This window comes from Agromyces sp. PvR057 (assembly GCF_040547485.1).
Classification (GTDB): Bacteria; Actinomycetota; Actinomycetes; order Actinomycetales; family Microbacteriaceae; genus Agromyces.
Map to the genome: position 1 here is coordinate 110,941 of NZ_JBEPPT010000003.1, position 115,343 is coordinate 226,283.

The window sequence follows — 115,343 nt, forward strand, 5'->3', positions numbered from 1 at the left end:
CGGCGCCTCGGGCGTCTGGATGTTGCGGAACACGCTGGCCTGGCTCGCCTCGCGGATCACGTCGTCACGCGTGATGTCGCCGATCGGCCCCGTGGGCGCGACCCGCGAGAGGTCGACGCCGAGGTCCTTCGCGAGCTTGCGGATCGGCGGCTTCGCGATGACCGGCACACCCGAATCGGGTCGGGCCTGCGCGGGAGCCGCGGCTCCATCGGGCGCCGAGGCCGGGGGAGTCGCGACCGGCGGGGCGGGCGGCGTCGGCGCGAGGTGCTCGTGCGCGACCCCGGGTGACGGATGCCGCAGACGTCGCCTGGTGCCGGAGGGACCCGACGTGCCGTGGCCGACGAGCACCGCGCCGCCGCCCTCCGAGGCGGTGGGCGCGTGCGATGCGACGGTCGCCGGCTCCGATGCGGCGGACGCCGGGGGAGCGGCGGCGGATGCGGCCGGCGGCTGCGCGCCGGCTGCCGCGGCGACGGCGGGCTCGGCGGAGGTGGGTGCCGGCGCGACCGCCGCGCCCGCGGCATCCGCCGTCTGCACGACGAGGATGGGCGTGCCGACGTCGACCGTCGCGCCCTCGGCGACGAGCAGTTCGGTCACGACGCCCTCGAACGCGCTCGGCAGCTCGACGAGCGACTTGGCCGTCTCGATCTCGACGAACACCTGGTCGAGGGCGATCGAGTCACCGGGCGCGACACGCCACTGCACGATCTCGGCCTCGGTGAGTCCTTCACCGACGTCGGGCAACGGGAACCGGATCTCAGTCATGTGTCCACCCTCGCAGTCGCTCTATGCCGTCATCGTCATATCGAATTCGTGTCGTCGTCAGTACGCGAGCGCACGGTCGACGGCTTCGAGCACCCGGTCGGGGCTCGGCAGGTACTCGGTCTCGAGCGCGGCCGGCGGGAACGGCGTGTCGAAGCTCGAGACGCGCAGCACGGGCGCCTCGAGCGAGTAGAACGCACGCTCGGCGACGGTCGCCGCGATCTCGGACCCGACGCTGACCGAGCCGTAGGCCTCCTGCGCGACGACGAGGCGGCCGGTGCGGCCCACCGATTCGAGCAGGGGCCCGTAGTCGATGGGGGAGAGGGAGCGCAGGTCGACGACCTCGAGGCTCGTGCCCTCGCCGGCAGCGATGTCGGCGGCCTGGAGCAGGGTCGAGATCATCGCCCCGTGTCCGACGACGGTGACATCGGTGCCCGAGCGGATGACGCGGCTCGAGTGCAGCGGCACGCCCGAGTGGTCGAGGTCGACCGGCCCCTTCGGCCAGTAGCGGCTCTTGGGCTCGAAGAACAGCACGGGGTCGTTCGAGGCGATCGCCTCCTGGATCATCCAGTACGCGTCGTGCGGGCTCGACGGGCTGACCACGCGGAGGCCAGGCGTGTGCGCGAAGTAGGCCTCCGGGCTCTCCTGGTGGTGCTCGATCGAGCCGATGTGCCCGCCGTAGGGCACCCGGATCACGACGGGCATCGACAGCGACCCGTCGTGGCGGAGCGTCATGCGCGAGAGCTGCGTCGTGATCTGGTCGAACGCCGGGAAGATGAACCCGTCGAACTGGATCTCGATGACCGGCCGGTAGCCGCGCATCGCGAGGCCGATGGCCGTTCCGACGATGCCGGACTCGGCGAGCGGGGTGTCGAGCACGCGGTGGTCGCCGAACTCGGCCTGCAGGCCCTCGGTGACGCGGAACACGCCGCCGAGCGGCCCGATGTCCTCGCCCATGAGCAGCACCTTGTCGTCGGCGCGCAGCGCCTCGCGGAGGCCCGCGGTGATCGCCTTGGCCATCGAGAGCGTCTGCACGCCCTTCACGGCCTGCTGAGCGGATGCCGCGGCGTCGCCGCTCGCGGGACCCGGCACGTTGGACTCGGTCGCCGTGGCGGGCTCGATCGCGCCGGCCTGCAGCTGCTCCTCGATGTCGGTGCTCACGCTGCGCCTCCTTCGAATCCGGTCTCGTACGCCTGGAGCCAGGCCGACTGCTCGGCCAGCGCCGGATGGGCCTCGCTGTAGACGTGCTCGAAGATCTTCTCGCGCGTCGGCGCGACGACCTCGAGGGCCCGCTTGCGGACGTCGCTCGCGACATCCGCCGCCTCTTCGTCGACCGAGTCGAAGAACGCCGCAGACGCGCCGCGGGACTCGAGCCACGCCCGGTACCGGATGATCGGGTCGCGCTGCGCCCAGTAGGCGACCTCGTCGTCGGTGCGGTACTTCGTGGGGTCGTCGGCCGTGGTGTGCGCGCCCATGCGGTAGGTCAGGGCCTCGATGAAGCTCGGCCCGTCGCCCGCACGCGCCTCTTCGAGCGCGACGCGGGTGGCAGCGTAGCTGACGAGCACGTCGTTGCCGTCGATGCGGAGGCTCGGCATGCCGAAGCCGCCGCCGCGGAGCCCGAGCGGACTGCGCGACTGCCGCGAGACCGGCACGGAGATCGCCCATTGGTTGTTCTGCACGAAGAAGACCTGCGGTGACTGGTAACTCGAGGCGAAGACGAGCGCCTCGCTGGCGTCGCCCTGCGAGGTCGCGCCGTCGCCGTAGTACACGAGCACGGCGGCATCGGACTCGGGATCGCCGGTTCCGGACGCCCCGTCGAACTTGATGCCCATGGCGTAGCCCGTGGCGTGCAGCGTCTGCGAGGCGAGCACGAGCGTGTAGAGGTGGAAGTTGCCGTTCTCGGCCGGGTTCCACCCGCCGAGCGTCACGCCCCGGAGCAGTCCGAAGATGCGCACGGGGTCGAGCCCGCGGATCATGCCGACGATGTGCTCGCGATAGGACGGGAAGATGTGGTCCTGCGGGCGAGCAGCCCTGGCGGAGCCGACCTGCGCGGCCTCCTGGCCGTGGCTCGGCACCCAGAGCGCGAGCTGGCCCTGGCGTTGCAGGTTCGCGCCGGTGATGTCGAGGCGGCGCGACACGACCATGTCCCGATGGAACTGCTCGAGCGCGGCGTCGTCGAGCGCCTCGATCATCGGGAGGTAGGCCTCGGCCTCGGGGGAGGGCCGGAGCGCTCCCTCGGGGGTCAGCAGTTGCACCGTCGGCGCGGTGAATTCTCGTTCCTGGGCGACCACGGGTTTCACGCTACCCGCTACTTCGGGTGCCCTTCTTGTGAACGCGGTACAAGCTCTCCGAGAATCCCGAGGAGGATTTCGACAGAGGCCTCCTCGCCGATGGAGACCCGGATGCCCTCGGGCGGGAACGCGCGCACCACGACACCGGCGTCGAACAGGCGCTCGGCGACCGCGGTCGTCTCGGCTCCGGCGGGGAGCCAGACGAAGTTTCCCTGCGCCTCGGGGATCGGCCAGCCGAGGTCGATCAGGCCGTCGCGCAGGCGTGCGCGGCGTTCGACGAGCACGTCGACCCTGGCGAGCAGTTCGCGCTCGGCCTCGGGCTCGAGCGAGGCGATGCCGGCGGCGCCGCCGGCCGCGGTGACGCCGAGGGGGATCGCCGTCGCACGGGCGGCGTCGAGGATCGCGACCGGCCCGATCGCGTAGCCGACGCGGAGTCCCGCAAGTCCGTAGGCCTTCGAGAAGGTGCGCAGCACCACGAGGTTCGGGTACCGGCCGATAAGCGTGCGCCCGTCGACGGATGCCGGGTGGCGGACGAACTCGATGTAGGCCTCGTCGAGCAGCACGAGCAGGTCGCTCGGTACCCGGGCCATGAACGCCTCGAACTCCTCGGCGGTGACCGTGACACCCGTGGGGTTGTTGGGGGAGCAGACCATGACGACGCGCGTGCGATCGGTGATCGCGTCGGCCATGGCGTCGAGGTCGTGCCCGTGGTCTGGGCGGTTCGGGATCTGCACGCTCGTCGCTCCGGCGACGGTCACGAGCCCGGGGTAGGCCTCGAACGAACGCCAGGAGTAGACGACCTCGTCGCCGGGCGCCGCCGCGGCGAGGATGAACTGGGCGAGCAGGGCGACGGAGCCGTCGCCGATGAGCACCTCGTCGGCCGAGACGCCGAAGCGTTCGCCGAGCTTCTCACGCAGCGCCAGTGCCGTCGCGTCGGGGTACCGGTTGATCGCGGTCGCCGTCGCCGCGACGGCCTCGGCCACGCCGGGAAGCGGGTCGAACGGGTTCTCGTTGCTCGAGAGCTTGTAGCCCTCGGCGGGCGCGGGGCGGCCCTGGCGGTACGGAGGAAGCGCGGCGATCTCTGGGCGGAGGCGGATGCCCGGCGCCGTCGACTCGGGATTGGTCACGGATTCCACGGTACCTGCTCGCTCATCGTCGGTCGCGTCTGGAAGAGTTGCCGCATGCGGTTCATCATCAAGGTCCTGGTCGTCGCGTTCGCCCTCTGGCTGACGACCCTGCTCGTCGACGGCGTCAACGTCGTGCCGTACGAGGACTCGAGCATCGGCACACTGCTCACCTACCTGCTCGTCGCCCTGATCTTCGGCCTCGTGAACGCGATCATCGGCACGTTCATCCGCATCGTGGCGTTCCCGCTGTACCTGCTGACCCTCGGGCTGATCTCGTTCATCGTCAACGGCCTGCTGCTGCTGATCGTCGACTGGGTCAGCGACCTCATGGGCTTCGGCCTCGTGGTCGAGTCGTTCTGGTGGGGCGTGCTCGGTGCGCTCGTGCTCGGCCTGTTCAGCTGGCTCATCGGCCTCGTGGTGCGGCCCAGCCGGGACTGAGACCCGACGGTTCGGCCACCCGAGGGCGTTTGTTCACGGCTCCTCGTCTGGAACGCGCTCCGCGCGCCATCTGGTCTGCTCGCCGACCGTGCCGGCCGTGAACTCCTGCAGCTGCTCGCGGAAGGCGACCAACTGCGGCGCATCGGACTCGTCGAGCAGCGCAGTGGTCTGCCCGTACTCCACGAACTGGTGGGCGGGCAGCACGGCATCGCCGTCGGAGCCGTGCTCGTTCACCCGGCGCGACACCACGACCACGCACGACGGATGCCCCGACCCGCCCGTCGCGGGCACGAGGTCATCGGCGTGCTCGACCGAGATGAACGAGCACGTCTCGGGGATCTGCGCCGAGGCGACCGGACCGCCGAGGTTGAGCCCGCCGACGACGTTGAGACCGGGATCGGCGGCGAGGCTCGCGGCGATCACCCCGCCGCCGGAATGGCCGACGGCCACGATCGGGTCGCCCGGCAGCGCACCGGCCTCGGCGAGCGCGAGACGCACGCCGCGCTCGGCGCCCGCCGAAGTCGACCCGGCGAGACGCAGGGCGTCGAGCGGCGAGTCGTCGGCGATGCCGTGCACGTTCGAGGTCATGTCGTTGGTCTCCGAACCGGCGACGAGCCCGAAATCGGCCGTGCCGGCGATGTACACGAGCCAGCGGTTCTCCCCGTCGACGTGATGGCGCTCGACGGTGATCTGCGCATCGCCGCGCGGCACGCGGTCGGCAAGGTCCTCGAAGCCGCGGGGCGGAGGCACGGCGGCATTCGACGGCGACGGCGCCACGGCGGGGTCGCGGGCGGGGCCGCTCGTGACGCGCTCGACCCGCACGGGGCCGTCGACGAGGGTGCGCCCGGTTCCGATGCCGATGGCGGACAGGAGGCCCGTCACCCCGAGGATCAGTGACGCGGACTCCGGCGCCTCGGTCGCCGAGCCGACCAGCGGCGCCGCCGGCACGTTGAGCGCGCCGAGCACGAAGTCGTCTGCGTGGTCTGCGAACGTGCGCACGAACCGCACGAAGGCCGGATCGTTCAGCACGCCGCGGTGCTCGCCGAGCCATCGCCGCACCGCCGCGTCGACGGCCGGGCCCGGATCCGAGCCGGCCATGCGTGCCAGCCCGAGGGCGGCGGCGGCCGGGAGCGCGACGGGCAGCAACGAGACGGCCGCGCCCGCCATCGCCCGCGGTGCGAGGAATCCGAGCACCGAGGCGCCGACGGCGCCCCCGAGGTCCCACAGGGCGCCGACGGTGCGTTCCGTCGCGCCGTACAGCTCCGCCGCCATGACGAGTCGGAACCGGAGCAGGCGGAGGCGTCCGAGGGCGACTTCGAAGGCGAACCACCCGAAGCGCAGGTCGTCGCCGGGCCACGGGAGCGGCCCGCTCGCCGTCGCCCGGTGTTCGACCGCATCGAGCTTCGACCGCGCCACGCCGAACCGGTCGGACGCGTATCGCACGAGCCCCTCGGCCGTGTCGAGTCGACCCACGTCGGCGAAGAGCTCGTCGACGGCGACGCGGGTCGAGCCGCCGCCCGAGATGACGAGATCGTCGCTCACGACGACGGCCGCCACGCGAGCGCCGCCTCGAGGTCGTCGAGCCGTGCCCGGAGCGTCACCGCGCACGACCCGAGTGCGCATTCGGCCTCCGTCATGATCCTCGCGATCACGACCACGGAACCCCGCGCCTCCTCGAGCGCTTCGGCATAGGCGGTGGCGGCGTCGGACCTCCAGCGCGTCGGCGGCCCCGGCATGGCCGCGGCCGCCGGGCCTCGGAGCTCCTCGGCGAGCTCGCGCAGCGTCTGCTGAGCGCTCGACACGTCGTCGACGCACTCCGGCGTCACGGCGGTGCCGTTGCGCAAGGCGCTCACGGCGGCGAGATGGTCGTCGTACGAGGTCATCGCGCCAGTCTGGTGGGACCGAACGGATGGCGACGGCCAGCGGCATCCGTCGGTCGGGGCCCTCGGCCAGGGCGCGCCTGTGGAGGACGAGCGACCAGCCGGTCAGCCGGCCGACGAGACGTTCACCCGGCTTCGGCGACGAGGTCGTCGAGCACGCGCGCGCCCAGCCGGCCGAGGGGGCTTTCGGCGTCGGTCGCGTCGACGACCGCCGTCGCCAGGACGAGCGCCCACCCCCGGGCGCGCTCCCAGGTCGCTTCGTCGATGCCGCGGGTCCCGCCGGCCCCGTCGGTCCCGTCGGTCCCGTCGCCCGCGAGCTCGTCGGTCCGACGCCGGAAGGCCTCGCGCCCGCTCGGTCCGAAGGTCAGCCACGCCGTCGCCAGGTCGGTCGCGGGGTCGCCGGAGGTGAGGTCGCCGAAGTCCACGACGGCCGAGAGCCGCCCGTCGGCGTGCAGCAGCAGGTTGCCCGGGTGCAGGTCGCCGTGCAGCCACACGGGCGACCCGGTCCAGACGGATGCCGCGAGCGAGCGTTCCCACACCCGCGCGACGGCGTCGGGCTCGGCCACGCGACCCGAGGCGAGTCGGGCGCGCACCGACTCGTCGCGCGCGGCGAGCGGCACGCCGCGGAACGGATTGACCGGCGCGTCGGCGGGGGCGGGCACCCCGAATGCGCACACGAACTCCGCGAGGGCGTCGGCCGCAGCATCCCGGAGCGACGTCTCGAACCCGAGGGCCGCCGAGCCGGGCAGCCACGTCACGATGCTCCACGGCGCGTCGTAGCCGAGCTCCGGCGCCGGGCGGCCGACCCGCACGGGTGCGGGCAGCGCCACCGGCAGGCCGGTGGAGAGTTCGGGCAGCCACCGCTGCTCGTGCAGCATGAGCCGGATCGCGAGCTCGCGCCGCGGCATCCGCACGGCCAGGTCGTCGCCGAGGCGGAACATCACGTTGTCCCACCCGTTCGCCGCGCGACGCACCGGCCCCGCGAGGTCGGGATGCTGCGCCGAGACGAGTCGCCGCACGAGCACCTCGTCGACGTGCAGATCGGGCTCTGGCGCATCTGCCACGACCGCCTCCCCTCTCGACGTTCGACAGCGTACGCGGCAACATTCTGCTGCGCGCGACGCCCATCGCGGCCACAATGGAGGGCATGACGCGTGCGGACGCCGCAGGGGGTATCGCGCAGCCGTTCCGAGTGTCATTCGTCTGCACGGGCAACATCTGCCGGTCGCCGATGGCCGAGGCGGTGCTGCGCTCGCTTGCCGAACGCGAAGGGCTGTCCTCGCGCATCCTGATCGAGTCGGCGGCGACCGGCGACTGGCACGTCGGCGAGCAGGCAGACCGGCGCACCGTCGCGGCGCTCGAGCGCGCGGGCTACGACGGTTCGCGGCATCGCGCGCGCCAGTTCGACCCGACCGACTTCCCGAACCTCGACCTGGTCGTCGCGTTCGATCGCGGCCAGGCGCGCATCCTCCGCAACTGGGCGCCCGATTCGGCCGATCAGCAGAAGGTGCGGATGCTGCTCGAGTTCGACGCCGAACTGGCCCCGATGCAGGACGTCCCAGACCCGTACTACTCCGACGGGGCGGCCTTCGATCGAGTTCTTGGGATGATAGAGCAGGCGACGCTGGCGCTGTTCCGCCAACTCGCTCCCGCTCTCAGACAAGGAATCCGATGACCACGCTGCCTCCTCAGCCGCTCAGCCCGCTCGACGGGCGGTACCGTTCCGCCGTCGGAACCCTCGGCGAACACCTCTCCGAAGCCGGCCTCAACCGCGCTCGCGTGCACGTCGAGGTCGAATGGCTCATCGCGCAGACCGATCGCGGATTCTTCGGCACCTCGCCGCTCTCGGCCGACCAGAAGGCCGCGCTCCGCCGCGTCGTCACCGACTTCGGCCAGCCCGACATCGACGAGCTCGCCTCACTCGAGGCGACCACCCGGCACGACGTGAAGGCCGTGGAGTACTACGTGCGTCGTCGCCTCGACGACCTCGGACTCGACCACCTCGCCGAGCTCACGCACTTCGCGTGCACGAGTGAGGACATCAACAACCTCTCGTACGCGGTCACCGTGCGCGACGCCGTGCAGCAGGTGTGGCTGCCGAAGTACCGCGCCGTCATCGACACGATCGCCGAGCTCGCACGCGCGCACCGCGACGACGCGATGCTCTCGCGCACCCACGGCCAGCCCGCGACCCCGTCGACCATGGGCAAGGAGCTCGCGGTGTTCGCGCACCGCCTCACCCGCATCGCGACGCAGATCGAGGCGACCGAGTACCTCGGCAAGTTCTCCGGCGCGACCGGCACGTTCTCGGCGCACGTGGTCGCGGCTCCGGATGTCTCATGGCCCGACGTGTCGCGCGACTTCGTCGAGTCGCTCGGCCTCTCGTGGAACCCGCTCACCACCCAGATCGAGTCGCACGACTGGCAGGCCGAGCTCTACGGCCGCATCTCGCACGCGAACCGCGTGCTGCACAACCTCGCGACCGACATCTGGACCTACATCTCGCTCGGCATCTTCCGCCAGACGCCGGTCGCCGGCGCGACGGGCTCATCGACCATGCCGCACAAGGTCAACCCGATCCGCTTCGAGAACGCCGAGGCGAACCTCGAGCTCTCGAGCGCCGTGCTCGACTCGCTCGCCGCGACGCTCGTGACCTCGCGTCTCCAGCGCGACCTCACCGACTCGTCGGCGCAGCGCAACATCGGCGTCGGCTTCGGGCACTCGATGCTCGCGCTCGACAACATCCAGCGCGGCCTCGGCGAGATCGACCTCGACCTCGCGGTGCTCGCCGCCGACCTCGACGGCAACTGGGAGGTGCTCGGCGAGGCGATCCAGACGGTGATCCGCGCCGAGGTCGCCGCCGGCCGATCGAACATCGCCGACCCCTACGCGCTCCTCAAGGAGCTCACGCGCGGCAAGCGCATCGGCCAGGCCGACCTCGCCGAGTTCGTCGACGGCCTCGAGATCGGCGACGACGCGAAGCGGCGCCTGCTCGCGCTCACGCCCGGAACGTACACCGGCATCGCGTCGGACCTCGTCGACCGGCTCTGACGTCGGGCGCCGCGCGCGTTCCTGCGCGTGCGGCGCCGTATCGAGACCCGACGGTCAGTGGCCCTTCGGGCCCTCGGGCGACTCGCCCGCATGGCCGTCGGCCTCACGGCGCGCCCGGTCGGCGGCGTCCTCGTCGAGCTCGGCCGACTCCGCGGCATCCGGCTTGATGGTCATCGCGAGCAGCGCGAGCACCACGAGCACGATGATGAAGACGGCGCCCGCGCCGATGGCCGCGAGCACGATGTCGCGCGTGGCGACGAGCGCGATGACGCCGACGAAGATCGCGGCGATGGCCGCGCCGCCGACGTACTCGGCCGGGCGCAGCACCTCGCGACGGCTCGGCTGGTAGTCGCCAGAAGGCTTGCTCACGGGAGTTGCTCCGATCCGGATGCCCGGGCGTCGGCAGATTCGGCCCACTTCAGCGAGAATCCGCCGATGAGCTCGTAGACGCCCAGGATCACGAGGTAGACGCCGATGAGGCCGACGGCGGTGACCGTGTCGGGCGGCAGCAGCAGGAACACGATCGCGAGGATCGCGGTGAAGGCTCCGACGACGATCCAGTCGCGTGCGGCAGGGGTGCGCCCGCGCCCGCGGAGGCCGGCGTAGAGCTCGACGAATCCGGTGACGGCCGCCCAGACGCTCACGAGGAAGAGCAGGAACGGCAGTCCGCCGGGCACGGTGAGGGCCAGCAGGCCCGCGACCACGGTGACGACGGCGTTGATCGCGAAGAGCGAGCGGATGCCGCGATCCTCGATGAGGCGCAGCGAGAGCGCCCCGACGACGAGGCCGGACACGACCGCCCAGACTCCGAAGGTCGCCAGGCCGAGCGTGGCGGAGTGGTCTTGCGAGAACGTGATGACCGCGGCCGGCACGAGGGCCAGGAGTCCGCGGACGACCGGGGCGACCCAGTAACGGGCGCGCTCCGGGGCAGCATCGCGGGCGGTGGCCACGGCGACCTCTTTCACTTCGGAGGGGAGTACCGATCCATCCTACGTGTCGCGGCCGCGCGAACCTGAGAGCCGTCGGTCGTCGCAGCGGGTCAGAGCGCCCGCAGGATGTCCTCCACGCGGTCCTTCGCGTCGCCGAAGAGCATCTGCGTGTTGTCACGCGTGAAGAGCGGGTTCGCGACCCCGGCGTACCCGGCCGCCATCGAGCGCTTGAACACGATGACGTTCGAGGCCTCCCACACGCGCAGCACGGGCATGCCGGCGATGGGGCTTCCGGGATCCTCGGCGGCGGCGGGGTTCACCGTGTCGTTGGCGCCGATCACGAGCACGACCGAGGTGCCCGCGAAGTCGTCGTTGATCTCGTCCATCTCCTCGACGATGTCGTAGGGCACCTTCGCCTCGGCGAGCAGCACGTTCATGTGCCCCGGCAGTCGGCCGGCGACGGGGTGGATGCCGAACCGCACCTCGATGCCGCGTTCGCGGAGCTTCGCGCTGAGGTCGGCGACGGGATGCTGGGCCTGGGCGACCGCCATGCCGTAGCCGGGCGTGATGATCACGCTCGTGGCGTCGCGCAGCAGCGCCGCGGCATCCGTCGCCGTGATCTCGTGGATCTCGCCCTGCTCCTCGGCGGACGACGAGGAGGTCGGCGCGGCGATGCCGAACCCGCCGGCGATGACCGAGATGAAGGAGCGGTTCATGGCCTTGCACATGATGTACGACAGGTACGCACCAGAGGAGCCGACGAGCGCGCCGGTCACGATGAGCAGGTCGTTGTTCAGCAGGAAGCCGGCCGCGGCGGCGGCCCAGCCCGAGTAGCTGTTCAGCATCGAGATGACGACGGGCATGTCGCCGCCGCCGATGGATGCGACGAGGTGCCAGCCGAGCGCGAGGGCGAGGGTGGTCACGACGACGAGCAGCCAGAGCTCCGGCGTGATGACGTACCAGACGGTGAGCACCACGAACGCGACGAGCGCGCCGAGGTTCAGCACGTTCTTGCCCGGCAGCATGAGCGGCGCGGACTTCATGCGCGCCGAGAGCTTGAGGAACGCGACGATCGAGCCGGTGAAGGTCACGGCGCCGATGAAGACGCCGATGAACACCTCGGCGTGGTGGATGTCGAGGAGCGCGCCGCTCATGCCGGTCTCCTCGAGCGCGCCGTTCCAGCCGACGAGCACGGCCGCGAGGCCGACGAAGCTGTGCAGCAGCGCGATGAGCTCGGGCATGCCGGTCATCTCGACGACGCGGGCGCGCCAGAGCCCGATCGCGCCGCCGATGACGACGGCGGCCACGAGCAGGCCGAGGCCGAGCATCGCCTGCGGTTCACCCCAGGCGTCGGAGACGACGACGGCGACGGTGGCGATGAGCGCGATGGTCATGCCGGCGATGCCGTAGCCGACACCGGCCTTGGCGGTTTCATGCCTGCTGAGCCCGGCGAGGCTCAGGATGAACAGCAGCGCGGCGACGATGTAGGCGGCTCCGGCGATGGAGGCCGGGGTCAGGAGGGCGGTGGTCTCGGGCACGTTCGGGGCTCCTCGGGGTCAGCGCGTCGCGGTCAGTTGCCGGGTCGGGCGGGCGAGCCGCTCGGTCGGGATGCAGCCGGACCGGCGGCGGCCGGGCCTCGCGAGAACATCGCGAGCATGCGTCGGGTCACGGCGAATCCACCGAAGATGTTGATGCTGGCCAGCAGCACGGCCACGGCCGCGAGCACCTGCACCACGGGCACGTCGCTCGTGATCTGGAGCATCGCGCCGACGACGATGATGCCCGAGATGGCGTTCGTGACGCTCATGAGCGGCGTGTGCAGCGCATGCGCGACCTTGCCGATCACGTAGAAGCCGACGACGACCGAGAGCATGAGCACCGTGAAGTGCTGGGGGAGCGGCGCCGGTGCGATGGCGTTGACCGCGAACAGGGCGGCGATGCCGACCGCGACGAGCAACACCTTCTTGACCGGTGTCATGGGCGCCTTCGCCGGCTTCGGCTCGGCGGGCGCCGCAGGGGTCGCGGATGCCGCGGCCGGGGCCGCCGACACCTGCACCGGTGGCGGCGGCCAGGTGACCGCCCCGGGCTGCGCGACCGTGACCGAGCGCTGCACCACGTCGTCGAAGTCGAGCACGAGCTCGCCGTCCTTGCCGGGCGTCAGCAGCTTCAGCAGGTTCACGACGTTCGTGCCGTAGAGCTGGGAGGCCTGGGTCGGCAGGCGCGAGGCGAGATCCGTGTAGCCGAGGATCACGACCCCGTTCGGCGTGACGACGCGCTCGCCCGCGACGGAGCCCGCGACGTTGCCGCCCTGGCCCGCCGCCATGTCGACGATCACGCTGCCCGAGCGCATGCTCGCGACATCCGCCGCCGTGATGAGCTTCGGCGCCGGACGGCCCGGGATCAGTGCGGTCGTGATGATGATGTCGACGTCGGCCGCCTGCTCCGAGTAGATCTCGGCCGCGCGGCGGTCGTAGTCCTCGCTCGTGGCCTTCGCGTAGCCGTCGGTCGACTGCATCTGCTCGGCGACCTCGACCTTGAGGTACTCGCCGCCGATCGACTTCACCTGGTCGGCGACCTCGGGGCGGGGGTCGGTCGCGCGCACGATGGCGCCGAGGCTGGATGCCGCGCCGATCGCCGCGAGTCCGGCGACGCCCGCGCCGGCGACGAGCACCTTGGCCGGCGGCACCTTGCCGGCGGCCGTCACCTGGCCCGTGAAGAACCGGCCGAACTCGTGCGCCGCCTCGACGACCGCGCGGTAGCCCGCGATGTTCGCCATCGAGCTGAGCACGTCCATCGACTGGGCGCGCGAGATGCGCGGCACGGCGTCCATCGCGAGCGCGGTGACCCCGTGGTCGGCGAGCGCCCGCAGCAGCTCGGGCTTGAACGCGGGAGCCAGCAGGCCGATGAGCGTGGCGCCGGGGGACAGGGCCGCGATGTCGGCGTCCGTCGGCGCGTTCACCATGAGCACGACCTCGCTGCCGAGCGCTGCGGCACGCGTGGTGATCTCGGCTCCGGCCTCGAGGTACGCCTCATCGTGGAACGACGACCGCGCTCCGGCGCCCGCCTCGACGGAGACCCGGTAGCCGAGGGCGATGAGCTGCTTCACGGTCGCGGGCGTGGCCGCGACGCGCGACTCCGGGCTGTGCTCGGTCACGATCCCGATGCGGGACATGCGGTGCTCCTTCACGTCGAGGCGCCCGTGGTTTCGGCGCTGCGGCTTGGGCGACCGTCGCCTCGGGGCACGAACGTGCGGTGCGGCGACGGTGCTGCGAGCACCACCATAGGCGCAGATCGGCCCCGCAGGCAGCACCGTCTGGCGCATTCCGCGGATGCCGTCGGCACCGGTTCGGGTGGTCGTGCTCGGGGTTCAGCGTAGGGGCCGCGCTCGGCCGCGATGCGAACTTCTCCGGGCTCTCACCGTGAAGGATTCACGATTCTTTCGCCCAGCAGAAATGCCGGGTGGCATCCGGGGCGCCGATCACTCGAGGGCGTCCCCTGCCGACCGCGCATGCCCTCGATCCACGGTGCCGCGGCGCACCCCGCGTCCGATGATCGAGCACGGCGTTCTAGTATCGGACGCATGGCGGCAGACACCCCGGCGGGCACCCCGGCGACGCAGACCGGCTCGCAGACCTTGAGTCGCGGCATCCGACTGCTCGAGATCCTCGCCGCGGCCGACCGCAACCTGACGATCGACGAGCTCGCCGCCGAACTCGGCGTGCACCGGTCGGTCGCGTACCGGCTGCTGCGCACGCTCGAGGACCACGGCCTCGTCGCGCGCGACTCCGCCGGTCGCGTCACGCTCGGCACGGGTCTCGCGGCCCTCGCGTCGGGCGTCGCCCGCGACCTCCAGCAGGTCGCCCTGCCAGAGCTGACGGATGTCGCGAACGAGCTCGGCATGACGTGCCTGCTCGCCGTGCAGGTCGACGCCGACGAGGCCGCCACCCTGGTGAGCGCGGCCCCGCGGCAGAGCATGGCCGTCGTCTCGTACCGGCCGGGCCACCGGCATCCGCTCACGCGCGGCGGGCCGGGCAAGGCGATCCTCGCGAGCCTGCCCGACGTCGCATGGCCGGATGCCGCGACCACCGCCCTGCGGTCCGAGATCGCGGTAACCCGTGAACGGGGTTACGCGGTCAGTCACGACGAGGTGGTGCCCTCGCTGCGGTCGGTCGCGGTGCCGCTCACCCTGCCGGGACAGCCGGCTGCGTCGATCGCGGTGATCCACGTGTCGTTCGCGCAGGCCGAGGCCGAGATCGCGTCGCGGCTGGTGGCCGCCGCGGCCGCCGTGCGACGCGCCTACGGCGCCTAGCGTCGTCGATCGACCGACTGGCGTCGACCTGCTTCAAGCCCGGAATCACGTCGGCTAGCATTCGGGGATGACGAATCAGGCTCCGATCGAAGACGTCTCGATCGGCGGCGAGGTCATCCGCCTCGGGCAGTTCCTCAAGTTCGCAGGACTCCTCGACACCGGTGGCAACGTGAAAGAAGCCGTCATCGACGGCGACGTGACGGTGAACGGCGAGGTCGATCGCCGGCGCGGGCGACAGCTGCAGCCCGGCGACGTCGTCGGCTTCGAGGGGCGCAGGGTGCGCGTCTGCCCGTGAGGGTCTCGACACGCTCGCTTCGCTCCCTCCGCCCTCTCCTCGTCCGGCGCGTTGCCGTCCCACTCAGCGCGGCAGCAGCGCACCCCGGAAGAACTCGGCGAGCTCGACCGTGGCCGACAGCGGCAGCACCTGCGCCACGTAGTGGTCGGGGCGCACGACCACGACGACCCCGTCGCGTGAGAGGCCGCGCTCCTCGAAGATGTCGTGTTCGGGGTCGGCGGCGTACACCTTCTCGTAGTCGGTGAGCCCGAACGGCCCTGTGGCCGGGAGGAACACGCGCGGCACCCGTCCGAGCTCGACCTCGAGGTGCGGCTGCTGGAAGACGACCTTGACGTCGAAGACGTCGTCGAAGCTGCCGCCGGCGGGCACGTGCGCCGCGAGCGGTGAATCGGATGCCTCGGCGAGCCACGTCGCCCATGACGCGAGGGCCGAGCCCGAGGCATCCGTCGTCGCAGGCGCCGCGTCGGCGAAGGCGTAGATGCGCCACCGCCCGTCGGCGCGGTGGTGGTGGCCGATCTGCACCGGATTGCCGTCGCAGACCCGCTCGACGGGCGCCGACTTGAAGCGCTTGCCGACCGGGAATCCGGTTGCGAGCTCCTGGTGCTGCTGCGAGCCGATGATCATCGACGACTCGTACTGCGTCATGAACCCGGCCGGGAACTCGAACGTGCGCACGTAGAAGTCCTCGAGCTCGGCCGGGTCGCCCAGGTCTTCGGGCTTGGTCGCCATGAGCCTCGACCACTCGCGGTCGAAGGCGATGAGCTCCGCCGCGACGACGTGCCGCTCGGCGTGGTACGTCTCGAGCAGCGCCGCATCGGCGCGGCCGTCGAGGACGTGCCCGAGCTTCCAGCCGATGTTCCAGCCGTCCTGCATCGACACGTTCATGCCCTGCCCGGCCTTGGCGCTGTGCGTGTGGCAGGCATCGCCGGTGATGAACACGCGGGGGGTGCGAGTGCCCTGCTCCTCGAGCGGCACGTCGTCGAACCGGTCGGTCACGCGGTGGCCGACCTCGTACACCGAGTGCCACGGCACGTCGCGCACGTCGAGGGAGTACGGGTGCAGGATGTCGTTCGCCTTCGCGATGACCTGCTCGAGGGTCGTGCGGCGCACCGCGCCGTGATCGTCCTCGGCAACCTCGCCGAGGTCGACGTACATGCGGAACAGCTGCCCGCCCTCGCGCGGGATGAGGAGGATGTTGCCCGCCTCCGACTGGATCGAGCACTTCGTGCGGATATCGGGGAAGTCCGTCACGGCGAGCGTGTCCATGACCCCCCAGGCATGGAAGGACTGCGCGCCGACATGCTGCGCGCCGATCGACTCGCGCACCTTGCTGCGCGCGCCATCCGCTCCGACGACGTACTTGGCCCGCACCGTGCGACGTTCGCCCGTGAGCTCGCCGTCGAGGGGGGCCGCGTGGGATGCGTCTCCCGCGCCGAGCCCGACGCCGGTGGCCCGCTCGAGCGTCACGGTGACGGGGTACTCGGGCAGCTCGCCTTCGGGGCCGGGCTGCGCGACCTCGAGCCCGACGAACTCCCATCCGAAGTCGGGCACGATGCGCCCGGGGGAGTTGCGGGCATACTCGGCGAAGTAGTCGAGCACGCGGGCCTGGTTCACGATGAGGTGCGGGAACTCGCTGATGCCGGTCGGGTCGTCGGGGGTGACGGCGGCGCGGTGGATGTTCGCGTGGTTCTCGGGATCGGGCTTCCAGAACGCCATCTCGGTGATGCGGTACGCCTCGGCGATGATGCGCTCGGCGAACCCGAACGCCTGGAACGTCTCGACGCTGCGGGCCTGGATGCCGTCGGCCTGGCCGATCGCGAGGCGCCCGCCGCGTCGCTCGACGATGCGGGTCGCGACACCCGGGAACTGCGCGAGCTGCGCGGCCGCGACCATGCCGGCCGGGCCCGAGCCGACGATGAGCACGTCGACCTCGCCGGGCAGCTCCTCGGGCCGATCGAGTCCGATGCCGGCCGCGGGCTCGATGCGGGGATCTCCGGACACGTAGCCGTGGTGGTGGAACTGCACGGGCTCTCCTCACGTCGTCGTGGTTCGAAGCGAGAGCAGCGGCGCAGGCCGAGGAATCTGACGGTTCTTTCATCCGGCGCTTGTTCTATAAACGAACGCCCTGTTCTGCTATCGGTCAGGACAGCATACGACTGGAATCGGGGCGCGACAAATGGCCACGACGCGAACCACCCCGCGCACCGGTGGGCGCACGGGGCGGGTTCGTACCGGGATCAGGAGACGCAGTACCAGGAGTACGCGTTCCTCGCGTCGCCCACTACCGCGTATGCACGCCCGCTCTTGGTCGTCCAGCGACATGCGGCGTTCATGTCGATGCCGTAGCTCAAACGAAGGCCTGCGTACGTGCACCGCCAGCTGTAGGCGTCGTTGGCGTTGGCGCTCGCTCCGGCCAGCCATGCTGCGTTGAACTGCGACTTGCAGTACCCCTGCACATCGACACCTCGCGTCGCCGCATGCGCCGGGGCGGCGGCGAGGATGCCGCCTCCAGTGAGCAGTGCGGCCGTGCATAGCGCCACGACCGCATTTCGAATATTGATCTTCACGATGCCCCTCCATCTCGACCGGGACCGCCCCGTCTGCATGTCAACGTAGGGTCGACGCCTCTCGAGGTCGATGGGGATGTTCACCCATGCACGCCCCGCGGCATCCGTCGACGAGGGGGTCTCCCCGGCTCAGGCCTCGGGGATCGGTCGCCCGAACGCCTCGAGCGTGATGTCGACCGGCTCGGGCCCGCGGCGCACGCCGGCGTCGAGCGCGTCGATGCGCGCCAGCTCGTCGGCGCCGAGCTCGAAATCGAACAGGTCGAAGTTCTCGGCGATGCGGTGCGGCGTGACCGACTTCGGAATCGCCGAGCGGCCCTCCTGCAGGTGCCAGCGGAGCATCACCTGGGCGGGCGACTTGCCGTGCGTCGCCGCGATCGCAGTGATCGTCGGGTCGTCGAGCGTGCTGCCGCCCTGCCCCTGGCGGTAGAAGGTGATGCCGCCGATCGGCGACCACGCCTGGTTCAGGATGCCGAGCTCGTCGTCGAGCACGAGCACCTCGCGCTGCTGGAAGAAGGGGTGGATCTCGAGCTGGTTCACCGCGGGCACCACGTCGGCGACGGCGAGCAACCGGCGCAGGTGCTCGGGCATGAAGTTGCTCACGCCGATCGCGCGCACTCGCCCGTCGGCGTAGAGCGCCTCGAGCCCCCGGTACGCCTCGAGCGTGCGGTCGAACGCGGTCGGCAGCGGCTGGTGCAGGATCAGCAGGTCGAGCTGGTCGACGCCGAGCTTCGCCGCCGACGTGTCGAACGCGTGCAGGGTCTCGTCGTAGCCGTAGTCGCTGATCCAGACCTTCGTCTCGAGGAACAGCTCGTCGCGCGGCACGCCCGCCTCGGCGATCGCGTGACCGACCTCGCGCTCGTTCAGGTACGCGGCGGCGGTGTCGACGTGGCGGTACCCGACGCGCAGCGCCTCGCCGACGGCTGCGGCGGTCTGCTCCGGTGCCGCCTGGAAGACGCCGAAGCCGAGGGTGGGGAGTTCGACGCCGTTGTTCAGCGTCAGGGTGGGGATCGTCATGCGTTCGACGCTACGCCTCGCCTCCCGGGTGCGGGAGGCACCGTCGGTACCCGTCATCTTGCGCAGCAACGCCCACGAGCCGGCGATGCGGGACCATACTGTGCGCATGTCGATCGATGAGCCGGGAGCGGGACACCGACATGGCGCATGAGACCCCTCTCGGCGGTTACCTGCGGGCGAGGCGCGTGCTGGTGCGACCAGAGGACGTCGGCATCCCGGTCGGCGACGAGCGGCGGCGCGTCGACGGCCTGCGACGCGAAGAGGTGGCCGTGCTCGCGGGCATCAGCACCGAGTACTACCTCCGGCTCGAGCAGGGCCGCGAATCCAACCCGTCCGCGCAGGTGCTCGACGCGCTCGCGCGGGCCCTGCGCCTCGATGCGGCAGCGCGCGCGTACCTGCACGATCTCGCGCGGCGCCCCTCGACGGGCCCCGCCGACGGCGGCGACGTGGTGCAGCCGCACGTGCAGTGGCTCATCGATTCGTGGCCGAACACCGCGGCCGTCGTCCACAACCGCTACATCGACGTGCTCGCGAGCAATGCGCTCGCCCGAGCGCTGAGCCCGAACTACCGGGTCGGCGTGAACAACCTCAGGTCGCTCCTCACCGATCCGGCCGACCGCGCGCTGCACGCGGAATGGGACGGCCTGACCTCGAGATCGGTCGCCCTGTTCCGATCGATGTTCGGCCTCCGCGCGGGCGACGCACGGCTCGGCTCGCTCGTCGACGAGCTCACCTCGACCAGCGACCGCTTCCGCGAACTGTGGGACCGCAACGATGTCGTGCAGGTCACCGACGGCGTGCATGTGCTGCGACATCCGGATGTCGGTGCGCTCACGCTGCACTTCATGCGCCTGCCCGTGGCCGGCACCGACGGGCACACCATCTTCCTGTACCAGGCCGAACCGAACACGCCCGGGGCCGACGCGTTCACCGCCCTCGCAGAACGCGCGGAGCCGCTCGCGGACGCAGCTCCTCGGACTGCGGCGCCGGCTGAAGCGCTCGGCTGAACCGCTCGGCTGAACCGCTCGGGGGTAGTCGCGGGGACAGGCAGCGTCGCGCGGCCAGGACTAGCGTCGCGCCCATGGATCTCGATCTGATCGACAAGGTCGCCGTGGTCACCGGCGCGAGCAAGGGCATCGGGCTCGCGGTCACGCGGGCGCTCGTCGCCGAGGGGGCACGCGTGATCGCCGGCGCCCGAACCATCACGGACGAACTCGTCGCGCTCTCCGACAGCGGCCATGTCATGGCGGTGTCCGTGGATCTCTCGACGACGACCGGTCCGGCCGAGCTCGTGTCGCGTGCGGCGCACTTCGGCGGCCTCGACATCCTCGTCAACAACGTCGGCGCCGTGACGCCGCGCACCGACGGGTTCCTCGCGGTGACCGACGAGGACTGGCTCGGCACGCTCAACCTCACGCTGATGGCCGCCGTGCGCACCACGCGTGCGGCCATCCCGCTGCTCCTCGAGCGAGGCGCCGGCAACGTGGTCACGATCGCGTCGGTCAATGCCTATCTCCCAGACCCGGGCGTCATCGACTACTCGGCGACGAAGGCCGCGGTCTGGAACCTGTCGAAGTCGCTGTCGAAGGAGTACGGCCCGCGCGGGCTGCGATTCAACACGATCAGCCCCGGGCCGGTCTCGACGCCCCTCTGGCTCGGCGAGACGGGCGTCGCGGCGACCCTCGCCGCGAGCATGGGCGTCTCGTTCGACGAGGCCCGCGAGCGTGCCATCGCAGCGGCCGGCGGCTTCTCGACCGGTCGCTTCACCGAACCCGAGGAGGTCGCCGACCTCGTGCTGCTCCTCGCGAGCGGTCGCGCGGGCAACGTCACCGGCGCCGACTTCCTCATCGACGGCGGGCTCACGAAGGAGCTCTAGCCGCCGCTCCATCTACCACCCGCCACCACGCCACCACCGAACCGCCAACGCCTCACCGAACACGAAGGAGCTTCACCATGTCAAAGACCCCGGTGGTCTTCATCCACGGACTCTGGATCCACGCCTCCGCCTGGGAGCCCTGGCAGGACCTGTTCGCCGCGAACGGCTACGAACCCAGCGCACCCGGATGGCCAGGCGATGCCGACACCGTCGAGTCCACGCGCGCGAACGCGGAGCATCTCGACGACGTCGGCATCGAACAGATCTGCCACCACTACGCCGACTTCATCGACACGCTCCATGCGAAGCCCATCGTCATCGGCCACTCCTTCGGCGGGCTCATCGCCCAGGAGTTGCTCGCGAACGATCTCGCGATCGCGGGCGTCGCGATCGATCCGGCGCCCATCAAGGGCGTCAAGACCCTGCCGTTCTCCCAGTTGCGCTCGGGCTTCCCGGTGCTGGGCAACCCGGCCAACAAGAAGCGCACGGTCTCGCTGAGCGCGAAGCAGTTCCGCTACAGCTTCGGCAACGCGATCTCCGAGGAGGAGTCCGCCGCCCTGCACGAGTCCTGGACCATTCCGGGCCCGGGTCGCCCGCTCTTCGAGGATGCGACGGCGAACTTCACGCGGAACTCCCCGGCCACCGTCGACACCCACACGGCCGTGCGCGGGCCGCTCCTGCTCATCTCGGGCACCGAGGACCACACCGTGCCGAAGGCCGTGACGAAGGAGGTGCTCGGCCTGTACGCCGACAACCCCTCGTCGCTCACCGAGTACCGCGAGTTCGAGGGGCGGGGCCACTCGCTGACGATCGACAGCGGTTGGCGGGATGTCGCCGATGCAACGCTCGAGTGGCTCGCGACTCAGCGGCTCGACGCCGCGGAGGCGACGACGTCGTAGAGCCGGGCCGGACGCCGGGTCGGACGCCGATCAGCGCATGCGCGAGTGAACCCGACCCGGCCGCGCCGCGGCATCCGGAACCGTGACGACCGGCACCGACTGCGTGACGACGGCGTCGACGACCATCGAACCGTCGGTCGGGCCGATGATCGCGATCGCCGTGGTCTCGGTCGGCACGGCCGGCTGCACGGGCAGGCGCCCGAGACGTCGGTGCTCGCGCACGTAGGCCGGCACGAGCAGCAGGACCGCGCCGAACCAGGCGAACGGGTTGCTCCACACGACGCCGACGAAACCGATGAGCCCGCCGAGCACGACGGCGGCCGCGACCCGCATGACGAGCTCGACGACCCCGGTCACGGTGGGGATCAGCGTGTGACCGAGCCCCTGCAACGCGCCGCGCAGCACGAAGAGCACGCCGAGCGCCGTGTAGCTGAGGCCGTTGATCACGAGCATGAGGGTCGCCTGATGCACGACTTCGTCGGACCCGTCGCCGACGAAGAGCCGCACGAGCGCGGACCCGAACACGACGAGCAGTGCGCCGAGCACGAGCGCGAAGGCCAGCGACATCCACGTCGCCTCGACGACGCCGCGGCGGATGCGATCGGGCCGCCCGCCGCCGAGATTCTGCGCGGCGTACATCGACACCGCCAGCCCCAGCGACTGCAGCAGTGCGACCGCGAGCCCGTCGACGCGAGAGGCGGTGGTGTAGGCCGCGACCGCGCCGGCGCCGAGTTCGTTCAGCGCCACCTGCACGGCGAGCGTTCCGATCGCGATGATCGACGCCTGGAAGCCCATCGGCAGGCCGAGACGCAGGTGCTCGCGCAGGCCGGCGCCGGTGATGCGCCAGTCGGCCCGCTTCAGGTGCAGCACGGGAACCTGGCGACGCACGTACGCGAGGCACATGAGCACCGAGATCGCCTGCGCGACGACCGTCGCGAGCGCCGCGCCGCCGACGCCCCAGTCGAGCGGGCCCACCATCAGCACGACGAGCCCCACGTTGAGCACGCACGCGATGCTGAGGAAGACGAGGGGGGTGCGGGAGTCGCCGATCGAGCGGATGATCGCGGAGAGGTAGTTGAACGCCATCATCGTCGACGCACCGAGGAAGCTGACCTGGGTGTAGACGGTCGCTTCGTCGAGCAGTTCCGGCGGCGTCTGCATGAGCTCGAGGGCGGGCCTCGCGACGAGCGGCGCGACCACGGTCAGCACGAGGCTCAGGATGCCGGTGAGCAGCGTTCCGGTGGCGACCGACCGTCGCACCGCCGCATGGTCCTGCCCGCCGAACGCCTGCGCGGTCGGGATCGCGAAGCCGCTCGTGACACCCCACGCGAACCCGAGCAGGAGGAAGAGGAGGCTGCCGGTCGCGCCGACGGCGGCGAGCGAGTCGACCCCGAGGTGTCGCCCGACCACGATCGCGTCGGCGAACTGGTAGAGCTGCTGCACCACGTTGCCGATGAGCAACGGGATCGAGAAGAGCAGGATGACGCGCCAGGGGCGTCCGGTCGTCAGAGCGGTGGACATCGGTGGTGGCTTTCGTGCGGACTGCGGTCAGGGATGGCGGTCCGCGCGGGTACCGCGTCGACAAGTGTATCGAATCGATTCGATCCGTTGCTGGGTGATTCTTCAGGGAATCACCGCGGACGACGCGGTCGCTACCCCTGCACCATGTCGGCGAAACGCGAGAAGTGGCCGTGGAACGCCACGGTGATCGTGCGCGTGGGGCCGTTACGGTGCTTGGCGACGATCAGGTCGGCCTCGCCCGCACGGGGGCTGTCGCGCTCGTAGGCGGACTCGCGGTGCAGCAGGATCACCATGTCGGCGTCCTGCTCGATCGAGCCCGACTCGCGCAGGTCGCTGAGCGCGGGCATCTTGTCGGCGCGCTGCTCGGGGCCACGGTTCAGCTGCGAGAGCGCGATGACCGGAACCTGGAGCTCCTTCGCGAGCAGCTTCAGTGCACGCGAGAACTCCGAGACCTCCTGCTGGCGGCTCTCGACCCGCTTGCCGCTCGTCATGAGCTGCAGGTAGTCGATGACCACCATCTTGAGGCCCACGCGCTGCTTGAGGCGTCGGCACTTGGCGCGGATCTCGACGAGCGTCATGTTGGGGGAGTCGTCGATGTAGAGCGGGGAGTCGTTGATGCGGCCCCTGGTCGACGCGATGGTGGTCCAGTCGCGGGTGTCGACGGTGCCCTTGCGCATGTTCTGCAGCGGCACGGATGCCTCGGCGGAGAGCAGGCGCATCGCGATCTCGCTCTTGCCCATCTCGAGGCTGAAGAACACGGCGGGCAGACCGTTGGTGATGGCCGCGGAGCGGGCGAAGTCGAGCGCGAGGGTCGACTTTCCCATGGCGGGTCGCGCGGCGACGATGATCATCTGCCCGGGGTGGAACCCGTTGGTGAGGTCGTCGAGGTCGGCGAACCCGGTGGGCACGCCCGTGAACTTGCCGTCGGTGTGCTTGGCCGCCTCGATCTCGTCGATTGCCACCGTGACGGCCTCGGAGAGCGGCACGTAGTCCTCGGTCTCGACCGAACCCGTGACGGAGTAGATCTCGGCCTGGGCGTTGTTGACGAGGTCGACGACCTCGCCCTCGCCGGCGTAGCCCATCTGCACGATGCGGGTGCCCGCCTCGACGAGGCGGCGGAGCAACGCGCGCTCGGCGACGATCGACGAGTAGAAACCGGCGTTGGCGGCGGTCGGCACGATGCTCGTGAGCGTGTGCAGGTACTCGATGCCACCGGCTCGCTGGAGGTCGCCGGTCTTCGTGAGCTCGTCGGTGACGGCGATGACGTCGGTCGGCTCGCCGTGCGAGTAGAGCGTGAGGATCGCGTTGAAGACGACCTCGTGCTTCGGCACGTAGAAGTCGACGCCGCGCACGGTCTCGATGACATCGGCGACGGCGTCCTTCGAGAGCATCATGCCGCCGAGGGCGCTCTGCTCCGCGAGGAGGTCGTGCGGCGGCACGCGTTCGCCGCGGCGGGCGTCACCGTCGTCGGCCGGTTCGGCGAGCCCGATGTGCGCGATCGACAACTCCATGACCTCCGGTTCCAGCCCTCGGGCCGCGTGCGTGTGCGCCCACGACCGAGTCTCGGCCGAACCACCGACATGGGGGCTTCGGCACGCTGGGAAACGGGTGATCGAGGGACGCTGCTTCACGATATGGAAGCGATCTCCACAGCACAACCCAGCCTGTGGATAACTCTGGGGAGAATCTGGGCGAAACGCCGTGGAACATGTGCAATCAGCCTGTGGATATCTGTGGAAATCATGTGAATTACACGGGTTGAATTCTGACTTGATCAGCCTTTTCCAGTTTCCACACCTGTGTGGAAAAAGTTCTTGAGAACTCCACGGTGTGCGATACCCCACCTGTGTACAACAGTCACAGGCAACACTGATGAATCCTTGCTTTCGCGGCCGTTCCGGTACGAGCGACGCCGCCGCACGGCATGCCCTTCCGCCGCCCTCCACGGCCCCGTCAGGGGCCTCGGGTGCTCTCCTGCGGTGACCCACCGCCGAACGCGGAACGGCGGTCCGGGCCGAAGCCCGAACCGCCGTTCGTCGTGCGTGCGCGAATTACTTCGCGGCGACCACCTGGAGGGTGATCGTGGCCGAGAGCTCGTCGTGCAGACGCACGATGGCCTCGTGGTCGCCGACCGACTTGATCGGCGAGGGGATGGTGACCTTGCGCTTGTCGACCGCGCCGAGACCGGCGGCCTCGACCGCGGCCGCGACGTCCGAGGTCTTGACGGAGCCGAAGAGGCGACCGCCGACGCCAGCCTTGACGGCGAGCTTGACCTTGGCGGACTCGAGCGAGGCCTTGAGGGCCTGCGCGTCTTCGAGCGAGTGCAGGGCGCGAGCCGCGCGAGCGGCCTTGATCTGGTCGACCTGCTTCTCGCCACCGCGGGTCCACGGAGTCGCGAAGCCCTGGGGGACGAGGTAGTTGCGTGCGTAGCCGTTCTTGACCTCGACCACGTCGCCGGCGGCACCGAGGCCGGTGACCTCGTGCGTGAGAATAACCTTTGCCATTGTCGTGCTCCTTAGCGGCCAGAGCCCGAGTAGGGCAGAAGCGCCATCTCGCGTGCGTTCTTCACGGCACGGGCGATGAGGCGCTGCTCCTGCACGGAGACACCGGTGATGCGGCGGGCGCGGATCTTTCCACGCTCGGAGATGAACTTGCGAAGGGTCGCAACGTCCTTGTAATCGATGATGCCGACCTTGATCGACTTCGCCGGGGCGGCGTTCTTCGCGCCCTTCCCGCGGCTCGGCTTGCGGCGATCGCCGCTGCTCTTTCCAGCCATTGGATTTCCTGTCTATTGAAGATGATGTGCGAATCGGATGCACGTGCTGGCAGCATCCGACTCACCGGCCGTGAGGCCTAGAAGGGCGTCTCGTCGCCGTAGTTCGTACCAGGCGTGTTCCAGACGTCGCCGCCGCCGCCCGACTGGGCTGCGGGGGCACTGGGAGCCCATGCGTCGTCGGACTGGTTGCTGCCGCCCCCGTAGGAGCCGCCGCCGCCGACCGCGCCGCGGTTGGACTGTGCACGCGTGATGGAAGCCGTCGCGTACCGGAGCGAGGGACCGATCTCGTCGATCTCCAACTCCATGCTGGTGCGCTTCTCGCCTTCCTTCGTCTCGTAGGAACGCTGCTTGAGACGTCCGGTAGCGATGACCCGGGAACCCTTGGTGAGTGAACCCGCCACGTGCTCGGCGAATTCACGCCAGCAGCTCGCGCGCAGGAACAGCGCTTCGCCGTCCTTCCACTCGTTCGCCTGACGGTCGAACGTACGGGGAGTGGAAGCGATGGTGAAGTTGGCAACCGCCAGTCCGCCCTGCGTGTAGCGCAGTTCGGGATCTGCCGTGAGGTTGCCCACCACAGTGATGATGGTCTCGCCTGCCATGGGGACTAGGCGTCCTTCTTGGCCGAAGCGGCAGCCTTCTTGGCGGCCTTCTCTTCCTGAGCCTTCGCGTGAGCGGCGACCTGTGCGATCGCCTCTTCGGCGCGGAGCACCTTCGTGCGCATGACGGCCTCGCTGAGGTTCAGCTGGCGGTCGAGCTCGTCGGTGGTCTTGGACTCGGCGGTGAAGTCGACGACGGCGTAGATGCCCTCGTTCTTCTTGTTGATCTCGTAGGCCAGACGACGACGTCCCCAGATGTCGACCTTGTCGACAGTGCCGCCATCGTTACGGATGACGTTGAGGAACTTGTCAAGGCTGGGAGCAACGGTGCGCTCATCGATCTCTGGATCGAGGATAACCATCAGCTCGTACTGGTGCATGACTAACCCACCTCCTTCGGACTCAAACGGCTGCAGGATCTCTGCAGCAGGAGGGTTGTGCATACGCGACCCGAGGAGGCCTCACATTCGAGGCGCACGGGCAACCTTGACAGCATAGCGGATGCCGCGTGCCGGCGCCATTCAGGCCTCGCGCGACGCCCACCAGGCGCGCAGGCGCTGCTCCGCGGCATCCGGGCCGATGGGACCCTCGTCGAGGCGCACCTCGAGCAGGTGGCGGTAGGCCTCGCCGACGAGCGGCCCCGGGCGGATGTCGAGCAGGCGCATGATGTCGGCGCCGTCGAGCTCGGGGCGCACGGCCGCGAGCTCCTCCTCCTCGGCGAGCACGGCGATGCGCTCCTCGAGGTCGTCGTAGGCGAAGCCGAGGCGGTCGGCCTTGCGCCGGTTGCGCGTGGTGACGTCGGCACGCGTGAGGATGTGCAGGCGCTCGAGCTGGTCGCCGGCGTCGCGCACGTAGCGTCGAACCGCGGAGTCGGTCCACGCGGCATCCGCGTAGCCGAAGAAGCGCAGGTGCAGCTCGATGAGGCGCGAGACCGCCGCGATGGTGTCGTTGTCGAAGCGCAGGGCGCGCAGGCGCTTGCGCGCGAGCTTCGCGCCGACGACGTCGTGGTGGTGGAACGACACCACCCCGCCCGACTCGAGGCGGCGCGTGCCGGGCTTGCCGATGTCGTGCAGCAGCGCCGCGAGGCGCACCACGAGGTCGGGGGAGTCGAGGTTGCCGCGCGAGAGCTCGTAGTCGATGGCCTGGTCGAGCACGGTGAGCGAGTGCTCGTAGACGTCCTTGTGGTGATGGTGCTCGTCGACCTCGAGCCGCAGGGCCGGCACCTCGGGCAGCACCCGCTCGGCGAGGCCCGACTCGACCAGCAGACGGATGCCGCCGCGGGGCGACGAGGTCAGCAGCAGCTTCGAGAGCTCGCCGCGCACGCGTTCGGCCGAGATGCGGTCGATCTCGGGGGCGAGCGCCGACATCGCCGCGAGCGTTCCCGCTTCGACCTCGAAGCCGAGCTGGGCCGAGAAGCGGGCGGCCCGCAGCATGCGCAGGGGGTCGTCGCCGAACGAGCGCTCGGGGGCCGCCGGCGTGCGGAGCGTCTTCGCGAGCAGGTCCTCGACGCCGCCGGTCGGATCGACGAGCTCGAGCTTCGGCAGGCGCAGCGCCAGCGCGTTCACCGTGAAGTCGCGCCGGCCGAGGTCGCCGTCGAGGCTCGAGCCGAAGACCACCTCGGGCTTGCGCGAGTCGCCGTCGTACGAATCGGCGCGGTAGGTCGTGATCTCGACCGTCTCGCCCGCGACCTTGGCACCGATGGTGCCGAAGGCGCGGCCGATGTCCCAGTGCGCCTCGGCGATCGGCTTCACGATCGCGAGGATCTCGTCGGGCGTTGCGTCGGTCGTGAAGTCGAGGTCGTTGACCGGCCGCCCGAGGAACGCGTCGCGGACCGGACCGCCGACGAGGGCGAGCTCGTGCCCCGCGCGCTCGAACGCCGTCGCGAGCTTCGAAACGGTCGGCGATGAGGCCAGCTCGCCCAGCCGGTCGAGGGCTGCCGCGACACTCTGCATGCCTCCCATGTTAGGCGGGACGGATGCCGCTGCCTGCCGTTCATCGACCGCCCGTCGACCGCGGGTCGACCGCGGCGCACGCGAACCGGGCCGCCCGCGGCATCCGCCGGTCGTCGCGAAGCTGTGCGAATGCGCACAGGCGCGCCGAAGGCAGGTCGTAGAATCGCCACCATGGCCGACTCGAATGCTGCGCGTCGTCGCGCCCGCAGGCGAGTCGGATCCACCGGCGCGACGGGCGTGCGTCGCACCCTCGTCGTCACGGGCGCCCTCGTCGCGGTCGCGGCGCTCGCACTCGTGCCGCTCTCGGCGACGACCGATGGTGGCGACACCGTCGGCGACATCCACGACGTGCTGTTCGGCGCCGCCGACGCGATCGGCGCCACCGCGGGCGACGCAGAAGACCCCGGGTCGAGCACCACGGCGATGCTCGGGGCCACCGACCCCGAAGGCGGTGCCGAGGGCGTGCTGCTGAGCATCGCCCCGACCCTCGCGCCCACCTTCACGCTCGGCACGGCGAACAGCCCCGTCACCGTGACGGTCGAGCTCGAGAACCGCAGCGGCTCCTTCGTCGAGGCCGGCACCGTGCGCCTCGTCCGCCCGACCGACACGATCGACGACGACGCAGAGCTCGACGCGTGGCTCGCCGAACCCGAGGCGGGTGCCGCATTCGGCTCCGACAGCATCGTGCTCGGCGAGGTGAGCTCCCGCACGCTCCCGGCGGGCGGCGTGACGCAGGTGGCCTTCACGGTTCCCGCCGCGGCCTTCGCCGACCTCGCCGGTTCACCGGTGGTCGGGCTCGGTGCAGAGCTGCAGGTCGGCGACGTCGTCACCTCGACCGGCACGTCGGCCTTCGCGAACACCTCGGTCGCGTCGACGGGCGCACCGGTCGCACTGCTCGCGCCGATCACGGTGCCGGCATCGTCGACCGGACTCATCGGCGGTGAAGACCTCCAGAACTGGACCTCCCCGTCTGGCCTGCTCACCCGTCAGCTCGACGCACTCGCCGGCCGCCCGATCGCGATCGGCATCGACCCGCGCGTCATCGCCTCGATCCGCGCGCTCGGCACCTCCGCCCCGCAGACGGCCATCGCCTGGCTCGATCGCCTCGCGGCCGTCCCCAACGAGACCTTCCCGCTCGCCTACGCCGATGCCGATCTCGCACTCCAGGCCCAAGCAGGCCTCCCCGAGCCGCTGCGCCCGACCTCGTTCGACGACGCGCTCGACCCCGACGACTTCGTCGCCGACCCCGCGCTCGAACCGGGCACAGGGGAGGGCGATGCCGCGACCGGCGAGATCGGCGCGACAGGCGCGTCCGGAGAGGTCGCGACGCCAACGCCCTCCCCGACCCCCACCGAGCCTGCTTCACCCGTGCCGAGCCTCGAAGAGCTGCTCGACTGGCCATACACCCGCACCGACATCGCCTGGCCGGGCGACACCACGGTCGGCCCGGGCAACATCGCGTTCTTCGACTCCGCGGGCCTCACCACCACCGTGCTCGACGCCGCCAACGTGGCGCCCCTCGACGGCTCGCGGGCCTCGGCGCTCGTCGACGACGGCACGGCGATCGTGTCCGACGAAGACCTCACCGACGCAGTGCGTGCGGCAGGCGCGGCATCGACCGACCTCGAGTGGCGCGACGCCACGGGCGAGGTGCTCGCGCGCTCGGCACTCGACGCGGCGACCTCCGGTTCGAGCGCACCGCTCCTCGCCACGTTCGGCCGCGACTACGGCCTCATCTCGGATCGCGTCGGCGACCTCCTCGACGAGCTCGCGAACTCGCCGTTCGTCTCGCTCACCGGCCTCGCGGAGACGATCGGCGCGCCGCCCGTCGCCCGCTCGCTCGTCGACTCGACCGAACCAGAGGCGCGCCGTGCCCTGGCCCAGGACATGATCGCCGCCGAGACCGAGGTCGACGCCTTCGCGACGGTGCTCGACGATCCGACCGACATCACGGGCCCGGTCCGCCGCGAGCTGCTCGCCCTCTTCGACGTCGGATGGCTGGCCACGCCCGCCGAGTGGAGCACCTCCGCCGAAGACTGGCTCGCCACGCAGCGCGCGACCGTCGACGCGATCTCCGTCGTCCCGAGCAGCACCGTGCTCGTCGTCGCCAGCGAGACGGGCATCCCCGTCACCGTGCAGAACGGCCTGTCCCACACGGTCGTCGTCGAGGTCGACGTGGCACCCACCAATGGTCGCCTCGTGGTCGACGAACCCGTGCAGGTCACCGTCGAGCCGCAGTCCCGCAGCACCGTGAGCGTGCCCGTCGCCGCGGGCGTCGGCAACGGAGAGGTGCAGCTCGCCGTCTCGCTCCGCTCGCTGACGGGCGTCCCGGTGGGTTCGACGGTGATGATCACCGCAGACGTGCGAGCCGACTGGGAAGGCCTCGGCGCCGCGATGCTCGGCGGCATCGTCATCATCGTGTTCGGCATCGGCATCTGGCGCAACATCCGTCGCCGGCGGCGGGCAAGAGCAGCGGATGCCGCGGCGGATGCGGGCGGCGAGACCGACGCCGCAGCATCCGCCTCCGCAGAGCCCACCGAGCCTGCCGAGCCTGCCGAGCCTGCCGAGCCCGCCGAGCCCGCCGATTCCCCGAACGAGACGAGCGAACGAAACGATGACTGACGACCGCATCGGGCGTGCGAGCCTGTTCCTCGCTTCAGGAACGCTCGTCTCGCGCGTGCTCGGCTTCGTGAAGGCCATCGTGCTCGCCGGCACGATCGGCGTCGTCGGATCCATCAGCGCCGACGCGTTCGCGGTGGCGAACGGCCTGCCGAACACGGTCTACGTGATCGTCGCAGGCGGCGTGCTGAGTGCCGTGCTGGTGCCGCAGATCGTGCGTGCCTCGGCCCACGCCGACGGCGGAAGCGGCTACATCAACAAGCTCCTCACCCTGGCCATGGTGATCCTGCTCGGCGCGACCGTCGTCGCCACGGCCGCCGCACCGCTCCTCGCGGCGCTCTACGCCGGATCGAACCAGGAGATCCTGCCGCTCGCCATCGCGTTCGCCTGGTGGTGCATGCCCCAGATCTTCTTCTACGGCATGTACACGCTCCTGGGCGAGGTCCTGAACGCGCGCCGCAGCTTCGGACCGTTCACCTGGGTTCCGGTGCTGAACAACATCGTCGCGATCGTCGGCCTCGTGGTGTTCGGCTTCGTGTTCGGGTTCGACCCCGACGGACTCCGTGACGTCGGCGACTGGACGGGCGGCATGGTGGCCCTGCTCGCCGGTTCGGCGACCCTCGGCATCGCGGCGCAGGCGCTCATCCTGTTCTGGTTCTGGCGCCGCGTCGGGCTGCGCTTCAAGCCCGACTTCGCCTGGCGCGGCGTGGGTCTCCGCACGGCCGGCCGCCTCGCCGGCTGGACCTTCGGCATGCTGCTGCTCACGACCCTCGCCGGCATCGTGCAGACGCGCGTGCTCATCGTCGCAACCGGTCAGGGTGCCTCGGTCGCGGCATTCGACACCGCGTGGCTCGTGTTCATGCTGCCGCATTCCGTCATCACCGTCTCGATCGCGACGGCGTACTTCACGCGCATGAGCGAGCACGCGCACCTCGACGACCTCGCCGAGGTGCGCAACGACTTCTCGAGCGCCGTGCGCGGCGTGCTCGTGATCCTCGTGCTCGCGTCGGCCGGCCTGATGGTCGTCGCCTACCCGTTCGGCGCGGTGTTCCAGACCGGCTTCGACGCGGCATCCGCTATCGGCAACATCCTGATCGCGCTGACCATCGGACTCGTCGCCTTCAGCCTGCTGTTCGTCGTGCAGCGCACGTTCTACGCCCTGAACGACACCCGCACCCCGTTCTACTTCACGCTCTTCCAGGTGATCGTCTTCTCGATCGCGGCGTTCGCATGCCTGCTGCTGCCCAACGCGTGGATCGGCGTGGGCGTCGCCCTCGCCACCACGATCGCGGTGCTGGCGCAGTTCGTGCTCGCCACGCTGCTGCTGCGCCGCCGCCTGTCCACGCTCGACGGGCGTCGCATCGGCGTCGCGCTCGGTCGATCGCTGCTCGCCCTCGTCGTTCCGGTGATAGCCGGACTCGCACTGCTCGTCGCCCTCGGCGGAACCGTCGACGGCGGGTACGCGGTGTCCAGCCGCGTCGGTGCGATCGTCTCGATGGTCGTGATCGGCGCTGTCATGTCGGGCCTGTACTTCGGCGGACTCTGGCTGCTGCGGTCGCCCGAGTTCCGCGGGTTCGCCGAACCGGCCATCGCGCGCCTGCGTCGACGCTGAGCCGACGCTGAGCCGACGCCGACACCGCGCGACGGGCCGCCGGGCCGCCGGGCCGCCGGGCCGACAGGAACCGTCCCACTCGGCCTGCGAGGCGGCATCCGTCACATACCGGGCGCGCCCCAAGAGGCGGAATACGCGACGCCTAGACTGTGTTGATCATGTCGTTGCCTCCGATCGGATCACCCGGTCCGGACGCCACGAACCATCGACAGACGACAGGAGCCGCCTTGCGCGACATCATCATCATCGGCTCGGGTCCCGCGGGCTTCACCGCGGCGATCTACGCCGCCCGCGCAGAGCTGAAGCCGCTGCTCATCGCCAGCTCCGTCGAGATCGGCGGCGAGCTGATGAACACGACCGAGGTCGAGAACTTCCCGGGCTTCCCCGACGGCATCATGGGCCCCGACCTCATGGGCAAGCTGCAGGCGCAGGCAGAGCGATTCGGCACCGAGGTCGTCTATGACGACGTCGTGTCGCTCGACATCGACGGCCCCGTCAAGCGCGTCACGCTCGGCAACGGCGAGACCCACGAGGCCGCAGCGCTCATCTACGCGACCGGTTCCGCCTACCGCAAGCTCGGACTGCCCGAAGAGGAGGTCCTGTCGGGCCACGGCCTCTCGTGGTGCGCCACCTGCGACGGATTCTTCTTCCGCCAGAAGACCATCGCGGTCGTCGGCGGCGGCGACTCGGCCATGGAGGAGGCGACCTTCCTCACGCGCTTCGCCGACAAGGTCTACGTGATCCACCGCCGTGACAGCCTCAAGGCGTCCAAGATCATGCAGCAGCGTGCGGTCGACAACGAGAAGATCGAGTTCGTGTGGAACTCCGAGGTCGCGGCCATCCAGGGCGAGTCCGCGGTCACCGGTGTCACCCTGCGCGACACCGTCACGGGCGAGGAGCGCCTGCTCGAGCTCGACGGCCTATTCGTCGCGATCGGCAACGACCCTCGCACCCACCTCGTGCACGGCAAGCTCGACCTGACCGCCGAGGGCACCATCTGGGTCGACGGCCGCACCTCGAAGACGTCGCTGCCTGGCGTGTTCGCCGCCGGCGACGTCATCGACCCGCACTACCGCCAGGCCATCACGGCCGCCGGCTCCGGCACGGTGGCTGCGCTCGACGCGGAGCACTACCTCGCAGCCCTCGGCAACGTGAATGCCGCCGAGGCCGTGCTCGAGAACGAGTTCGTCTCGGTCGACTGACCGACGACGCCAATCCGATTCAACCTGAGGAGACACCCATGACCGCACGTGCCGTGACCGAGGCGACCTTCGAGCAGGAGGTCCTGAACAACGAGAAGGCCGTGCTCGTCGACTTCTGGGCCGAGTGGTGCGGACCGTGTCGCGCGGTCAGCCCGATCCTCGACCAGATCGCCACCGAGCACGCCGACAAGCTCGACATCGTCAAGCTCAACGTCGACGAGAACCCGCAGCTCGCGATGAAGTACCAGATCACCGCGATTCCCGCTTTCAAGGTCTTCGAGAAGGGCGAGGTCGTCAAGACCGTCATCGGCGCCAAGCCGAAGCCCGCCCTCGAGGCCGACCTCGCCGCCTACATCGCGTAGCCGGCAGCCTCGTAGCGCTTCGAGACCCGCCCGGCACACGCCGGGCGGGTCTTTCTGCGTCTCACGGGCGTGGCGCGTCACCCCACCATGCGGCAATTAGCATGGAACAACCTCGAACAGAACGGAAGCATCACTCGTGACCTCTGACGGCGTCCCCCAGCGGACCGGCAACAACCTCGACCCGTGGTACGCGAACTACGCCGAGCGAGCCGCCGGCCTGGCCGCCTCCGAGGTCCGAGCCCTGTTCGCCGTCGCCTCACGGCCCGAGGTCGTCTCGCTCGCCGGTGGCATGCCGTACGTCTCCGCACTGCCGCAGGACCTGATCATCTCGTCGATGGACCGCGTCATGCGCACCGATGGCCCGACTGCCCTTCAATATGGCTCTGGTCAGGGTGTTCCCGCCCTTCGCGAGCACATCCTCGACGTCATGGCGCTCGAGGGAATCCAAGGGTCGGTCGACAACGTCGTGACGTCGACCGGGTCGCAGCAGGCCCTCGACCTGGTCGCGAAGCTGTTCATCGATCCGGGCGACGTGATCCTCGCCGAATCACCCAGTTACGTGGGCGCGCTCGGCGTCTTCCGCTCGTACCAGGCCAACGTCGTCCATGTCGCGATGGATGAAGACGGCCTGATCCCCGAGGCGCTCCGCCAGACCATCGCGCACCTGCGCGGTCAGGGCCGACGCATCAAGTTCCTCTACACGATCCCGAACTTCCACAACCCGGCGGGGGTCACCCTGTCGGCCGAGCGCCGCCCAGAGATCCTCGAGATCTGCCGATCGAACGAGATCCTCGTGCTCGAGGACAACCCCTACGGACTGCTGCATTTCGACGAACCGGCTCCGAATGCGCTTCGCTCCCTCGACCCCGAAGGAGTCATCTACCTCGGCTCATTCTCGAAGACGCTCGCGCCCGGATTCCGCGTCGGATGGGCGCTCGCGCCGCACGCGATCCGCGAGAAGCTGATCCTCGCGGCCGAGTCGGCGATCCTCTCACCCAGCTCGTTCAGCCAGCTCGTCGTCTCCGAGTACCTCTCGTCGACGGACTGGCGTGCGCAGATCGACACCTTCCGCGGGGTCTACCGTGAGCGCAAGGACGCCATGATCGAGGCCTTGGGGGAGTACCTGCCCCAACTCAGCTGGACCAACCCCAAGGGCGGGTTCTACGTCTGGGTCACCATGCCCGACGTGCTCGATTCGAAGCAGATGCTGCCGCGCGCCGTCAAGGAGCTCGTCGCCTACACACCCGGTACGGCCTTCTTCGCCGACGGCCGTGGGCGGCACGCGATGCGCCTGTCGTTCTGCTATCCGACACCCGACGCCATTCGCGTCGGCATCCGCCGCCTCGCAACGGTCGTCAATGGCGAACTCGACCTGCTCGACACCTTCGCCGGCACCGGCCCCCTCCAGCTCCCGGCGAAGCCCGGCATCGAGCTGGCGCCCCCGACCGATCTCAAGTAGTGGAGAAACCCCAGATCATGAGCGATTCCAGCAGTCTGCACGTCGTCGTTCTCGCGGGCGGAATCTCCCACGAACGCGATGTCTCGCTTCGTTCGGGTCGCCGCGTGGCCGACGCTCTGGCCGCCGCCGGGCATCAGGTCGTGCTGCGCGATCCGGATGCCGGCCTCCTCCCGTTCCTGGTGAACGAGCGCCCCGACGTGGTGTTCCCCGCACTGCACGGCTCGAGTGGCGAAGACGGCTCACTGCTCGGACTGCTCGATGCCCTCGGCATCCCGACCGTCGGGTCGGGTGCCGCCGCCGCACGCCGGGCCTGGTCGAAGCCGATCGCGAGTTCGCTCATCGCCGCCTCGGGCGCCGCCGTACCCCAGTCGATCGTGCTCTCGCACGAGTCGTTCCGTGAGCTCGGAGCATCGGGCGTGTTGCGCGTCGTTCGCGAAGCGCTTCAGGGCGATCTCGTCGTGAAGCCCGCCACGGGTGGTTCGGCGCAGGGCGTCAGCATCGTCACCGACTCGAACGACCTGCCCCGGGCGATGGTCGACGCGTTCACCTACGCCGACGTCGTGGTCGTCGAGCGCCGCATCGTCGGTACCGAGATCGCGGTCGGCATCATCGACACCGGCGATGGGCCCGTCGCCCTGACGCCGGTCGAGATCGATCCGACCGCCGGCATCTACAGTTTCCAGGCACGGTACAACGCCGGCGAGACCACGTTCTACGCACCCTCGCGTCTCGACGCGTCGGCGGTTGAGACCGTCGCCGCGGCGGCGATCCATGCACACGCGACGCTCGGTCTTCGCGACCTGTCGCGGGTCGACTTCATCGTCGATGCCGCGGGCGTGCCGTGGTTCCTCGAAGCCAACGTGCTGCCCGGTCTCACCGAAACCTCATTGGTCCCGCTGGCCATCGATGCATTCGGAACGGATGCCGCAACCGTGTACTCCGGACTCGTCCAGGCAGCGCTCGCACGATCGGAACGAAAGGCGCGCAGCTGAATCGTTCCTGGCCCGCCCAGGGTTCGCACGACGATGACGAGAACGGCCCTCGATCCATTCGGGTCGGGGGCCGTTTCACGTCGATTTCAGTTCGTCAGGAACGATTCTGAGCGCGAATGCATGTCACACGCCGTCGAGATCCTCGCCCAGATCCGTCAGAATGCGTCGAAGGTCTTGCACGGTCGCGAAATCGATGCTGATCTGGCCTTTTCGCGCGCCGAGTGCGATCTTCACGCGGGTGTTGAGTCGATCGCCGAGCCGAGTGGCGAGGTCGTCCAGGAAATCCTGCCGCTTGCCGGCCGCGGGCTTCGCGCGCGCCGGTGACGGCCCCTCCGAGGTCGCAGCGGCCTCGGCCGCGCGAACGGAGAGTTCCTCGTTCACGATTTTGTCAGCGAACCGTTGCATGGACGCCGCGTCGCCGGCAGTCGCGAGGATCGCACGAGCGTGGCCCGCGCTGAGCACCCCGGCCGCCACGCGAAGCTGCACGGGCTCGGGGAGCTTCAGAAGACGGAGTGTGTTCGAGATCTGCGGGCGCGATCGGCCGATGCGAGAGGCGAGCTCCTCCTGAGTGATTCCGAAGTCGGCGAGCAACTGCTGATATGCCGATGCCTCTTCGAGCGGATTCAGCTGCGATCGGTGGAGGTTCTCGAGCAGCGCATCTCGAAGCATGTCCTCGTTCGCCGTGTCCTTGACGACGGCCGGAATGGAGTCGAGACCTGCCGCCTTCGTCGCGCGAAGACGACGCTCGCCCATGACGAGTTCGTACTTGCCGGGCTGGTCGGGATGGGGGCGCACGACGATCGGTTGAAGGACACCGAATTCACGGACCGAGTGCACGAGCTCCGCAAGGTCCTCGGGGTCGAAGACGCTGCGAGGCTGCACTGCGTTGGGAACGATGTCGTCGGGGTTCAGTCGCGCGAGGCGTGCTCCTGGAACATTCAGCAAGCCTTCATCGGCTGCAGCCTGTTCGACGACCGCGACGGCGGACGCCGGTGCGGCCTCGCCGCCCGGAAAGAAGACGTCGACCGGACGAACGGCGCCGTCCGTGGTCTCGCTCGACGGGATGAGTGCGCCGATACCTCGCCCGAGACCAGTGCGCTTGGTCGCCATCAGATTCCTTCCTTCTGTGCTGCCGCGATCGCCGCGCGCTGCGCGATCTCTGCTGCGGCCTCGCGATAGGAGAGCGAGCCCGACGAGGAATAGTCGTAGCTGATCACGCTTTGGCCGTAGCTCGGGGCCTCCGAGACCCGGACCGACCGGGGAATGATCGTCTCAAGCGTCTGCACCGGGAAGTGGTCGCGCACCTCCTGCGCGACCTGCTGAGCAAGGTTGGTTCGCGAGTCGTACATCGTGAGCAGGATCGTCGAGAGGCGCAACTCGGAGTTGAGGTGCTTCTCGATGAGTTCGATATTGCTGAGCAACTGCGAGAGGCCCTCGAGTGCGTAGTACTCGCACTGAATCGGGATCAGTACCTCACGGGCTGCGACGAATGCGTTGATCGTCAGCAGGCCGAGCGACGGCGGACAGTCGATGAACACGTAGTCATACGGGCGCTCCATGGACGCCAAGTGCTTGTCGATCGCGCGGCGGAGCCGTTGTTCGCGAGCGACCAGCGAGACGAGTTCGATCTCAGCACCGGCGAGGTGGATGGTCGCCGGCACGCAGTCGAGGCGCTCATGTTCGGTCGACGGGCGCACGACCTGCGCGAGCTCGAGATCGGCGACGAGGACCTCGTAGACGCTCTGCTGGTCAGAGCGGTGGTCGACGCCGAGCGCCGTCGAGGCGTTGCCTTGGGGGTCGAGGTCGACGACGAGCACGTGAGCGCCCGATCGAGCGAGTGCGGCAGCCAGGTTCACCGCGGTGGTCGTCTTGCCGACCCCGCCCTTCTGGTTCGAGATGGTGAAGACGCGCGTACTGGCAGGCAGGGGCAGCACCGCGGTCTCGAGTGCGATGCGACGACGGGTCTCGTCGGCAATCTGATCAGCCAGGGGAGTTCCTCCGTATTCGGCGGCCGTTTCACGTGAAACGGCCGTGGTGATGATGATGTTCTCGGGCTGTGCCTGCGGGGGAGAGGCTGCCATGGTGAGGTTCGATGCGGTCGGTTCGTCGGATGCATCGAGTTCGGGCGTGGGACCGCGCGTGTTGCCGGTCGAACCGGGCACAGTGGCAGTTGACAGCGTTTCACGTGAAACGGATGCGTCGTCGTGGTGTTCGTGGCCGACTGACTCCAGCACCGCGCTCGTCTCGGGCGAGGGCGCGACATCGTCGAGCAACTCGTCAGGCGCGTCGAGATCGCCGAGTACTCGCGAACCAGCCGTGTCTGAGTCTGGCGCGACGGCGGCCAGCCCGCGGACGTCCTCGCTCATGACGGTGTGCGTGTCGAATGCAGCAGCCTCATCGGCCGGCGCGGGTGCTGGCGAGCTCGGCACGACCGACGGATCGTCCTGAGATGACTGACTGGGCGAGGCGCTGGCCGGCTCGTCGGGGGAGGGTGCGGAGGCCGGGCCCAGCGCGCCTGCGCCGGGGTCGACATCTGGAGCAGCGGTGGCGGCCGCTCGCGCCGAGTGCAGCGAGCTGACGGTGTCTGCCGCCGCGTCGCCGACGATCTCGCGGATGATGTCCTCGAGCAGACGCTCGGGCTCACTCACGGTATGGGGGTGAGGAGCGGAACTCGACGGCTCGTCGGTGTCCGCGAATGCTGCGGCGGTTGCGGCATCCCAGTCGTACGCCGCACTGCGAACCACGGATGCGCCCGCAACGGCATCCTGGGGAGCCGCAGAACCGCCGATCGATGCGGCCGAACCGGTCGTGTGATCGCCGAGGTCTCGGGCAGCGGGGGAGGGCGGCGGTGCGGCAACGCTGATGTCGAGCGCTGCGGAAACTGAAGGATCGAGCGTGTGCGGTTGGTTCACCGCTGGTGCCGGCTGCGGCACGGCGGGGCGAAGAGCGGGTGACATGTGCGGCAGAGGCGGATCGGACGGGGGTTGCACTGGGGGATCAGCCTTCGTTCGGCCGGACGGTTGATTCTCTGGGAGGGGTTCGGGCTGAGGTCGACGCCGATGGAACCACCCGCGTCCTCCGCCCTGCGCCATGCCGAATTCTCCAAACCTGATCCGTCATTCCCCACGATCGGGTGCCCCATCATGTCTGATGCGACGTCTCCGCCACGCCAGACAGTCAAGCTTAACCGGCAGCACTGACGTACGCCGACGGATCCCGCGGTATTCCGCCGGAACTCTGCCCACCCTCTTGCCCGGAGCGCGTGGCCTGGCGTGCGGCTTTGAGATGTTTCACGTGAAACGGCCCCGCCTGGAGTGGAGCGACGACACGAACCGCCGGCCGTTCGATAGCCGGGCGTGTGGACGCAGGTCGAATGCATGGCATCTCGACTACTCGGTCGCGCGTTGTCGCACGCTTGACGGGTGGCTCGGTGTGTCTTCAGTTCGGAGCCGCCCCACTCACGCAGATACACCGTCTTGTGTCCTGCGGGCGGTCTGCCAACGTACTCTCCGCCCGAAGTGAGTGGCAGCCTCGTGCACGTGGCACGTGTCCGCGCCTGAGTCTGGCCATGCCGGACCTCGGGGACCCTCTGCAACTTCGGCGGCCCGCGAATGCAATCGGCGTAGCGCAATCCAGAAGCGCCGCGTCCCACACGAGCGCACGCGACTGAGCCCACCGATGCCGAAAGTATCTCTGCTGGGCCGTTGTCACCGAGCGCGCGCTGCGTTCAGGACGACACACGGTCGTCAGGCGAGCGCACGATACTCAGTTGGACGCACGGTCGTCAGGCACACGTGCGATGGATCCTCCTGACAGCCATCGAATGCCTGTATCGCAAACTGCAGGTGCGACTGGGTCTCCTCGAGTTGGTTGACCGTTTCGGCTCCCGGTGGAAGGAGGGAGTGAACCGTGGTTCTCGCGCGGGTGAGGGACGGAAGTTGACGGAAGCGGGTGCGGCACGAGACGGGAACCGGCACGGGTGAGAGAGCGGTTGTGCAGACGCGGGGATTCCTGTGGGAGGGCGAAGGCGGGCACGGCCAACCACCGACGCCCAACACCCAGCACCCGATACCCGACGTCTCAGGCGACCCGGCGGCGCCGCGCGGCCACTCACCGGTCGGTCGGCGCGCCGGCGCCCTATCGAGACCAGCCGCACGAGGCCTCGACCGCTCCGCTCCCGGATGGCTAGTCGTGCTGCGGAAAGCCGAGGTTCAGGCCGCCGTGGCTCGGGTCCAACCACCGCGAGGTGACCGCCTTCTCCTGCAGGAAGAAGTCGAACCCCTTCGGGCCGTACGCCTTCGCGTCACCGAACAACGAGTCCTTCCACCCGCCGAACGAGTGGTACGCCACCGGCACCGGGATCGGCACGTTGATGCCGATCATGCCGACCGTCACCTCCCGCTGGAACCGCCGCGCCGCACCCCCGTCGTTCGTGAAGATCGCCGTGCCGTTGCCGTACCGCGAGGCGTTGATGATCTCGAGCCCCTGCTCGTACCCGTCCACCCGCACGATCGAGAGCACCGGGGGCCGCAACGTCCCGGCCGACGGTGGCGATGGTGGGAGGTCCGGCCGTACTCGAGTGGACCGCGCGACCGGCCTCGCATTGCACGCCTTGGGAGACCGCAAGTCCGAAAAGAACGGCGTGGCGTTTCACGTGAAACGTCAAGAGAGGCTCGGGCACCATCGCCGGCACTCAGCGAGACCAGCACGACGCACTCGGATCGGGTGATCGTGGAGCCCTGAATCCACATCCGAACGGTACTGGCTGCACACCGGGTGCGATCTCGTCCGATTGCGCCGACCACACCAAGCGCCGTCCGCGAGCACCGGCAGGCGACGAAGCGTCGTGCCGTTTCACGTGAAACGCTCATGGAGCCCCGCAGACCGCCGAGGTCTTCGGTGGCCCAACCGGTTTGTCGAGCGAGTTGCGGGGGAGTGGTGGCGACCGATCGACATGCGGCACGAACCGCGACCTCCAACGGCCTGGTGGCGTGGGGAGGAGCGTTGGAAAGGCGCGCGTTCAGAGGCGCAACGCCATGTACGTGCAGACGTGTTGGACCGTGTCGTGATCGTATGAACTCCTCGGAGCTGGATCCGCCGGAGTGGATCCGCCGGAGCTGGATCCCCGGAGCTGCACCAGGCCCAGCAAGCCACCGCTCACTCGAGCAGACACGGGCTGGGCCGCGTGTCGCCCGTCAGCGGGACCAGCGTCACGCCGCCCCGTCGAGGTCGACCCGATCTGCCGCAGATGGGTGAGCCGGTGTGACCGACCGACCGAGCCTCGTGATCGCGTCGGCGCTGAGGCGTTCGCGGCGGCATGTCAGGAAGAAGAACACGAGGAATGTGCAAGCGAAACGGGCAAGGGACCCGGACTGGCGGGCCGTAGGCCGCAGGCCGCAGGCGGCGGGCGGCACGATGACCGAGCTTCGCAGACGCTCCAAACCACGGTGGGCCCAGCGAGCCGCGAGCGGTAAAGCGATGAACCGCGAGGGGCGAACGACGAACGACGATCAACCAACGAGGATGCGACGAGCGAGCGGCCGGGCGCCCAGAGCACCACTCCACCCCGCCCGATGGCGAACGACCGATTCCGTACCAACGGCCGTCTGTGGGAGCTGGTCTCCGAAGGGTCGGAGCGAAGACGGCGAGATCGAGCGAAGAGGGCAGGAAGGAGCCACGCCGACGGATGACGTCGACGATGGACTCAGCTCGTGGCGGGTGGAGCAGGCCAGAACCGCGGCGACTGCGCTCAGGAAGCGGCGATCTTCGCCCGGAACACGCGAGTGACCTCGGTGTCGAGTTCTTCCCCGAGCACGACGACCTCGGCGTCGACCACCCGGTACTTGCGGAACACCTTGTCGGCCGCCCCGATCTCACCGTCGACGCCCGCTCCCTTCAGGAGCACGAACTCGCCGCCGGGCTTGAGTAGGGGAGCGGTCACGGGAATCAGGGTGCGAAGCGCACTCACCGCACGAGCCGTGACCTGGTCGAACTGGCGCTTGAAGCCGGAGTCCTCGGCGCGGGCACGCTCGACGACGACATTCGACAACTCGAGCTCAGCGACCTGCCGTGAGAGCCAGTCGACGCGGCGCTCCATCGGCTCGATGAGCGTGAAGGAGACATCTGGTCGGATGATCGCGAGCACCAGGCCGGGCAGGCCCGCCCCGGACCCGACATCGGCGACCCGTCCGGGGCGCAGCAGCGGCGCGACGAGCGCCGAGTTCACGATGTGCCTGGTCCAGAGCCGGGGGAGTTCGAGGGGCCCGATGAGTCCCAGTTCCTCGCCGTGCTCGGCCAAGGACGCCGCGAATCGACGACCGAGTTCGAGGTGGTCACCGAAGACGGCAGCTGCGGCCACGGGCTCGGCCTCGAGTTCCGCGCTCACCGGCTCTGGACTCGCGTGTTCTTCGCTCATCGTTTCACGTGAAACGTCAGGCGGAACGCGTGATGACGGTGTGACGGTCGGCGCCCTCGCCTCGCGAAGCGGAGTGCAGGCCGCGCTCGCTCACGAGGTCGTGCACGAGCTTGCGCTCGTAGGACGACATCGGAGGCAGAGCCGCCTCTGCGGAGCCGGCCTCGATGCGCTCAGCGGCGCGCTCGACCAGACGAGCGAGCTCGTCACGACGTGCGTCGCGCGAACCGCCGATGTCGAGGATGAGTCGCGAGAACACCCCGGTCTTCGTCTGCACCGCGAGGCGCGTGAGCTCCTGCAGGGCGGTGACCGTCTCGGGCTTCGAGAGCAGGTTGAGGTTCGCGCCTTCGCCCGCATTCACGGAGATGTACGCACGGCCGTTGCGGGCGTCGATGTCGATGTCGCCATCGAGGTCGCAGATGTCGAGAAGCTCCTCGATGTAGTCCGCGGCGATGTCGCCCTCTTCTTCGAGCTGCGAAACGGTGCGCTCGTCATTCAGGTTCTGAACGTCGGTCATGGTTACTTTCCACCCTGCTTCTTCGAGCGGTTCTTGCCCACCGGCTGCTGGCGCTGCGTCGTCTTCTTCTCTTCCACGACGATCGTCGTCGCGTCCTTCTCCTCGATCACGAGCTTGCCCTTCTTGGCGAGGCGAGCTTCGCGAGCCTTGGCAGCTTCACTGCCCGGGGTCGGCATATTGCGGATCACAAGGAACTGCTGGCCCATGGTCCAGAAGTTCGAGACGAGCCAGTAGAACATGACGCCGATGGGGAAGGCGACACCCGAGAAGGCGAAGACGAGGGGGAGCAGGTACAGCATGATGCGCTGCTGACGGAACATCGGGCTCGCCTTGGTCTCAGGCGACATGTTCTTCGAGACGATCTGCAGCTGCGTGATGAACTGCGATGCCGTCATGAGCACGATCATCGTGGCCGCGATGACCATGACCTGCCAGGGGTACTCGCCGTTCATCGCACCGATGAACGTTCCCTTCAGCGGCGCACCGAGGAACTCGGAGTTGGCGAACGAGTTCGCGAGCTCCTGCGTGAACACGCCGACACCCGCCTTGTCGTGCTGGGCATCGTTGAGCACCGAGAACAGACCGAAGAAGATCGGCATCTGCAGCAGGAGTGGGAGGCACGACGAGAGCGGGTTGGTGCCCGTCTTCTTGTAGAGCTCCATGGTCTCGCGCGACATCGCCTCGCGCGAGAACTGGTCCTTCTTGCCCTTGTACTTCTCCTGGATCTTCTTGAGCTGCGGCGCCACCTCGAGCATGCGGCGCTGGCTCTTGATCTGACGGACGAAGATCGGGATCAACGCGGCGCGGACCACGATGACCAGTCCCACGATCGAGAGGATCCAGGTGAGACCCGCGTCGGGGTCGAGACCCGCGAACGTCCACAGCGAGTGGAACGCGACGAGGATCAGCTCGATGACCCATTTGATGGGCCAGAGAAGCAGGCTGATGATATCCATTGCGGCGGGTCAGTCCTTTCGGGACAGTGCGGGGGAGATCGTGAGTGCCGGCTCAGCGTCGAGTCGGTGCGGAATGGGGGAGAGGACGACGCCGTGGGCGTCGCCGCCGTTCTGCTGGTGCGCCTGCTCGTGGGCCAGACGCGAGGCCGCGGCATCCGCTTCGGCCTTGGGGAACATGCCGGTGGGGACGACCCATCCGAACGTCGTCGTGCGGTAGCGGTCGTGGCGCGCGGGCCGCACGTCATCGATGCCGCCGGCGGTCCATGGGTTGCATCGGAGGATGCGCCACGCCGTCAGGACACTGCCGATGAGAAGGCCGCGCTGCTGCACCGAGCCGAGGCCGTATGCCGAGCAGGAGGGGTAGTAGCGGCACACGTCTCCGTAGAGCGGAGAGATGGCGGCGCGATACCCGCGAAGGAGGAGGACTCCGAGGTTGCGGGGGATGAGTCCCACGAAGAGCGCGATGTCACGCATCGTGCACCGTCTTCGACGATGGCATGCTCGAAGAACCCGATGCGCTCTGCGCATCGGGTTCGAGACCGGTGATGACGTTTCGGCGCACCAGTGCCTGGATCACTTCGGAACGAAGCTCGGGCCATGAGGCATCCGCCGCACCGGGAAGTGCGCGAACCACCACGTCGACGTCACACGCGCCGGCGAGCAGCGCTTCGCGGCTCACTGCCTTGAGTCGGCGGCGGATGCGGTTTCGACGCACGGCCGATCCGACCTTCTTCGAGACGATGAATCCGAATCGTGCTTCACCGTCGGCGTCGCCGACGGAATGGCGCGAACGCACGTAGCTCACCGTGTGCGGTGTCGCCACCTTCGCACCACGGCGCACGACGACTCGATAGTCATCGGCGCTCGTGATGCGATTGGCCTTGGCGAGCACCGAACGACTACGCGGAGAGTTCGGTGCGACCCTTGGAGCGACGTGCCGACAGGATGGCACGGCCCGCGCGGGTGCGCATGCGAAGGCGGAAGCCGTGCTTCTTGGCGCGACGACGGTTGTTCGGCTGGAACGTACGCTTGCTCATTCTTCTTCTCCGACTTTCGGATCTCCGCGTCTCACAAGACGGTTCGGCCGTGCCGATCCAGGAGGTGACGGGAAAACTGGGTGCCCAAAGGGCTGGGGTCAACTGATTAAAACTACGGCCTCGAGGGCCCGTGGTCAAACCAGGCGGAGTTCGAGTCGACGTAGTGCAAACGAAAGAGTATCTCTCGTTCCTTCGGAAAGGCTGTGGAAAGACACGCCGAGAATCGTGAATCCCTCGATCGGCATTTGTCCACAGGCCCGACTTTCGCTACCGTTTGAGACCAGTTATCCCCAGCCTATGGCGCGGAATCTCGGGCTTCCCCCAGAATCTCCCCACAGCCGGTGGATAACACTGTGAATACTTCGCCTCGCGCCGCTCACTCCGTCGTTCGGGGGGACGACGAGCGGATGTCGAGTGCACCGAGAATGCGGGGAAAGATGACCGAACAGCCCATCACCGATACATGGGCGTCAGTCCTCGATCGACTCTCCGAAGACACCGCGATCACGCCGATGCTGCAGGGATTCCTCAGCCTGGTCGAGCCGAAGGGCATCGCGGCGGGCACCTTCTACCTCGAGGTGCCGAACGACTTCACCGCGACGATGCTGAACCAGCGCATGCGGGTCTCCCTGCTCTCGGCGATGAACGTCATCGAGGCCCCGACCCCGGTCACGTCGTTCTACGTGGTCGTGAACCCCGAGCTCGAGGAGGCCCGAGCGCCCGAGCCCGAGCCGATGAACACGATGTCCCCGATGGGCCTCTCCTCGCTCGAGGATCGCGTCGACCTGCCGGCCTCGCCGCAGTCCGTGTTCGAGAACACGAGCCCCGACCGTCCGGGCGACACCCGGCTGAATCCGAAGTACGCGTTCGAGAGCTTCGTCATCGGCCAGTCCAACCGGTTCGCGCATGCGGCCGCGGTGGCCGTGGCCGAGGCGCCGGCGAAGGCCTACAACCCGCTGTTCATCTACGGCGACTCCGGTCTCGGCAAGACCCACCTCCTGCACGCCATCGGCCACTACGCCATGAGCCTGTATCCCGGCATCCGGGTTCGGTACGTGAGTTCCGAGGAGTTCACGAACGACTTCATCAACTCGATCGCGAACAACCGCGGTTCGCTGTTCCAGCAGCGGTACCGCAACATCGACATCCTCCTGATCGACGACATCCAGTTCCTGCAGGGCAAGGCCGAGACGCAGGAGGCGTTCTTCCACACCTTCAACACGCTGCACGATCACAACAAGCAGGTCGTGATCACGAGCGACGTGCCGCCGAAGCACCTCACGGGCTTCGAGGACCGCATGCGAAGCCGCTTCGAGTGGGGCCTCATCACCGACGTGCAGGCGCCAGACCTCGAGACCCGCATCGCGATCCTCCGCAAGAAGGCGCAGTCCGAGCGACTCCAGGTTCCCGACGAGATCCTCGAGTACATGGCGTCCAAGGTGTCGAGCAACATCCGCGAGCTCGAGGGAACCCTGATCCGCGTGACCGCGTTCGCGAGCCTGAACCGCACGCCGGTCGACATGCCCCTGGTGCAGACGGTGCTGAAGGACCTCATCACGGATGACGCCGACAACGTCGTTGCTCCGGTCGACATCATCACGGCCACCGCCGACTACTTCAAGCTCACGGTCGACGACCTCTACGGCTCGAGCCGATCGCAGGCCGTGGCCACCGCGCGCCAGATCGCGATGTACCTCTGCCGGGAGTTGACGAGCCTGTCGTTGCCGAAGATCGGGCAGCTCTTCGGCAACCGCGACCACACCACCGTCATGTACGCGAACAAGAAGATCTCGGAGCTCATGAAGGAGCGCCGGTCGATCTACAACCAGGTCACCGAGCTGACCGCACGCATCAAGCAGGTCAGCCGCTACCGCTGATCGGATGCCGCATCACGGCGCGTTCGCCCACGCCGGCGGTGATCGGCGACCCGTCGAATGGACCCGGACACGCCCGGAATGCGCCGTGGCGCGGCATCCGGAGCCGAATCCCACACCTGTGGACAGCTTGTGGATTATTAACGAGCAACCGCCTGAACACTGTGCACCTTTCGCACAGGCCTGTGGAGAACTGCAGACGGCGTGCAGATATGACGGGGCTCGGATCGCCACGAATCCACACACCGTGCACAGATGCGATGGCCTCCGATCGGCACGGTTCCGGGCATCTCCGAACACCATCCACAGTTTCCACAACGGTTAACACCGTTAAGAGAACTGGTTAATTCCAGAGGGCTCCACAACATCTACGGTCAGCCGGACGGTTCTCGCGCGCTCGCTCGATTCCCTCGGCGACGGCGAGCACCCTGCGGATAGCATGGGAGCCATCCAGCACCTCCACGACAGGAGAACCGTGAAGTTCCAGGTCAATCGCGACGTCTTCAGCGAAGCGGTGTCGTTCGCCGTCAAGTTGCTCCCGCAGCGCACCACGCTTCCGATCCTGTCCGGCGTGCTCATCCACGCGAACGAAGACGGCCTCGTGCTCTCGTCGTTCGACTACGAGGTCTCTTCGCAGACGGAGATCCAGGCCGACGTCGAGGAGACCGGCACCGTGCTCGTCTCAGGTCGACTGCTCGCCGAGATCGCCGGCCGGCTTCCGAACGCCCCCGTGCGCATCGCGACGGAGGAGTCGCGGATCTCGGTGAGCTGCGGTTCCGCGAGCTTCACCCTGCTGTCGATGCCGGTCGAGGAGTACCCGTCGATCCCCGAGATCGGCGAGCAGTCGGGTGTCGTTCCGGCTGAGGAGTTCGCGGCCGCCGTCGCGCAGGTCGCCGTCGCCGCCTCGCGCGACGACGTGACCCCCGTCATCACCGGTGTGCAGCTCGAGGTGCGCGAGAACAACCTCGGCCTGGTCGCGACCGACCGCTACCGTGTCGCCGTGCGCGAGATCGAGTGGGACGGCGGCGCGGTCGGCGGTACCGCCACGGCCGAGGAATCGGTCACCGCGCTCGTGCCCGCGCGCACCCTGCAGGAGGTCGGCAAGACCTTCGGCCACTCGGGCACCATCTCGGTCTCGATCACGAGTCGTGACGATCGTGAGCTCATCGCGTTCAGCGCCGACAGGAAGACCGTCACGAGCCTGCTGATCAAGGGCAACTTCCCGCCCGTGCGCCGTCTCTTCCCCGAGACGGTCGACAACTACGCGGTCATGAACACGGCCGACCTCATCGAGGCCACCCGTCGTGTCGCACTCGTGCTCGAGCGCGAGGCGGCGCTTCGCTTCACGTTCACGTCCGACGGCCTCACGCTCGAGGCGATCGGCAGCGAGCAGGCCCAGGCGCAAGAGAGCATCGACGCGATCCTCACCGGCGACGACACCGTCGTCTCGTTGAAGCCGCAGTTCCTGCTCGACGGCCTCGGCGCCGTGAACTCCGAGTTCGTGCGCATCTCGTTCACGAAGACCGAGAACCCGAACAAGCCCGGCCCCGTGCTGATCACGAGCCAGACCTCGCGCGAACAGGCCGGGGCCGACACGTACCGCTACCTGCTGCAGCCGAACCTGCTGCTGCGCTGAGTCGGGCGGCCGCGGCATCCGCTCGATGGCTCGGGTTCGAACGATGGCACGACGGATGCCGGGGCGAGGCCCCGCGACCTCGCCCCGCGGAAGGCCGATCAGGTCGTCTGCCCGATGCCGGCACCCTCGTCGATCGGGCGGCGAACCGTGTCGGCGGGCGCGGGTAGCGTGAACCGGGTTCGTATCGAAGGGAGCTGACGTGCATGTCGTGCGGCTCTCACTGACCGACTACCGCAACTATGCCCGCGCCGAACTCGAACTCGGGCCCGGCACCACGGTCTTCGTCGGTCGCAACGGCCAGGGCAAGACGAACCTCGTCGAGGCGATCGGCTACCTCGCGACGCTCGGGTCCCATCGCGTCTCGAACGACCAGGCGCTCATCAAGGCCGGGGCGGATGCCGCGATCGTGCGGGCACTGCTCGCCCACGCCGACCGCGAGCTCCTCGTCGAACTGCAATTGAACCGCAAGGGCGCGAACCGGGCTCAGCTGAACCGCTCGGCGGTGAAGACCCGCGAGCTGCCGCGATACGCGCACAGCGTGCTGTTCGCACCCGAAGACCTGGCGATCGTGCGCGGCGAGCCCTCGGTGCGTCGCCGCCTGCTCGACGAACTGCTCGTGCAGCGCACGCCGAGGCTCGCGGGCGTCATGGCCGACTACGACCGGGTGCTCCGTCAGCGCAACACGCTGCTGAAGAGCGCCAGGGCGCGCGGTCTCGCCGCCGACAAGCTCACGACGCTCGATATCTGGGACGAACGGCTCGTGCACTTCGGATCCGAGCTCATCGACCGGCGCTCGGCGCTCGTCGACGAGCTCACCGGCCCGCTCGCCGAGGCGTACGCGTCGATCGTCGACGCGGATCACGCCCCGCAGTTGCGATCGATGCTCTCGATCGACGGCGCAGACCCCGACGCCGAGGCTTCCGACGTCGGAGCCTCCGACACCGCCGGCGGCGAGGCGTCGGTCCCGGATGCCGCAGGCTCGCCCGGTTCGACCACGCCGCAACGCTTCGCCGATGCGCTCCATGCCCTTCGGGCGAAGGAGCTCGAGCGCGGCGTCACCCTCGTCGGGCCGCACCGCGACGACGTGCTGCTCATGCTCAACGGCCTGCCGGCCAAGGGATACGCCAGCCACGGCGAATCGTGGTCCTTCGCACTCGCCCTGCGACTGGCATCCGCTCGGCTGCTGCGACGCGATTCCGCGACCGGCGACCCGGTGCTGGTGCTCGACGACGTCTTCGCGGAACTCGATCGCACCCGCCGCGAGCGCCTGGCGGCGGCGATCGGCGACTACGAGCAGGTGCTCGTCACGGCCGCCGTGCTCGAAGACGTGCCCGAGCACCTCGTGGCGCGGGTCATCCGCATCGACCGGGGCACCGTGCTCGACGAGCCGCAGGCGGATCCCGAGGGAGCTGACGATGCCTGAGCAGCCCGCCGAGTCGGAGTCCCTGCGCGTCTACCAGCATTTCCGCGAGGTGTTCGGCGGTCAGCCGCGCTCCGGTTCGTCGCGCGCCCGCCGCAAGGTTCGCGAGCGTTCCGGCAGCGAACCGTTCACCCCGGGGCGCGACCCGCGCCCGTTGGGCGACGCGATCGACGGACTGACGTCGCAGCTCGGGTGGAGTGCTCCGTTGTCGCAGCACGAACTGCTCGCATCGTGGTCATCGCTGGCCGGCGAGGAGATCGCGGCGCACTCCGATGCCATCGGCATCGAGCACGGCGTGCTGCAGGTGCGGTGCGAGTCGACGGCGTGGGCGACCCAGCTCCGCCTGCTCCGGGCCGACCTCGTCACGCGCATCCTCGACCGCTACCCGGAGGCGGGTGTCGAGAGCATCCGCTTTCAAGGGCCGGACGCCCCCACCTGGAAAAGGGGCCCCAGATCGATTCCAGGGCGTGGCCCACGCGATACCTACGGCTGAGACGGCAAATTCGGTCGACGAAGGTGCGAGATCGTCTGAGAACGGCAATTCCGGGCTGCTCGCGCGGGTCTGTTTGATAGGATCGAGAGTCGCCAGTACGACGGTTTGGAGCCCGATTCACCCATGACAGCTGAACCGACGAAGGCCGAGAGCGCGCCTGAATACGGCGCCGATGCGATCCAGGTACTCGAGGGCCTCGAAGCGGTTCGCAAGCGGCCTGGAATGTACATCGGATCGACCGGGCCACGAGGACTCCACCACCTCGTCTACGAGATCGTCGACAACTCCGTCGACGAGGCGCTCGCGGGCTACGCCGACGCCATCGACGTCACGATCCTGCCCGACGGCGCCGTGCGCGTCGTCGACAACGGCCGTGGCATCCCGGTCGGCATCCACAAGACCGAGGGCAAGTCGACCGTCGAGGTCGTGCTCACCGTGCTGCACGCCGGCGGCAAGTTCGGCGGCGGCGCCTATGCCGTCTCGGGCGGTCTGCACGGCGTCGGATCCTCGGTCGTCAACGCGTTGTCGACGCGCCTCGACGTCGAGGTGCGGCAGCAGGGGCAGGTCTGGACCCAGTCCTACCGCGACGGCGGCGTGCCCCAGGCACCCCTGGCCCAGGTCGGCGAGAGCGCCGAGACCGGCACCACGATCACGTTCTGGCCCGACGGCGGCATCTTCGAGACGCTCGAGTTCGACTACGAGACGCTCCGCACCCGCTTCCAGCAGATGGCCTTCCTGAACAAGGGCCTGCGCATCACGCTCACCGATCTCCGCGCAGGACACGACGAGGTCTCGCACGAGGACACCGCGGAGCACGAGGCGGATCCTGCGGCACCTCGCACCGACACGTTCCTCTACGAGCGCGGCCTCGTCGACTACGTCGAGTACCTCAACCGCTCGAAGAAGAACGACGTCGTGAACGACGAGATCATCTCGTTCGAGTCCGAGGACCCCGAGCGCAAGATCGCGCTCGAGGTCGCGATGCAGTGGACCACCGCGTACTCCGAGTCGGTGCACACCTACGCGAACACGATCAACACCCATGAGGGCGGCACCCACGAAGAGGGCTTCCGCGCCGCGCTCACGACGCTGGTCAACCGGTACGCCCGCGAGAAGAACATCATCAAGGAGAAGGACGACAACCTCTCCGGTGACGACGTTCGCGAGGGCCTGACCGCGGTCATCTCGGTCAAGCTCGGCGAGCCGCAGTTCGAAGGCCAGACGAAGACCAAGCTCGGCAACACCGAGGCGAAGTCCTTCGTGCAGAAGGTCACGGCCGACCAGCTCGGCGACTGGTTCGAGCGCAACCCGACGCAGGCTCGCGAGATCATCCGCAAGGCGATCCAGGCCGCGACGGCTCGACTCGCTGCGCGCAAGGCGCGCGAGGCCACCCGGCGCAAGGGCCTCCTCGAGTCCGGCGGCATGCCGGGCAAGCTCAAGGATTGCTCCTCGAAGGATCCTTCGGTCTCCGAGATCTTCATCGTCGAGGGCGACTCGGCCGGCGGTTCCGCCGTGCAGGGTCGCAACCCAGAGACCCAGGCGATCCTCCCGCTGCGCGGAAAGATCCTGAACGTCGAGAAGGCCAGGCTCGACCGTGCCCTCGCCAACGCCGAGGTGCAGGCCATGATCACGGCCTTCGGCGCCGGCATCGGCGAGGACTTCAACACCGACAAGGCCAGGTACCACAAGATCGTGCTCATGGCCGACGCCGACGTCGACGGCCAGCACATCACGACGCTGCTGCTCACCCTGCTCTTCCGCTACATGCGGCCGCTCATCGAGTTCGGCTACGTGTACCTCGCGCAGCCGCCGCTGTACCGCCTCAAGTGGACGAACGCCGAGCACGAGTACGTCTACTCCGACCGGGAGCGCGACGCGCTGCTCGTCGAGGGGCAGGCGAGGGGATGGCGCATCCCGAAGGACAACGGCGTGCAGCGCTACAAGGGTCTCGGCGAGATGAACCACCAGGAACTCTGGGAGACCACGATGAACCCCGAGACCCGCACGCTGCTGCAGGTCACCATGGACGACGCGGCCGCCGCCGACGAGATCTTCTCGACCCTGATGGGCGAAGACGTCGAGAGCCGCCGCAACTTCATCCAGAAGAACGCGAAGGACGTGCGTTTCCTTGACATCTGATGTGATCGAGCCCGGCGCGGGCGGCGACGAGACCACCGGCGGCCACGGCATCCACGGGCGCATCGACCAGGTCGACCTGCAGCTCGAGATGCAGCGGTCGTACCTCGACTACGCGATGAGCGTCATCGTCGGGCGCGCGCTGCCCGATGTCCGCGACGGCCTCAAGCCGGTGCACCGCCGCGTGATCTACGCGATGTACGACGGCGGCTACCGCCCCGACAAGGCGTTCTCGAAGTGCGCTCGCGTGGTCGGCGACGTCATGGGCCAGTTCCACCCGCACGGTGACACGGCCATCTACGACGCGCTCGTGCGACTCGTGCAGCCGTGGAGCCTGCGCTACCCGCTCGCGCTCGGACAGGGCAACTTCGGCTCGCCGGGCAACGACGGCGCCGCAGCCCCGCGATACACCGAGACCAAGATGGCTCCGCTCGCGCTCGAGATGGTGCGCGACATCGAGAAGGAGACCGTCGACTTCCAGGACAACTACGACGGTCGCACGCAGGAGCCGTCGATCCTGCCCGCGCGATTCCCGAACCTGCTCGTCAACGGCTCGGTCGGCATCGCGGTCGGCATGGCCACGAACATCCCGCCGCACAACCTGCGCGAAGTGGCATCCGGCGCCCAGTGGTACCTCGAGCACCCCGAGGCATCCCGCGAGGAGCTGCAGGAGGCGCTGATCCAGCGCATCAAGGGACCCGACTTCCCGACCGGTGCGCAGATCCTCGGCGTCAAGGGCATCAACGACGCCTATCGCACGGGTCGCGGATCGATCACGATGCGCGCGGTCGTCTCGGTCGAAGAGCTCCAGGGCCGCACCTGCCTCGTCGTCACCGAGCTGCCCTACCAGGTCAACCCCGACAACCTGGCGATCAAGATCGCCGACATGGTCAAGGACGGCAAGCTCAGCGGCATCGCCGACATCCGCGATGAGACGTCGGGCCGAACCGGCCAGCGCCTCGTGCTCGTGCTCAAGCGCGACGCCGTCGCCAAGGTCGTGCTGAACAACCTCTACAAGCACACCCCGCTCCAGGAGAACTTCGGCGCGAACATGCTCGCGATCGTCGACGGCGTGCCCCGCACGCTCTCGATCGACGGCTTCATCGCGCACTGGGTCGACCACCAGGTCGAGGTCATCGTGCGCCGCACGCAGTACCTCCTGCGCGAGGCCGAAGCGCGCATGCACATCCTCCGCGCGTACCTCAAGGCGCTCGACGCGCTCGACGAGGTCATCGCGCTCATCCGCCGATCGCCGACCGTCGAAGAGGCCCGCGACGGCCTGATCGACCTGCTCACGATCGACGAGCTGCAGGCTCGCGCGATCCTCGAGCTGCAGCTGCGTCGTCTCGCGGCCCTCGAGCGCCAGAAGATCACGGAAGAGGCCGAGAAGCTCGAGAACGAGATCGCCGACTACCGCGCGATCATCGCGTCGCCCGAGCGGCAGCGCACGATCATCTCCGAGGAGCTCGCCGAGATCGTCGACAAGTACGGCGACGACCGCCGCACGCAGATCATGCCCGGCTACGACGGCGACATGTCGGTCGAAGACCTCATCCCCGAAGAGGAGATGGTGGTCACCGTCACGCGCGGCGGATACGTCAAGCGCACGCGCAGCGACAACTACCGATCGCAGCACCGTGGCGGCAAGGGCGTCAAGGGTGCGCAGTTGCGCGCCGACGACGTCGTCGAGCACTTCTTCGTGACGACGACCCACCACTGGCTCCTCTTCTTCACGAACATGGGACGCGTGTACCGCGCGAAGACCTACGAACTGCAGGAGGGCGGCCGCGACGCCAAGGGCCAGCACCTCGCGAACCTCCTCGAGCTGCAGCCCGACGAGCAGGTCGCCGAGATCCTCGACATCCGCGACTACGCGGTGGCCCAGTACCTCGTGCTCGCCACGCGCGATGGCCTCGTCAAGAAGACCGAACTGACGGCCTATGACACGAACCGTTCGCGCGGCGTCATCGCGATCAACCTCCGAGAGGGCGACGAGCTCGTCTCGGCCATGCTCGCCGATGAGCACGACGAGATCCTGCTCGTCTCGCGCAAGGGCATGTCCCTCCGATTCGAGGCGACCGACGAGGCCCTGCGTCCCATGGGGCGATCGACCTCTGGAGTCAAGGGCATGAGCTTCCGCGACGGAGACAGCCTGCTCGAGGCTTCCGTCGTCGCGCACTCCGACCCCGAGTCATCGCTGGACGCGCTCGATTCCGCTCCGGATGCCGCAGCCGACGTCGCCGGCCAGAAGCTCAGCCCGACCGACACGTACGTGTTCGTGGTCACCGAGGGTGGGTATGCCAAGAGCACGCGCATCGAGGAGTACCGCAAGCAGCAGCGCGGCGGTCTGGGCATCAAGGTCGCCAAGTTGAACGACGATCGCGGCGACCTCGCGGGTGCGTTGATCGTCTCGCGCACCGATGAGGTGCTTGTGGTTCTTGCCAGCGGCAAGGTGGTACGCTCTGACGTCGCCGAGGTTCCCGCCAAGGGCAGGGACACGATGGGCGTCGTCTTCGCGAAGTTCGCCGAAGCCGACCGGATCATCGCGATCGCGAAGAATTCCGAACGGAATCTCGTGGAGGAAGCCGCAGAAACCGAAGCGGACGAGACCACGGGAGAGGAGTAACCGTCTATGAGTAGCGTTGCCGAGAAGCTCGCACGCAAATCGAACCGCCGACCGGCGGCCAAGCAGGTTCGCCTGCGGTTGGTCTACATCGACTTCTGGTCCGCCGTGAAGCTGTCCTTCCTGATCGCGGTCGCGCTGGCCGTGGTGAGCATCGTGGTCACGTTCCTCGTGCACACCGTGCTCAGCTCGACGGGCATCTTCGAGAACCTGAACTCGCTGGTCCAGGATGTCGCGGGTGCAGGCACCGACCTGACGGCCGTGCTCTCGCTCGGAAACGTCATGGGCTTCGCCATCGTCGCGGCGCTGCTGAACCTCGTCGTGACCACCGCGCTCGGTGCGATCCTGGCCGTCCTGTACAACCTGAGCGTCAAGATCACCGGCGGAATCCTCGTCGGATTCACCAACAACTGATGGCCTTTTCGGCTCGATTCGGATTCTCGGCGACCTTCAGGTAGTCTTTTCCACGGCCGAAATTCGGGGATATAGCTCAGGCGGTTAGAGCGCTTCGCTGATAACGAAGAGGTCCGAGGTTCAAGTCCTCGTATCCCCACTCCACAACTCCATACCTCGGATGCCACTGGCATCCGAACCGGGGCCTTAGCTCAGTTGGTAGAGCGCCTGCTTTGCAAGCAGGATGTCAGGAGTTCGAATCTCCTAGGCTCCACAGTTTCCGGCCGCGCGTACACCTCCGCCGGCCTCCACCACACCAGCACTGTTCCGGTCGACTGCATCGACTGCGGCTGGCGTGCAACGGTTACAGTATGCGGATGGACATCCGCATCGCCGCGTACGCCGTCATCATCCGAGACGGTGAGATCCTGCTCGCGCACTGGAACGAGCACGGCCGCTCCGGATGGACCCTGCCCGGCGGCGGCATCGAGGGCGACGAGCATCCCGCCGTGGCCGTCGTGCGCGAGGTGCGCGAGGAGACGGGCCACGAGGCGGCGGTGGATCGACTGCTGGGCATCGACACCATGATCGTGCCGGCGAGCAAGCGCATCAGCGGTACTGCGCCGCTGTACGGCATGCGTGTCGTCTATCGGGCCCATGTCACGGGCGGAACGCTGCGGAACGAGGTGGGCGGTTCGAGCGATGAGGCGAGGTGGTTCGCGCTCGAGGCGCTGCCGTCGCTGAAGAAGGTCGGCCTCGTCGACATCGCCCTGCAGTTGAACGCCGATGAGCCGGCAGACGGCGTGCCCTCAGCGGCCTGGCCGCACCCACGCGACCTGACCTGACCGAACTGCTGGCCTCCTGGCCGACCGGCAGGTGCGCCGCCGGGACTCGGCGACAGGCTGACTGCACGACCCCGACAACGGAGCGTGGTGCCGCGCTCCGCCCTCGGCGTGGTGCCGTACCCGTCGTGGGTGCCGTCAGTCCCGAGGTCGGCCCGTACGGCGCAGGCCGCGCGCCGCGCCCGGCGTTCACGATGATGATGCCGCGCACGGGCCGGACCAGGTCGCGATGACCCGGGTCCGACCCGTGACGGCCGGTGGGAACGGATGCCGCGGGCATCAGATCACCGGATTCCCGCGCGTGGCGAGCTGTCGGTGCAGTTCGTACGTGACGGCCTGTACCTCGAGCTCTGTGTGCCGGCGGAGCAGCACCGTCTCGGGGGAGCGGAGCGCCTCGCGGCGCCGACTCCAGTCGAGGAGCGCCAGGCCGAGTCGCCGGGCCGCTCGTTCCTGCAGGCCGAGGGCCCGCGGTTGGTACATGGTCGCGCGTCCCGGAACGGGGCGGGTGACCGTGAGTGACGTGGTGTTCACGATGATTCCTTCGTTGGAGGTGGGAAGATCCGCGCGACGGGATGCCGGCGGGGGGAGGTTCGATCGAGCGCGCAGGAAGCGCGGTCGGCGGCCGCCGGTGATGCGATTCGCATGGCGCGAGCCGCAGCGGCGTGCAGCGGGGAGGATCAGACGCGAAGGCGCTGATCGCGCGAGATCGGGACGAGGCGGCTCGATGCCCGGACCGCGACGCAGTCGCGAGTGGAGACGAGTCTCACGCCGGATCAGGCGGAGTGACGATCACGCACGCGGGTGCGCGTCGTTCGGGACGATTCAGCCGGCTACGGAAACGAGGAGGAATCCGGTGTGCAGCTCAGTGAAGATGTGCTTGTTCATGGGACTCAACTCCTCTCATAGGTCAGGGCGGGTTCGCCGAGACACGAACATACCGGCAGATTCACAGGGAGCGCAAGCGTGAATCGTGAATTCGCTCGAAGTTCAGTGCAGGCCCTGAACGCGAACGGCGTTGGGAACGGGAAGCGACGGCGTGCGGGCGCGCGAAAGGTCCCGCCGTCGGGCGGGACCTTTCAACGATGCCGGTCGGCTAGAGCGCCGGCGAAGACGTGCTGGCGGGGCCGGGCTCGTCATCGGCGACCCACAGCTCGTCGTCGGCGCGGAACGTCTGCCAGACGGCATACGCGATGCCGGACGCGATGGCGATGCCCGCGCCGATGGCGAGGTACGCGCCGAAGCCTGGGCCGCTCTTCTTCGCCACGACGGCGGCCGCCGTGGGCGAGACGCGCTTGACGGCGCGGCGCACGCGCGTGTCGTTGGCGATGTCGCCGATCGACAGCACCGATCCGAGTGCGGACCCGAGCGTGCGCTCGATGCCGTCGCCGGCGGTCGAAGCGAGCTCGCGCGCCTGGCCGAGCCGGGGGCGAACGTGGCTCTCGTAGCCGGTGCGCACGCGCGGAACGACCTCCTCGTGGGTGATTGCGCTCAACTGGCGGCTCACCTCACGTGCGACGGCGTTCGCGCGATCCAGCACCTCCTGCTGGTCTCCCCACAGATCTTCGGCACTACTGCGCAGCCGCTTGAGTTCCTTCTGGCGCTTGCGTGACAGGCTCATCTGACCCTCCATCGATGTGCAGCGAATCACTCCATCTTGCCACCGAAACAGCTGGAAGCGGGGTGGGAGTCGCAAACGGCCGTTCCCCTTGACGAATCAGCGCGTGACAGAATATGGGAATGCCGATTCATACTGCAGTCGCGACGCTCAACACCAGCCTCGGTCCCATCAAGGTCGACCTCTACGGACATCACGCACCGAAGACGGTGAAGAACTTCGTCGGCCTCGCGACCGGCGAGATCGAGTGGACCCACCCCGCAACGGGGCAGAAGTCCAACGACCCGCTCTACGACGGTGTCGTCTTCCACCGCATCATCCCCGGCTTCATGATCCAGGGCGGCGACCCGCTCGGCCAGGGCGTCGGCGGACCGGGTTACCAGTTCGACGACGAGATCAACCCCGAGCTCGACTTCACCGAGCCGTACGTGCTCGCCATGGCCAACGCCGGCATCCAGGGCGGCCGTGGCACCAACGGCTCGCAGTTCTTCATCACGGTCGGTCCGACCACCTGGCTGCAGGGCAAGCACAGCATCTTCGGCAAGGTGACGGATGCCGAGAGCCAGGCGATCGTCGACAAGCTCGCCTCCGTGCCCACCGACGGCCGTGACCGACCGCTCGACGACGTCGTCATCGAGAGCGTCACCGTCGAGCAGGTCTGACGATCAGGTGACGGATGCCGGCGCGGATCGCGCGAACTTCTGCTACCGGCATCCCGACCGTCAGAGTTTCGTGCTCTGCCAACGCTGCGGGCGCACGGTGTGCGGCGAATGCCAGACACCGGCGCCCGTCGGCGTGATCTGCCCGGAATGCATGCGTGATCAGCGCGCTTCGGCGCCGCGAACGAAGCCGGCGGTCATCACCAGGTTCCGTGCGGCCGCGGAACGCGGTGCGCCCGTGGTCACGTATTCCCTCATCGGCATATCGGTGCTGGTGTACGCCCTGCAGTGGCTGCTCGGACCGGTGATCGCCCTGCACTTCGCGTTCCTCCCGCAGGCGATGTCGCTCGAGAGCTACGAGCCGTGGCGGGCGCTCACCAGCGTGTTCCTGCACGGGTCGATCCTGCACCTCCTGCTGAACATGTACACGCTCTGGCTGTTCGGCCAACTGCTCGAGCCCATGCTCGGGCGCGTGCGCTTCCTCGCGCTCTACCTGATCAGCGGCCTCGCGGGGTCGGTCGGCGTCGTGCTGCTCGCGGCGCCGCTCGGGTGGGTGCTCGGCGCCTCCGGCGCGATCTTCGGCCTGATGGGCGCGTTCGTCGTGATCCAGCGGCGCCTCGGCGGCAACCTGACGCAGCTCTACATCCTGCTCGCCATCAACCTCGGCATCGGGTTCCTCCCAGGCGCGAACATCTCCTGGCAGGCGCACCTCGGAGGACTCGTGGGCGGTGCGCTCGTCGGCCTCATCTACCTCGAGACGAGGAACCGTTCGCGCCGCGGCATGCAGATCGCACTCCTCATCGCGTTCAGCGTCGCGCTGCTCGTCGTCGGCACTGTGGTGGCCGGGGCGAAGCTCGCATCGTTCTGATTATCCACAGCTCCATCCACAACTGGGGAGAGAGTTACACGCGTGTAATTGTGGCGTTCGGAGTCGCATGAAAAGGGCTCAGGGCACACAAAACGGGCGGATGTCGCATCCGCCCGTCTTCAGTGATGCAGTGGAGTCGGCTCAGCGCCAGCGCGTCGTCATCAGGAAGCCGATGAACGCGATGCCGAAGCCGATGAGGATGTTCCACGAGCCGAGGTCTGCGATGGGCAGCTTGCCCTGACTCACGTAGAAGACGATGATCCAGGCGAGTCCGAGCAGCATGAAGCCGAACATGACGGGCTTGAACCAGACAGGGTTCGGGGCTTCTTCGCCGCTCGCCTGCTCCGCGCGCGCGGGCTTGGGGGATTTCGTACGTGCCATGCGGGCGATTCTATCCGAGAGCGAGCACGACTCACAGCCGAGGGGCGTCGCGGCCGAATAGAATCGTCCTCATGTCCGAGTCGTCACCCGATGGTCGCCGTCGTGACCGTGGGCGACGCAGCGCCGCGGCAGACGCGGCCAAGCCTCGGCACAAGGTCAGCGTCGTCGGCGTCTTCGGCGAGCTGCTGCTCACGGCCGGCGTGCTCATCCTGCTGTTCCTGGGTTGGCAGCTCTGGTGGAACGACGCGATCATGGCCGGGCAGCAGTCGGCCGCGGCATCCGCGCAGAGCGCCGACTGGAACGAGCAGGCGCGCGCCGAGCACGGAGACGCGCCGGCGCCGGCGCCCGCGGACTACGGCGATCCCGTCGTCGGTCCGGCCGAGTATCCGCACGGTGAGGCGTTCGCCGTCATGTACGTGCCCCGGTTCGATGCCCCCGGCACGCACGACTCCGTGCGCCAGATCGCCGAGGGATACAGCACCGACGTGCTGAACAGCTTCGAGACGGGCGTCGGACACTATCCCGGCACGCAGATGCCGGGCCAGGTCGGCAACTTCGCGATCGCCTCGCACCGCAGCGCCTACGGCGGTGGCATGCACGAGATCGAGCAGTTCCAGCTCGGCGACCCCATCTACATCCAGACGAAAGACGGCTGGTACACCTACCGGTTCCGTGACTTCGAGTACGTCACGCCGTCCACGGTCGACGTCCTGGCCGCCGTGCCGCACCAGCCGACGGTGCAGCCGACCGACCGCATCATCACGCTGACCACGTGCAACCCGCTCTACTCGACGGCTGAGCGGCTCATCGCCTACGGCGTGCTCGACTCGTGGCAGCCCGCATCCGCCGGACCGCCGGCCGAGATCGCCGACATCGTCGCAACCTGGGGGTCGTGAGCGTGTACGGAGCGTTGTGGCGGGTCCTGCCCGGACCGATCTGGCTGCGCATCATCCTGCTGCTGCTGCTCATCGCGGCCGCGGTCTACGCCCTCTTCACGTGGGTGTTCCCCTGGGTCGACGGCATCGTCAACCCGATCGACGTCACGGTGGACCAATGACCCGAATCCTCGTCATCGACAACTACGACAGCTTCGTCTATACGCTGAACGGCTACCTGCAGGAGCTCGGCGCCGAGACCGAGGTGGTCCGCAACGACACGTTCCCCGAGTCCGAGGTCGCCGAACGCATCGCCGCATACGATGCGGTGCTGCTCTCGCCAGGGCCCGGCAAGCCGTCCGACGCAGGGGTCTCGATCCCGGTCGTCCGTGCGGCGCTCGCCTCGGGCACGCCCCTGCTGGGCGTCTGCCTCGGCCATCAGGCGATCGCCGAGGCGTTCGGCGGCGTCGTCACGAACGCCGAGGAGCTCATGCACGGCAAGACCTCGAGCATCGCGCACGACGACAGCGAGTTCTACGACGGCGTGCCGCAGCCGTTCACGGCCACGAGGTATCACTCGCTCGCCGTCGTCGACGGCACGCTGCCGCCAGAGCTCGAGGTGACGAGCCGCACCCAGGGCGGTGTGATCATGGGCCTGCGCCACGTGAGCGCCCCGATCTACGGAGTGCAGTTCCACCCCGAGTCCGTGCTCACCGAAGGCGGCTACCGCATGCTCGGCAACTGGCTCGCCGTCGCGGGCCTCGCCGAGGCTCCCGAGCTGGCCGCCGGGCTCAACCCGCTGCTGCGCGCCGCGGACTGAGAGCCGCGGTCTGATCACGGCGGTCTGAGCGCCGCGGTCGTCCCGCCGGGGTGGGCGAGATGCCTACCCGGCGCAGTAGGTGAGTTCGACCGACGAGTGCTGCGGCACGTCACCCGGCGGCAGGGACTGGTGCGTCACCGGTGACCCGGGCTGCGACGCGCAACCGGGATCTGGCTTGGGCACCGCGGTCAGCTGCAGGTTCTCGGCCGTGAGCAGGGAGGATGCCGCGTCGAGCGTCTGCTCGGTGAGGTCGGGCAGCGTCACCATGCCGTTCGAGATGCGGAAGTTGACCGTGGAACCGGACTCGACCGCCGCGCCGGCTTCGGGGTCGCTGCCGAGCACGACGTCCGCAGCGACGGTCGGAGAGGTCTGGCGCGTCTCGGTGCCGGGAACGAGGCCTGCGTCGGTCACGCTCTTCTTCGCCTGCTCGAGCGCGGCGTTCCGAACATCGGGGACGGTCACCGATTCGCGGCCGGCGGACACGTAGATCGTGATCGGCGTGTTCGCATCGACGATCTCGCCGGCAGGCGGATCGGTGCGAATGACGTTGCCGGCCACGACGTCGGCGCTGTTCTCGTCGATGCGCGAGGCTGGCAGGCCCAGCTCCTGCAGTTGGTCGACGGCGTCTTCGTACGTGGTGTCGACGAAGGCGGGAACCTCGCGAGCGTTCGACGGCACTTCGACCGTCGGCTGGAGGTTGAACGCCCAGTACATGACGGCGATGACGATGACGATGACGCCGATGATGCCCGACCAGATCCAGATCGCCGGAGGACGCCGCTGCGTGCGGGTCATGGTCTCGTCTTCGGTGAGCTGGCGAAGCGCCAGCTCCGACGTGGAGAGCGAACCGGTCGGGGCGCCGAAGAGCATGGTCGACTCGTCGGGGCGCTGGTGCACCGGAACCCGACCGGACGCCGCGGTGTCGATGTCGGCGCGGAACTCGGCCGCCGTCTGGTAGCGGCCATCGCGGGTCTTCACGAGGGCGTGCATGACGACCGCGTCGAGTGCCGGGGACACCTTCGGGTTGATGACGCTCGGCTTGACCGGGCGCTCGCTGACATGCTGGTACGCCACGGCGACCGGGGTGTCGCCGCGGAACGGGGGGCGACCGGTGAGCATCTCGAAGAGCACGACGCCCGTGGAGTAGAGATCGGTGCGGGCGTCGACGGTCTCGCCCTTGGCCTGCTCGGGGGAGAAGTACGAGGCCGTGCCGAGGATTGCCGTCGTCTGCGCGACCGTGGTCGACGAGTCGGACACCGCGCGTGCGATGCCGAAGTCCATGACCTTCACCTGGCCGGTGGTCGTGATCATGATGTTGCCGGGCTTGATGTCGCGGTGCACGACGCCGGCGCGGTGCGAGTACTCGAGCGCGGTGAGCACGCCGTCGATGACGCGGACGGCCGCCGCGGGCTCGAGCGGGCCGTCGTGGATGATGTCCTTGAGCAGCCGGCCCTCGACGAACTCCATGACGATGAACGGGAGCTGGACCTCATGGCCCGAGGCGTCGGTGACGGTCTCCTCGCCGGCATCGAAGACGCGCACGATCGTGGGATGGGCCATTCGAGCGGCCGACTGCGCCTCCTGGCGGAAGCGCATGCGGAACGCCGGGTCGGTCGCGAGCTGCGGCTTCAGCAGCTTGATCGCGACCTGGCGACCGAGCCTCGTGTCCTGGCCGACGTGGACGTCGGACATGCCGCCGCGACCGATGAGCGGACCCACGTGGTAACGGCCGGCGAGTACTTGTCCTTCGTCAGTCACGTGCGCCAGATTCCTCTCTCATTCGCGTCGCGGTCGGTATGCCGGTGTCGTGCCGCCCCCGAGTCGAGGGCGGCACGTGCCGTCAGTTGCCGTCGTCGTCCCCGGCAGCCGGGGTGGCGACGACGGTGACCGTGGCCGACGGAGAGGCGGCCGAGCTCAGGGCACCGCAGAAGTACAGGTAGCTGATGTTGATGGTTTCACCGTCTGCGGCGTCGGCGTTGACCGTGATGGTCACGTTCGTCGCATCGGCACCGAGCGGCGGTGCTGCGGCCGCGGGGCCCTCGACGTTCACCTGGTATCCCGAACGGGTCTGTCCGGCGGGGCACTGCGCGGCCGACCAGGAGACCTTGATGGATCCGCTCGGCGCGACGGTCGTCGGGGTCACCGTGGGCGCCGTTCCGGGCGCCGTCGGCGTCTCGGGAGCCGCGTAGTACGTGACCGTGACCTCTGCACCGAGTGGAACCGGTCCGGTCGGGTTGACCTCGTACACGATGCCGGTGCCGGACGGATCTGCGGCGGGGTTGCCCTCGACGCCGTTCGCGACCATGCCGAGACCTTCGAGCTTGGCGCGTGCGTCGTCGGAGGAGAGCCCGACGAAGTCGTCAGCGTTGATCTGCGCGGTCGTCGGGGCCTCGGACGTGGGCGGAGCCGAACTCGGCGGCGTGCTGCGCGTGGAGCTCGCCGGCGTGGAGCTGGCCGGCGCCTTGTCGTCGCCGCCGTTGACGGCGAGGGCGATGATCGTGCCGATCAGCACGATCGCGAGCACCGCGATGAGCACGATGAGCGGCCAGGTCCAGGGGCTGCGCTTCTTCTCCTCGACCTCTTCTTCGGCGTCTTCTGCGCCGGGCGCACCGGTGGGAAGCACGGTCGTCGCTGCCGTCGCACCCTGCTGGGGCATGAGCATCGTCGCCGCGGCTGCGCCGCCCGCGAGGCCGAGCACCGCGGGAACCGCGACGGCGGCACCCTGCACGTCGCCGCGACGCAGTGCGGACGCCGCGCGAGCCAGGTGGGCGGCCGTCTGCGGGCGCTCGGCCGGGTTCTTCGCGATGCACGTGTAGACGAGGTTGCGCACGGGCTCGGAGACGGTGACGGGCAGGTCGGGCGGTGTCTCGTTGATCTGCGCCATGGCGATCGCGACCTGCGACTCGCCGGTGAAGGGTCGACGGCCGGCGAGTGCCTCGTAGGCGACGATGCCGAGCGAGTAGATGTCGGTGGTCGGCGAGGCCGGGTGGCCTGAGGCCTGCTCGGGAGAGAGGTACTGCACCGTGCCCATGACCTGGCCGGTCGCCGTGAGCGGGACCTGGTCGGCGATGCGCGCGATGCCGAAGTCGGTGATCTTGACACGGCCGTCGGGCGTGATGAGCAGGTTGCCCGGCTTGATGTCGCGGTGCACGAGGCCGGCCGCGTGGGCGGCCTGAAGCGCGTTCGCGGTCTGCGCGACGATGTCGAGCACCTTGTCGGTCGAGAGCACGTGCTCCCGCTCGAGGATCGTCGACAGCGCCTCGCCGGGCACGAGTTCCATGACGAGGTAGGCGCTGCCCTCTTCCTCGCCGTAGTCGAAGACGTTGGCGATGCCCTCGTGGTTGACGAGTGCGGCGTGGCGGGCCTCGGCGCGGAAGCGCTCGAGGAAGCCCGGGTCGCCGAGGTACTCGTCCTTCAGGATCTTGATCGCGACCTGTCGGCCGATGACGAGGTCAGTCGCCTGCCACACCTCGCCCATCCCGCCGATCGCGATGCGGGATTGCAGTTCGTAGCGCCCCCCGAAGGTGAGCCCTGCGCTCGGTCTCATTTGTTCAGCACCGCCTCTAGTACCTGCTTTGCGACGGGTGCGGCGATGAGATTGCCGTACCCCTCCTGACCAAGACCCCCGCCATCCTCCACGAGTACCGTGATCGCATACTGAGGGTTGTCTGCGGGGGCAAAACCGGTGAACCACAAGGTGTAAGGGTCATCCTCGCCGTTCTCCGCTGTACCCGTCTTACCGGCCACGCTGACGCCGTCTATTCTTGCATTACTCGCGGCCCCGGTTTCGACGCCGTTGACCATCATCTCGGTCATCGTCTTGGCCGTGTCCTCGCTGATCGCGCGACCGAATTCGGAGCCCTTGAATTCCTGCAGGGGAGTGAAGTCGGGTGCGGTGATCTGGTCGACCAGGTTGGGGTTCATCACGATGCCGCCGTTGGCGATCGTGGCCGAGACCACGGCCATCTGCAGAGGGGTCGCCCGCACCGTGTACTGGCCGAAGGCGCTGAGCGCGGTCTGCGGTTCGTCGAGTCCGCGCGGGTAGACGCTCTCCTCGGTCTCGGTGGGGATCTCGAACGCGTGGTTGAAGCCGAACTTCTCGGCCTGCTCGCGGATCGCGTCGTCGCCGAGTTCCATGCCGAGCTCGGCGAACGGGATGTTGCACGAGAACCGCAGTGCGTCGGCGAGCGTGACGGTGCTGCCGCCCCCGCCGCAGGTGCCGCCGCCGGAGTTGATCACGACCGAGTCCGTGCCGGGCAGGGTGAGTTCGCCGGGGTTCGGGAAGGTGCTCTCGGGCGTGTAGCGTCCCGACTCGAGCGCAGCCGCGGTGACGACGAGCTTGAACACGGAGCCGGGCGGGTTCATGTCGCCGCCCGTCGCGCGGTTGATGAGCGGGTCGCTGGGATCGGCGAGCAGCCCCTGGTACGTCGCCTCGACGGCATCGGTGTCGTGCGAGACGAGGCCGTTCGGGTCGAACGTGGGCTTGGTCACCATGGCGAGGATGCGTCCGGTGGCGGGTTCGGTCACCACGACGGCGCCCTGGTAGTCGCCGAGGGCGTCCCATGCGGCCTGCTGGGCGACCGGGTCGATCGCGATGTCCACCGACGCGCCCATCGGGTCCTGACCGGAGATGAGTCGGTTGATCTTGTCGAAGAACTGGCTCGAGTCCTGGCCGCTGAGGTACTCGTTGAGCGAGCTCTCGAGCCCGGTGGCCTCGCCGTTCACGGGGATGTACCCGGTGATGCCGGCGTAGAGCGGGCCGTTCGGGTACACGCGGAGGAACTTGTAGTCGTCGTCGGACGGCTGCGAGAAGGCGACGGGCGTTCCGTCGACGAGGATCGGGCCGCGCTCGACGGAGAAGCTCGCGTAGAGCGTGCGTGCGTTGCGCGGGTCGGACGCGAGGTCGCTCGCCGAGAAGTACTGGATGACCGTGGTGGAGACGAAGAGCGCCACGAACATCAGCAGCGAGAAGATGCTGACCCGCTTGAGTTCGCGGTTCATCCGTCGATCACCAGCCTCGGATGGTTGCGGACCGTGTCGGAGAGCCGCAACAGCAGCGCCACGATGATCCAGTTGGCCACGAGCGAGGAGCCGCCCGCGGCGAGGAACGGCGTCGTCAGGCCCGTCAGCGGGATGACCCGGGTCACGCCACCGACGACGATGAACACCTGCAGGGCGATGACGAACGCGAGGCCGACGCCGAGCAGCTTGCCGAAGTCGTCCTGGCCGGCGAAGCCGATGCGGAAGCCGCGGGCGACGAGCAGCACGTAGAGCGCGAGGATCGCGAACAGGCCGGCGAGGCCGAGCTCCTCGCCGAGGCTGGCGATGATGTAGTCGCTCTGGGGCACGGGGGTGAGCTCGGGGCTGCCGCGCCCCCAACCGGTGCCGATGAGTCCGCCGTTGGCGAGGCCGAACAGGCCCTGCACGAGCTGGTAGCTGCCGCCGAGGTCTGCGTTGTACCTGGCCTCGCTGAACGGGTCGAGCCAGTTCTGGAAGCGGTTGTTGACGTAGTCGAGCAGCTGGCTCGCGATCAGGGCGCCCGCGAGGAAGAGCGAGAGCCCGAGCACGACCCACGAGAGGCGACTCGTCGCGACGTAGAGCATGACGAGGAAGAGGCCGAAGTAGAGCAGTGCGGTTCCGAGGTCGCGCTGGAACACGATCACGCTCATCGAGAGGGCCCACACGATGAGCAGCGGGCCGAGATCACGGGCCCGCGGGAACCGCATGCCGAGGAACTTCCTGCCGACCATCGAGAGCGAGTCGCGGTTGCGCACGAGGTAGCCCGCGAAGAAGACGGCCAGCGCGATCTTCGCGATCTCGCCGGGCTGGAAGGTGGCGATGTCGCCGATGCCGATCCACACCTGCGCGCCGCCGCGCGCCTGCCCGAGTCCGGGCACGAGCGGCAGCATGAGGAGGATGATCGCGACGAAGCCCGCGACGTAGGTGTAGCGGAAGAGCACCCGGTGGTTGCGGATCACGAGGATCGTGACGATGCCGCAGATGATCGCGATCGCGCTCCACACGATCTGGCGCACGGCCGCGCTCTGCCATCCGCTGTCGCCGTCGGCGATGTCGATGCGGTAGATCATCGCGATGCCGAGGCCGTTCAGCACGGTCGCGATCGGCAGCAGGAACGGGTCGGCGTCGCGCGCGACGAAGCGCATGGCGATGTGGAGGCCGAACACGAGCACCGAGAGTCCGGCGCCGAGCAGCACGAGCTGCGTGTCGATGCGGCCGAGGGCGCCCAGCTGCACCAGCACGATCGAGCTCGCGTTGATGAGGCACGCCACGAGGAGCAGCCACAGTTCGAGGTTGCGCAGTCGCTGCGGCATCCGGATGCGTCGGATGCCCGCGGGAGGCGTGTTCGCGGGCGCCTGCGCCGAGGAGACCTGGCCCCCGGAGATCAGGCCGCCGAAGCCGTCGGCGTCACTCAAGGGACTCCTCCAATCGCGACACGATCTTCGTCGCATCGGCGAGCGAGCCCGCGGTGATCGTCTTCTCGACGCGCTGCTGGTCGTAGGGGCGGAGCTCGGAGACGTCGATCGTCGTCTCGCGGTACAGCTCGTTCATCGAGATCGGACCGATGTCCTGCTGGATGCCCTGGTAGATGGCGACTCGGCCGTTGGACTCCCCGACGTAGTAGCGGGTCTGGGTCCACTGGTAGCCGAGGATCACGACCGCCGCGATCACCGCGACGAGCGCGAAGATCCAGAAGCCCCAGACCCACCTGCGGCGCCGCCTGCGGCGGGCGTCCTCCTCGAGGATCTCGTCGAAGAAGTCGTCGGAGTCGGGCTCGAAGTGCGTCTCCTGCACGGGGTGGGCGCGGAACGGCGTGAGGCGGATGGCGCGGGGCCGCACCGGCTCGGAGCCGGCGCCGAACGCGAGCGGTGCCGCGGCCGAGCCGACGACCAGCGGAGGGGTCGCGGGAGCGGCAGGGTCGCCGATGTCGACGATCACGACGGTGACGTTGTCGGGCGCGCCGCCGTCGAGGGAGGCCTTGACGAGTCGGTCGGCCACCTGCTTGGCGCCTGCTTCGGCGGAGAGCTGCTCCTGCAGTTCGTCGAACGAGACGACGCCCGAGAGTCCGTCGGAGCAGATCAGCCAGCGGTCGCCCGGCCTCGTGTCGAGCACCATCGAGTCGATCTCGGGGGATGCCTCGACGTCGCCGAGCACGCGCATGAGCACCGATCGGCGCGGATGCACCATCGCCTCTTCCGCGGTGATGCGGCCGGCGTCGACGAGGCGTTGCACGAACGTGTGGTCGATGGAGATCTGGCTGAGCTCGCCGGAGCGCAGGAGGTAGATGCGCGAGTCGCCGATGTGGGCGATGACCACGCGGTCCTCGTGCAGCAGCAGGGCGCTCGCGGTCGTGCCCATGCCGGTGAGCTCGGAGTGCTCTGCGACGGTCTCGGCGAGTCGTCGGTTGGCCGAGATCAGCGCGCCCTCGAGGGCCGCAGCCGCCTCGGGCGCGGAGTGGTAGTCGGCGTCGGCGTCGGCGACGCGCTGCGTGACGATCGCGCTCGCGACGTCACCGCCGGCGTGGCCGCCCATGCCGTCGGCCACGAGGAACAGCCGTCGCCCCGCGTAGCCGGAGTCCTGGTTGTTCGAGCGAATGCGCCCGACGTGCGAGACGGCGGCGCTCGCCTTGATCGAGACCATGGGCTACCGCCGCAGCTCGAACGTCGTCGCTCCGACCTTGATGGTCGCTCCGATGGGGATCTTCACCGGCACGGTGACGCGGGATCCATCGAGGAACGTGCCGTTGGTCGAGTCGAGGTCCTGGAGCATCCACTCGCCGTTCCAGAGCATCATCCGCGCGTGGTGCGTCGACGTGTAGTCGTCGCGGATGATGATCGCCGAGTCGCTCGAGCGGCCGATGGTGATCTCGTCGCGGCCGAGCGGGAACTCGGTGCCCGCCTTCTGTCCGCTCGTGATCACGAGCTTCAGGGCGCCGTTTCCGGATGCCGGTGCGGACTGCCGCGAGACGGGCGAGGTCGGGGCGGCCGCCGACGCACCTGCGGCTGCCGCCGTGAACGCCGCCGCCGGCGAGGGGGCCGCGGCTGCGGACTCGGGCTGGAGCTTGCGCACCCGCTGGCCGAACAGGTCGCTTCGCAGCGCGTAGACGATCGCGAAGATGAACGCCCACAGGAGGAGGAGGAACCCGAGTTGCAGGACCAGCAGGGTCAGTTCGCTCATTCGGCCGGCCCCCAGAACCCGCCGACATCATGACGTTCGGTTGCCGGGTCGGCACGGGGCACGGGGGTTGCGGCTTGGGCGAGCACTCGGAACACGATACGCGAGCGGCCGATCGTGATCACGGAGTCGGGTTCGAGGATCGCCTCGGTGACACGGGCGCCGTTGAGCTGCGTGCCGTTCGTCGAGCCCAGGTCTCGCACGCGGGCGCGCGAGCCGTCCCATTGCACCTCGGCGTGGCGGCGCGAGGCGCCGGAGTCGTCGATCGTGATGTCGGCCTCGCTGCCCCGGCCGATGACCGTGCGGCCCTTGATGATCGGATGCCGCGTGCCGCCGATGTCGAGGACGGGGGTCCAGGCGACCTGCCCCTTCACGTTGCGGGATTCGACCTGCACCATGCCCTCGGCCAGGCCCTCGTCGGCGCGGAGCGCGATCGTGATGCCCCCGGCGAACTGGAAGTGCTGGTTGGCGGCGTGCTTCTGCACGAGGTCGACGAGTTCGTCGGTGAGGGCAGGGCCGAGGGCAGACATGCGCTCGTGGTCGGCCTGCGACATCCGCACGACGAACTGGTTGGGAACGAGTACGCGATCGCGTGAGACGACCGCCGCCTTCGTGTCGATCTCCCGCTTCAGCGCAGCGGTGATCTCGACGGGCTGCAGCCCCGAGCGAAAGGTCTTCGCGAAGGCGCCGTTGACGGCGCGTTCGAGACCTTTCTCGAAGTTGTCCAGTAGGCCCACAGGTCTCCCGATCCCGTTCCGTGATTGTGTGACATGCTAGCCCGCTCCACTGGGAACGGGATTCCTCAATCCACGGGAATCGCCGTTTCGTCGGAGTCGAGGTCGAGCGAGAGCGTCGGGATCGACGCCGTCAGCAGCGTGCCGTCGGAACGCCGCGAACCGGTGACGTCCTTCATGCGCGGAGCGCCCGTGAGGCGCGGCCCGTGGCCGTCGAGCGGCACCGAGACATCCGTGCCCGACCTCACGAGGACCTTCTCGCCGCGCACCGAGACCTCGGCGAAATCGCCCTCCTCGACGTGGAACGAGATCGAGTCCGCCACGAGCGAGACGCGCAGGCGCGTGCCGCGCAGCGCGATGCGGAAGGTCAGCCGCTCCCAGCCGTCGGGCAGGCGCGGATCGAACGTGAACCGGCCGCCGTGGTCGCGGAATCCGCCGAAGCCCATGACGAGCGCACCCCACACGCCGCCCGTGGACGCGACGTGCACGCCGTCGGCCGCGTTGTGGTGAAGGTCGGCGAGGTCGACGTAGAGCGCGGAGCGGAAGTAGCGCACCGCCAGGTCGTGGTACCCGACCTCGGCGGCGATGATCGACTGCACGACCGCCGACAGCGTCGAGTCGCCCGTGGTCAGCGGGTCGTAGTACTCGAAGTCGGCGAGCTTCTGCTCGGCCGAGAAGCGGTCGCCCTGCAGGTACAGTGCGAGCACGACATCGGCCTGCTTCAGCACCTGGAAGCGGTAGATCACGAGCGGGTGGTAGTGCAGCAGCAGCGGGCGGCTGCTCTCGGGCGTGTTCTCGAGGTCCCACAGCTCCTTCTCGAGGAACGCCGAGTCCTGCGGGTGCACGCCGAGCTGCTCGTCGAACGGGATGTGCATGTGCGCCGCGGCCCGACGCCATTCGCCGACCTCCCCGGGCGTCACGCCCAGGCGGGCGACGAGCTTGGCGTACGCGACGGGGTCGCGCAACTGCAGGCCGTCGACGGCGGATGCCGCGGACGCGAGGTTCGCCCTCGCCATCACGTTCGTGTAGAGGTTGTCGTTCACGACGGTGGTGTACTCGTCGGGTCCGGTCACGCCGTGGATGTGGAACACGTCGTCGGTCGTCGCCCCGGATCGCCAGAAGCCGAGGTCCTCCCACATGCGCGCGGTCTCGACGAGCACGTCGATCGCCCCGCGCCCGAGGAAGTCGGTGTCGCCGGTCGCGGCCACGTACTGGCACAGTGCGAAGGCGATGTCGGCGTCGATGTGGTACTGCGCGGTGCCCGCCGCGTAGTAGGCGGACGATTCGAGCCCGTTGATCGTGCGCCACGGGAACAGGGCGCCGCGCTGGTTCAGCTCGAGGGCCCTGGCGCGCGCGTTGTCGAGCATGCGCTGGCGGAACCGCAGCACGTTGCGCGCCACGATCGGCGCCGTGAAGCTGAGGAACGGCATGACGTAGATCTCGGTGTCCCAGAAGTAGTGACCGCCGTAGCCGGATCCGCTGACGCCCTTCGCGGCGACGCCGTCGCCATCGGTCCGGGCGGTGGCCTGCACGAGCTGGAAGAGGTTCCACCGCACGGCCTGCTGCAGCTCGGGCTCGCCGTCGATCGTGACATCCGACCGCTCCCAGAAGTCGTCGAGCCACGCGCGCTGGTGCTCGAAGAGCTCGGCGACGCCCAGTTCGGCACCCCGGTCGAGGGTGCGGTCGCACCGGTCGACGAGCTCGCGGGACGGCACCTTGCGGGCCGTGTGGTAGCTGACGTACTTCGTGATGCGGATCGGCTTGCCCTGCTCGGCGCGCACACGGTAGATGTGCTTCGCGAGGTCGTCGCCGATCGTTCCGGACTCGGTGAAGTCGTTCTCGGTGGCGATCGAGTGCTCGACGCCGACCGCGATCGTCATGCCGGAGTTCGTGCACTGGTAGCCGAGCATGTAGCGACCGCCCTCGTGTCGCTGCACCCGGGGCTGCAGCACGCGATCGGCGAACATCTCCGCCTTGCGCGGGTCGAACGCGCTCGGCGCCTCCTGCACGCCGGAGCGGTACTCGTCGCGGCCGTCCTGCCGGTTGAGGATCTGGCTCGAGATCGTGACCGCCGCATCGGCGTCGAGCATCTCGACCTCGTAGTCGAGCACGGCGAGATGGCGATCGGTGAACGAGACCATGCGCCGGCTCGTGATGCGCACGTGCTTGCCGGACGGCGTGCGCCAGACGATGGCTCGCGACAGCGCGCCCTGCCGGAAGTCGAGGCGGCGCTCGTAGTCGATCAGCTCGGCGATCGTGATCACGAGGGGCTCGTCGTCGACGTAGAGGCGGATCACCTTGGCGTCGGGCGCGTTCACGATCGTCTGCCCGACGCGCGCGAATCCGAACGCCTCCTCGGCGTGACGGATCGGCCAGGTCTCGTGGAACCCGTTCACGAAGGTGCCGTGCAGGTGGCCGTCGCGGCCCTCCTCGATGTTGCCCCGCAGGCCGAGGTAGCCGTTGCCGACGGCGAACAGGGTCTCGGTGCGCCCCATGTCGTCGACGCCGAACTCGTTCTCGACGAGTGCCCACTCGTCGATCGAGAACCGGTTGCGGTCGAGGGGGTCGGTGTCGGCGAACCTCATTCGGCGGCCCTTTCGTCTGGGTTCTCAGATGTCATGCGCGTGGCTGCCGCGCGTTCGACCGCCGGCAGCAGCTCGTCGAGCTCGTCGACGATGACGTCGGCGCCGAGCTCGCGCAGCGTGTCGCGGCCGACGCCGCGATCGACGCCCACCACGAGCGCGAAGTCGCCGTCGGCACCGGCCCTGATGCCGGACTCGGCGTCTTCCACCACGGCGCATGCCGTCGCCGGCAGCCCGAGCAGCTCGGCCGCCCGGTCGAACATGTCGGGCGCCGGCTTTCCGCGGATGCCCTCGCGCGCGGCCACGAGACCGTCGACCACGATCGTGAAGCGGTCGTCGATGCCCGCTGCGGCCAGCACCGACGGGGCGTTCTTCGAACTCGAGACGACGGCCACGCGGCATCCGGCGCCGATGACCGCGTCGAGGAACGCGACGCTCGCGGGATAGGGCGCGACGCCCTCGTCGGCGAGCGTCGCGTTGAACGCGCCGTTCTTGCGGTTGCCGAGGCCGTGCACGGTGTCGACCTCCGGCCCGTCGGTCACCTCGCCCTCGGGAATGCGGATGCCGCGGCTCTCGAGCAGGCTGCGCACGCCGTCGTAGCGGGGCTTGCCGTCGATGTACGCGAAATAGTCGCCCTCGACGTACGGCGCAACGCCGTGCGCCTCGAGGTAGGGCGTGAACAGCCGGGACCACGCGTGCATGTGCACGATCGCCGTGGGCGTGAGCACCCCGTCGAGGTCGAAGAGCCAGCCGCGGACGCCGGTGAGGTCGACCTCGGCCGGGGAGGTGGGGGCGTCGTCGGTCGTGTGGTCGTCCGTCTCGGTGCGGCCCGGTGCGTCGGGTCGGGTTTCGGGGGTGTCTGGCGAGGTCACGGCCGTCCTTTCGTCGTGCCGGTCGCGGCACTGGGGCCAGCCGTTCGATGCTATTGCGCCGGGGTGCGCGAGCGCGAGGGCGGATGCCGGGGTTCGGAGCATTCACGGAGGCTGCGGGCGCCGCGCTCAGGGCCCTCCCGGCTCGAATGGCCTTTGCTCTCGCAAGATGTTAGGCTCTCGTGGCTGGACGCATTACGGTGCGACCACATTTGCGCGAGTGGCGGAATTGGCAGACGCGCTGGCTTCAGGTGCCAGTACTCGCAAGGGTGTGGGGGTTCAAGTCCCCCCTCGCGCACACACCAGGAACGGCCCGGATCTCGATGAGCTCCGGGCCGTTCTCTGTGCTGCGCAGTGGCCGTCGACCGACCCCGCCGCTCCGAGCATGGGGTGATGCAGACGGATCGCGTCGCCGTCGCGCGACGAACGACGTCCACCTGATCAAACGTGACGAACGCTCATTCGGGCGAGGGGTTCTCCGCGCAAGTCCTCACATGTGACGACTGCCTCCCTGATGGGCGGTGACCATACGTTGTGCGTTGTCTGCGGAAACGTCCGCACAGACATGGCGTCGACACCCGACCGATCGGACATCCAGCTCTGCGTGCTGAGACAGCACCAGTCGGCTCGGCGTCCTCCGGCTGCTGTCGGCGCCGCTTCATGTCCCAATGAATGATTCGGAGGTGCGCGGTGCGCACAACACTCACCTACGCGACGGCGGCTGCAGTCGTGGCGTTGATCGCGGCTGGAGCTCTGCCGGCGAACGCTGCTGAAGCCGGTCCAGGTAGCGAGCTGGTCGCGGCGGTAGCGGAAGCGGCCCCTGACCTCGTCGGCAGCGCTGCACCGCTGGCGGACACCTCGAGCGGCGTCGAGGCAGACCTGGCGCAGGGTGAGGTGACGCTTCCGGGCTCTTCGAATGACCCGATCGTGGCGGAAGCAGCGGACGGCACCACCTTCTCAGTGGCGCTTCCCGAAGCCGGGTCCTCGGATGCGGAGGTGTCGGATGGAGCGGCCAGCTACGACCACGGTGACGGCAGTTCGTCCGTGGTGTTCGTCAACCCGGATGCGAGCGTCACCATCACGAGCGTGATCGAGGGCGCGGATTCACCGAGCACGTTCTCGTACGAGTACGACGTTGCCCTCGAATTGTTCGCCGACGGCGGTGTGGTCGGCTACGACTCGGACGGCGAGCTCGCCGTGACCATCGCATTGCCCTGGGCGCTCGACGCGAACGGCCGGAATGTTGACACCTGGTACTCGGTGGAGGGAAACACGCTGACGCAGCACGTCGACCACCGCGCGGAGGGTGTTGCGTATCCCGTGGTCGCCGACCCGGTGAACTACGGCGGGAACTTCATGTACACGAAGATCCTGCAGAACAGCTCGAGCCAGGGCACGATCATCAGCGTCTACCCCGCATTGGTCAAGTTCCCCCTCTATTCGAACGACACGATCTTCGCGAACTACAAGGCCATCGTGCCGAGCACCTACGAGACGCAGAAGTACCGCGACCAACTCATCTGCCATGTCTGGAACGCCGGGCAGCTGAAGACGCCATGGAACCTGGACTCATGGCGTCCGAACGTCGGCTACAACGCGACGGTGCTCGCACTGTGCAACCCTTGATCATGCGAGCGATCATCTGGGCGATCATCTGCATCGTCGGAATCTGCGGTGCGATCGCCGGTGCCGTCACCCTGTTCAACAGCGGTGTCATCGCCGACGCCACAGGGACTCCAGGCAGCTCGCCGTGGGGCTGGATCAGCCTCATCGCGGGCGCCGTCATGGCGTTCCTCGGGTTCGTGAAGCTGATGCAGGCATTGTCGAAGGCGCGCGGCCGCGGGTAGATCGCCGCGCTCGACAGCGGTCGGCCGATCCTTCCTCGTCGAAGGGTCGGCCGGCCTCTTCGGCCACGTCGTGGAACGGGAGCGAGCGCGGGTGGCGCCGACGGCCGCGGAAGCGTGCGCTGCGCGGGGTGCGGCCCTACGCTTGGACGCGTGTCGTGCGGGGGCGCGGCGGATCGGGGGCACCGTGGAGTTCCGCTCCGGCACCGTGATGCGCGCGCGGCGGGCTTCGGCATCCGCGCGGGGGCCGAGGCGCGTGACCGCCATCGTCGTGCTCGTCTGCGCGCTGGGCGCGAGCGCGGCATCCGCCCTGCTCGCCTCTCCTGCGGTCGCCGCGGCATCCGTCATCAGCGCGGCGGATGTCGCGACCGAACGTGTCGCGATGGTGCTGCCGGAGCAACGGGCGCCCGAGCGGCGCCCGGCCGAGTGGCGTCCGGCCGAACCGCTGCCGGAGCAGGACCCGACGCCGACCCCGACGCCGACCCCGACTCCCACGCCGACCCCGGATCCGATCGAGTCCGACGACCCGGCGCCCTCCACGCCGCCGCCGACGACGGAGCCGACGGAGGAGCCGACGACGCCGCCCGAGACCGCGGAGCCGACGCAGACCGCCGAGCCGACGCAACCCCCGACCGAGACGCCGGTGCCGACGCTGGTGCCCGCGGTGCCGCCCGCCGCCGCCGACCCGACGACGTCGGTGCTCACGTGGGTGATCGCGGCGATCGTGCTCGTCGTCGCAGCCGGGATCCTCCTCATGGTGCGGAGTCGGGGGAGGGATGTCGCGGCGGTCGACGGTGCGATCGTCACCGGTACGCCGGCGGTGCCGTCGGCGTCGGCCGGCGGTGGTGCGCCAGACGTCGATGCCGCCGCCACGCTCGCCGCGATGGAGGACATCGGCGAGGCGATGACGGACGCCGGATACTCGGTCACCACGATCCGCCAGACCCTCGAGGACGTCGGCCGCGCGAACGGCATGGCCGACACCGGGATCGTCGTCTTCCCGACCGCGCTGCTCGTCTCGGCGCGCGGCATCGGCACGACGAGCACCGGGGCCGTGACGAGCGGGGAGCGGACGCTGCTGCTGCACCAGGTCGACGAGCTGCAGGACATCGTCGACGCGGCACGAGCGGGCACGGCCGCGCCCGACGAGATCCAGGAGCGGATCCGCCGCATGCGCGAGCGTCCTCGCCCGTACTCGCCGGTGCAGCGGGGTGCCGCGTACGTGCTGCTGAGCGCCGGGCTCTCGGTGCTGCTCGGGGCCTCGTGGACGGGGGTCGTGTTCGCGGGCATCCTCGGCGCCGGCGTCGGTGCGGCGCTGCTGGCCGGCGAGCGGCTCTCGGGGCGCTATCGCGCGCTGCTGTCGGTCGGCATCGCCTTCACCGTGGCGATCGTCGTGCTGCTCGGCCTGCGTCTCGGACTCGACTCCGGCGTGCTGCCGGCCCTCATCGCTCCGCTCGTGGTGCTGCTGCCGGGCGCGCTGCTCACGGTCGGCACGATCGAGCTCGCGACCGGCCAGATGCTCTCGGGCGCCGGGCGGCTCGCGGCCGGGGCGATGCAGCTCGTGCTCCTCAGCGTCGGCATCGTCGCGGCGGGCGCCCTGGTCGGCGTCCCCGCGATCGAGGCGACGGGTTCGGCGACGGCGCTCGGCGTCATCGCGCCGTGGATCGCCGTCGCCCTGTTCGGCGTGGGCATCGTCGTCTACCAGTGCGGGCCGCGGGGGTCGCTGGGCTGGATCCTCGTGGTGCTCTACGTCGCCTACGGCGCCCAGGTGCTCGGCGCCGTGTTCTTCGGCGGCGTGCTCTCGGCGCTCATCGGCGCACTCGTGGTCACGCCCGTGACGGCGATCGTCGCGCGGCAGCCGTCAGGGCCACCTGCGCTCGTGAGCTTCATGCCGGCCTTCTGGCTGCTCGTGCCGGGAGCACTCGGGCTCGTCGGCGTCGCGACGGTGCTCGGCGGGGAGGCGACCGGGTCGAGCTCGCTCGTCACGACGCTCGCGACGATGGTCGCGATCTCGCTCGGCGTGCTCGCGGGCACGGCGTTGTCGAGCCGCATCGGGCGGCCGGTGCTCTGAGGCTGGGGCAGGGGGCCGAGGCGCTGGTCTCGAGACGCTTCGCTCCTCGACCGGCGGAGGGGTCCTGACCGGCGGAGGCTAGTCGACCGGTGCGACGGTGGTGTTCGACTCGGCCGGCGACTCGACCTTGATGACCTCGTCGGCGCGATCCGACGCGAGCGCCGCCTCGGTCGCCTTGAGCTGCTCGGGCGTGAGTCGCAGGCGCTCCGCCTTCGAGGGGCGGATGGCGGGCACGTCGCCGACGATCGGCACGGGCGTGCGCCAACGACGGAATCCGTAGCGCGCCCAGAGCCCGACCATCGTGCTGAGCCGGTTGCGCGATCCGAGCAGGCTGTTGATGTGCACGAAGAGCCACGCGGCCCAGGCCGTGTAGCCGGTGAGGCCGATGAGGCGTCGGAATCCGGGCATGCGGCCCAGGAACCCCATCGCGTGCAGCACGGGCAGGCTCGCGAGGCCGGGGATCTCGCCGACCGCGGACCGGCGCCCGATGATCGCCAGCTGGCCCTTGTCGTGGTACTCGAACCGCTCGGTGGGCTGGCCGGCGAGGATCCGGATGATCTGCCTGCCGATGTGCCGGCCGCCCTGGATGGCCGGCTGCGCGAGCTGGGGGAGGTCCTGCGGGGCGATCGCGACGTCGCCGGCCGCGAAGACGCCGGGCAGGCCGTCGACCTGCAGGTCTTCGCCGACCCGGATGCGGCCGTTCCCGTCGAGCGGCAGGCTCCAGTACTGCACCTCTTCGTGGGGAGCGACGCCCGTCGCCCAGACGGTCATGTCGGACGGGATCGATCGCCCGTCGGTGAGCACGACCGCCCGCTCCTGCACCTCGGCGACGCCGGCGCCGAGGCAGAGCTCGACGTCGCGCTTGCCGAGCTGGGCGGCGGCGTAGCTGCGCAGCTTCGGCATGAACGGCTTCAGCAGCTCCTGCCCGCGCTGCACGATCGTGATGCGGAAGGCCTCGCCGTCGAGTTCGGGGTACGCGGGCCGCAGGCCCTGGTCGCGGAGCTCCGCGAGCGATCCGGCCATCTCGACGCCGGTCGCGCCGCCGCCGACGACCACCACGTGCAGGCCGTCGGTGCGACCCTCCTGCTGGGTCGCGAGCTCGAGCCGCGTGAACAGGGTGTCGCGGATGCGGATCGCCTGCGACCGCGAGTACACCGCGAACGCGTGCTCCTTGGCGCCCGGCGTGCCGAAGTAGGCGGTCGTCACGCCGTTCGCGAGCACGAGGTAGTCGTAGTCGATCGTCTTGCCGTCGAGCAGGCGCACCGACCTGGCCTCGGGGTCGATCTCCATCAGGTGCTCGTGCACGATGTCGAGGTTGGGCTGGTGCATGCGGAGGCTCCGCAGGAAGTGGGTGACATCGCCCGGGTTCAGGCCGCCGGTGGCCACCTGGTAGAGCAGCGGCTGGAAGGTGTTGTACACCCGGCGGTCGATGAGCGTGATGCGCACGGGCGCCTTCGCGAGGGCCTTCGCCGCGTTCACGCCGGCGAAGCCGCCGCCGACGATCACGACGTGGGGAAGGGAGGCATCGGATGCCGCAGCTGAAGGTGTCACATGACAACGGTACCCACCCCGGGGCGCGTCACGGGCACCCGCGGTCGCCCGCGGCATCCGGCTCCCGACTTGGGGGGTTACCGAAGAGGATCGCTCAGAGGGATTCCTCGTCGGGCTCGGCCTGCACCGGGTCGCTCTCGGACGGGTCGAAGTGGTACTTCACGTACCGCTCGTCGCCGACGGTGCGCTCGTCGCCCGCGACGTACCAGAAGATCGACTCGATGCCCTGCACGGCGGCGACCGTCGAGACGCGCTGTTCGATCGCGCCGTCGATGAGCACGCGACGGTCGGCCGTACCGGCCAGCGGTCCGTCGACGTACTCGGCGATGTATTCGACTTCGGTGCTCGTGTCATCGGTCATGGAACCAACGTACGCCTCCTCATCGACGCGCGCAGGGATCCGGACGCGCCCGCGCCCTCGGTCCGCAGCCCGTCCCTGACCTAGACTGCTGCGGCGACACCCCCATCGCGCCGCACCGACGCGGCCGGGCCATGAGGTGATCGACCTGATCTGGAGGCGGCACATGGGGTTCGGCGATTTCCTGTTCGGGCTCGCGGCGCGCCAGCCGGCCGAGTACCGGCGACTGCGAGCCATCCGTCGTCGCATCTACCGTCGCGTGGCTCCGCTGCACGCCGAGATCGTGCGCTCGTCGGAGCCGATCGCGTTCGCCGACGTCGACCGATCCCGGTTCGAGCCGCTCCGGCCCGGGTCGGCGTGGGGCGGCGTGTTCGACTGCGCCTGGCTGCGGATCACCGGCGAGGTGCCGGCCGGGGTCGAGAACCCGGTGGTGCTGCTCGGCATCCGGGGAGAGGGGCTGGTGTACTCGCCTGCGGGCGAGCTGCTCGACTCGGTGAGCACGGTCTTCCAGCAGGGCGATCACCCGCACAGCGGCGGCCGGTACCGGCCGATCCAGGGCGTCGACGTCTCGAACGGCCGCATCGAGTTCTACGCCGACGTCGCCTACAACGGGTTCATCCTCTACGAGGTGGGCCGCGGCCGGTATCACGGAGCCCAGCTCGCGACTCGCGACGACGAGGCGTACTCCTTCTATTACGACTACCTGACGCTCGTCGTGCTCGCGGACGCGACGGATGACGCGGCGCTGGCGTCCGAACTGCGGCGCGACCTCTCGTCGGCCTGGGCCGCGTTCAAGGGCGGCGACCTCGCGGGCGCGAGGAGCGCACTCGCTCCTGCGCTCGCCGCGCCGTCGACGAGCGACTTCACCTACGACGCCGTCGGCCACGGGCACCTCGACATGGCGTGGCTCTGGCCGCTTCGCGAGACGCATCGCAAGTCGGCCCGCACCTACGTGCGTGCGATGAACGCCCTCGAGCGCCGACCCGACTACGTGTACGGCACGAGCCAGCCGCAGCAGATGCACTGGATGCAGCAGGAGCATCCGGCCCTCTTCGATCGCATGAAGGCGGCTGTCGCCGACGGCCGCATGGAACTGCAGGGCTCGTTCTGGGTCGAACCCGACACGAACCTGCCGTCGGGGGAGTCGCTCGTGCGCCAGGCGCTCGTCGGCCGCGGGTTCCTGCAGGAGCAGTTCGGGCTCACCGACGAGCAGTTGCGGCTGTGCTGGCTGCCAGACACGTTCGGCTACAACGGCAACCTGCCCCAGATCCTCAAGAAGAGCGGCATGGACTGGTTCCAGACCATCAAGCTCGCGTGGAACAAGACGAACGACTTCCCGCACCGCACGTTCACCTGGCAGGGCATCGACGGGTCGAGCGTGCTCGTGCACATGCCGCCCGAGGGCGACTACAACAGCCGCGCGGGCGCCGACAACCTGCTGACCGGGCTCGCGCGCTACCCCGAGAAGGCCCTCGAGACCGCCCTGCTCGTGTACGGCTCGGGCGACGGCGGCGGCGGCCCGAACGAGATCCACCACGAGCTCACCGACCGCGAACGCGACCTGCGCGGACTGCCGAAGGTGCGGATGTCGACGGCGGGCGACTTCTTCCGCCGGCTCGAGCAGCGCGACATCGCCCACACCCACGTGGGCGAGCTCTACCTCGAGACCCACCAGGGCACGTACACGACGCAGGCTCAGATCAAGCGCCACAACCGACTCGTCGAGCGCAAGCTGCACGAGGTCGAGGCGCTGGCCGTGCTCACCGGCGACGACCACCGGCCGGTGCTCGCCGCGCACTGGCGCGAGGTGCTGCTGAACCAGTTCCACGACATCATCCCCGGCTCGTCGATCGCTCGCGTCAACCGCGAGGCGATCGCCACGTACGAGCGCATCGAGCGCGAGCTCGACGTGTATGCAGCCGAGCTCGTCGGGCGGCTCCCGCAGCGCTCGGGCAGTGGTTCTGGTTCAGGAGGTTACCCGCGAGCGGATGCCGCGGGCGCGACGTCGAGCGCACCCGTCACCTCGCCGCGCACCGCCCTCAACCTCACGAGCCACGCGCGCGACGAGATCGTCAAGGTGGACGACGGCTGGTATCGGGCGGAGGTCGGACCGTACGCCGCGGCCGTGCTGCGACCGGCCGACGCGGCATCCGACCTCGCCGTCACCGACCACGGCCTGGGCAACGGCCTGCTCACCCTGCGGTTCGACGCCGACGGCGTGATCGTGTCGTGCCGCGATGCCGACGGCGCCGAGCATGCGGAGGCCGGGCTCAACCGCCTGGTCGTGCACCGAGACCCGTACGTCTGGCCGTTCAACGCGTGGGACATCAACCCCGACTACGTGAAGCGGCCGACGCGCGTGCTGCGTCTGTCGCATGTGGAATCCGGCATGGACGGCCCGACCGTGTGGCGCACGCAGGAGTACCGCTCGCGCGCGGTGACGGTTCGCCAGCGGATCGTGCTCGAGGCCGGCAGCGACGTGGTGCGCTTCGAGACCGAGGTCGACTGGCACGAGAAGCACCGCATGCTGCGCGCCGAGTTCCGGCCGGCGCACTTCGGCGACACCGTGCGCTGCGAGATCCAGTTCGGGCACATCGAGCGCGTCACGACCGAACGCGATTCGGTCGAGCAGGCGCAGTTCGAGGTCTGCGCGCACAAGTGGATCGCCACCGAGGACTCCGGCGGCGGCTTCGCCCTGCTCAACGACGCGAAGTACGGCCACCGCGCCAAGAACGGGCTGTTGAGCCTGAACCTGCTGCGCGCCCCGACCTTTCCCGACAAGACGGCCGACCGCGGCATCCATCGCTTCACCTACGCGTTCACGCCGTTCGCGACGGGCGACCTCGCGAAGGTCGTGCGCGAGGCGTACCGGTTGAACAACCCGCTGCAGGTGACGGATGCCGCGCCCTTCGAGCCAGCCGTATCCGTCGACGACCCCGGCGTCATCATCGAGACGGTGAAGCGTGCCGAGCACGGCGACGGCGTCGTGCTGCGGCTGTACGAGAGCCTCGGGCGGGCGACGACGACCGCGCTGCGGGTGGCGCTTCCGCGGGTCTCCATGGGGGCCGCCACTCCACCGGCCCCAACGGATGCTGCGGCATCCGTCACCGGCACGTTCACCGCCGTCGAGACCGACCTGCTCGAACGACCGGCCGGCGCCGGCGAAGACGTCGACCTCGAGCGGCTCGAGTTCGGCCCCTTCGAGATCAAGACCATCCGGTTGGAGACCCGCCCGTGAGCCAGGCCATGCAGACGACGATCGCACCGCGCACGCAGGCGAGGGCCATCGTCACCGCGGGGTTCGGCCAGAACTTCGTGCTCACCACGGTGTCGACGTTCATCCTCGTGTACCTGCTGCAGTACGCCGGCATCAGCAGCGGTGGGCTCGCGGCCGTCACCGTGATCATCACCGTGTCGAAGTTCGTCGACGCCGTGCTCGACCCGCTGATGGGCAGCATCGTCGACATGACCCGGTCGCGGTGGGGCAAGCTGCGCCCGTACATCCTGTTCTCGGCGGCGCCGGTCGCGGTGCTCTCCGGCCTGCTGTTCGCCGTGCCCGACGTCGAGGAGCCGGCGAAGATCGCGTTCTTCGGCGTCACGTACATCCTCTGGAGCCTCGCGTACACCGTGTGCGACGTGCCGTTCTGGGGGCTCATCGGCTCGGCGTTCGTCGAACCCGACCGACGTACGCGGGTCATCGGCAGCGTGCGCGCCTTCGGCTCGATCGCCCTCGGCCTCTCGACCCTGGGCATGCCGTGGATCGCGAAGCTGCTGAGCTTCGCCCCAGAGACCACCGGCAGCGGGTGGACGCGCGCCGTGTTCCTCACCTCGTTCCTCGGCATGGGCGTGTTCCTGCTCGCGTTCTTCTTCACGCGCGAACGCAAGACCGCCGCGGCATCCGACGGCCTCAGCGTTCGCCAGCTCGTCACGACCCTCTTCAAGAACACGGCGCTGCTGACCGTGCTGCTCGCGTCGGTGCTCGGCTTCGGACGCTTCATCGTGCAGGCGGGCGGCGCGCTCTTCGTCGTGATCGCCTACGGCGACGAGGGCGCATTCACCCTCGTCGGCGCGGCGATCATCGTCGGCATGGTGATCTCGTCGTTCACCAGCCCGCTGCTGCTGCGCCGGATGTCGGCACGACGCGTGATGGTGTGGAGCTCGTTCATCGCGGCCGCGCTCTACCTGCTGATGTTCGTCGTCGGCTTCGCGAACCTCGCGGTGCTGCTCGTGTTCATCTTCCTCACCGGACTCATGCTCGGCGTGTTCCTCGTGACGCAGGCGACGATGATCGCCGACTCGGTCGACGATGCCGAGCGCCGCCTCGGGGTGCGCAACGACGGCATCTCGTTCGCGTCGCTCACGTTCGTGTCGAAGATCATGAACGCGCTCGCCGTGCTCGTGTTCGGCGTGTTCGTCGTCATCGCCGGCTACGAGCGCGGCGTCGACGTGACGCCCGAGATGCAGAAGACGGTGTTCCTGGCGCTCACGATCGTGCCGGCGGTCAGCTGCGTGCTGTCGGCGCTGCCGTTCATCAGGTGGCGGCGCTCGGCTCGCTGAGCACCGGGTTCACTGGATCGGATGGCGTGGCGGCCGTTGCGGCGTCGCCCCCCCACGAAGGGGGCTGTTCCTGATTCCCACAGCAGGAATAGGCTCCCCGAGGCCGCTTGGAACCGGACGGCTTCGATGTGGATGGCTCCGACTCCCCCACGGCCCGCGGCAAGCCGGATCAGACGTCGAATCTCGTCAAGCGGCACCCGGGCAAGCTGTGCCCACCCAACCCGAAGGAACAGAATGAACAAGATCGCCAAGACCGCCCTCACCACCTCACTTGTCATCGCCGGCGTGTTCGGTGCGTCGGGAGCGGCCAACGCCGCCGACGCCCTTGACCTGGGCTCGCCGTACCTGACGCACGGCACCATCGGAGCGGCACACGTCCGCGGTGGTGACTGGGTTCTCACGTCCACCGCAACCACCACGGCGGCGGCAGGATTCGCGTCCTACAACGCGCCCGCCGCTCTCCTCAACACGATCACCGCGAAGACCACGCAGATCGAGCGTCTGCGTCTCACGTTCACCCCGGACGCCGACGTCACCCCGGAGGCACTTGCCGCCGAGTTCGCGTCCGAGTCGGAAGACCTCGCCGTCGGCTCGACCTGGTTCAAGGGATTCGTCGTCGGTAACTCGCAGGTGTTGAACGGCAAGGTCGTCGTCCACGTCTTCCGCATCGCCAAGTAGGACTGACTCCTGCGGCTCGCCACCCTGCAACGAAGGGTGGCGGGCTGGCATCGGTTGACCGTTCCAAACTGTCCGTGACAGGTCCGGTCACCATCGGTGAGATCGATGACCACTCTCCTCACGCTCGCCCGGCTCTCTCGGGCGCCCGCAAGGGATGGCGACGCGGTCACAACTGCATGACGATCCAGATGCGGACCTTCGGTCACCTTCTGCGTTCGAAACAATGTGGCGTGCCGTTCGAAGGGAGTCCCGGTGATCAGTCCGCTGCGTGAGGTGCAATGGCCGCCTGAGCAGGCCTACCAGCACAAGGCCCGTGTACTGCGCGGGTGGGTGATCGCACTGGCCGTCACCGTCGCGGTTGGAACGCTGATTCTCGGCGGACTGATCGTTCGACTGTCCTCCACCACACACTTTCCAGTCGTCGTTTCGTCGCCACGCGACTGCCGGCTCAGCGAGGATGCCTACGCACCAAAGCTGTACATCGCCGCAGACCTAGCCGCGATGTCCGACGGGTCACTCATGAACGCATCCCCGATCAATCCGCGCGACCGGGGAGTGGCTGCCGTCGGCGTCGTCTCTTCATTGCCGCCTCTCTCAGCGCTCGATGATGCCGAGATCATGCACATCGCCCACGAAGCCGAACAGAACGAAACCTGGTTCGGTGACGACGAGGTGACCGGGGTCCTCGTCGCGGTCGTTGACACCGGAGGGCAGACAAGCGGTCACCTAGAGGGACTGAGAACGACGTGGGCCCTCGGGGAACCCGTTGTCCAGCAAGATCTCCCGCTCGGTGTCAAGTTCACACCCACGACCTGCACAGTGACTACAACGGGATGACGTCCACGCCGTCTCTGTCCTTGGCCAACCTCTCTCGCGTGGATCGCTGGCGCCCGATAGCCGGTCCGCCAACGCCCCGAAGGTTCGATCGCGGCCAGAAACCGCACAGCCGCGGGAGAAGAGAACGACAACACCACGAGCAACAACCTCCAGAACGGGGTGTTGCATCGATCAATAGAATCCGGGGTCCGTTAACTGCAACCAGGTCCCGGGGCGAATGATGGCGAGCGGGCGACGGACGGCAACCAGGGTTCGTGGGCCGGATGCCGCAGGCGGCAGCGTTCCGCGAGGAGGGCGCGCCGCGGCATCCGTCACCGCGTTGAGCTAGCCGGCGAGGGTCTTGGCGTCGATCACGAAGCGGTAGCGCACGTCGCTCTTGAGCACGCGCTCGTAGGCCTCGTTGATCTGGGCGGCCGAGATGAGTTCGATCTCGGGCGCGATGCCGTGCTCGGCGCAGAAGTCGAGCATCTCCTGCGTCTCGCCGATGCTGCCGATGCTCGAGCCCGCGAACGAGCGGCGGTTGCCGAAGAGCGTGAACACGTGCACGGGCAGCGGCTCAGGCGGGGCGCCGACGCTCACGAACGTGCCGTCGAGCGCGAGCAGCGAGAGGTACTTGCGCAGGTCGATGGGGGCGCTGACCGTGTTGATGACGAGGTCGAAGCGGTTACGGAGCTCGTCCCACGTCGTGTCGTCGCTCGTGGCGAAGTAGTCGGTCGCGCCGAAGCGCACGCCGTCGTCGCGCTTGGAGAGCGTCTGCGAGAGCACCGTCACCTCGGCGCCCATGGCCGCCGCGATCTTGACGGCCATGTGGCCGAGTCCGCCGAGCCCGACGACCGCGACGCGCTTGCCGGGCCCGGCGTTCCAGTGCGCGAGCGGCGAGTAGGTCGTGATGCCGGCGCAGAGCAGCGGCGCGGCTGCCTCGTAGGGGATCGTCGCAGGTACCTTCAGCACGAAGTCCTCGTCGACCACGATGTGGGTCGAGTAGCCGCCCTGCGTGATCGAGCCGTCACGGTCGCGGGCGGCGTAGGTCTGGGTGTTGCCCTTCAGGCAGTAGTTCTCCATGCCGGCCTTGCAGTTCTCGCACTCGCGGCACGAGTTGACCATGCAGCCGACGCCGACTCGCTCGCCGACGGCGTGCTTCGTGACATCCGCCCCGACCTCGACGACCTCGCCGACGATCTCGTGCCCGACGACCTGCGGGTAGGTGATCGGACCCCAGTCGCCGCGCACGGTGTGGATGTCGGAGTGGCACACGCCGGCGTACCGGATCGCGATGAGCACGTCGCTCGGTCCCACCTCGCGACGTTCGATCGTCGTGGGGACGAGCGGCTCGGTGGCGGACGGGGCGGCGTAGGCGTGGACGGTGCGCACGGCGGACTCCTTCAGGGTCGAGCGGTGGGACGGTGAGAGCGGAGTGTCCAGCTTATGTCGACGAGGTCTCGTGGCCTCTGATCGCGTGTGATCGTTCACATCGCATGCGCGATCAGTTGCAGCCAAGTCGTTGACGGTAGGGAATGCGTTTCCCTAGCATCGGGGCGCGGTCGGTCGCTTCGCCCGACGCAGGTCGTTGGAAGGTACTCGATGAAGAGGTCATTCGTACTGGCGTTCGCCGGTGCACTCGCAACCCTGGCGCTTGCGATCCCACCGACGGCCGCCGCGGTCGCCGGAGAGCTCCCGGCAACGGGCACGATGCGGTCGGTGAGCGCCGAAGCGACCGATGAACACCACGACATCACCTTCGACGGCGGCTCGTTGAAGATCGACGGCCAACGACTCGTCGTCTGGTCGGGCGAGTTCCACTACTGGCGCTCGCCGAACCAGAGCCTCTGGCTGGACACCTTCCAGAAGATGAAGGCGAACGGATACAACGCGGTCTCGATCTACTTCGACTGGGCCTTCCACTCGCCGGCCCAGGGGGTCTACGACTTCACCGGTATCCGCGACGTGGACGCGCTGCTCGACATGGCCGAGGAGGCCGGCCTCTACGTGATCGCGCGACCGGGCCCGTACGTCAACGCCGAGACGCAGGGCGGCGGATTCCCCGACTGGATGATCGACGTGCCCGGCAAGGCGCGCACCGATGCGCCCGACTACCTCGCGGCGGTCGAAGAGTGGATGACGCAGATCGATGCGATCCTCGCCCGTCACCAGCTCACCGACGGCTCCGGCAGCGTCATCCTCGACCAGATCGAGAACGAGCTCGCCTCCACCGGCACGACCCAGAAGAACTACATGCAGCACCTCTACGACACAGTGCGTGCCGACGGCATCGACGTGCCGATCTTCCACAACGACAAGGGTCGCAACGGCATCTGGGTGCCCGAGGGGTCGAACGTGCCCGGCACGGTCGAAGGACCGGTCGACATGTACGCCTTCGACGGGTACGCGTCGGGCTCCTGCAGCACGAACGGCTCCGTGGGATCGCCGTCGGCCGCGCCCGACTGGGGCATCTTCGGCACGGGTGGCGCCACGGGCGGGGCGACCGCGTCGCCGAACACCCCCGGGTTCGGGGCCGAGATCGGCGGCGGCTGGTTCGACTACTGGGGGAGCTGGGGTTCCTACGAGTGCACCGCGCAGCGGACCGGACCCGGCATGGAGCGGGTCTTCTACGGCAACTACCTCGCCAACGGCCTCAGCATCCAGAACTACTACATGACCATCGGCGGCACGAACTGGGGTTGGCTCGCGGCGCCCGTCGTGTACACCTCGTACGACTACGGAGCTGCGATCAGCGAGGCGCGCCAGATCCGCCCGAAGGCCACGGCGATGAAGCTGCTCGGCAACTTCGTGCAGTCCGTGCCGGAGGTCTCCAACCTCGAGCGAAGCACGGATGTCACGCCTTCGTCGTCCAAGGTCAAGGTGCTGCACACGCAGGACCCCGAATCCGGCACGGACTTCTTCTTCACCGTGCACAACCCGTCGAACGGCACGACGAACGATGCGTTCACGTTCCCGATCACGACGGATGACGGCAGCTACACCGTCCCCCAGTCCGGAACCGTGCGACTGAACGGGCAGGACGCCAAGACGCTCGTCGCCGACTACGACCTCGACGGCCAGCACCTCGTGTACTCGACCTCCGAGATCATGACCCACTTCGCCCGCGAGGATGCCGACACGGTCCTGCTCCACGGACGCGACGGCGGAGACGGGGAGACCGTCCTTCGGTACGCGTCGGAGCCGACGGTGACCGTGCTCTCGGGCTCGGTGACCAGCACGTTCGACGCGGCGAAGGGCGACCTGCGACTCGACTACGTGCACGACGGCCTGGCCGAGGTGCGCATCTCGGGCGGCGGACGCCCCGACCTCACGCTCCTGCTGGCCGACACGACCACCGCAGGGGAGTTCTGGGTGCAGACGACGCCCGCCGGCGTCGTGCTCGAGCGCGGACCGGAGCTCGTCCGCACCGCGACGATCGACAGCTCGACGCTCGCCCTCACCGGCGACACCGCGGACGCCGTCGACCTCCAGGTGTGGGCGCCGGCGGGCGTCACGGCGGTCACGTGGAACGGCGCCGACGTCGCCACGACGGCGGGCCTCAGCGGAGACCTCCGGTCGACGTCTCAGCTCGCGGGCGTCGACGAGGTCTCCCTGCCCGACCTGACGCAGGCGACCTGGGCGACCGCACCTGGCTCGCCGGAATCGGACCCCTCGTTCGATGACACGGACTGGACGGCCGCGACCGAGACGACCACCACGAGCACGACCAAGCCGCCGACGGGCGCCCCGGTGCTGACCGCCGACGACTACGGATTCCACCAGGGCGACGTCTGGTACCGCGGCACGTACACCGGATCGGCGGATGCGTCGCAGCTCGCCATGTACTACGGCGCGGGCGGTGCCGGCCTGCTGCAGGTCTGGCTCGACGGCGTCTACCTCGGCCAGAACGTGCTCGCCACCGGGACATCCGCGCCGCCCACGACGGGAACCGCGAAGTTCACGATCCCCGAGCAATTGCGGGCGGGGAAGCACACGCTCGCGGTCATGGTGCGCAACAACGGCCACAACCAGGACGGCGGCGTCAACGACGCGCAGAAGGAGGGTCGCGGACTCATCTCGACGACGATGAGCGGGGCCAAGGGAACCGTCGCGACGCCGATCTCGTGGAAGGTGCAGGGCACCCTCGGCGGAGAGGACGTCGTCGACACCGCCCGCGGATCGAACAACGTCGGCGGCCAGTACGGTGAGCGCAGCGGCTGGTACCTGCCGGGCTTCCCCGACGACGACTGGGCGACCGCGACGCTTCCGTCCGAAGGCGCGATGCCGGGAACGACCTGGTACCGCACCTCGTTCGCCCTCGACATCCCCGACACGACGGATGCCTCGCTCGGCCTCACCATCGGCGACGCATCCAAGCCGCAGGGCACGGGGAACTACCGTGCGCTGATCTACCTGAACGGATGGAACGTCGGCCAGTACATCGCGAACGTCGGCCCGCAGCACACGTTCGTGCTGCCGAACGGCATCCTCGACCCGCAGGGGGAGAACACCCTCGCGATCGAGGTGACGAGTGACGGCGGACCCGGGAACGGGCTCGAGCAGATAGTGCTCGCCGACCTCGGGACGGTGCGCGGCGGGGTCGACCTGACGCTGAACGACGCCCCCGACTGGAGCGCGTCCGTCTACGGAGACGGCGACGTCGTCGACCAGGTCTCCGTCGACCACCTCACGAGCGACGCGAGCGACACGAGCAAGGGCGGCGACGTCATCCACGTCACCGGGACGGTCGCCAACCGCGGCGCCACCGAGGCGGATGTCACGGCGAAGCTCGGCGTGCCGACCGGCTGGAAGGTCGTTCCGTCAGCCGCGACCGCGATCGCCGACCTCGCACCAGGAGCCTCGGCTCCCGTCGCGTGGACGGTCACCGTGCCGACCACCGTCACCGCGGCCGACTACGAGGTCGTCGCGACCGCCGAATGGCAGGCCGACGGGACGACCCGGACGTCGGGCAACACGTTGACGTTCCCCGTGAGGTTCGCGGGCGACACGTTCGTCAGCGACATGGACTGGGTCTCGTCGGTGTCCGGATGGGGCACGATCGGCCGCGACGTCAGCGTCAACGGCGCACCACTCACGATGAACGGCGTCACGTACCCCAAGGGCATCGGCGTCAACGCGATCAGCACCGTCGTGGTCGATCTGCCCGAGCAGTGCACGTCGTTCACCAGCACCGTCGGTCTCGACGTCGGCTCGGCGAACAAGGGCTCGGTCACCTTCACCGTGATCGGCGACGGCACGACGCTGCTGACCACGCCCACGATCGCCGGGACGAATCCGCCCCGCGACATCCAGGTCGACATCACCGGCGTGAAGCGGCTCACCCTGACCGTCGGTGACGGCGGCAACGGGAACGGGCACGACAACGCCGACTGGGGCAACGCGGAGATCCACTGCGCCACCGATGAACCGATCGTGCCGACCGTGGCAACGGTCGCGCCGGCGGCCGGTCCGGCGGCGGGCGGCAACGCCGTGACGCTCACCGGCACGGGCTTCACGGCGGAGTCGACGGTCTCGGTCGACGGCTCGGACGCGATCGCGGTCGCCGACGTGGCATCCGACGGCACGTCGCTGCGGTTCACGGCACCGGAGCACGCTGCGGGCCGGGTCGAGGTCACGGTGGCCACGGGGGCGGCGACGAGCGCGCCGGCCGTGTACACCTACCTCCCGGTGCCGACGATCGCCGGAGCCACCCCGAACCATGGGCCGGTCGACGGCGGGACGGTCGTGACGCTGAGCGGCACGGGATTCACGGCCGAGTCGACGGTCTCGGTCGACGGCTCCGACCCGATCGTGCCGACCTCGGTGGACTCCGACGTGAACTCCGACAGCACCACGCTCGTCTTCGACGCTCCGGCGCACGATGCGGGCACGGTCGAGGTCGCGGTGACCACGGCGGGCGGCACGAGCGACCCGGTGGCGTTCACCTACGAGGCCCCGGCGACGGCTCCGGGGGCTCCGGATGCCCCGACCGCGGTCGCCGCGGGCGACACGTCCATCACCGTGACCTGGTCCGAGCCCGGCGATGACGGCCGGAGCCCGATCACGGGCTACGTCGTCTACGAGGCCGGCGTACCGGAACCGGTCTGCGAGGTGTCGGACTCCGTCACCACGTGCACCGTGACCGGGCTGGAGCTGGGCAGCACGCACGGATACGAGGTGGCCGCCATCAACGCGGTGGGCGAGGGAGCACGGTCGGCATCGAGCACCCCCGTGACGCTGCCGGACGTCCCGTCGGATGACGGCGCGATCGCGGTCCCCGCACCGGGCGTCCTCTCCTCGGACAACGGGTGGGACACCGGGCTCCAGCACGGCGCCTTCCGGATCACCTGGAACAACTGGTGGGGCGAGAACGCCTCGGTGTTCCAGCTCTACCAGGACGGCACCCTCGTCTCGAAGCAGTACCTCGATGCCGATGGGCGACGGGCGCAGAAGGCGACCGTCGACATCGCCGGCCTCGGCAACGGCGAGCACAAGTACGTGGCGGTGCTGAAGAACTCGAAGGGCCGGACCCAGTCCATGGCGCTCACCGTGAGCGTGACCGACGCGAACCCGGGCAAGCCCGTGCTCTCCTCCGACAATTGGGACCGTGACGGCGACTACACCGTGACCGCCGACCTGTGGTGGGGGACGAACGCGACCGCGTACCGGTTCCTCGAGGACGGCGTCGAGATCGGCGCTGGGAACTTGACGGCAGCGACGCCGAAGGCGCAGCGGGCCACCGTGCACGTGACGGATCGGCCGATCGGCACGCACACCTACACGGTCGAGTTCCGGAACCAAGCGGGTGCCACGACGTCCGCGCCGTTGACGGTCGCCGTGTCGAAGTAGTCCCGCCTGCAGGCCGCCCCCGACGAGTGCACTCTCGTCGGGGGCTTCTGCGTTCGCAACGGGGCTAGCATGAACCCGCTGCAGCGCACCGGCAATGCGGGAGGTGAGGTGTCGATGTTCACAGAGGAACGGCGTCAGGTGATCGTCTCCGCGCTGTCGTTGAACGGATCCCTGAGCGTGACGGAGATCGCCCGTCTCGTGCACTCGTCGCAGGTCACGGTGCGCCGAGACCTCATCGCACTCGAGGAGGCCAAGATCGTCACGCGCCGCCGCGGGGGTGCGACGATCGCGCGCCTCTCGATCGAGGAGCCGACGTACCTCGAGAAATCGACCGTCGCCTCGCTCGAGAAGCGGTCGATCGCGCTCGAAGCAGCGGAGCTGATCGCAGACGGCGACGTCGTGATGCTCGGCCCGGGAACGACCACGCAGGAGCTCGCGAAGCGGCTCGTGGAGCGCAGGATCATGGTCGCCACGACGTCGATCCTGGTCGCCGACGCGCTCCGCGACGCGCCGGGTGTCGAGACGATCCTGATCGGCGGGGTGTTCCGCGGTGAGATCCGCGCGACCGTCGGCGGCGCCGCCGAGCGGGCGATCGGGCGGCTCAGATTCCAGAAGCTCTTCCTCTCGGGCAACGGCCTGACCGGGCGGACGGGGCTGACCACCCCGAACGCCCACGTCGCGGGCGTCGATCGGGCGGCCGCCGACTCGAGCACCGAGATCATCGCACTGGTCGATCACACGAAAGTCGGCGTCGACTCCATCGTGCAGACGGTGCCGACCTCGAGGATCGGCACCCTCATCACCGATTCAGCCGCAGATGCCGGTGAGCTCGAAGCGCTGCGCGCTGCGGGCGTCGCCGTGAAGATCGCTGCGACCGACTGACCGGTCTCAGGCGTCCTGCACGCAGCGGGAGCCGATGTGCGGGCATCTCCGTGTCGTCTCGGTGGATCACCGCCCGCTGCTGAGCCACCGGTCACGGGAGAGGAACGCGAGCTGTCCGCGCTTGGTCGGCAGGTCGATGACCGGACCGGGTTCGAACCCGGTGCGCACCATGCGCTGCACGGCGGCCTCGTTGTCGACGTCGGGTTCGATGACGATTCGCTGCGCGCCGGGTGAGGCGAAGAGGAAGTCGCCGAGCACGCGTGAGATGCGGGTCGTGAAGGCGTCGATCGGTGCGCCACGGTCGCCGATGAAGACGTGCAGCCCGACGTCGCCCGGCTCGACGATGTAGCACTCGCCGACCGGGTCGTGCTCGGGCTCGTAGGTCTGCAGCAGCACGACGGGCGTGCCGTCGCGGAAGACCAGGAACGCGTGGTGGGTCTCGAGCCCGTCGACGTAGGCGTAGAGGTCGCGCAGCTCCTGCCGAGAGAGCTCGCCGAGCCCCCAGAACCTCGCCCGCGGCTGCGTCACCCACGCATGGATCACGTCGAGGTGCGCGTCGGGGTCGAGCACGAAGACCTCGATCGTGCCGAGGGCGGGGTCGTGGGCGGTGTGCACGAGGTCGCCGGGGCGGCCGGTCGCGAGGCGATCGGTGCTGGCGGTCGTCGTGCTGGTGGACTCGGTCATGCTCGGCTCGATTCGGTGGAGAGCGGATGTCGGTGGCGGGCGCCGATGGGGCGCAAGTGGGCGCTGGTCTCGAGACGCGCTTCGCGCTACTCGACCGGCGGCGGTCCGCCCGGCGGTGGGCCGACGGGCGGGGGATCGGCGGCGACCCAGTCGGCGAGCTGGTCGGCGAAGTGCGGCGAGGCGGGGTCGCCGGAGGCGCCGAAGGGCACGCTCCAGCGGCTGCGGTCGCGACCCCCGAGATCCCACGCCCAGCGCGCGACCGAGCCGCGCCAGCTGCGACGGGTGACGCCGGGCGTGGATCCGGTGCAGCGCACGGACTCGCCGTCGCCGCCGAGCGGGGCGTCGAGGTCTCGGCCCGGGTCCGCGACGCCGTCGATGTCCGCGAAGACGTGCAGGGGGAGCAGCCGATGTTCGTCGCCCCAGGTCTCGGCCGGGCGTGCGGTGGCCGCGCTCAGTGCGTCGCGCACGAGCGCGTCGCGGTGGGCGGCGAGGGCGGGAGCGTGCAGGAGCCCGGGCAGGGCAGCGGCGATACGGCCACGGGCGCCCATCCACGGGTCGTAGATCGCGCCGAACGGATGCGGGTCGTGCAGGCGTGCGAGCTCGGGCAGGGCGGCGACGCGGGCCACGAGCTCCTCGCGGAAGGCGGCGAAGCGCGCGGCGCCCGCGGAGTCGGCGTGCATGACGCCGTCCCACGCGCGGAGTTCGTCGAGCGCGGCGCCTGCATCGGGTGTCGCGGGCGCGCCATCCGCCCCCGCCGGCAGCAGCGCGAGCCAGTCGTCGAGTCCGCCGAGGAGCGCGTCGCCCCAGATGGGTGCGAGGTCGTCGACGGTCGCGGGGGGCTGCGCCTCGAGCAGCTCGCGGATGCGGCGGGCGCGGTGCGGCGGGGCGTACGCGCGCCCGAGATCCGCGTCGGAGCGTGTCGGGCGCTCGTTCGCATCCACGGCGATCGTGTCGACGGGCGTGGCCGGCGGCATCCGTCGATCCCCGACCGCACGGGTGAGCCGGCCATCGAGGGGGAGGCGACGCTCGGCGCGCGTGCGATCGGGCGCGCGGCCGACGGTCGCCGAGAGCACGGTGCCCCGCCGGTCGGCGGCGAGCACGCGGTTCACCGGGTCGACCCAGCGGTCGAACGCCGTGACGACGTCGGCCGCCGAGCAGGCGCGCAGCAACGGCAGCAGCGCGGCGAATCCGAGGTCGCGGTCGGCGCGCGCCGGCATCCGCACGCTCCAGGCCTCGAACTCGCCGTCAGCCAGGGGCGACAGGTCGGTGACGACGGTGCCGCGCTCGGTCTCGATCGCCTCGACCTCGACCGGGGCGGCGCCGCGCACCGCGATGGTCGAGTGCTCGACGGATGCCGCACGCCAGCCGTCGGGGCCGAGGGCTTCGTAGGCCGTGGTGCCCGACGCGGCAGCGTCGGCGGGGGAGTCGGGGACGCGGCGGAGGCGCTCGCGGAACACGTCGACGCTGTGCGCCATGGCGTTCGTGACGCCCCAGGCCGCGTGCCCGGTGTGCCCGAAGTGCGCGACCCCTGGCACGCCGGGGAACGCGAGGCCGATGACGTCGAACTCGTCGCAGGCGAGGCCGACCTGCTGGTAGACCCCCGGCAGCTCGAACAGCCGATGCGGGTCGCCCGCGAGCATCGGGAACCCCGATTCGGTCGACGAGCCGTGCACCGCCCACCCGTTGCTGCCCGACGAGGGCTCGGCGTCGTCCGCGCCCGTCAGCAGGTCGACCCAGTCGTCGCCGAGGGTCCGCGCGACGTGCTCGCCGAAGAGCAGGCTCGGGAACGACGAGAACAGCGCGTGCGCCACGTGCAGGATGCCGAGCGGCGCGTGGTCGGGCCAGTCGTCGAGGGGTGCGCGCTCGCCGAAGAGTGCGTCGAGCTCGGCGAACTCCGGGGCTCGTGCGCCGACCTCGCGCATGCCCCTGCGGACGCCGTCGACGTAGGCCGAGACGAACGAGCGGTCCTCGCCCTCGAGCTCGGCGAACGCCCGACGCGCCGTGTCGTCGAGACGGGCCCGCCGGGCGAAGACGTCCCAGTCGAGGCCGGCCGGGCCGATGAGCGCCGCGAGCGTGCCCTCGGCGCGGCGCCGGTCGATCTCGACCTGCCATCCGCGGTCGTGCGCCGTCGCCTCGCCCTGCAGGGCCGCGAGTTCGACGACGTCGCCGCCGCGCAGGTACGGGATGCCGCGTTCGTCGCGGGTGATCACGGCTGCACCGTCACGTCGAGGCGGGCGAGACGACGGCGGCCGCGGCATCCGCCCCGTGACCGGCGTCGGCAGCACCAGCACCCGCACCAGCACCAGTGCCATCGGCTGTGCGCCCGAACCGACGCGACCGCGCGATCGGGTTCGCCATTTCGCCCGCGTAGATGAGCGACTCCGACTGGTTCGCGAGGTCGACCATCTGCAGGGTGTTGCGCAGTTGCAGGCGGTTCAGGCACGAGTGCGCGAACGTCTCGGCGCGCAGGTCGATGCCCGAGGCGAGATGCGGATGCGCGACCTCGTGCTCGTCGACGCACTCGGCCACGAGTGCCCAGAACGTGTGCTCGTCGAGCGTGCCGTCGACGTGCAGGATGCCGGCTAGGTGACGCAGCACGCCGTCGAACACGTCGGTGAAGATCGCCAGCGCCTTCTCGCGGTCGTCGACCTCGGCGATGATGCGCTGCACGTCCTCGGGCACGGGCGGCGTACGTCGGCCGGAACCCGGCGACGGCGCCGACAGCAGGGCGACCTCCTCGCCGATGTCCTTCATGAAGACGCCGACCGGCACCGCATCCTCGAGCACGAGGATCAGGTTCTCGCCGTGCGGCATGAACGCGAGGTCGTATGCGCGAAGGCAGTGCACGAGGGGCAGCAGGTAGGCGCGCAGGTAGGCCCGCGCCCAGTCGACGGCGGGCAGGGCGGATGCCGCGACGAGCGCGGACGCGACCGAGCCGCCCGCGGCATCCCGATGCAGCAGCGCGGCCATCGTGCTGAGCCGCTGGTTCGGGGCCAGCAGCGGCACCGGGCTCTCGCGCCAGAGCGCGGCGAGCATCTTGCGGTGCGGCGAGACCGTGCGCGTGCGGTGGTACGCGTCGCCCGTGTAGCCGATCGACGCGTGCTCGCGCAGCACGCGGAACCCGGCCTCGCCGAGGGTCTCGTCGGCCTCGACGAGCTCGCCGACCCAGTCGTTGATCGCGGGCGTCACGCGCATGTACGCGGGGGAGAGGCCGCGCAGGAACCCCATGTTCTGGATCGACAGGGCGGTCTTGACGTAGTCGCGGCCCCAGTCGTCGGCGTTGAACATCGTGCGCAGCGACTGCTGGGCGAGGTACCGGTCGAAGCCCTCGCCGAGGAACACGAGGTTGCCCTTCGCGAGGTCGGGCGCGAACGTGATCGCGATGCGGTGCTCCCACTGCCACGGGTGCACGGGCAGCAGCAGGTAGTCGGCCGGGTCGAGGCCCGCGCCGACGAGGCGCGCCTCGAACGCGTCGAGCTGCGCCTGCCCGAGCTGCTTGCGCAGGAACGACTGCCGGTCGAGCCCTTCGCCGAGCGCGAAGTGCGTGAACTCGCGCCGGGCGGCCAGCCAGACGAGCGTGAACGGCTCGGCCGCCTCGGGCGCGTACGTCGAGTACTCCGAGACGCCGAAGCCGATGCGGCCGTTGTTCGCCACGAAGCCCGGGTGGCCCTCGGTCATCGACGACTCGATCGTCTGGAAGTCGGCGCGGGCCAGCTCGGCCGCCGTCGGGCCGCCCTGCGTCGACTTGAACGCGCTGCTCGCCAGGGTCGACGCGATCTCCTCGAGGTAGGTCGCGAGCAGTGCGTCGGGGATGCCGAGCAGCGGCTGCAGCTCGATGATGAACGCCTGCGCGTCGAGGGGCGTCGGCGTGCCGTCGACGAGGCGTTCGAGCGTCGGCTCGTCGAGCACCCAGTGCTCGAGGGCGAACCGGTCGGCCTCGAAGCGGTACTCGACGCGGCCGCCGTCGAGGGCGAGGCGGTAGGAGCGTGCGGATGCCTCGGGGGCGGCCGGCACGGGCGCGAGCAGGCGTTCGTGCGTGAACTCCGCGATCGCCTTCGCCACGAGGTGCCGCTGGGCGGTCGCCATCGCGGCCGCGGTGAGGTGCGCGGCGGGGTTCGCCGGGCGGGTCGTCTGCTGCGCGGTCGCGTGCGTCGTCGGGGTCATGCGCGGGCTCCGAGTCGTTCGTGGTCGGGAAGGGCGCCGAGGGCGGATGCCGCGAAGTCGGCGCGCGTGCACACCGAGAGGTTCGCCCGCTTCACGTGCTCGCCCTCTGGCACGTCGACCTCGCCGAGCACGCGGAATCCGGCTCGCGCGTTCTTGGCCGCGATGCGCTCGTTGCGCACGTCGGGCTCGACGACCACGCGCTCGGCGCCGAGCTCGTCGAAGCACCAGCGCATGACGGCGGCGAAGACGGCATCCGTGAGTCCGTGGCGGGCGTGGCCGTCGGCCGGGGCGACGAGCACGTGCATGCCCAGGTCGCCCGGCAGCGCGTCGTGGATGCCGACGAGCAGCACGCTCGCGGGGTCGTACGTCTCGGCGAGGAACGCCGGGGCGCCGTCGACCGCGCCGAGCCAGGAGTCCTGGCGCGGATGCGTCGAGACCTCCGCGAGGTAGTCGGCGACCTCGGCGACGCCGAGCTCCTGCATGCCCCAGAACGCGGACTTCGGATGCGCCAGCCACCGCTGCACGGCGGGCGCGTCGAGCCGGGCATCCACGGGTCGGATGTCGATCTCGTAGTCGGTCACGACGGTCATCGCAGCACCTCCGCCGGTCGAGTGGGCGCGCCAGCGCCGACCTCCGCCGGTCGAGGAGGCGCGCCGGCGCCGTCTCGAGAGCCGGTCGCGACATCCGCCGGCACCCCGAACTGCTGGAACGCGATGCTGCGCTCGAGCGGGTAGATCTCGTGGCCGCAGATGTTCGCGATGATCTGGGCGTTGCGCCAGGCGCCGAAGCCCAGATCGGGGGCGGTGAGGCCGTGCGTGTGCTCCTCGCCGTTCTGCACGAAGACGCGCCCGCGCCCGCCGTCGATGCTGTAGTCGCGGGCGACGTCGAGCCGGCCGAGCGCGTCCCACTCGAAGCGGTCGCGCACCGGGTCGAGGAACGCGGGCACGCGGGCCGAGTAGCCGGTCGCGAGCACGAGCGCGTCGGTCTCGCGCTCGTACTCCTGCTCGAGCTGGGCGTGCCGAAGCCGCAGGCGGAACCGCGTGCCGTCCCACGACGCCTCGAGCAGCTCGGTGTCGGTGAGCAGCGTCGTCGGCACCGGGCCCGAGGCGCTGAGCTCGTAGAGCGTGTCGTAGATCTCGTCGATGAGCTCGCCCGAGATGCCCTTGTAGAGGCCGCGCTGCTCGCGCCCGAGCTGCTGGCGCAGGGCGAGCGGCAGCCCGTGGAAGTGGTCGGTGTACTCGGGACTCGTCATCTCGAGCGTGAGCTTCGTGTACTCCATGGGGAAGAACCGCGGCGACCGGGTGATCCAGTCGAGGCGGTAGCCATCGGATGCCGCGTCGGCACCGAGTGCGGCGGCCGACCCGCTCCCGCGTACGTCGCCGAGCAGGTCGCGGTAGATCTCGGCCGCGGACTGCCCGCTGCCGACGACGGTGATCGACCCGGCGCCCTGCAGGCGTTCGCGGTTCGGCAGGTACTCCGAGCTGTGCACGACGAGACCCGGCAGGTCGCGCAGGGCCGCCGGCACGGTCGGCGCGGTGCCGACGCCGAGCACGAGGTGCCTGGCCGAGTAGGTCTCGACGTCGCCCGTTGCGAGGTCGAGCGCACGGACCGTGTAGACGTCGTTCGCCTCGTCGTGGTCGACCGAGACGACGTCGCGCCCCCACCGCAGCGACGGCAGCTGCTCGCTCGCCCACCTGCAGTACGCGTCGTACTCGGCGCGCAGCGGGTAGAAGCTCTCGCGGATGTAGAAGGGGTAGAGCCGCCCGCTCTGCTTCAGCCAGTTGAGGAACGAGAACGGCGACGTCGGGTCGGCCATCGTCACGAGGTCGGCCATGAACGGCACCTGGATCGTCGCGCCGTCGAGCATCATGCCGTGGTGCCACGCGAACCCGTCGGCGCGGTCGAGGAACACGGCGTCGAGCGCGAGCGGCTCGAGCAGGCACGCGAGCCCGAGGTTGAACGGGCCGATGCCGATGCCGACGACGTCGTGCACGCGGCCGGGTGCGCCGGGTTGCGCGCCGGGTGCGCCGGACGCACCGGGCTGCGTCGGGCTCACGCCACGACCTCCACGTCGCGCAGGTCGACGAGGGCCGTCGCGGCATCCTTCACGAGATCGAGGACGCGGCGGATGTCGGCCGCCGACGTCTCGGGGTTCAGCAGGGTGAGCTTGAGGCAGGGCCGCCCGTCGATGACCGTCTTCGCGACGAGCGCCCGACCGGACTCGAAGAGCACGCGCCGCACCTGCGCGACGAGGGCATCCTGCGTCTGCTCGTCGGCGCCGTCGGGGCGCACGCGGAAGAGCACCGTGCTCAGCTGCGAGCGGCCGACGAGCTCGAGCTCGGGGTCGGCCGCGACCTCGTCGCCCACGGCGGAGGCGAGCGCGAGCACCTCGTCGAACAGGTCGCCGAGGCCGTCGGCGCCGATCGCGCGCAGCGTCGTCCAGAGCTTCAGCGCGTCGAAGCGCCGGGTCGTCTGCAGCGACTTGTCGACCTGGTTCGGCTCCTCGTTCTCGAGCGGATTCAGGTAGTCGGCGTGCCAGGCGGCGGCCCGCAGGTCGGCCGGTTCGCGCACGACGAGCGCGCTCGACGAGACCGGCTGGAAGAAGCTCTTGTGGAAGTCGACGGTGACCGAGCGCGCGCGCCCGATGCCGGCGATGAGCTCGCGGTGCCGGCGCGACACGAGCAGTCCGCAGCCGTAGGCCGCGTCGACGTGCAGCCACACGTCGTGGGCGTCGCAGTGCTCGGCGATCGCGGCGACCGGGTCGATGACGCCGCGATCGGTCGTGCCGGCGGTCGCCACCACGGCCATCGGGATGCGGCCGGCTGTGCGGATCGCCGCGAGCGATGCGGCGAGGGCCGCGGCATCCATTCGTCCCTCGCCGTCGTCGGGAACGCTCACGACGGCGTCGTCGCCGAGGCCGAGGATGAGGGCCGACTTCTCGACGCTGAAGTGGCTCGACGCGGTGGCGAGGATATTGAAGCGGGGGAGCACCTCGGCACGCGAGCCGCCGTGCTGGGCGAGCGCCCATTCGCGGGCGAGCAGCAGTGCGTGCAGGTTCGACTGCGTGCCGCCCGAGGTGAAGACGCCGTCGCCGTGCTCGAAGCCGATGCGCTGTGCGGTCCACTCGACGAGTCGGCGCTCCATGAGCGTGCCGACCGCCGACTGGTCGTAGGTGTCGACCGACGGGTTGACGGCGGCGAGGATCGCCTCGGCGGCGACCGCGGGCAGGGCGACGGGGCAGTTCAGGTGGGCGGCGTACGCCGGGTCGTGGAACCAGATCGCGTGCTCGAGGAAGAGCCCGTCGACCTCGCGCAGCGCCTCGGCCGTGCCGACGCCCTCGGCGTCGAGGTCGACGGCGTCGACGAGGTGCTGCAGCTCGGCGCGGCTCGCGCCCGAGAACGGCTGGGTCGTGGAGGCCACGCGAGAGGCCACGAGCCCCGTCGCGCGCCCCAGAAGGTCGGTGTACTCGGGAACGGTCGAACTCATCAGCAGATCACGCATGCGCGTCGGCTCCCCCTGTCGGTCGCGGTCGGTCGATTGGCCGGGGTTAGCATAGCCTTACCTAAGTGTCGCCATGCAACATGACGAAGTGTTCCGTCCCCCGTTTGCGGGGCATCCGGTGCCGAAACACCTGCTCGACCGGCTGCGGCGGTCGCGCGTCATGCGCGGCAACATCCGGGGGCCACCCGGCAGGGGTTGATTAGGCTCCCGACGTGACCGAGACCCCCTCCGCAGAACCGTCAGACGGCGGCATCATCCTCGACTGGTTCATCCCGCTCACGGGCGACTCGCGCACCGACCTCAGCCAGGGCTCGGCGATGACCTACGACGGGCAGTCCGCGGCGCCCGCACGGCGGGAGCCCGACATCCGGTACCTGTCGCAGATCGCGCGCTCGGTGGAACAGCTCGGCTACCACGCCGTGCTCATCCCGACCGGCGGCCGCAGCGAGGAGAGCTGGGTCGCGGCGAGCTCGCTCGCACAGCACACGCGCGACCTCGACTACCTCGTGGCGTTCCGGCCCGGCCTCATGTCGCCCACGCTGCAGGCGCAGGTCGCGGCGACGTTCCAGCGGTACAGCGGCGACCGCCTGCGCGTGAACGTCGTCATCGGCGGCGACGACGCCGAGCAGCGCAAGTACGGCGACCGCATCGGCAAGGACGCCAGGTACGCGCGCGCGGCCGAATACCTCGACATCGTCCGCCGGCTCTGGAACGGCGAACGCGTCGACGTCGACAGCGAGTTCCACACGATCGAGGGCGCGCAGCTCCCGAAGCTCGGCGTGCAGCCCGAGATCTACCTCGGAGGCTCGTCGGATGCCGCGATCGACGTCGCGGCCGCGCACTGCGACGTCTACCTGACCTGGGGCGAACCCCCGGCGCAGGCCGGGGAGAAGATCGCCCGGGTCCGCGAGGCGGCGGCCACGCGCGGACGGACCCTGCGCTACGGCATCCGCCTGCACGTGATCGCCAGGCCCACGAGCGAGGAGGCGTGGCGCGTGGCCGACGAGCTCGTCGCCGGCCTCGATCCCGAGGTCGTCGCGAAGGCCCGCGAGTCGTTCCTCGCGTCGGCCTCGGTCGGCCAGCGGCGCCAGGCCGAACTCGTCGACGGCGGCCTGCGCCGTGAGGACCTCGAGGTGTACCCCGGACTCTGGGCCGGCATCGGCCTCGTGCGCGGCGGCGCGGGCACGGCCCTCGTCGGCAGCTACGCCGAGGTCGCCGCACTCATCCGCGAGTACCGCGCGGTCGGGTTCACCGAGTTCGTGCTCTCGGGCTACCCGCACCTCGAGGAGGCGTACTGGTTCGCCGAGGGCGTGGCCCCGCTGCTCGACCTCGCACCCCGACGGACCTGAGCCGGGGCGACGGCACCGCCCCCGCGAGCCGGATCAGCCGACGGATGCCGCAGGCGGCCGCCCGCGGCATCCGCTCACCGACTGCACGGGCGAGCCCTCAGGCGTCGCGTGCGCAGCGGAACCCGATGTGCGACATCCCGGTGTCCTCGGTCTGCGGTGAGCGCGCCGCGGGCCGGAACCGGAGGCAGTACTCGGGCGAGCAGAGGTGCGACCCGCCCTTGAGCACGCGGCGGGGGAGCGCTTCGAAGCCCTCCTGCGCGCTCGCGGCCGCGAGCAGGTTCTCGCGCTTGCCCGCGTCGATCGGGGCATCCGAGAGCTGCACGTGCCGGGGCGTGTAGTAGTCGCTCGTCCACTCCCACGTGTTGCCGATCATGTCGAAGAGCCCGTAGCCGTTGGCCGGGTACGAGCCGACCGGAGCCGTGCCGCCCCAGCCCTGGTTGTCGTACGGGAACCGCCCGATCCACGAGTTGGCCTGCGGCACGCCGCCGGGATACGGCTCGTCGCCCCACGCGAAGCGCGCCCCGTCGAGGCCGCCGCGCGCCGCGTACTCGTGCTCGGCCTCCGTGGGCAGTCGCTTGCCGGCCCAGGCCGCGTAGGCCGTGGCATCCTCGAACGCGACGTGCACGACCGGATGCCGCAGGCGGTCGTCGATGCCGGACGCCGGTCCGAACGGGGCCCGCCAGTGGGCGCCGGGCTGCCACCGCCACCAGTTGCGCCAGTCGCGCAGGTCGACCGGCCCGGCGGTGGGCGTGAAGACCATGGCACCGGGCACGAGGTCGGCCGGGTCGGCGCCCGGGAAGTCGCGCGGATCGAGCTCGCGCTCGGCGACCGTGACGTACCCGGTGTCGTCGACGAAGCGCGCGTACTCCTCGTTCGTCACCTGGTGGCGGTCGATGAGGAAGTCGGCGACGACCCGTTCGTGCGCGGGGCGCTCGTCGGGATAGAACTCGTCGCTGCCCATGCGGAACGTTCCCCCGGTGATGCGCACCATGTCGTCTGCCACCGTTCAACCGTAGCCGCCGCGCTGCGCATGACGGCTCGCCCGGCGGCTCGCGACACCCGAGGAGGCGGAGCGCGTCAGCGGGTGAAGCGCGCGAGGTGCGCCTCGAGGTGGTCGCCGACGTCGACGGTCTCGGGGTCGTAGAGCCACTGCAGCTGCAGGCCGTCCCACATCGCGATGAGCCAGACGGCCTCGAAGGCGGCGTCGACGGGGTCGCCCCCGCGTTCCTCGGCCGCGCCCGCGAACAGTCCCGTGAACTGTGCGATCGCCGACTCGAAGCGCCGGAGGAAGTAGGCGTGCGCCGGATGCGATGCCGCGGCCGCCTCGGCGGAGAGCACGGCGTAGACCTCGATGAGTCCGGCCTCGTGCTCGGCGTTCAGTCGGGCGTGGCGGGGGATGTCGCGGAGGTACCCGGTCGGCGAGGCGTCCGCGTCGAACGCGATGCGCTCGTCGATGGTGCTGTCGCGATGCGCGATCACGGCGCTCAGCAGCTCGTCCTTGCTCGAGAAGTGGTGCAGCAGCGTCGACTTGCCGATGCCGGCCTGCTCGGCGATCTCGCGGAGGCTCGTCGCGTGGAACCCGCGGCGTGCGAACAGTGCCGAGGCGTCGGCCACGATCTGCGCACGCCGGGCCCGACCGGGGGCGTATCCCGTCTCGGGTTCCGCGTCGGGCGCGAGGCCGAACGTGCCGGCATGCGGTGCTGACGGGGAGGCGACGGATGCCGCGGCCCGGCCGGTCGCGGCGGTCGACCGGCCCGGAGCCCCCGGGCCGCGGAGCCGGTCGAGGTGCCGGTCGAGCATGGCCGGGATGTCGACGCGGTCGGGCAGGTAGAGCGAGATCAACTGCAGGCCGTCCCACGCCGCCGCGAGGCGGATCGTCTCGCCGACGGCGTCGATCGTGGGCGGCAGCTCACCGGCGTCGATCGCGGCCCGGAACAGCTCGGAGGAACGGGCGCGCAACTCGGCGTGCCGCTCGCGGAACTGCGCGTGCGCGGGGTGCGCCGCGCTCGTCGCCTCGCCCGCGAGCGTGGTGAAGAGCGGGAGGTAGCCGTCGATGGCGGCGTTGCGCCTCGCGACCTCGCCGAAGGTGCGCAGGCCGTCGCCGCCCGGGCCGAGCTGCACCTCGAGCTCGGCCTCGGTGCGGGCGGTGAAGTCGGCCACGACCGCTTCGAGGAGCTCGTCCTTCGAGGGGAAGTGCCGGATCACGCCGGGGTGCGAGAGGCCGGCCTCGGCGGCGATGTCGCGCATCGAGACCGCGCCGAAGCCGCGTTCGACGAAGAGGCGGGATGCCGCGGCCAGGATGTTCGCGCGGGTGCGGGCGGTGGCGGCTGCGCGGTTCGCCGGCGCCGTGGCGCGAGCTGCGGCATCCGCCGTGATCGCCTGCTGCATCGCCGCCCCCGAATCGTCTTCGGGACATCCTCCCACAACCCCGTTACCACTCGATCGACTTTCAGTTACCACTTGGTCTGGATTGGTGTATTCTCGTGCGAGAGCCAAAGACGGCTCGGTTTTCGCGGAAGGAAACTCATGACAGAGTCGTCACTCATCGACACGGCCGCTCCCGGCAGCGGCCTGCCCGGCGAGACCACCGGCGCGGCCGGCCGGACCGGCAACGCGCCGAGGGGCTACATCCCCACCCTCGCCCTGTCGAACTTCGGGCTCTACCTCGCCCTGCTCACGCCGGTGCTGGTCTCGCTCGCCTTCAAGGTGCAGCACATCACCGCTTCGGCCGAAGCGGCCACGAACGCGCTCGGCCTCATCATGGGCGTCGGCGCACTCTTCGCGATCATCTGCAACCCGCTCGTCGGCCGCCTCTCCGACCGCACCGTCTCGCGCTTCGGCATGCGTCGCCCCTGGATGCTCGGCGGCGTGCTCGTCGGCCTCGCCGCCTGCGCGCTCATCGGCGTCGCGACCGACGTCTGGATCGTGCTCATCGGCTGGTGCGTCGTGCAGGCCTCGCTGAACGGCGTCATGGCCGCCTCGACCGCGACCGTGCCCGACCAGGTGCCGGTCGACTCCCGCGGCAAGGTGTCGGGCATCATCGGCCTGACGACCCCGCTCGGCATCCTCGGCGGCAGCTTCCTCGTGAACTTCCTCTCCGACGACCTCAGCCGGTTCCTCGTGCCGGCCCTCATCGCCGTCGTCTTCGTGGGCGTCTTCGTCTTCACGCTCAAGGACCGCGTGCTCACCGAGAAGCCCGCCGAACGCTACGGCGTCAAGGAGTTCTTCGGGTCGTTCGTCTTCAACCCGCGCAAGCACCCCGACTTCGGCTGGACCTGGCTCACCAAGTTCCTCATCATGTTCGGCTACGCCGGCATCGCGACGTTCCTGCCCTTCTACCTGACCGAGCAGTTCGGCCTCAGCGAGCAGGACGCGATCACCACGATCCTCATGGCGAACCTCGCCTCGATGGTCGCGATGGCGCTCTCGGGCCCCATCGGCGGCATCCTCTCCGACAAGATCGGCAAGCGCCGACCGTTCGTCGCCGTCGCCGGCGGCGTCATGGTGCTCGGCCTCGTGATCCTCGCGTTCGCCCCGAGCATCCCGATGGTGCTCGTCGCCCAGGCCGTCATCGGCTTCGGCGCCGGCTCGTTCATGTCGGTCGACACCGCGCTCGCGACCCAGGTGCTGCCCAACCCGAAGGACACCGCGAAGGACCTCGGCGTGCTGAACATGGCCAACGCGCTGCCGCAGTCGCTCGCCCCCGTGATCGCCCCCTCCATCATCGCCTTCGGTGCCACCACGTCGCTCGGCGGCTACAGCACCTTCTACCTCTTCGGCGCCCTCGTGGCCCTCGCCGGCGCCGTGCTCGTCTACCGCATCAAGGGAGTGAAGTAACACCATGACCGACACCATCGAGAACCTCGACCACGGCACCACGGATGCCGCGGCATCCGCCGACCTGCCCGTCGACCCCACGTACCGCGACGCGAGCCTGCCCGTCGACGAGCGCGTCGAGAACCTGCTCGGCCAGATGACCCTGCAGGAGAAGGCCGGACTCTTCTTCCAGACCATGATCGCGATGAGCCAGGACGGCGAGCTCTCCGAGGCGAACCCGATGTTCGGGCTGCCCTCGAACGAGGAGCAGGTCATCGGCAAGGGCATGACGCACTTCAACGTGCTCGGTTCCGCGCCGTCGGCCGAGCTCATGGCGCAGTGGCACAACAAGCTGCAGGAGCTCGCAGCCTCGACGCGGCTCGGCATCCCCGTGACGATCTCGACCGACCCGCGCCACTCCTTCAGCGACAACCCGCTCGCGGGCATGCTGTCCGGCCCGTTCTCGAGCTGGCCCGAGACCGTCGGCCTCGCGGCGATCCGCGACGAGGCGCTCGTCGAGCGCTTCGGGGACATCGCTCGCCAGGAGTACACGGCCGTCGGCATCCGCGTGGCGCTGCACCCGCAGATCGACCTCGCGACCGAGCCGCGCTGGGGCCGCCAGGTCGCCACGTTCGGCGAGGACGCCGAACTCACCGGCAAGCTGGGCGCCGCCTACATCCGCGGATTCCAGGGCGAGTCGTTCGGGCCGGGCTCGGTCTCGACCATGACGAAGCACTTCCCGGGCGGCGGACCGCAGATGGACGGTGAAGACGCGCACTTCCCGCACGGCCGCGAACAGGTCTACCCCGGCGGCGAGTTCGAGCTGCACCTCAAGCCCTTCGAGGACGCCTTCGCGGCCGGCACCCGCCAGATCATGCCGTACTACGGCATGCCCGTCGGCACCGAGTACGAAGAGGTCGGTTTCGGCTTCAACAAGTCGGTCATCACGGGTCTGCTGCGCGAGCGCTACGCGTTCGAGGGCATCGTCTGCACCGACTGGGGCCTCATCTCCGACGCCGAGATCTTCGGCGAGCCGTTCCCGGCGCGCGCCTGGGGCGTCGAGCACCTCACGCCGCGCGAGCGCGTGATCAAGGTGCTCGAGGCCGGCGTCGACCAGTTCGGCGGCGAGGCGATCCCCGAGCTGCTCGTCGAGCTCGTCGAGGCCGGCGACGTCACCGAGGCCCGCCTCGACGAGTCGGCCCGACGCCTGCTGCGCGAGAAGTTCGTGCTCGGGCTCTTCGACCAGCCGTTCGTCGACGTCGAGCACGCCGCCCGCGTGGTCGGTTCCGACGAGTTCGTCGCCGCGGGCGAGGCCGCCCAGCGCGCCTCGATCACGGTGCTCACCAACACGACGACGGATGCCGGTGCCCCGACCCTTCCCCTCGCGCGGGGCCTCAAGCTCTACGTCGAGGGCATCGCCCCCGAGGTCGCGGCCGAGTACGGCACGGTCGTCGAGACCCCGGCCGAGGCGGATGTCGCGGTGATCCGCACGCACGCCCCGTTCGAGGAGCGGTCGTCGACGTTCGAGAACTTCTTCCACCAGGGCTCGCTCGACTTCACCGCCGAGGCCGTGGCGCACTTCCGCGAGGTCGGCGCCGCGGTTCCCACCGTGATCGACGTGCACCTCGACCGCCCCGCGATCCTCACGCCGTTCGTCGGCGACGTCGCGGCGATCGTGGGCAACTACGGCGCCAGCGCGCGCGCCGTGCTCGACGTGCTCACGGGCGCGGCGTCGCCGCTCGGCAGGCTGCCGTTCGACCTGCCCTCGAGCATGGCCGCCGTCGAGGCGAGCCGCGAAGACGTGCCGTTCGACACGAAGGACCCGCTGTTCCGCTTCGGCCACGGGCTCAGCCTGTAGGTCCGGCTTCGCACCCCGCACGGCACCGGCCCCGCGGCATCCGATCGGATGTCGCGGGGCCGGTGCCGTGCTGCCTGCGCGGGGCCCTACCCTCGTGGCGGCCCACAGCGTGCGGCCCTACCAGCGTGGCGCAGGGCGCCGCCTGGATCCCGGCTCGAGTGCGGCATCGGCAGCGGGAGCCTTGATGACCAGCTCGGGCGCCCGCGTCACCATGAGCCAGATCGGCAGGATGATGATGCAGAGCGGGGCGAGCACCGCCATGTCACCGCAGAGCGCGACGCCGATGAAGATCGAGATCCAGCCGTCGCGGGTGGCGACCAGGGTGATGCCCATGGCGCCGCACGCCACCGCGAGCGAGATCGGCAGGTCGGGCAGCAGCGCGTAGCCGAGCAGGCCGAGCGCGGTGCCGATGAAGACCACCGGGAAGATGCGGCCGCCACGGAACCCGGCGCTCGCCGCGATCAGGAGGGCGATGACCTTGATGCCGGCGAACGCCGCGAGCTGGCCGGCCGTGTACTTGTCGGGGTCGGACAGCAGCTGGCCGGCCTGGTCGAGTCCCTTGAAGAGCGTGAGCGGGCCGCCGAGCATCCCGAGCAGTCCGAGCACGACACCGCCGAGCGTGATGCCGATGAACGGGTTCGGCAGGGCGTGGAACACGCGGTGCAGGTACGGGAAGGCCCATGCCGCAGCAATGCCGAGGAGCGCGGAGACCGCGGCGACGACGAATCCGGTGAGCAGGTAGATCGGTTGGAGGGCGCCCATCGGCTCGAGGGTGAACGCGATCTTCTGGCCGCCGAGGAGGTCCATGGTCGCCGCTCCGGCACCCGCGGCGGCGAGCGGCAGGAACAGGCGGTCCCAGAGCGAGCCGCCCGATTTCATCGCGCCGACCATGCCGGTGAACACGAGGGCCGCAGCCACGGGGGTTCCGAAGAGGGCGCCGATCGTGCCGGCGATCGCGAGCGCGGCGATCTGCTGCTGCGGCACCTTCGCGAAGCGCGCGAGCAACGCGATCGCCAGTGTCGCGTTGATGGCGATGATCGGGTTCTCGGGCCCGAGGCTGACGCCGCCCGCGAGCCCGAGCACCACTACGAGCGCGATCGACGGCAGCGCCTTGAGACCCGGGAAGGGGCCGGAGAGCTCGGTGGTTGCCGAGTCGGGGCCCGCGTGGCCCGGCACGAGCCAGACGATCGCCCCGACGGCGATGCCCGTGACGGTCAGCACCGTGAAGATCCACCATGGCGTCGCCTCGTCGGCGCCGAACGCGCCGGGCAGCGTGGTCCAGAGGAAGCCCTGCAGCAGTTCCGCGAGGCCGTTCAGCAGGTGCAGGCTCAGTGCCGACCCGATGCCGATGGCGATCGCCGGGATGGCGAGGAGGGCGAGTCGCCGGGCCCCGGGCCCGCTCGCGGCGGCGTCGGTCACGAGAGCTCGACCTCGACCGACACGGGCGGGCCCTCGCGGTAGTCGCCGTACCGGGCCCACCGGAGGCTCACGCGCACCAGTTCGAACTCGGTCTTCGTCAACGACTCGCCGAACCACGGGAAGGCAGCCGCGTAGGCGGCCGCGCACCTTGCGGATTCGGCGCTGCCGGGTTCGAGCACCTCGGCTTCGCCCTGCGCCTGCAGGGTCGTCTTGTCGTGGCCGCCGACCACGACGGCGATGCGCGGATCACGGCGCAGGTTCGCGATCTTGCGCGAGCCGCCGCGGGCGTTGAAGACGAACTCGCCCAGGTCGGTGGCCGTGATGCTGAGGTAGGCCGACTGCGGTGCTCCGTCGGGCCCGATGGTGCTGACGACGGCATCACCCTGCTCGCGGACGTACTCGATCAGTGCTGAACGGTCCATAGGGTCATGGTGGCACGTGGGTGCCGTTCTCGTCGCGGATGTCTCCGACATATCGGCGGAACCGGCGCAGAGTACGCTTGGGCGGAATCGAGCCGCTCCAGGGGGAGGAACCCGATCGTGATGGTGCAGCCACGCAATGCGACCAGACGAACCCGCGTCGCCAAGCGCGTCACCGGTGGGGTGATGGCGCTCGCCGGCATCGCGCTCGTCGTCGCGTCGATCCCATCGGCGTTCGCCGTGCAGGTCGACGGCAACACGCCGCTCGACCCGTGCCTCGGCGACGCGTGTCCGGCCTCATGGCCGGCTCCGGACAACGGGGGCGTCGTCGGCTTCGACGACGGCGTGAACGTCTTCGTCGGCGGGGACCTCACCACAGGCCCGAGTGCCGCGGAGACCGAGGGCAACCTCGTGGTGCTCGGCGACGCCTCGTTCGATCGGGGCGGTGGCTCCTACGACGTGGGCGTCGCGGGCGTCGGCTCGCGCGTGCCGCCGCCGAGCGGCTCCACGATGCTCACCGTCGGCGGCGACCTGACCATCGCCGGCGGCACGAACCTCATCGTCGGCGGCGACACCGGGTTCCCCGACTTCGCACCCATCGTCGGCAACGTCGAGTACGGCGGAACGCTGACCGGCACCCCGTCCGTCGTTGCAGGGGCGACGGTCGCGCAGGGCGACGGAGCCTCAGCCTTCGCCGAGCGCGTGGCGAACGTGACCGCGCTCTCGCAGTGCTTCGCCGACCTCCCCGACACCGGTACCGTGACGACCGCCGACGGTCTGACCTCGTTCACGGGGGATGGCGTGAGCGACCCGCAGGTGTTCACGATCGAGGGCACCCTCGGCAACACCCAGGTCGCGATCACGGGGGTCGACGTGCAGGCGGGCGCACACGTCGTCATCAACGTCACAGGCGATGTCGCCTTCGCGAACGTGAACAGCTGGTTCATCGACGGCGCGAACACGTTCGACCCCGACATCACGCAGCGCATCGTCACGAACTTCCCCGATGCGACGACGGTCGAGGTCACGGGCGGTGCCCAGCTCCCCGGGTCGATCCTCGTGGGCAACCCCGCGAGCACGACCACGATCTCCGTCGCCGGCACCAACGGCCGCGTCGAGGTCGCCGGTGACCTCGTGCACCGCTCGCCCGCGGGCACCCAGACCGGCGTCGAGATGCATGCCTACCCGTTCACCGGCGACTGCCTCATCACGCCGCCCACGACCACGACGGCGCCACCGACGACGACGGCCCCTCCGACGACCGAGCCTCCGACGACGCCTCCGCCGACGACGGATGCGCCGTCACCGACCGACACCCCCACCGCCTCGCCGACGACGCCTCCTGCGCCAAGCACCGCCACCGGGCTCGCCGAGTCGGGTTCGCCGGCCGGAGCGACGATGGCCATCGGCGCGGCGCTCCTCGCCGCCGGCACGGTGACCGTCCTGACCGCGCGTCGACGCCGAGCGTGAGACCCAGCAGGGTGGGACGCGGGCGATCGCGATCGCATCCGCCCTCGCCGACGCGGGTGTCGAGTCGGTCGTGGCCGCCGCGGCGCCGCGGCTGCCCTGCCTGGCTTCGCCGAAGGACTGAGCCGAGCCTCAGGCCTGCGCGTCGTCGAGCGGGTCGATGAGCGACGCATCGGCCGGATCGACGGCGCGTGAGTTGTTGACCCGCCGGTCGACCTCGTAGACCGAGATCGTCGAGGCCACCTTGTCGGACTCCTCGGCGAGCTGCTCGACCATGTGCGCCTTGCCGCCCTCGTCGAGCTTGGTCGGATCGAGGTACTCGCCCCAGAAGTCGGCTTCGAGGAACACGGGCATGCGATCGTGCACCTCGCCAGAGGCATCCGTCGCCTCACGCGTGATGATCGACGTCGACACCTGCCACTCGTCGTCGACCTTGCGCACCGTGTAGATGCCGGCCGCGGCGAGCAGCGGCCGGTCGCCGTGCAGGAACCAGGCGCGCTTCTTGCCGGGCTCGCCCGTCCATTCGTAGTAGCCGCGCATCGGCACGAGGCATCGCGACGACGCGAACGCGCCCTTCCAGAGGCCGTTGGTCGCGACCGTCTCGATGCGGGTGTTGAACTGCGGCCGCTTCGCGTCTTTGAGGAACGGCGGATGGAAGTTCCACGCGGCGGCGTCGAGCATGCGCGTGACCTCGCCGGTGTCGCGGTCGGCCCGCTCGCGCACGATCGGGACCACCTCGGTCGGCGCGATCGAGTACTGCGGCCGCCAGTCGTTGTAGTCGCCACCTGCCGCGACGAACTCCTGGATCAGCTCGTCGACCTTTGCGTCATTCGCGAAGCGCCCGCACATGCATCCAGTCTGCACCCGCCTGCCGACATCGTGCCGGCGACCGGCGACCGCGACCGGCGACCGGCGCTCGCCGGTTCCGTGGCGGCTGTCAGCGGGCGGGGCCACACTGGAGCGGTGATCGCCGAGCACTCCCGCACGTGGACCCCGCGGCATCCGACCGACCTCTCGCAGACGATCGGCCCGGTGCGGCGCGGGCCGGGCGACCCCACGTTCCAGCGGGCGGTCGACGGTTCGATCTGGCGCACGACGCGCACGGCGTCCGGCCCGGCCACGGTCCGCTTCGCGCAGCCGGCCGCCGACGTGCTCCGGGCCGATGCGTGGGGTCCGGGCGCGGCGGAGGCCGTCGCCGAGGCGGCGGTCGTGCTCGGCGAGGGCGACGACCCGACCGGGTTCGATCCCCGCATCCCGCTCATCGACGAGGCGCATCGCCGCAATCCGGGGCTCCGGCTGGTGCGCACCGGCCGGGTGTTCGAGGCGCTCGTGCCCGCGATCCTCGAGCAGAAGGTCATCACGCTCCAGGCGCACGACGCGTGGCGGTTCCTCGTGCACCGGTTCGGCGAAGACGCACCCGGGCCGCCGCCGCGCGAGGGCGGCCGCCGCCTGAAGGTCGTTCCGATGCCGGGGCAGTGGGCGCGGGTGCCGTCGTGGGAGTGGCATCGGGCCGGCGTCGACCCGCGGCGCTCGCGCACGATCGTGAATGCGGCCCGCTACGCCGCGCGTCTCGAGGAGGCGAGCGGCATGAGCCCGGCGGATGCCGCGGCGCGCCTCATGCTCATGCCCGGCGTCGGCGTGTGGACCGCCGCCGAGGTCGCCCAGCGGGCGTTCGGCGACCCCGACGCGCTCGCGGTCGGCGACTACCACCTCTCGAACTACCTCGGACATGCGCTCTGGGGGCGCGACATGACCGACGACGAGATGGTCGAGGCCATGGCGCCGTGGGCGGGGCAGCGGCAGCGCGTGGTGCGGCTGCTCGGCGCCTCGGGCGTGGCCGGGCGCCCCAGGCGCGGACCGCGCATGCCGTTCGTCGACCACCGCGCGATCTGAGGTGCGAGCCGGGATACGCTGACGTCGCCGCGGCGCCGCGCCGCGGCATCCGTTCGGAAAGGATGCCGATGCCCCGGTTCGACCTGTCCCCCTCCGACCTGCGCGCGTACCGCCCCGCGGTCGCCGAACCCGCCGACTTCGACGAGTTCTGGCGCGCGACGCTCGCCGAGTCGCGGGCCCTCGCCGAGGCCCCGCGCCTGATGCGGGTCGACGCCGGGCTGACCACCGTCGAGGTGTTCGACGTCACGTTCAGCGGGTTCGGCGGCGACCCGGTCGGTGGCTGGTTCACCGTGCCGGCCGGCGCCGCGGCATCCGCCCCGCTGCCGACGGTCGTCGAGTTCAACGGATACGGCGGCGGGCGCGGCCTGCCGCACGAGCGCCTCGCCTGGGCGAGCGCCGGGTACGCGCACTTCTTCATGGACACGCGCGGGCAGGGCAGCGTGTGGGGCACGGGCGGCTCGACGCCCGATCCGCACGGCACCGGCCCGTCGGCGCCGGGGTTCATGACCCGCGGCATCCTCGATCCGGCGGCCTACTACTACCGTCGCGTCTTCACCGACGCGGTGCTCGCGATCGACGCGGTGCGCTCGCTCGCGCAGGTCGACCCCGAGCGCGTGAGCGTCTGCGGCGGCAGCCAGGGCGGCGGCATCGCGATCGCCGCGGCCGGCCTGAGCGAGGGGCTCGTCGGGGCCATGCCCGACGTGCC

General features: G+C 69.6%; 96 protein-coding genes, 3 tRNA genes and 2 pseudogenes (2 of these 101 only partly in view). 45 read left to right on the top strand and 56 right to left on the bottom strand.

Features of this window, described 5'->3' with window-relative positions:
* The 4 genes from ABIC29_RS13225 to ABIC29_RS13240 form a co-directional block, all read right to left on the bottom strand.
* A protein-coding gene (locus ABIC29_RS13225; protein ID WP_354246040.1) for a dihydrolipoamide acetyltransferase family protein crosses the window boundary here: on the bottom strand, positions 1-762 show its 5' portion. Its footprint begins 693 nt before the window's first position; only the first 762 of its 1,455 coding nucleotides appear in the window; it begins with the start codon at positions 760-762; its stop codon lies beyond the left edge, outside the window.
* 57 nt (positions 763-819) lie between these two features.
* On the bottom strand, positions 820-1,779 hold the full coding sequence (locus ABIC29_RS13230) for an alpha-ketoacid dehydrogenase subunit beta (protein ID WP_116081997.1): 960 nt from the start codon (positions 1,777-1,779) through the stop codon (positions 820-822).
* Between the two features lie 137 nt (positions 1,780-1,916).
* Positions 1,917-3,050, bottom strand: a complete 1,134-nt coding sequence (locus ABIC29_RS13235; RefSeq protein ID WP_354246043.1) for a thiamine pyrophosphate-dependent dehydrogenase E1 component subunit alpha — start codon at positions 3,048-3,050, stop codon at positions 1,917-1,919.
* A gap of 17 nt (positions 3,051-3,067) precedes the next feature.
* The gene (locus tag ABIC29_RS13240; RefSeq protein ID WP_354246046.1) at positions 3,068-4,177 is read right to left on the bottom strand and encodes a histidinol-phosphate transaminase; all 1,110 of its coding nucleotides are present in this window, start codon (positions 4,175-4,177) and stop codon (positions 3,068-3,070) included.
* Positions 4,178-4,231: 54 nt separating this feature from the next.
* Here ABIC29_RS13240 and ABIC29_RS13245 point away from each other — a divergent pair, with 54 nt between their 5' ends.
* On the top strand, positions 4,232-4,615 hold the full coding sequence (locus ABIC29_RS13245; protein ID WP_116080039.1) for a phage holin family protein: 384 nt from the start codon (positions 4,232-4,234) through the stop codon (positions 4,613-4,615).
* A gap of 33 nt (positions 4,616-4,648) precedes the next feature.
* Here ABIC29_RS13245 and ABIC29_RS13250 read toward each other — a convergent pair whose 3' ends face one another.
* The 3 genes from ABIC29_RS13250 to ABIC29_RS13260 all read right to left on the bottom strand — a co-directional run bounded on the left by ABIC29_RS13250 (position 4,649) and on the right by ABIC29_RS13260 (position 7,559).
* Positions 4,649-6,172, bottom strand: coding sequence for a hypothetical protein (locus ABIC29_RS13250; RefSeq protein WP_116080040.1), 1,524 nt, complete (start codon positions 6,170-6,172; stop codon positions 4,649-4,651).
* On the bottom strand, positions 6,154-6,498 hold the full coding sequence (locus tag ABIC29_RS13255) for a hypothetical protein (protein WP_116080041.1): 345 nt from the start codon (positions 6,496-6,498) through the stop codon (positions 6,154-6,156). The genes ABIC29_RS13250 and ABIC29_RS13255 overlap by 19 nt, the downstream gene beginning before the upstream one ends.
* Before the next feature lie 122 nt (positions 6,499-6,620).
* The gene (locus ABIC29_RS13260; protein ID WP_354246050.1) at positions 6,621-7,559 is read right to left on the bottom strand and encodes an aminoglycoside phosphotransferase family protein; all 939 of its coding nucleotides are present in this window, start codon (positions 7,557-7,559) and stop codon (positions 6,621-6,623) included.
* Between the two features lie 83 nt (positions 7,560-7,642).
* Here ABIC29_RS13260 and ABIC29_RS13265 point away from each other — a divergent pair, with 83 nt between their 5' ends.
* The gene (locus ABIC29_RS13265; RefSeq protein WP_116080043.1) at positions 7,643-8,170 is read left to right on the top strand and encodes a low molecular weight protein-tyrosine-phosphatase; all 528 of its coding nucleotides are present in this window, start codon (positions 7,643-7,645) and stop codon (positions 8,168-8,170) included.
* Positions 8,167-9,546: an adenylosuccinate lyase gene (purB, locus tag ABIC29_RS13270; protein ID WP_116080044.1), complete on the top strand. Its 1,380-nt coding sequence runs from the start codon at positions 8,167-8,169 to the stop codon at positions 9,544-9,546. Before ABIC29_RS13265 ends, purB begins: the two co-directional genes overlap by 4 nt.
* 54 nt (positions 9,547-9,600) lie before the next feature.
* On the opposite strand, the gene ABIC29_RS13275 is transcribed toward purB, so the two are convergent.
* The 4 genes from ABIC29_RS13275 to ABIC29_RS13290 form a co-directional block, all read right to left on the bottom strand.
* Positions 9,601-9,915: a hypothetical protein gene (locus ABIC29_RS13275; RefSeq protein ID WP_116080045.1), complete on the bottom strand. Its 315-nt coding sequence runs from the start codon at positions 9,913-9,915 to the stop codon at positions 9,601-9,603.
* Entirely contained in the window at positions 9,912-10,496 is a 585-nt protein-coding gene (locus ABIC29_RS13280; RefSeq protein WP_116082004.1) for an HdeD family acid-resistance protein, read from the bottom strand. The genes ABIC29_RS13275 and ABIC29_RS13280 overlap by 4 nt, the downstream gene beginning before the upstream one ends.
* An 89-nt stretch (positions 10,497-10,585) precedes the next feature.
* Positions 10,586-12,013, bottom strand: a complete 1,428-nt coding sequence (gene pntB / locus ABIC29_RS13285; protein ID WP_502915490.1) for a Re/Si-specific NAD(P)(+) transhydrogenase subunit beta — start codon at positions 12,011-12,013, stop codon at positions 10,586-10,588.
* Between the two features lie 32 nt (positions 12,014-12,045).
* Positions 12,046-13,647 (bottom strand): Re/Si-specific NAD(P)(+) transhydrogenase subunit alpha, encoded by a 1,602-nt coding sequence (locus ABIC29_RS13290; RefSeq protein WP_354246054.1) that lies wholly within the window; start codon positions 13,645-13,647, stop codon positions 12,046-12,048.
* Positions 13,648-14,055: 408 nt separating this feature from the next.
* On the opposite strand from ABIC29_RS13290, the gene ABIC29_RS13295 reads away from it, so the two are divergent.
* Together ABIC29_RS13295 and ABIC29_RS13300 are read left to right on the top strand one after the other, a co-directional pair.
* On the top strand, positions 14,056-14,784 hold the full coding sequence (locus ABIC29_RS13295; RefSeq protein WP_116080046.1) for an IclR family transcriptional regulator: 729 nt from the start codon (positions 14,056-14,058) through the stop codon (positions 14,782-14,784).
* 67 nt (positions 14,785-14,851) lie between these two features.
* Positions 14,852-15,079: an RNA-binding S4 domain-containing protein gene (locus ABIC29_RS13300; protein ID WP_116080047.1), complete on the top strand. Its 228-nt coding sequence runs from the start codon at positions 14,852-14,854 to the stop codon at positions 15,077-15,079.
* 63 nt (positions 15,080-15,142) lie between these two features.
* Here the strand turns inward: ABIC29_RS13300 and ABIC29_RS13305 are convergent, their stop codons facing one another.
* The 3 genes from ABIC29_RS13305 to ABIC29_RS13315 form a co-directional block, all read right to left on the bottom strand.
* Positions 15,143-17,104: an FAD-binding monooxygenase gene (locus ABIC29_RS13305; protein ID WP_116080048.1), complete on the bottom strand. Its 1,962-nt coding sequence runs from the start codon at positions 17,102-17,104 to the stop codon at positions 15,143-15,145.
* Between the two features lie 212 nt (positions 17,105-17,316).
* Entirely contained in the window at positions 17,317-17,646 is a 330-nt protein-coding gene (locus ABIC29_RS13310) for a hypothetical protein (RefSeq protein ID WP_147309079.1), read from the bottom strand.
* Between the two features lie 129 nt (positions 17,647-17,775).
* Entirely contained in the window at positions 17,776-18,660 is an 885-nt protein-coding gene (locus tag ABIC29_RS13315) for an aldo/keto reductase (RefSeq protein ID WP_116080049.1), read from the bottom strand.
* Positions 18,661-18,800: 140 nt separating this feature from the next.
* On the opposite strand from ABIC29_RS13315, the gene ABIC29_RS13320 reads away from it, so the two are divergent.
* The 3 genes from ABIC29_RS13320 to ABIC29_RS13330 all read left to right on the top strand — a co-directional run bounded on the left by ABIC29_RS13320 (position 18,801) and on the right by ABIC29_RS13330 (position 21,435).
* The gene (locus ABIC29_RS13320; protein ID WP_116080050.1) at positions 18,801-19,667 is read left to right on the top strand and encodes a helix-turn-helix domain-containing protein; all 867 of its coding nucleotides are present in this window, start codon (positions 18,801-18,803) and stop codon (positions 19,665-19,667) included.
* 74 nt (positions 19,668-19,741) lie between these two features.
* Entirely contained in the window at positions 19,742-20,536 is a 795-nt protein-coding gene (locus tag ABIC29_RS13325; RefSeq protein ID WP_116080051.1) for an oxidoreductase, read from the top strand.
* Positions 20,537-20,613: 77 nt separating this feature from the next.
* The gene (locus ABIC29_RS13330; RefSeq protein WP_354246061.1) at positions 20,614-21,435 is read left to right on the top strand and encodes an alpha/beta hydrolase; all 822 of its coding nucleotides are present in this window, start codon (positions 20,614-20,616) and stop codon (positions 21,433-21,435) included.
* Between the two features lie 30 nt (positions 21,436-21,465).
* Here the strand turns inward: ABIC29_RS13330 and ABIC29_RS13335 are convergent, their stop codons facing one another.
* From ABIC29_RS13335 to ABIC29_RS13365, 7 genes are all read right to left on the bottom strand, one after another.
* Entirely contained in the window at positions 21,466-22,956 is a 1,491-nt protein-coding gene (locus ABIC29_RS13335; RefSeq protein WP_354246064.1) for an MATE family efflux transporter, read from the bottom strand.
* A 131-nt stretch (positions 22,957-23,087) separates the two neighbouring features.
* Positions 23,088-24,461 carry a replicative DNA helicase gene (dnaB, locus tag ABIC29_RS13340; protein WP_116082011.1) on the bottom strand — a complete coding sequence of 458 codons (1,374 nt, stop codon included), beginning with the start codon at positions 24,459-24,461 and terminating at the stop codon, positions 23,088-23,090.
* Positions 24,462-25,007: 546 nt separating this feature from the next.
* Complete coding sequence (gene rplI, locus ABIC29_RS13345) at positions 25,008-25,460, bottom strand: 50S ribosomal protein L9 (RefSeq protein ID WP_116080081.1); 453 nt, start codon at positions 25,458-25,460, stop codon at positions 25,008-25,010.
* 11 nt (positions 25,461-25,471) lie between these two features.
* The gene (gene rpsR, locus ABIC29_RS13350) at positions 25,472-25,732 is read right to left on the bottom strand and encodes a 30S ribosomal protein S18 (protein WP_022889097.1); all 261 of its coding nucleotides are present in this window, start codon (positions 25,730-25,732) and stop codon (positions 25,472-25,474) included.
* Positions 25,733-25,809: 77 nt separating this feature from the next.
* The gene (locus tag ABIC29_RS13355) at positions 25,810-26,331 is read right to left on the bottom strand and encodes a single-stranded DNA-binding protein (RefSeq protein WP_157414149.1); all 522 of its coding nucleotides are present in this window, start codon (positions 26,329-26,331) and stop codon (positions 25,810-25,812) included.
* Between the two features lie 5 nt (positions 26,332-26,336).
* Positions 26,337-26,708: a 30S ribosomal protein S6 gene (gene rpsF, locus ABIC29_RS13360; protein ID WP_067880937.1), complete on the bottom strand. Its 372-nt coding sequence runs from the start codon at positions 26,706-26,708 to the stop codon at positions 26,337-26,339.
* 141 nt (positions 26,709-26,849) lie between these two features.
* Complete coding sequence (locus ABIC29_RS13365; RefSeq protein WP_354246069.1) at positions 26,850-28,280, bottom strand: CCA tRNA nucleotidyltransferase; 1,431 nt, start codon at positions 28,278-28,280, stop codon at positions 26,850-26,852.
* A gap of 171 nt (positions 28,281-28,451) precedes the next feature.
* Here ABIC29_RS13365 and ABIC29_RS13370 point away from each other — a divergent pair, with 171 nt between their 5' ends.
* The 6 genes from ABIC29_RS13370 (at position 28,452) to ABIC29_RS13395 (ending at position 36,526) form a co-directional block, all read left to right on the top strand.
* Entirely contained in the window at positions 28,452-30,902 is a 2,451-nt protein-coding gene (locus tag ABIC29_RS13370; RefSeq protein ID WP_354246072.1) for a DUF6049 family protein, read from the top strand.
* Complete coding sequence (gene murJ, locus ABIC29_RS13375; RefSeq protein WP_116080084.1) at positions 30,895-32,511, top strand: murein biosynthesis integral membrane protein MurJ; 1,617 nt, start codon at positions 30,895-30,897, stop codon at positions 32,509-32,511. Before ABIC29_RS13370 ends, murJ begins: the two co-directional genes overlap by 8 nt.
* 227 nt (positions 32,512-32,738) lie before the next feature.
* A complete protein-coding gene (trxB, locus tag ABIC29_RS13380; RefSeq protein WP_116080085.1) occupies positions 32,739-33,713 on the top strand; it encodes a thioredoxin-disulfide reductase in 975 nt (324 codons plus the stop codon).
* 38 nt (positions 33,714-33,751) lie between these two features.
* Positions 33,752-34,075 carry a thioredoxin gene (trxA, locus tag ABIC29_RS13385; protein WP_116080086.1) on the top strand — a complete coding sequence of 108 codons (324 nt, stop codon included), beginning with the start codon at positions 33,752-33,754 and terminating at the stop codon, positions 34,073-34,075.
* A gap of 136 nt (positions 34,076-34,211) precedes the next feature.
* Positions 34,212-35,534 (top strand): aminotransferase-like domain-containing protein, encoded by a 1,323-nt coding sequence (locus ABIC29_RS13390; protein ID WP_116080087.1) that lies wholly within the window; start codon positions 34,212-34,214, stop codon positions 35,532-35,534.
* Between the two features lie 17 nt (positions 35,535-35,551).
* Positions 35,552-36,526, top strand: coding sequence for a D-alanine--D-alanine ligase family protein (locus ABIC29_RS13395; RefSeq protein ID WP_116082017.1), 975 nt, complete (start codon positions 35,552-35,554; stop codon positions 36,524-36,526).
* A gap of 123 nt (positions 36,527-36,649) precedes the next feature.
* Here ABIC29_RS13395 and ABIC29_RS13400 read toward each other — a convergent pair whose 3' ends face one another.
* The 9 genes and pseudogenes from ABIC29_RS13400 to rpmH all read right to left on the bottom strand — a co-directional run bounded on the left by ABIC29_RS13400 (position 36,650) and on the right by rpmH (position 45,448).
* Positions 36,650-37,636 carry a ParB/RepB/Spo0J family partition protein gene (locus tag ABIC29_RS13400; RefSeq protein ID WP_116080088.1) on the bottom strand — a complete coding sequence of 329 codons (987 nt, stop codon included), beginning with the start codon at positions 37,634-37,636 and terminating at the stop codon, positions 36,650-36,652.
* A complete protein-coding gene (locus tag ABIC29_RS13405; RefSeq protein ID WP_147309170.1) occupies positions 37,636-38,607 on the bottom strand; it encodes a ParA family protein in 972 nt (323 codons plus the stop codon). The genes ABIC29_RS13400 and ABIC29_RS13405 overlap by 1 nt, the downstream gene beginning before the upstream one ends.
* 2,104 nt (positions 38,608-40,711) lie before the next feature.
* Positions 40,712-41,050, bottom strand: a pseudogene (locus tag ABIC29_RS13410) (aldehyde dehydrogenase family protein); the annotation flags it as partial.
* 1,225 nt (positions 41,051-42,275) lie between these two features.
* Positions 42,276-42,941, bottom strand: a complete 666-nt coding sequence (gene rsmG / locus ABIC29_RS13415; protein WP_354246079.1) for a 16S rRNA (guanine(527)-N(7))-methyltransferase RsmG — start codon at positions 42,939-42,941, stop codon at positions 42,276-42,278.
* 16 nt (positions 42,942-42,957) lie between these two features.
* The gene (locus ABIC29_RS13420; protein WP_116080090.1) at positions 42,958-43,455 is read right to left on the bottom strand and encodes a Jag family protein; all 498 of its coding nucleotides are present in this window, start codon (positions 43,453-43,455) and stop codon (positions 42,958-42,960) included.
* A gap of 2 nt (positions 43,456-43,457) precedes the next feature.
* Positions 43,458-44,411, bottom strand: coding sequence for a membrane protein insertase YidC (gene yidC, locus ABIC29_RS13425; protein WP_116080091.1), 954 nt, complete (start codon positions 44,409-44,411; stop codon positions 43,458-43,460).
* Positions 44,412-44,591: 180 nt separating this feature from the next.
* Positions 44,592-44,885 (bottom strand): annotated as a pseudogene (gene yidD / locus ABIC29_RS19030) (membrane protein insertion efficiency factor YidD); the annotation flags it as partial.
* On the bottom strand, positions 44,878-45,303 hold the full coding sequence (gene rnpA, locus ABIC29_RS13435; protein WP_116080093.1) for a ribonuclease P protein component: 426 nt from the start codon (positions 45,301-45,303) through the stop codon (positions 44,878-44,880). The pseudogene yidD and the gene rnpA, both read right to left, overlap by 8 nt.
* A gap of 7 nt (positions 45,304-45,310) precedes the next feature.
* Positions 45,311-45,448: a 50S ribosomal protein L34 gene (gene rpmH / locus ABIC29_RS13440; protein ID WP_055854070.1), complete on the bottom strand. Its 138-nt coding sequence runs from the start codon at positions 45,446-45,448 to the stop codon at positions 45,311-45,313.
* Between the two features lie 512 nt (positions 45,449-45,960).
* Here rpmH and dnaA point away from each other — a divergent pair.
* The 10 genes from dnaA to ABIC29_RS13490 all read left to right on the top strand — a co-directional run bounded on the left by dnaA (position 45,961) and on the right by ABIC29_RS13490 (position 56,868).
* Positions 45,961-47,325 (top strand): chromosomal replication initiator protein DnaA, encoded by a 1,365-nt coding sequence (gene dnaA / locus ABIC29_RS13445; RefSeq protein WP_502915492.1) that lies wholly within the window; start codon positions 45,961-45,963, stop codon positions 47,323-47,325.
* A gap of 472 nt (positions 47,326-47,797) precedes the next feature.
* Positions 47,798-48,958 (top strand): DNA polymerase III subunit beta, encoded by a 1,161-nt coding sequence (gene dnaN, locus ABIC29_RS13450; RefSeq protein ID WP_116082023.1) that lies wholly within the window; start codon positions 47,798-47,800, stop codon positions 48,956-48,958.
* 199 nt (positions 48,959-49,157) lie between these two features.
* Complete coding sequence (recF, locus tag ABIC29_RS13455; RefSeq protein ID WP_354246087.1) at positions 49,158-50,381, top strand: DNA replication/repair protein RecF; 1,224 nt, start codon at positions 49,158-49,160, stop codon at positions 50,379-50,381.
* Entirely contained in the window at positions 50,374-50,871 is a 498-nt protein-coding gene (locus ABIC29_RS13460; protein ID WP_116080096.1) for a DciA family protein, read from the top strand. Before recF ends, ABIC29_RS13460 begins: the two co-directional genes overlap by 8 nt.
* A 123-nt stretch (positions 50,872-50,994) precedes the next feature.
* Positions 50,995-53,010: a DNA topoisomerase (ATP-hydrolyzing) subunit B gene (gyrB, locus tag ABIC29_RS13465; protein ID WP_116080097.1), complete on the top strand. Its 2,016-nt coding sequence runs from the start codon at positions 50,995-50,997 to the stop codon at positions 53,008-53,010.
* A gap of 88 nt (positions 53,011-53,098) precedes the next feature.
* Positions 53,099-55,633 carry a DNA gyrase subunit A gene (gene gyrA / locus ABIC29_RS13470; RefSeq protein ID WP_502915493.1) on the top strand — a complete coding sequence of 845 codons (2,535 nt, stop codon included), beginning with the start codon at positions 53,099-53,101 and terminating at the stop codon, positions 55,631-55,633.
* Between the two features lie 6 nt (positions 55,634-55,639).
* Positions 55,640-56,044 carry a DUF3566 domain-containing protein gene (locus ABIC29_RS13475; RefSeq protein WP_055854086.1) on the top strand — a complete coding sequence of 135 codons (405 nt, stop codon included), beginning with the start codon at positions 55,640-55,642 and terminating at the stop codon, positions 56,042-56,044.
* Between the two features lie 65 nt (positions 56,045-56,109).
* Positions 56,110-56,183 (top strand) — tRNA-Ile (locus tag ABIC29_RS13480).
* Between the two features lie 41 nt (positions 56,184-56,224).
* Positions 56,225-56,297 (top strand) — tRNA-Ala (locus ABIC29_RS13485).
* 103 nt (positions 56,298-56,400) lie between these two features.
* The gene (locus ABIC29_RS13490) at positions 56,401-56,868 is read left to right on the top strand and encodes an NUDIX hydrolase (protein WP_354246092.1); all 468 of its coding nucleotides are present in this window, start codon (positions 56,401-56,403) and stop codon (positions 56,866-56,868) included.
* A 276-nt stretch (positions 56,869-57,144) separates the two neighbouring features.
* Here the strand turns inward: ABIC29_RS13490 and ABIC29_RS13495 are convergent, their stop codons facing one another.
* Positions 57,145-57,396 carry a hypothetical protein gene (locus ABIC29_RS13495; RefSeq protein ID WP_116080100.1) on the bottom strand — a complete coding sequence of 84 codons (252 nt, stop codon included), beginning with the start codon at positions 57,394-57,396 and terminating at the stop codon, positions 57,145-57,147.
* 562 nt (positions 57,397-57,958) lie between these two features.
* Entirely contained in the window at positions 57,959-58,483 is a 525-nt protein-coding gene (locus ABIC29_RS13500; RefSeq protein WP_116080101.1) for a hypothetical protein, read from the bottom strand.
* 119 nt (positions 58,484-58,602) lie between these two features.
* Here ABIC29_RS13500 and ABIC29_RS13505 point away from each other — a divergent pair, with 119 nt between their 5' ends.
* Together ABIC29_RS13505 and ABIC29_RS13510 are read left to right on the top strand one after the other, a co-directional pair.
* Positions 58,603-59,142, top strand: coding sequence for a peptidylprolyl isomerase (locus ABIC29_RS13505; protein ID WP_116082025.1), 540 nt, complete (start codon positions 58,603-58,605; stop codon positions 59,140-59,142).
* Between the two features lie 235 nt (positions 59,143-59,377).
* Complete coding sequence (locus ABIC29_RS13510) at positions 59,378-60,007, top strand: rhomboid family intramembrane serine protease (protein WP_354246097.1); 630 nt, start codon at positions 59,378-59,380, stop codon at positions 60,005-60,007.
* Positions 60,008-60,148: 141 nt separating this feature from the next.
* Here the strand turns inward: ABIC29_RS13510 and ABIC29_RS13515 are convergent, their stop codons facing one another.
* Positions 60,149-60,388, bottom strand: a complete 240-nt coding sequence (locus ABIC29_RS13515) for a cell division protein CrgA (protein ID WP_116080103.1) — start codon at positions 60,386-60,388, stop codon at positions 60,149-60,151.
* 71 nt (positions 60,389-60,459) lie between these two features.
* On the opposite strand from ABIC29_RS13515, the gene ABIC29_RS13520 reads away from it, so the two are divergent.
* The 3 genes from ABIC29_RS13520 to ABIC29_RS13530 are packed head-to-tail and all read left to right on the top strand — an operon-like array spanning position 60,460 to position 62,083.
* The gene (locus ABIC29_RS13520) at positions 60,460-61,284 is read left to right on the top strand and encodes a class E sortase (RefSeq protein WP_116080104.1); all 825 of its coding nucleotides are present in this window, start codon (positions 60,460-60,462) and stop codon (positions 61,282-61,284) included.
* Entirely contained in the window at positions 61,281-61,445 is a 165-nt protein-coding gene (locus tag ABIC29_RS13525) for a hypothetical protein (RefSeq protein WP_158551708.1), read from the top strand. The genes ABIC29_RS13520 and ABIC29_RS13525 overlap by 4 nt, the downstream gene beginning before the upstream one ends.
* Entirely contained in the window at positions 61,442-62,083 is a 642-nt protein-coding gene (locus tag ABIC29_RS13530) for an anthranilate synthase component II (protein ID WP_116080105.1), read from the top strand. Before ABIC29_RS13525 ends, ABIC29_RS13530 begins: the two co-directional genes overlap by 4 nt.
* 63 nt (positions 62,084-62,146) lie before the next feature.
* Here ABIC29_RS13530 and pknB read toward each other — a convergent pair whose 3' ends face one another.
* From pknB to ABIC29_RS13575, 9 genes are all read right to left on the bottom strand, one after another.
* Complete coding sequence (pknB, locus tag ABIC29_RS13535; RefSeq protein WP_116080106.1) at positions 62,147-63,841, bottom strand: Stk1 family PASTA domain-containing Ser/Thr kinase; 1,695 nt, start codon at positions 63,839-63,841, stop codon at positions 62,147-62,149.
* 82 nt (positions 63,842-63,923) lie between these two features.
* Complete coding sequence (locus ABIC29_RS13540) at positions 63,924-65,630, bottom strand: protein kinase domain-containing protein (protein ID WP_116080107.1); 1,707 nt, start codon at positions 65,628-65,630, stop codon at positions 63,924-63,926.
* The gene (locus ABIC29_RS13545; protein WP_116080108.1) at positions 65,627-67,084 is read right to left on the bottom strand and encodes a peptidoglycan D,D-transpeptidase FtsI family protein; all 1,458 of its coding nucleotides are present in this window, start codon (positions 67,082-67,084) and stop codon (positions 65,627-65,629) included. Before ABIC29_RS13545 ends, ABIC29_RS13540 begins: the two co-directional genes overlap by 4 nt.
* The gene (locus ABIC29_RS13550) at positions 67,081-68,415 is read right to left on the bottom strand and encodes an FtsW/RodA/SpoVE family cell cycle protein (RefSeq protein ID WP_116082028.1); all 1,335 of its coding nucleotides are present in this window, start codon (positions 68,413-68,415) and stop codon (positions 67,081-67,083) included. The genes ABIC29_RS13545 and ABIC29_RS13550 overlap by 4 nt, the downstream gene beginning before the upstream one ends.
* 94 nt (positions 68,416-68,509) lie before the next feature.
* Entirely contained in the window at positions 68,510-69,742 is a 1,233-nt protein-coding gene (locus ABIC29_RS13555; RefSeq protein ID WP_116080109.1) for a PP2C family protein-serine/threonine phosphatase, read from the bottom strand.
* 3 nt (positions 69,743-69,745) lie between these two features.
* Positions 69,746-70,279 (bottom strand): FHA domain-containing protein FhaB/FipA, encoded by a 534-nt coding sequence (locus ABIC29_RS13560; RefSeq protein ID WP_354246104.1) that lies wholly within the window; start codon positions 70,277-70,279, stop codon positions 69,746-69,748.
* Complete coding sequence (locus tag ABIC29_RS13565) at positions 70,276-71,013, bottom strand: FHA domain-containing protein (RefSeq protein ID WP_116080111.1); 738 nt, start codon at positions 71,011-71,013, stop codon at positions 70,276-70,278. The genes ABIC29_RS13560 and ABIC29_RS13565 overlap by 4 nt, the downstream gene beginning before the upstream one ends.
* 65 nt (positions 71,014-71,078) lie before the next feature.
* Positions 71,079-73,595 carry a glycoside hydrolase family 65 protein gene (locus ABIC29_RS13570; protein ID WP_116080112.1) on the bottom strand — a complete coding sequence of 839 codons (2,517 nt, stop codon included), beginning with the start codon at positions 73,593-73,595 and terminating at the stop codon, positions 71,079-71,081.
* Positions 73,592-74,566: an HAD family hydrolase gene (locus ABIC29_RS13575; protein WP_354246109.1), complete on the bottom strand. Its 975-nt coding sequence runs from the start codon at positions 74,564-74,566 to the stop codon at positions 73,592-73,594. Before ABIC29_RS13575 ends, ABIC29_RS13570 begins: the two co-directional genes overlap by 4 nt.
* A 109-nt stretch (positions 74,567-74,675) precedes the next feature.
* Here ABIC29_RS13575 and ABIC29_RS13580 point away from each other — a divergent pair.
* The 4 genes from ABIC29_RS13580 (at position 74,676) to ABIC29_RS13595 (ending at position 78,376) form a co-directional block, all read left to right on the top strand.
* Positions 74,676-74,759, top strand: a tRNA-Leu gene (locus ABIC29_RS13580).
* Positions 74,760-75,151: 392 nt separating this feature from the next.
* Complete coding sequence (locus tag ABIC29_RS13585; protein ID WP_354246112.1) at positions 75,152-76,087, top strand: DUF2599 domain-containing protein; 936 nt, start codon at positions 75,152-75,154, stop codon at positions 76,085-76,087.
* 2 nt (positions 76,088-76,089) lie between these two features.
* Positions 76,090-76,308, top strand: coding sequence for a hypothetical protein (locus ABIC29_RS13590; RefSeq protein WP_354246115.1), 219 nt, complete (start codon positions 76,090-76,092; stop codon positions 76,306-76,308).
* Positions 76,309-76,561: 253 nt separating this feature from the next.
* A complete protein-coding gene (locus ABIC29_RS13595; protein ID WP_354246118.1) occupies positions 76,562-78,376 on the top strand; it encodes a threonine/serine exporter family protein in 1,815 nt (604 codons plus the stop codon).
* A 78-nt stretch (positions 78,377-78,454) separates the two neighbouring features.
* On the opposite strand, the gene ABIC29_RS13600 is transcribed toward ABIC29_RS13595, so the two are convergent.
* Complete coding sequence (locus tag ABIC29_RS13600; RefSeq protein WP_354246120.1) at positions 78,455-79,927, bottom strand: NAD(P)/FAD-dependent oxidoreductase; 1,473 nt, start codon at positions 79,925-79,927, stop codon at positions 78,455-78,457.
* A 94-nt stretch (positions 79,928-80,021) separates the two neighbouring features.
* Positions 80,022-80,288 carry a hypothetical protein gene (locus ABIC29_RS13605; protein ID WP_116080117.1) on the bottom strand — a complete coding sequence of 89 codons (267 nt, stop codon included), beginning with the start codon at positions 80,286-80,288 and terminating at the stop codon, positions 80,022-80,024.
* 163 nt (positions 80,289-80,451) lie between these two features.
* Here ABIC29_RS13605 and ABIC29_RS13610 point away from each other — a divergent pair, with 163 nt between their 5' ends.
* The 4 genes from ABIC29_RS13610 (at position 80,452) to ABIC29_RS13625 (ending at position 86,357) form a co-directional block, all read left to right on the top strand.
* On the top strand, positions 80,452-83,523 hold the full coding sequence (locus ABIC29_RS13610; RefSeq protein ID WP_354246123.1) for an alpha-mannosidase: 3,072 nt from the start codon (positions 80,452-80,454) through the stop codon (positions 83,521-83,523).
* Positions 83,520-84,842 (top strand): MFS transporter, encoded by a 1,323-nt coding sequence (locus ABIC29_RS13615; protein WP_354246125.1) that lies wholly within the window; start codon positions 83,520-83,522, stop codon positions 84,840-84,842. The genes ABIC29_RS13610 and ABIC29_RS13615 overlap by 4 nt, the downstream gene beginning before the upstream one ends.
* A 234-nt stretch (positions 84,843-85,076) precedes the next feature.
* Positions 85,077-85,520: a hypothetical protein gene (locus ABIC29_RS13620; RefSeq protein ID WP_116080120.1), complete on the top strand. Its 444-nt coding sequence runs from the start codon at positions 85,077-85,079 to the stop codon at positions 85,518-85,520.
* A 252-nt stretch (positions 85,521-85,772) separates the two neighbouring features.
* Positions 85,773-86,357 (top strand): hypothetical protein, encoded by a 585-nt coding sequence (locus ABIC29_RS13625; protein ID WP_354246129.1) that lies wholly within the window; start codon positions 85,773-85,775, stop codon positions 86,355-86,357.
* Positions 86,358-86,681: 324 nt separating this feature from the next.
* Here ABIC29_RS13625 and ABIC29_RS13630 read toward each other — a convergent pair whose 3' ends face one another.
* Positions 86,682-87,728, bottom strand: a complete 1,047-nt coding sequence (locus tag ABIC29_RS13630; protein WP_116080121.1) for an NAD(P)-dependent alcohol dehydrogenase — start codon at positions 87,726-87,728, stop codon at positions 86,682-86,684.
* A gap of 327 nt (positions 87,729-88,055) precedes the next feature.
* Here ABIC29_RS13630 and ABIC29_RS13635 point away from each other — a divergent pair, with 327 nt between their 5' ends.
* Both ABIC29_RS13635 and ABIC29_RS13640 read left to right on the top strand, forming a co-directional pair.
* The gene (locus ABIC29_RS13635) at positions 88,056-93,185 is read left to right on the top strand and encodes a beta-galactosidase (RefSeq protein WP_354246132.1); all 5,130 of its coding nucleotides are present in this window, start codon (positions 88,056-88,058) and stop codon (positions 93,183-93,185) included.
* Between the two features lie 114 nt (positions 93,186-93,299).
* On the top strand, positions 93,300-94,067 hold the full coding sequence (locus ABIC29_RS13640; RefSeq protein WP_116082035.1) for a DeoR/GlpR family DNA-binding transcription regulator: 768 nt from the start codon (positions 93,300-93,302) through the stop codon (positions 94,065-94,067).
* Between the two features lie 66 nt (positions 94,068-94,133).
* Here ABIC29_RS13640 and ABIC29_RS13645 read toward each other — a convergent pair whose 3' ends face one another.
* The 6 genes from ABIC29_RS13645 to ABIC29_RS13670 form a co-directional block, all read right to left on the bottom strand.
* Positions 94,134-94,751: a GNAT family N-acetyltransferase gene (locus tag ABIC29_RS13645; protein WP_354246136.1), complete on the bottom strand. Its 618-nt coding sequence runs from the start codon at positions 94,749-94,751 to the stop codon at positions 94,134-94,136.
* An 86-nt stretch (positions 94,752-94,837) separates the two neighbouring features.
* Positions 94,838-96,961: a penicillin acylase family protein gene (locus ABIC29_RS13650; protein ID WP_354246139.1), complete on the bottom strand. Its 2,124-nt coding sequence runs from the start codon at positions 96,959-96,961 to the stop codon at positions 94,838-94,840.
* 10 nt (positions 96,962-96,971) lie between these two features.
* Positions 96,972-98,915 (bottom strand): IucA/IucC family protein, encoded by a 1,944-nt coding sequence (locus ABIC29_RS13655; protein WP_354246142.1) that lies wholly within the window; start codon positions 98,913-98,915, stop codon positions 96,972-96,974.
* Positions 98,912-99,505, bottom strand: a complete 594-nt coding sequence (locus tag ABIC29_RS13660; RefSeq protein ID WP_116080125.1) for a GNAT family N-acetyltransferase — start codon at positions 99,503-99,505, stop codon at positions 98,912-98,914. Before ABIC29_RS13660 ends, ABIC29_RS13655 begins: the two co-directional genes overlap by 4 nt.
* A complete protein-coding gene (locus tag ABIC29_RS13665) occupies positions 99,502-100,971 on the bottom strand; it encodes a lysine N(6)-hydroxylase/L-ornithine N(5)-oxygenase family protein (protein WP_116080126.1) in 1,470 nt (489 codons plus the stop codon). The genes ABIC29_RS13660 and ABIC29_RS13665 overlap by 4 nt, the downstream gene beginning before the upstream one ends.
* Entirely contained in the window at positions 100,968-102,416 is a 1,449-nt protein-coding gene (locus ABIC29_RS13670) for a pyridoxal phosphate-dependent decarboxylase family protein (RefSeq protein ID WP_116080127.1), read from the bottom strand. Before ABIC29_RS13670 ends, ABIC29_RS13665 begins: the two co-directional genes overlap by 4 nt.
* A gap of 212 nt (positions 102,417-102,628) precedes the next feature.
* Between ABIC29_RS13670 and ABIC29_RS13675 the strand changes: the two genes are divergently transcribed.
* Positions 102,629-103,765, top strand: a complete 1,137-nt coding sequence (locus ABIC29_RS13675) for an LLM class flavin-dependent oxidoreductase (RefSeq protein ID WP_354246146.1) — start codon at positions 102,629-102,631, stop codon at positions 103,763-103,765.
* Positions 103,766-103,862: 97 nt separating this feature from the next.
* Here the strand turns inward: ABIC29_RS13675 and ABIC29_RS13680 are convergent, their stop codons facing one another.
* Both ABIC29_RS13680 and ABIC29_RS13685 read right to left on the bottom strand, forming a co-directional pair.
* The gene (locus ABIC29_RS13680; protein ID WP_354246504.1) at positions 103,863-104,756 is read right to left on the bottom strand and encodes a formylglycine-generating enzyme family protein; all 894 of its coding nucleotides are present in this window, start codon (positions 104,754-104,756) and stop codon (positions 103,863-103,865) included.
* An 86-nt stretch (positions 104,757-104,842) separates the two neighbouring features.
* Positions 104,843-106,153 carry a TetR/AcrR family transcriptional regulator gene (locus ABIC29_RS13685; RefSeq protein ID WP_354246149.1) on the bottom strand — a complete coding sequence of 437 codons (1,311 nt, stop codon included), beginning with the start codon at positions 106,151-106,153 and terminating at the stop codon, positions 104,843-104,845.
* 138 nt (positions 106,154-106,291) lie between these two features.
* Between ABIC29_RS13685 and ABIC29_RS13690 the strand changes: the two genes are divergently transcribed.
* Together ABIC29_RS13690 and ABIC29_RS13695 are read left to right on the top strand one after the other, a co-directional pair.
* Positions 106,292-107,602 carry an MFS transporter gene (locus tag ABIC29_RS13690; protein WP_354246152.1) on the top strand — a complete coding sequence of 437 codons (1,311 nt, stop codon included), beginning with the start codon at positions 106,292-106,294 and terminating at the stop codon, positions 107,600-107,602.
* A 4-nt stretch (positions 107,603-107,606) separates the two neighbouring features.
* A complete protein-coding gene (locus tag ABIC29_RS13695) occupies positions 107,607-109,439 on the top strand; it encodes a glycoside hydrolase family 3 protein (protein WP_116080131.1) in 1,833 nt (610 codons plus the stop codon).
* Positions 109,440-109,556: 117 nt separating this feature from the next.
* On the opposite strand, the gene ABIC29_RS13700 is transcribed toward ABIC29_RS13695, so the two are convergent.
* Both ABIC29_RS13700 and ABIC29_RS13705 read right to left on the bottom strand, forming a co-directional pair.
* Positions 109,557-110,858, bottom strand: coding sequence for an ion channel protein (locus tag ABIC29_RS13700; protein ID WP_116080132.1), 1,302 nt, complete (start codon positions 110,856-110,858; stop codon positions 109,557-109,559).
* Complete coding sequence (locus tag ABIC29_RS13705; RefSeq protein WP_158551710.1) at positions 110,855-111,280, bottom strand: pyridoxamine 5'-phosphate oxidase family protein; 426 nt, start codon at positions 111,278-111,280, stop codon at positions 110,855-110,857. Before ABIC29_RS13705 ends, ABIC29_RS13700 begins: the two co-directional genes overlap by 4 nt.
* Positions 111,281-111,400: 120 nt before the next feature.
* Between ABIC29_RS13705 and ABIC29_RS13710 the strand changes: the two genes are divergently transcribed.
* Positions 111,401-112,747: a choice-of-anchor A family protein gene (locus ABIC29_RS13710; RefSeq protein WP_354246507.1), complete on the top strand. Its 1,347-nt coding sequence runs from the start codon at positions 111,401-111,403 to the stop codon at positions 112,745-112,747.
* 129 nt (positions 112,748-112,876) lie between these two features.
* Here ABIC29_RS13710 and ABIC29_RS13715 read toward each other — a convergent pair whose 3' ends face one another.
* Positions 112,877-113,593, bottom strand: a complete 717-nt coding sequence (locus ABIC29_RS13715; protein WP_116080135.1) for an SOS response-associated peptidase — start codon at positions 113,591-113,593, stop codon at positions 112,877-112,879.
* A gap of 114 nt (positions 113,594-113,707) precedes the next feature.
* Here ABIC29_RS13715 and ABIC29_RS13720 point away from each other — a divergent pair, with 114 nt between their 5' ends.
* A complete protein-coding gene (locus tag ABIC29_RS13720; protein WP_354246158.1) occupies positions 113,708-114,637 on the top strand; it encodes a DNA-3-methyladenine glycosylase family protein in 930 nt (309 codons plus the stop codon).
* A 68-nt stretch (positions 114,638-114,705) separates the two neighbouring features.
* Positions 114,706-115,343 carry the 5' portion of an acetylxylan esterase gene (locus ABIC29_RS13725; RefSeq protein ID WP_354246161.1) on the top strand. 406 nt of this gene lie beyond the right edge of the window, so 638 of the gene's 1,044 nt are visible here — the first part of the coding sequence; it begins with the start codon at positions 114,706-114,708; its stop codon lies off the right edge, out of view.

Coding starts and splice junctions, on each gene's coding strand:
- rplI (WP_116080081.1), bottom strand. CDS start 25,460: ATGGCAAAGGTTATTCTCACGCACGAGGTCACCGGCCTCGGTGCCGCC.
- ABIC29_RS13575 (WP_354246109.1), bottom strand. CDS start 74,566: ATGCTCCGAACCCCGGCATCCGCCCTCGCGCTCGCGCACCCCGGCGCA.
- gyrB (WP_116080097.1), top strand. CDS start 50,995: ATGACAGCTGAACCGACGAAGGCCGAGAGCGCGCCTGAATACGGCGCC.
- ABIC29_RS13545 (WP_116080108.1), bottom strand. CDS start 67,084: ATGAACCGCGAACTCAAGCGGGTCAGCATCTTCTCGCTGCTGATGTTC.
- ABIC29_RS13500 (WP_116080101.1), bottom strand. CDS start 58,483: ATGAGCCTGTCACGCAAGCGCCAGAAGGAACTCAAGCGGCTGCGCAGT.
- purB (WP_116080044.1), top strand. CDS start 8,167: ATGACCACGCTGCCTCCTCAGCCGCTCAGCCCGCTCGACGGGCGGTAC.
- ABIC29_RS13320 (WP_116080050.1), top strand. CDS start 18,801: ATGGCGCATGAGACCCCTCTCGGCGGTTACCTGCGGGCGAGGCGCGTG.
- ABIC29_RS13460 (WP_116080096.1), top strand. CDS start 50,374: ATGCCTGAGCAGCCCGCCGAGTCGGAGTCCCTGCGCGTCTACCAGCAT.
- ABIC29_RS13655 (WP_354246142.1), bottom strand. CDS start 98,915: ATGACCCCGACGACGCACGCGACCGCGCAGCAGACGACCCGCCCGGCG.
- ABIC29_RS13695 (WP_116080131.1), top strand. CDS start 107,607: ATGACCGACACCATCGAGAACCTCGACCACGGCACCACGGATGCCGCG.
- ABIC29_RS13690 (WP_354246152.1), top strand. CDS start 106,292: ATGACAGAGTCGTCACTCATCGACACGGCCGCTCCCGGCAGCGGCCTG.
- ABIC29_RS13490 (WP_354246092.1), top strand. CDS start 56,401: ATGGACATCCGCATCGCCGCGTACGCCGTCATCATCCGAGACGGTGAG.
- ABIC29_RS13245 (WP_116080039.1), top strand. CDS start 4,232: ATGCGGTTCATCATCAAGGTCCTGGTCGTCGCGTTCGCCCTCTGGCTG.
- dnaA (WP_502915492.1), top strand. CDS start 45,961: ATGCTGCAGGGATTCCTCAGCCTGGTCGAGCCGAAGGGCATCGCGGCG.
- ABIC29_RS13265 (WP_116080043.1), top strand. CDS start 7,643: ATGACGCGTGCGGACGCCGCAGGGGGTATCGCGCAGCCGTTCCGAGTG.
- ABIC29_RS13290 (WP_354246054.1), bottom strand. CDS start 13,647: ATGTCCCGCATCGGGATCGTGACCGAGCACAGCCCGGAGTCGCGCGTC.
- ABIC29_RS13550 (WP_116082028.1), bottom strand. CDS start 68,415: ATGCCGCAGCGACTGCGCAACCTCGAACTGTGGCTGCTCCTCGTGGCG.
- rpsF (WP_067880937.1), bottom strand. CDS start 26,708: ATGCACCAGTACGAGCTGATGGTTATCCTCGATCCAGAGATCGATGAG.
- ABIC29_RS13255 (WP_116080041.1), bottom strand. CDS start 6,498: ATGACCTCGTACGACGACCATCTCGCCGCCGTGAGCGCCTTGCGCAAC.
- ABIC29_RS13515 (WP_116080103.1), bottom strand. CDS start 60,388: ATGGCACGTACGAAATCCCCCAAGCCCGCGCGCGCGGAGCAGGCGAGC.
- ABIC29_RS13475 (WP_055854086.1), top strand. CDS start 55,640: ATGAGTAGCGTTGCCGAGAAGCTCGCACGCAAATCGAACCGCCGACCG.
- ABIC29_RS13230 (WP_116081997.1), bottom strand. CDS start 1,779: ATGGCCAAGGCGATCACCGCGGGCCTCCGCGAGGCGCTGCGCGCCGAC.
- ABIC29_RS13705 (WP_158551710.1), bottom strand. CDS start 111,280: ATGGACCGTTCAGCACTGATCGAGTACGTCCGCGAGCAGGGTGATGCC.
- rpsR (WP_022889097.1), bottom strand. CDS start 25,732: ATGGCTGGAAAGAGCAGCGGCGATCGCCGCAAGCCGAGCCGCGGGAAG.
- ABIC29_RS13530 (WP_116080105.1), top strand. CDS start 61,442: ATGACCCGAATCCTCGTCATCGACAACTACGACAGCTTCGTCTATACG.
- ABIC29_RS13405 (WP_147309170.1), bottom strand. CDS start 38,607: ATGGCAGCCTCTCCCCCGCAGGCACAGCCCGAGAACATCATCATCACC.
- ABIC29_RS13400 (WP_116080088.1), bottom strand. CDS start 37,636: ATGGCGACCAAGCGCACTGGTCTCGGGCGAGGTATCGGCGCACTCATC.
- ABIC29_RS13420 (WP_116080090.1), bottom strand. CDS start 43,455: ATGACCGACGTTCAGAACCTGAATGACGAGCGCACCGTTTCGCAGCTC.
- yidC (WP_116080091.1), bottom strand. CDS start 44,411: ATGGATATCATCAGCCTGCTTCTCTGGCCCATCAAATGGGTCATCGAG.
- ABIC29_RS13605 (WP_116080117.1), bottom strand. CDS start 80,288: ATGACCGATGACACGAGCACCGAAGTCGAATACATCGCCGAGTACGTC.
- ABIC29_RS13590 (WP_354246115.1), top strand. CDS start 76,090: ATGCGAGCGATCATCTGGGCGATCATCTGCATCGTCGGAATCTGCGGT.
- ABIC29_RS13330 (WP_354246061.1), top strand. CDS start 20,614: ATGTCAAAGACCCCGGTGGTCTTCATCCACGGACTCTGGATCCACGCC.
- ABIC29_RS13335 (WP_354246064.1), bottom strand. CDS start 22,956: ATGTCCACCGCTCTGACGACCGGACGCCCCTGGCGCGTCATCCTGCTC.
- ABIC29_RS13560 (WP_354246104.1), bottom strand. CDS start 70,279: ATGAGCGAACTGACCCTGCTGGTCCTGCAACTCGGGTTCCTCCTCCTC.
- ABIC29_RS13295 (WP_116080046.1), top strand. CDS start 14,056: ATGGCGGCAGACACCCCGGCGGGCACCCCGGCGACGCAGACCGGCTCG.
- ABIC29_RS13555 (WP_116080109.1), bottom strand. CDS start 69,742: ATGGTCTCGATCAAGGCGAGCGCCGCCGTCTCGCACGTCGGGCGCATT.
- ABIC29_RS13365 (WP_354246069.1), bottom strand. CDS start 28,280: ATGCAGAGTGTCGCGGCAGCCCTCGACCGGCTGGGCGAGCTGGCCTCA.
- trxA (WP_116080086.1), top strand. CDS start 33,752: ATGACCGCACGTGCCGTGACCGAGGCGACCTTCGAGCAGGAGGTCCTG.
- ABIC29_RS13645 (WP_354246136.1), bottom strand. CDS start 94,751: ATGACCGAGTCCACCAGCACGACGACCGCCAGCACCGATCGCCTCGCG.
- ABIC29_RS13300 (WP_116080047.1), top strand. CDS start 14,852: ATGACGAATCAGGCTCCGATCGAAGACGTCTCGATCGGCGGCGAGGTC.
- ABIC29_RS13670 (WP_116080127.1), bottom strand. CDS start 102,416: ATGCGTGATCTGCTGATGAGTTCGACCGTTCCCGAGTACACCGACCTT.
- ABIC29_RS13680 (WP_354246504.1), bottom strand. CDS start 104,756: ATGGTGCGCATCACCGGGGGAACGTTCCGCATGGGCAGCGACGAGTTC.
- ABIC29_RS13370 (WP_354246072.1), top strand. CDS start 28,452: ATGGCCGACTCGAATGCTGCGCGTCGTCGCGCCCGCAGGCGAGTCGGA.
- ABIC29_RS13610 (WP_354246123.1), top strand. CDS start 80,452: ATGGGGTTCGGCGATTTCCTGTTCGGGCTCGCGGCGCGCCAGCCGGCC.
- ABIC29_RS13540 (WP_116080107.1), bottom strand. CDS start 65,630: ATGAGACCGAGCGCAGGGCTCACCTTCGGGGGGCGCTACGAACTGCAA.
- ABIC29_RS13355 (WP_157414149.1), bottom strand. CDS start 26,331: ATGGCAGGCGAGACCATCATCACTGTGGTGGGCAACCTCACGGCAGAT.
- rsmG (WP_354246079.1), bottom strand. CDS start 42,941: ATGAGCGAAGAACACGCGAGTCCAGAGCCGGTGAGCGCGGAACTCGAG.
- ABIC29_RS13570 (WP_116080112.1), bottom strand. CDS start 73,595: ATGAGGTTCGCCGACACCGACCCCCTCGACCGCAACCGGTTCTCGATC.
- ABIC29_RS13660 (WP_116080125.1), bottom strand. CDS start 99,505: ATGACCGTCGTGACCGACTACGAGATCGACATCCGACCCGTGGATGCC.
- rpmH (WP_055854070.1), bottom strand. CDS start 45,448: ATGAGCAAGCGTACGTTCCAGCCGAACAACCGTCGTCGCGCCAAGAAG.
- gyrA (WP_502915493.1), top strand. CDS start 53,099: ATGCAGCGGTCGTACCTCGACTACGCGATGAGCGTCATCGTCGGGCGC.
- ABIC29_RS13685 (WP_354246149.1), bottom strand. CDS start 106,153: ATGCAGCAGGCGATCACGGCGGATGCCGCAGCTCGCGCCACGGCGCCG.
- ABIC29_RS13505 (WP_116082025.1), top strand. CDS start 58,603: ATGCCGATTCATACTGCAGTCGCGACGCTCAACACCAGCCTCGGTCCC.
- ABIC29_RS13715 (WP_116080135.1), bottom strand. CDS start 113,593: ATGTGCGGGCGCTTCGCGAATGACGCAAAGGTCGACGAGCTGATCCAG.
- ABIC29_RS13520 (WP_116080104.1), top strand. CDS start 60,460: ATGTCCGAGTCGTCACCCGATGGTCGCCGTCGTGACCGTGGGCGACGC.
- ABIC29_RS13710 (WP_354246507.1), top strand. CDS start 111,401: ATGGTGCAGCCACGCAATGCGACCAGACGAACCCGCGTCGCCAAGCGC.
- ABIC29_RS13395 (WP_116082017.1), top strand. CDS start 35,552: ATGAGCGATTCCAGCAGTCTGCACGTCGTCGTTCTCGCGGGCGGAATC.
- ABIC29_RS13640 (WP_116082035.1), top strand. CDS start 93,300: ATGTTCACAGAGGAACGGCGTCAGGTGATCGTCTCCGCGCTGTCGTTG.
- ABIC29_RS13315 (WP_116080049.1), bottom strand. CDS start 18,660: ATGACGATCCCCACCCTGACGCTGAACAACGGCGTCGAACTCCCCACC.
- murJ (WP_116080084.1), top strand. CDS start 30,895: ATGACTGACGACCGCATCGGGCGTGCGAGCCTGTTCCTCGCTTCAGGA.
- ABIC29_RS13325 (WP_116080051.1), top strand. CDS start 19,742: ATGGATCTCGATCTGATCGACAAGGTCGCCGTGGTCACCGGCGCGAGC.
- ABIC29_RS13620 (WP_116080120.1), top strand. CDS start 85,077: ATGAACAAGATCGCCAAGACCGCCCTCACCACCTCACTTGTCATCGCC.